113 protein-coding genes, 2 tRNA genes and 1 riboswitch (2 of these 116 running past the window's edge) are annotated in these 111,181 nt (G+C 70.6%); of the genes, 43 read left to right on the top strand and 72 right to left on the bottom strand.

Going from position 1 to position 111,181, the window contains the following annotated elements:
* Positions 1-884, top strand: the 3' portion of a protein-coding gene (locus tag AB0D18_RS26720) for a PTS transporter subunit EIIC (protein ID WP_362423514.1). Its footprint begins 592 nt before the window's first position; 884 of the gene's 1,476 nt are visible here — the last part of the coding sequence; its start codon lies off the left edge, out of view; it ends in the stop codon at positions 882-884.
* A gap of 161 nt (positions 885-1,045) precedes the next feature.
* Here AB0D18_RS26720 and groL read toward each other — a convergent pair whose 3' ends face one another.
* The 4 genes from groL to thrC all read right to left on the bottom strand — a co-directional run bounded on the left by groL (position 1,046) and on the right by thrC (position 5,344).
* Positions 1,046-2,668, bottom strand: coding sequence for a chaperonin GroEL (gene groL, locus AB0D18_RS26715; RefSeq protein WP_266652618.1), 1,623 nt, complete (start codon positions 2,666-2,668; stop codon positions 1,046-1,048).
* Between the two features lie 417 nt (positions 2,669-3,085).
* Positions 3,086-3,289: a cold-shock protein gene (locus AB0D18_RS26710; protein ID WP_015035246.1), complete on the bottom strand. Its 204-nt coding sequence runs from the start codon at positions 3,287-3,289 to the stop codon at positions 3,086-3,088.
* A gap of 441 nt (positions 3,290-3,730) precedes the next feature.
* Positions 3,731-4,006, bottom strand: coding sequence for a MoaD/ThiS family protein (locus AB0D18_RS26705; protein WP_362423510.1), 276 nt, complete (start codon positions 4,004-4,006; stop codon positions 3,731-3,733).
* A 51-nt stretch (positions 4,007-4,057) separates the two neighbouring features.
* Complete coding sequence (gene thrC, locus AB0D18_RS26700) at positions 4,058-5,344, bottom strand: threonine synthase (protein ID WP_362423508.1); 1,287 nt, start codon at positions 5,342-5,344, stop codon at positions 4,058-4,060.
* A 14-nt stretch (positions 5,345-5,358) separates the two neighbouring features.
* A riboswitch (SAM riboswitch) is annotated at positions 5,359-5,486 on the bottom strand.
* A gap of 174 nt (positions 5,487-5,660) precedes the next feature.
* Here thrC and AB0D18_RS26695 point away from each other — a divergent pair.
* Positions 5,661-6,608, top strand: coding sequence for a glucosyl-3-phosphoglycerate synthase (locus AB0D18_RS26695; RefSeq protein WP_362423505.1), 948 nt, complete (start codon positions 5,661-5,663; stop codon positions 6,606-6,608).
* Between the two features lie 64 nt (positions 6,609-6,672).
* The gene (locus AB0D18_RS26690) at positions 6,673-8,139 is read left to right on the top strand and encodes a trehalose-6-phosphate synthase (RefSeq protein WP_362423502.1); all 1,467 of its coding nucleotides are present in this window, start codon (positions 6,673-6,675) and stop codon (positions 8,137-8,139) included.
* A 73-nt stretch (positions 8,140-8,212) separates the two neighbouring features.
* On the opposite strand, the gene AB0D18_RS26685 is transcribed toward AB0D18_RS26690, so the two are convergent.
* From AB0D18_RS26685 to AB0D18_RS26670, 4 genes are all read right to left on the bottom strand, one after another.
* Positions 8,213-8,286 (bottom strand) — tRNA-Met (locus AB0D18_RS26685).
* A 60-nt stretch (positions 8,287-8,346) separates the two neighbouring features.
* Entirely contained in the window at positions 8,347-9,177 is an 831-nt protein-coding gene (gene otsB / locus AB0D18_RS26680) for a trehalose-phosphatase (protein ID WP_362423499.1), read from the bottom strand.
* Positions 9,178-9,430: 253 nt separating this feature from the next.
* Positions 9,431-9,730, bottom strand: a complete 300-nt coding sequence (locus tag AB0D18_RS26675; protein WP_362423497.1) for a DUF3263 domain-containing protein — start codon at positions 9,728-9,730, stop codon at positions 9,431-9,433.
* Positions 9,731-9,739: 9 nt separating this feature from the next.
* Positions 9,740-11,026 (bottom strand): extracellular solute-binding protein, encoded by a 1,287-nt coding sequence (locus AB0D18_RS26670; RefSeq protein WP_362423494.1) that lies wholly within the window; start codon positions 11,024-11,026, stop codon positions 9,740-9,742.
* 259 nt (positions 11,027-11,285) lie between these two features.
* Here AB0D18_RS26670 and AB0D18_RS26665 point away from each other — a divergent pair, with 259 nt between their 5' ends.
* From AB0D18_RS26665 to AB0D18_RS26645, 5 genes are all read left to right on the top strand, one after another.
* Positions 11,286-12,191 carry a sugar isomerase gene (locus AB0D18_RS26665; RefSeq protein WP_362423491.1) on the top strand — a complete coding sequence of 302 codons (906 nt, stop codon included), beginning with the start codon at positions 11,286-11,288 and terminating at the stop codon, positions 12,189-12,191.
* A gap of 304 nt (positions 12,192-12,495) precedes the next feature.
* Positions 12,496-13,458: an ROK family protein gene (locus AB0D18_RS26660; RefSeq protein ID WP_362423487.1), complete on the top strand. Its 963-nt coding sequence runs from the start codon at positions 12,496-12,498 to the stop codon at positions 13,456-13,458.
* Positions 13,458-14,612, top strand: coding sequence for an N-acetylglucosamine-6-phosphate deacetylase (nagA, locus tag AB0D18_RS26655; protein ID WP_362423484.1), 1,155 nt, complete (start codon positions 13,458-13,460; stop codon positions 14,610-14,612). The genes AB0D18_RS26660 and nagA overlap by 1 nt, the downstream gene beginning before the upstream one ends.
* A gap of 136 nt (positions 14,613-14,748) precedes the next feature.
* Positions 14,749-15,696 carry a 1-phosphofructokinase family hexose kinase gene (locus tag AB0D18_RS26650; RefSeq protein ID WP_362423603.1) on the top strand — a complete coding sequence of 316 codons (948 nt, stop codon included), beginning with the start codon at positions 14,749-14,751 and terminating at the stop codon, positions 15,694-15,696.
* Positions 15,697-15,873: 177 nt separating this feature from the next.
* Entirely contained in the window at positions 15,874-16,722 is an 849-nt protein-coding gene (locus AB0D18_RS26645) for a class II fructose-bisphosphate aldolase (protein WP_362423482.1), read from the top strand.
* A gap of 75 nt (positions 16,723-16,797) precedes the next feature.
* Here the strand turns inward: AB0D18_RS26645 and AB0D18_RS26640 are convergent, their stop codons facing one another.
* Positions 16,798-17,811, bottom strand: a complete 1,014-nt coding sequence (locus tag AB0D18_RS26640) for a carbohydrate-binding protein (RefSeq protein ID WP_362423479.1) — start codon at positions 17,809-17,811, stop codon at positions 16,798-16,800.
* Between the two features lie 106 nt (positions 17,812-17,917).
* On the bottom strand, positions 17,918-19,576 hold the full coding sequence (gene cdgB, locus AB0D18_RS26635) for a diguanylate cyclase CdgB (RefSeq protein WP_362423476.1): 1,659 nt from the start codon (positions 19,574-19,576) through the stop codon (positions 17,918-17,920).
* Between the two features lie 400 nt (positions 19,577-19,976).
* Between cdgB and AB0D18_RS26630 the strand changes: the two genes are divergently transcribed.
* Positions 19,977-20,477: a flavin reductase family protein gene (locus tag AB0D18_RS26630; protein ID WP_362423473.1), complete on the top strand. Its 501-nt coding sequence runs from the start codon at positions 19,977-19,979 to the stop codon at positions 20,475-20,477.
* Positions 20,478-20,566: 89 nt separating this feature from the next.
* Here the strand turns inward: AB0D18_RS26630 and arfB are convergent, their stop codons facing one another.
* Positions 20,567-20,995, bottom strand: coding sequence for an alternative ribosome rescue aminoacyl-tRNA hydrolase ArfB (gene arfB / locus AB0D18_RS26625; RefSeq protein ID WP_362423470.1), 429 nt, complete (start codon positions 20,993-20,995; stop codon positions 20,567-20,569).
* A 280-nt stretch (positions 20,996-21,275) separates the two neighbouring features.
* Here arfB and AB0D18_RS26620 point away from each other — a divergent pair, with 280 nt between their 5' ends.
* Positions 21,276-21,851 carry a TerD family protein gene (locus AB0D18_RS26620; RefSeq protein ID WP_362423467.1) on the top strand — a complete coding sequence of 192 codons (576 nt, stop codon included), beginning with the start codon at positions 21,276-21,278 and terminating at the stop codon, positions 21,849-21,851.
* A gap of 56 nt (positions 21,852-21,907) precedes the next feature.
* Here AB0D18_RS26620 and AB0D18_RS26615 read toward each other — a convergent pair whose 3' ends face one another.
* Entirely contained in the window at positions 21,908-22,789 is an 882-nt protein-coding gene (locus AB0D18_RS26615; RefSeq protein WP_362423465.1) for a hypothetical protein, read from the bottom strand.
* Positions 22,790-23,174: 385 nt separating this feature from the next.
* Here AB0D18_RS26615 and AB0D18_RS26610 point away from each other — a divergent pair, with 385 nt between their 5' ends.
* From AB0D18_RS26610 to AB0D18_RS26580, 7 genes are all read left to right on the top strand, one after another.
* Positions 23,175-23,444 (top strand): hypothetical protein, encoded by a 270-nt coding sequence (locus AB0D18_RS26610; RefSeq protein ID WP_362423462.1) that lies wholly within the window; start codon positions 23,175-23,177, stop codon positions 23,442-23,444.
* Positions 23,410-23,946 carry a DUF6879 family protein gene (locus AB0D18_RS26605; protein WP_362423460.1) on the top strand — a complete coding sequence of 179 codons (537 nt, stop codon included), beginning with the start codon at positions 23,410-23,412 and terminating at the stop codon, positions 23,944-23,946. Before AB0D18_RS26610 ends, AB0D18_RS26605 begins: the two co-directional genes overlap by 35 nt.
* Before the next feature lie 27 nt (positions 23,947-23,973).
* Complete coding sequence (locus AB0D18_RS26600) at positions 23,974-24,828, top strand: helix-turn-helix transcriptional regulator (protein WP_362423457.1); 855 nt, start codon at positions 23,974-23,976, stop codon at positions 24,826-24,828.
* Between the two features lie 62 nt (positions 24,829-24,890).
* Complete coding sequence (locus tag AB0D18_RS26595) at positions 24,891-25,127, top strand: hypothetical protein (protein ID WP_362423454.1); 237 nt, start codon at positions 24,891-24,893, stop codon at positions 25,125-25,127.
* A gap of 112 nt (positions 25,128-25,239) precedes the next feature.
* Complete coding sequence (locus tag AB0D18_RS26590; protein ID WP_362423451.1) at positions 25,240-26,433, top strand: methyltransferase domain-containing protein; 1,194 nt, start codon at positions 25,240-25,242, stop codon at positions 26,431-26,433.
* Between the two features lie 2 nt (positions 26,434-26,435).
* A complete protein-coding gene (locus AB0D18_RS26585; RefSeq protein WP_362423448.1) occupies positions 26,436-26,966 on the top strand; it encodes a DUF6879 family protein in 531 nt (176 codons plus the stop codon).
* 288 nt (positions 26,967-27,254) lie between these two features.
* Entirely contained in the window at positions 27,255-28,892 is a 1,638-nt protein-coding gene (locus AB0D18_RS26580; protein ID WP_362423445.1) for a M4 family metallopeptidase, read from the top strand.
* 3 nt (positions 28,893-28,895) lie between these two features.
* On the opposite strand, the gene AB0D18_RS26575 is transcribed toward AB0D18_RS26580, so the two are convergent.
* The 4 genes from AB0D18_RS26575 to AB0D18_RS26560 form a co-directional block, all read right to left on the bottom strand.
* Entirely contained in the window at positions 28,896-30,383 is a 1,488-nt protein-coding gene (locus AB0D18_RS26575; protein WP_362423442.1) for a M1 family metallopeptidase, read from the bottom strand.
* 231 nt (positions 30,384-30,614) lie between these two features.
* A complete protein-coding gene (locus tag AB0D18_RS26570) occupies positions 30,615-31,754 on the bottom strand; it encodes a hypothetical protein (RefSeq protein ID WP_362423439.1) in 1,140 nt (379 codons plus the stop codon).
* Positions 31,751-32,359, bottom strand: coding sequence for an ankyrin repeat domain-containing protein (locus AB0D18_RS26565; protein WP_362423436.1), 609 nt, complete (start codon positions 32,357-32,359; stop codon positions 31,751-31,753). Before AB0D18_RS26565 ends, AB0D18_RS26570 begins: the two co-directional genes overlap by 4 nt.
* A gap of 46 nt (positions 32,360-32,405) precedes the next feature.
* Entirely contained in the window at positions 32,406-32,963 is a 558-nt protein-coding gene (locus tag AB0D18_RS26560; RefSeq protein WP_362423433.1) for a heme-binding protein, read from the bottom strand.
* 482 nt (positions 32,964-33,445) lie between these two features.
* Between AB0D18_RS26560 and AB0D18_RS26555 the strand changes: the two genes are divergently transcribed.
* Genes AB0D18_RS26555 through AB0D18_RS26545 form a run of 3 tightly spaced genes read left to right on the top strand, consistent with a single transcriptional unit; the run spans position 33,446 to position 35,823 of the window.
* Positions 33,446-34,657, top strand: a complete 1,212-nt coding sequence (locus tag AB0D18_RS26555) for a sensor histidine kinase (RefSeq protein WP_362423600.1) — start codon at positions 33,446-33,448, stop codon at positions 34,655-34,657.
* A complete protein-coding gene (locus AB0D18_RS26550; RefSeq protein WP_362423431.1) occupies positions 34,654-35,283 on the top strand; it encodes a response regulator transcription factor in 630 nt (209 codons plus the stop codon). Before AB0D18_RS26555 ends, AB0D18_RS26550 begins: the two co-directional genes overlap by 4 nt.
* A gap of 36 nt (positions 35,284-35,319) precedes the next feature.
* Positions 35,320-35,823, top strand: coding sequence for a hypothetical protein (locus tag AB0D18_RS26545; RefSeq protein ID WP_362423428.1), 504 nt, complete (start codon positions 35,320-35,322; stop codon positions 35,821-35,823).
* A gap of 436 nt (positions 35,824-36,259) precedes the next feature.
* Here AB0D18_RS26545 and AB0D18_RS26540 read toward each other — a convergent pair whose 3' ends face one another.
* Positions 36,260-36,931 (bottom strand): pentapeptide repeat-containing protein, encoded by a 672-nt coding sequence (locus AB0D18_RS26540; protein ID WP_362423424.1) that lies wholly within the window; start codon positions 36,929-36,931, stop codon positions 36,260-36,262.
* Positions 36,932-37,077: 146 nt separating this feature from the next.
* Here AB0D18_RS26540 and AB0D18_RS26535 point away from each other — a divergent pair, with 146 nt between their 5' ends.
* On the top strand, positions 37,078-38,340 hold the full coding sequence (locus AB0D18_RS26535) for an NAD(P)-binding protein (protein ID WP_362423421.1): 1,263 nt from the start codon (positions 37,078-37,080) through the stop codon (positions 38,338-38,340).
* Positions 38,341-38,395: 55 nt separating this feature from the next.
* A complete protein-coding gene (locus AB0D18_RS26530) occupies positions 38,396-39,409 on the top strand; it encodes a zinc-binding dehydrogenase (protein ID WP_362423418.1) in 1,014 nt (337 codons plus the stop codon).
* 18 nt (positions 39,410-39,427) lie between these two features.
* Here AB0D18_RS26530 and AB0D18_RS26525 read toward each other — a convergent pair whose 3' ends face one another.
* Both AB0D18_RS26525 and AB0D18_RS26520 read right to left on the bottom strand, forming a co-directional pair.
* Entirely contained in the window at positions 39,428-39,898 is a 471-nt protein-coding gene (locus tag AB0D18_RS26525) for a GNAT family N-acetyltransferase (protein ID WP_362423415.1), read from the bottom strand.
* A gap of 158 nt (positions 39,899-40,056) precedes the next feature.
* Positions 40,057-40,953 carry an aminoglycoside phosphotransferase family protein gene (locus tag AB0D18_RS26520; RefSeq protein WP_362423412.1) on the bottom strand — a complete coding sequence of 299 codons (897 nt, stop codon included), beginning with the start codon at positions 40,951-40,953 and terminating at the stop codon, positions 40,057-40,059.
* Between the two features lie 192 nt (positions 40,954-41,145).
* On the opposite strand from AB0D18_RS26520, the gene AB0D18_RS26515 reads away from it, so the two are divergent.
* Complete coding sequence (locus AB0D18_RS26515; RefSeq protein ID WP_362423597.1) at positions 41,146-41,865, top strand: rhomboid-like protein; 720 nt, start codon at positions 41,146-41,148, stop codon at positions 41,863-41,865.
* Here the strand turns inward: AB0D18_RS26515 and AB0D18_RS26510 are convergent.
* Positions 41,792-42,859 (bottom strand): hypothetical protein, encoded by a 1,068-nt coding sequence (locus AB0D18_RS26510; RefSeq protein WP_362423409.1) that lies wholly within the window; start codon positions 42,857-42,859, stop codon positions 41,792-41,794. The genes AB0D18_RS26515 and AB0D18_RS26510 overlap by 74 nt on opposite strands.
* 284 nt (positions 42,860-43,143) lie before the next feature.
* On the opposite strand from AB0D18_RS26510, the gene AB0D18_RS26505 reads away from it, so the two are divergent.
* Positions 43,144-44,547 carry an FAD-dependent oxidoreductase gene (locus tag AB0D18_RS26505; RefSeq protein ID WP_362423406.1) on the top strand — a complete coding sequence of 468 codons (1,404 nt, stop codon included), beginning with the start codon at positions 43,144-43,146 and terminating at the stop codon, positions 44,545-44,547.
* A 132-nt stretch (positions 44,548-44,679) separates the two neighbouring features.
* Here AB0D18_RS26505 and AB0D18_RS26500 read toward each other — a convergent pair.
* A tRNA-Thr gene (locus AB0D18_RS26500) sits at positions 44,680-44,756 on the bottom strand.
* 182 nt (positions 44,757-44,938) lie between these two features.
* On the opposite strand from AB0D18_RS26500, the gene ugpC reads away from it, so the two are divergent.
* The 3 genes from ugpC (at position 44,939) to AB0D18_RS26485 (ending at position 47,615) form a co-directional block, all read left to right on the top strand.
* On the top strand, positions 44,939-46,078 hold the full coding sequence (ugpC, locus tag AB0D18_RS26495; protein ID WP_362423404.1) for a sn-glycerol-3-phosphate ABC transporter ATP-binding protein UgpC: 1,140 nt from the start codon (positions 44,939-44,941) through the stop codon (positions 46,076-46,078).
* Between the two features lie 284 nt (positions 46,079-46,362).
* Positions 46,363-46,779: a hypothetical protein gene (locus AB0D18_RS26490; RefSeq protein WP_362423401.1), complete on the top strand. Its 417-nt coding sequence runs from the start codon at positions 46,363-46,365 to the stop codon at positions 46,777-46,779.
* A 101-nt stretch (positions 46,780-46,880) separates the two neighbouring features.
* Positions 46,881-47,615, top strand: a complete 735-nt coding sequence (locus AB0D18_RS26485; protein WP_362423398.1) for a nucleotidyltransferase family protein — start codon at positions 46,881-46,883, stop codon at positions 47,613-47,615.
* A 104-nt stretch (positions 47,616-47,719) separates the two neighbouring features.
* Here the strand turns inward: AB0D18_RS26485 and AB0D18_RS26480 are convergent, their stop codons facing one another.
* The 11 genes from AB0D18_RS26480 to AB0D18_RS26430 form a co-directional block, all read right to left on the bottom strand.
* Positions 47,720-49,360 (bottom strand): DoxX family membrane protein, encoded by a 1,641-nt coding sequence (locus tag AB0D18_RS26480; protein ID WP_362423395.1) that lies wholly within the window; start codon positions 49,358-49,360, stop codon positions 47,720-47,722.
* 178 nt (positions 49,361-49,538) lie between these two features.
* Complete coding sequence (rlmB, locus tag AB0D18_RS26475; RefSeq protein WP_362423392.1) at positions 49,539-50,495, bottom strand: 23S rRNA (guanosine(2251)-2'-O)-methyltransferase RlmB; 957 nt, start codon at positions 50,493-50,495, stop codon at positions 49,539-49,541.
* A 130-nt stretch (positions 50,496-50,625) separates the two neighbouring features.
* A complete protein-coding gene (cysS, locus tag AB0D18_RS26470) occupies positions 50,626-52,026 on the bottom strand; it encodes a cysteine--tRNA ligase (RefSeq protein WP_362423389.1) in 1,401 nt (466 codons plus the stop codon).
* A gap of 77 nt (positions 52,027-52,103) precedes the next feature.
* Positions 52,104-52,508: a PPOX class F420-dependent oxidoreductase gene (locus AB0D18_RS26465; protein ID WP_362423386.1), complete on the bottom strand. Its 405-nt coding sequence runs from the start codon at positions 52,506-52,508 to the stop codon at positions 52,104-52,106.
* Positions 52,509-52,555: 47 nt separating this feature from the next.
* Positions 52,556-53,758 carry an MFS transporter gene (locus AB0D18_RS26460; RefSeq protein WP_362423594.1) on the bottom strand — a complete coding sequence of 401 codons (1,203 nt, stop codon included), beginning with the start codon at positions 53,756-53,758 and terminating at the stop codon, positions 52,556-52,558.
* Between the two features lie 95 nt (positions 53,759-53,853).
* The gene (locus AB0D18_RS26455) at positions 53,854-55,677 is read right to left on the bottom strand and encodes an ABC transporter permease subunit (protein WP_362423591.1); all 1,824 of its coding nucleotides are present in this window, start codon (positions 55,675-55,677) and stop codon (positions 53,854-53,856) included.
* A gap of 47 nt (positions 55,678-55,724) precedes the next feature.
* Entirely contained in the window at positions 55,725-57,239 is a 1,515-nt protein-coding gene (locus tag AB0D18_RS26450; RefSeq protein ID WP_362423383.1) for an ABC transporter substrate-binding protein, read from the bottom strand.
* 26 nt (positions 57,240-57,265) lie between these two features.
* Positions 57,266-57,811, bottom strand: coding sequence for a GNAT family N-acetyltransferase (locus AB0D18_RS26445; RefSeq protein ID WP_362423588.1), 546 nt, complete (start codon positions 57,809-57,811; stop codon positions 57,266-57,268).
* 252 nt (positions 57,812-58,063) lie between these two features.
* Positions 58,064-58,564 (bottom strand): 2-C-methyl-D-erythritol 2,4-cyclodiphosphate synthase, encoded by a 501-nt coding sequence (gene ispF / locus AB0D18_RS26440; protein WP_362423380.1) that lies wholly within the window; start codon positions 58,562-58,564, stop codon positions 58,064-58,066.
* Complete coding sequence (gene ispD / locus AB0D18_RS26435; protein ID WP_362423377.1) at positions 58,554-59,324, bottom strand: 2-C-methyl-D-erythritol 4-phosphate cytidylyltransferase; 771 nt, start codon at positions 59,322-59,324, stop codon at positions 58,554-58,556. The genes ispF and ispD overlap by 11 nt, the downstream gene beginning before the upstream one ends.
* A gap of 273 nt (positions 59,325-59,597) precedes the next feature.
* A complete protein-coding gene (locus AB0D18_RS26430) occupies positions 59,598-60,080 on the bottom strand; it encodes a CarD family transcriptional regulator (protein ID WP_003953493.1) in 483 nt (160 codons plus the stop codon).
* Between the two features lie 798 nt (positions 60,081-60,878).
* Here AB0D18_RS26430 and AB0D18_RS26425 point away from each other — a divergent pair.
* A complete protein-coding gene (locus tag AB0D18_RS26425; RefSeq protein WP_362423374.1) occupies positions 60,879-61,583 on the top strand; it encodes a DUF461 domain-containing protein in 705 nt (234 codons plus the stop codon).
* A 68-nt stretch (positions 61,584-61,651) separates the two neighbouring features.
* Here the strand turns inward: AB0D18_RS26425 and AB0D18_RS26420 are convergent, their stop codons facing one another.
* Both AB0D18_RS26420 and AB0D18_RS26415 read right to left on the bottom strand, forming a co-directional pair.
* Entirely contained in the window at positions 61,652-62,332 is a 681-nt protein-coding gene (locus AB0D18_RS26420) for a response regulator transcription factor (RefSeq protein ID WP_362423372.1), read from the bottom strand.
* Positions 62,329-63,663, bottom strand: coding sequence for an ATP-binding protein (locus AB0D18_RS26415; protein ID WP_362423367.1), 1,335 nt, complete (start codon positions 63,661-63,663; stop codon positions 62,329-62,331). The genes AB0D18_RS26420 and AB0D18_RS26415 overlap by 4 nt, the downstream gene beginning before the upstream one ends.
* 227 nt (positions 63,664-63,890) lie before the next feature.
* On the opposite strand from AB0D18_RS26415, the gene phoU reads away from it, so the two are divergent.
* Together phoU and AB0D18_RS26405 are read left to right on the top strand one after the other, a co-directional pair.
* Positions 63,891-64,571, top strand: coding sequence for a phosphate signaling complex protein PhoU (gene phoU, locus AB0D18_RS26410; RefSeq protein WP_362423364.1), 681 nt, complete (start codon positions 63,891-63,893; stop codon positions 64,569-64,571).
* A gap of 131 nt (positions 64,572-64,702) precedes the next feature.
* Positions 64,703-64,837 carry a hypothetical protein gene (locus tag AB0D18_RS26405; RefSeq protein WP_362423361.1) on the top strand — a complete coding sequence of 45 codons (135 nt, stop codon included), beginning with the start codon at positions 64,703-64,705 and terminating at the stop codon, positions 64,835-64,837.
* Between the two features lie 74 nt (positions 64,838-64,911).
* Here AB0D18_RS26405 and AB0D18_RS26400 read toward each other — a convergent pair whose 3' ends face one another.
* A complete protein-coding gene (locus AB0D18_RS26400; protein WP_362423358.1) occupies positions 64,912-65,673 on the bottom strand; it encodes a phosphoglyceromutase in 762 nt (253 codons plus the stop codon).
* A gap of 164 nt (positions 65,674-65,837) precedes the next feature.
* Here AB0D18_RS26400 and AB0D18_RS26395 point away from each other — a divergent pair, with 164 nt between their 5' ends.
* Positions 65,838-67,118: an MFS transporter gene (locus AB0D18_RS26395; protein WP_362423354.1), complete on the top strand. Its 1,281-nt coding sequence runs from the start codon at positions 65,838-65,840 to the stop codon at positions 67,116-67,118.
* Positions 67,119-67,127: 9 nt separating this feature from the next.
* Here the strand turns inward: AB0D18_RS26395 and AB0D18_RS26390 are convergent, their stop codons facing one another.
* Both AB0D18_RS26390 and mshA read right to left on the bottom strand, forming a co-directional pair.
* The gene (locus tag AB0D18_RS26390; protein WP_362423351.1) at positions 67,128-67,634 is read right to left on the bottom strand and encodes a YbjN domain-containing protein; all 507 of its coding nucleotides are present in this window, start codon (positions 67,632-67,634) and stop codon (positions 67,128-67,130) included.
* Positions 67,627-68,976 (bottom strand): D-inositol-3-phosphate glycosyltransferase, encoded by a 1,350-nt coding sequence (gene mshA, locus AB0D18_RS26385; protein ID WP_362423348.1) that lies wholly within the window; start codon positions 68,974-68,976, stop codon positions 67,627-67,629. The genes AB0D18_RS26390 and mshA overlap by 8 nt, the downstream gene beginning before the upstream one ends.
* 180 nt (positions 68,977-69,156) lie before the next feature.
* On the opposite strand from mshA, the gene AB0D18_RS26380 reads away from it, so the two are divergent.
* From AB0D18_RS26380 to AB0D18_RS26370, 3 genes are all read left to right on the top strand, one after another.
* A complete protein-coding gene (locus AB0D18_RS26380) occupies positions 69,157-70,005 on the top strand; it encodes a class I SAM-dependent methyltransferase (RefSeq protein WP_362423345.1) in 849 nt (282 codons plus the stop codon).
* Positions 70,006-70,367: 362 nt separating this feature from the next.
* Positions 70,368-71,381 carry an NlpC/P60 family protein gene (locus AB0D18_RS26375; protein ID WP_362423342.1) on the top strand — a complete coding sequence of 338 codons (1,014 nt, stop codon included), beginning with the start codon at positions 70,368-70,370 and terminating at the stop codon, positions 71,379-71,381.
* A gap of 273 nt (positions 71,382-71,654) precedes the next feature.
* Positions 71,655-73,088, top strand: coding sequence for a fused response regulator/phosphatase (locus AB0D18_RS26370; RefSeq protein WP_362423340.1), 1,434 nt, complete (start codon positions 71,655-71,657; stop codon positions 73,086-73,088).
* Here AB0D18_RS26370 and AB0D18_RS26365 read toward each other — a convergent pair.
* From AB0D18_RS26365 to AB0D18_RS26340, 6 genes are all read right to left on the bottom strand, one after another.
* Positions 73,070-73,411 (bottom strand): DUF2516 family protein, encoded by a 342-nt coding sequence (locus AB0D18_RS26365; protein WP_362423337.1) that lies wholly within the window; start codon positions 73,409-73,411, stop codon positions 73,070-73,072. The genes AB0D18_RS26370 and AB0D18_RS26365 overlap by 19 nt on opposite strands.
* A 124-nt stretch (positions 73,412-73,535) precedes the next feature.
* Entirely contained in the window at positions 73,536-74,087 is a 552-nt protein-coding gene (locus tag AB0D18_RS26360) for a hypothetical protein (RefSeq protein ID WP_362423334.1), read from the bottom strand.
* Positions 74,088-74,110: 23 nt separating this feature from the next.
* Positions 74,111-74,578, bottom strand: a complete 468-nt coding sequence (locus AB0D18_RS26355; RefSeq protein WP_362423331.1) for a helix-turn-helix transcriptional regulator — start codon at positions 74,576-74,578, stop codon at positions 74,111-74,113.
* Positions 74,579-74,682: 104 nt separating this feature from the next.
* The gene (locus tag AB0D18_RS26350) at positions 74,683-75,996 is read right to left on the bottom strand and encodes a replication-associated recombination protein A (protein WP_362423328.1); all 1,314 of its coding nucleotides are present in this window, start codon (positions 75,994-75,996) and stop codon (positions 74,683-74,685) included.
* A 102-nt stretch (positions 75,997-76,098) separates the two neighbouring features.
* A complete protein-coding gene (locus tag AB0D18_RS26345) occupies positions 76,099-76,470 on the bottom strand; it encodes an MmcQ/YjbR family DNA-binding protein (protein ID WP_362423325.1) in 372 nt (123 codons plus the stop codon).
* The gene (locus AB0D18_RS26340) at positions 76,467-76,862 is read right to left on the bottom strand and encodes an MmcQ/YjbR family DNA-binding protein (RefSeq protein ID WP_362423322.1); all 396 of its coding nucleotides are present in this window, start codon (positions 76,860-76,862) and stop codon (positions 76,467-76,469) included. The genes AB0D18_RS26345 and AB0D18_RS26340 overlap by 4 nt, the downstream gene beginning before the upstream one ends.
* Before the next feature lie 131 nt (positions 76,863-76,993).
* Between AB0D18_RS26340 and AB0D18_RS26335 the strand changes: the two genes are divergently transcribed.
* On the top strand, positions 76,994-77,914 hold the full coding sequence (locus AB0D18_RS26335) for an AraC family transcriptional regulator (protein ID WP_362423319.1): 921 nt from the start codon (positions 76,994-76,996) through the stop codon (positions 77,912-77,914).
* 69 nt (positions 77,915-77,983) lie between these two features.
* Here AB0D18_RS26335 and AB0D18_RS26330 read toward each other — a convergent pair whose 3' ends face one another.
* From AB0D18_RS26330 to AB0D18_RS26300, 7 genes are all read right to left on the bottom strand, one after another.
* Complete coding sequence (locus tag AB0D18_RS26330) at positions 77,984-78,976, bottom strand: aldo/keto reductase (protein WP_362423316.1); 993 nt, start codon at positions 78,974-78,976, stop codon at positions 77,984-77,986.
* Between the two features lie 534 nt (positions 78,977-79,510).
* Positions 79,511-80,533, bottom strand: a complete 1,023-nt coding sequence (locus AB0D18_RS26325; protein ID WP_362423313.1) for a zinc-binding dehydrogenase — start codon at positions 80,531-80,533, stop codon at positions 79,511-79,513.
* Positions 80,534-80,610: 77 nt separating this feature from the next.
* Positions 80,611-82,047 (bottom strand): carboxylesterase family protein, encoded by a 1,437-nt coding sequence (locus AB0D18_RS26320; protein ID WP_362423310.1) that lies wholly within the window; start codon positions 82,045-82,047, stop codon positions 80,611-80,613.
* Positions 82,048-82,414: 367 nt separating this feature from the next.
* Positions 82,415-83,038, bottom strand: a complete 624-nt coding sequence (locus AB0D18_RS26315; RefSeq protein ID WP_362423307.1) for a TetR family transcriptional regulator — start codon at positions 83,036-83,038, stop codon at positions 82,415-82,417.
* 448 nt (positions 83,039-83,486) lie between these two features.
* Positions 83,487-84,959, bottom strand: coding sequence for a rifampin monooxygenase (gene rox, locus AB0D18_RS26310; protein WP_362423304.1), 1,473 nt, complete (start codon positions 84,957-84,959; stop codon positions 83,487-83,489).
* Positions 84,960-85,092: 133 nt separating this feature from the next.
* Positions 85,093-85,797: a response regulator transcription factor gene (locus AB0D18_RS26305; RefSeq protein WP_362423301.1), complete on the bottom strand. Its 705-nt coding sequence runs from the start codon at positions 85,795-85,797 to the stop codon at positions 85,093-85,095.
* On the bottom strand, positions 85,794-87,143 hold the full coding sequence (locus tag AB0D18_RS26300; protein WP_362423298.1) for a histidine kinase: 1,350 nt from the start codon (positions 87,141-87,143) through the stop codon (positions 85,794-85,796). Before AB0D18_RS26300 ends, AB0D18_RS26305 begins: the two co-directional genes overlap by 4 nt.
* Positions 87,144-87,281: 138 nt before the next feature.
* On the opposite strand from AB0D18_RS26300, the gene AB0D18_RS26295 reads away from it, so the two are divergent.
* Entirely contained in the window at positions 87,282-87,686 is a 405-nt protein-coding gene (locus AB0D18_RS26295) for a DUF4190 domain-containing protein (protein WP_362423295.1), read from the top strand.
* 29 nt (positions 87,687-87,715) lie between these two features.
* Here the strand turns inward: AB0D18_RS26295 and AB0D18_RS26290 are convergent, their stop codons facing one another.
* Positions 87,716-88,222, bottom strand: a complete 507-nt coding sequence (locus tag AB0D18_RS26290; RefSeq protein ID WP_362423292.1) for a cupin domain-containing protein — start codon at positions 88,220-88,222, stop codon at positions 87,716-87,718.
* 116 nt (positions 88,223-88,338) lie between these two features.
* Entirely contained in the window at positions 88,339-88,794 is a 456-nt protein-coding gene (locus tag AB0D18_RS26285) for a MerR family transcriptional regulator (protein ID WP_362423289.1), read from the bottom strand.
* Positions 88,795-88,859: 65 nt separating this feature from the next.
* Between AB0D18_RS26285 and AB0D18_RS26280 the strand changes: the two genes are divergently transcribed.
* Together AB0D18_RS26280 and AB0D18_RS26275 are read left to right on the top strand one after the other, a co-directional pair.
* On the top strand, positions 88,860-90,164 hold the full coding sequence (locus AB0D18_RS26280) for an MFS transporter (protein ID WP_362423286.1): 1,305 nt from the start codon (positions 88,860-88,862) through the stop codon (positions 90,162-90,164).
* Positions 90,165-90,188: 24 nt separating this feature from the next.
* On the top strand, positions 90,189-90,827 hold the full coding sequence (locus tag AB0D18_RS26275; RefSeq protein ID WP_362423282.1) for a histidine phosphatase family protein: 639 nt from the start codon (positions 90,189-90,191) through the stop codon (positions 90,825-90,827).
* Between the two features lie 41 nt (positions 90,828-90,868).
* On the opposite strand, the gene AB0D18_RS26270 is transcribed toward AB0D18_RS26275, so the two are convergent.
* The 7 genes from AB0D18_RS26270 to AB0D18_RS26240 form a co-directional block, all read right to left on the bottom strand.
* Complete coding sequence (locus AB0D18_RS26270; protein WP_362423279.1) at positions 90,869-91,507, bottom strand: TetR family transcriptional regulator; 639 nt, start codon at positions 91,505-91,507, stop codon at positions 90,869-90,871.
* Positions 91,504-92,364 carry a TetR/AcrR family transcriptional regulator gene (locus AB0D18_RS26265; protein ID WP_362423276.1) on the bottom strand — a complete coding sequence of 287 codons (861 nt, stop codon included), beginning with the start codon at positions 92,362-92,364 and terminating at the stop codon, positions 91,504-91,506. The genes AB0D18_RS26270 and AB0D18_RS26265 overlap by 4 nt, the downstream gene beginning before the upstream one ends.
* 161 nt (positions 92,365-92,525) lie before the next feature.
* On the bottom strand, positions 92,526-93,377 hold the full coding sequence (locus AB0D18_RS26260) for a hypothetical protein (RefSeq protein WP_362423273.1): 852 nt from the start codon (positions 93,375-93,377) through the stop codon (positions 92,526-92,528).
* Positions 93,378-93,463: 86 nt separating this feature from the next.
* The gene (locus tag AB0D18_RS26255; RefSeq protein ID WP_362423270.1) at positions 93,464-95,647 is read right to left on the bottom strand and encodes an aminoglycoside phosphotransferase family protein; all 2,184 of its coding nucleotides are present in this window, start codon (positions 95,645-95,647) and stop codon (positions 93,464-93,466) included.
* 178 nt (positions 95,648-95,825) lie between these two features.
* Positions 95,826-96,683, bottom strand: coding sequence for a GntR family transcriptional regulator (locus tag AB0D18_RS26250; protein WP_362423268.1), 858 nt, complete (start codon positions 96,681-96,683; stop codon positions 95,826-95,828).
* Positions 96,684-96,973: 290 nt separating this feature from the next.
* Complete coding sequence (locus AB0D18_RS26245) at positions 96,974-97,678, bottom strand: HAD family hydrolase (RefSeq protein WP_362423265.1); 705 nt, start codon at positions 97,676-97,678, stop codon at positions 96,974-96,976.
* A 110-nt stretch (positions 97,679-97,788) separates the two neighbouring features.
* A complete protein-coding gene (locus AB0D18_RS26240; RefSeq protein ID WP_362423261.1) occupies positions 97,789-98,676 on the bottom strand; it encodes a winged helix-turn-helix domain-containing protein in 888 nt (295 codons plus the stop codon).
* 173 nt (positions 98,677-98,849) lie between these two features.
* Between AB0D18_RS26240 and AB0D18_RS26235 the strand changes: the two genes are divergently transcribed.
* Complete coding sequence (locus AB0D18_RS26235; RefSeq protein WP_362423258.1) at positions 98,850-99,041, top strand: hypothetical protein; 192 nt, start codon at positions 98,850-98,852, stop codon at positions 99,039-99,041.
* Positions 99,042-99,110: 69 nt separating this feature from the next.
* Here the strand turns inward: AB0D18_RS26235 and AB0D18_RS26230 are convergent, their stop codons facing one another.
* Positions 99,111-99,956, bottom strand: coding sequence for a winged helix-turn-helix domain-containing protein (locus AB0D18_RS26230; RefSeq protein WP_362423255.1), 846 nt, complete (start codon positions 99,954-99,956; stop codon positions 99,111-99,113).
* Between the two features lie 270 nt (positions 99,957-100,226).
* Between AB0D18_RS26230 and AB0D18_RS26225 the strand changes: the two genes are divergently transcribed.
* Entirely contained in the window at positions 100,227-100,412 is a 186-nt protein-coding gene (locus AB0D18_RS26225) for a hypothetical protein (RefSeq protein WP_362423252.1), read from the top strand.
* Positions 100,413-100,481: 69 nt separating this feature from the next.
* On the opposite strand, the gene AB0D18_RS26220 is transcribed toward AB0D18_RS26225, so the two are convergent.
* The 3 genes from AB0D18_RS26220 to AB0D18_RS26210 form a co-directional block, all read right to left on the bottom strand.
* Positions 100,482-101,798 carry a GNAT family N-acetyltransferase gene (locus AB0D18_RS26220; protein WP_362423249.1) on the bottom strand — a complete coding sequence of 439 codons (1,317 nt, stop codon included), beginning with the start codon at positions 101,796-101,798 and terminating at the stop codon, positions 100,482-100,484.
* Positions 101,799-101,822: 24 nt separating this feature from the next.
* Positions 101,823-102,794: an asparaginase gene (locus AB0D18_RS26215; RefSeq protein ID WP_362423246.1), complete on the bottom strand. Its 972-nt coding sequence runs from the start codon at positions 102,792-102,794 to the stop codon at positions 101,823-101,825.
* A 67-nt stretch (positions 102,795-102,861) separates the two neighbouring features.
* Positions 102,862-103,509: an ABC transporter substrate-binding protein gene (locus tag AB0D18_RS26210; RefSeq protein WP_362423243.1), complete on the bottom strand. Its 648-nt coding sequence runs from the start codon at positions 103,507-103,509 to the stop codon at positions 102,862-102,864.
* A gap of 148 nt (positions 103,510-103,657) precedes the next feature.
* On the opposite strand from AB0D18_RS26210, the gene dtd reads away from it, so the two are divergent.
* Complete coding sequence (gene dtd / locus AB0D18_RS26205) at positions 103,658-104,083, top strand: D-aminoacyl-tRNA deacylase (protein ID WP_362423240.1); 426 nt, start codon at positions 103,658-103,660, stop codon at positions 104,081-104,083.
* 48 nt (positions 104,084-104,131) lie between these two features.
* Complete coding sequence (locus tag AB0D18_RS26200) at positions 104,132-104,845, top strand: hypothetical protein (RefSeq protein WP_362423237.1); 714 nt, start codon at positions 104,132-104,134, stop codon at positions 104,843-104,845.
* A 53-nt stretch (positions 104,846-104,898) separates the two neighbouring features.
* Here the strand turns inward: AB0D18_RS26200 and AB0D18_RS26195 are convergent, their stop codons facing one another.
* From AB0D18_RS26195 to AB0D18_RS26185, 3 genes are read right to left on the bottom strand one after another with little or no spacing between them, the layout of a single operon-like run.
* Entirely contained in the window at positions 104,899-105,864 is a 966-nt protein-coding gene (locus AB0D18_RS26195; RefSeq protein ID WP_362423234.1) for a folate-binding protein, read from the bottom strand.
* A gap of 21 nt (positions 105,865-105,885) precedes the next feature.
* Complete coding sequence (locus tag AB0D18_RS26190; RefSeq protein ID WP_362423231.1) at positions 105,886-106,326, bottom strand: Fur family transcriptional regulator; 441 nt, start codon at positions 106,324-106,326, stop codon at positions 105,886-105,888.
* A 46-nt stretch (positions 106,327-106,372) separates the two neighbouring features.
* Entirely contained in the window at positions 106,373-106,945 is a 573-nt protein-coding gene (locus AB0D18_RS26185) for an FABP family protein (RefSeq protein ID WP_362423228.1), read from the bottom strand.
* A gap of 289 nt (positions 106,946-107,234) precedes the next feature.
* On the opposite strand from AB0D18_RS26185, the gene AB0D18_RS26180 reads away from it, so the two are divergent.
* A complete protein-coding gene (locus tag AB0D18_RS26180) occupies positions 107,235-107,597 on the top strand; it encodes a DsrE family protein (protein ID WP_362423225.1) in 363 nt (120 codons plus the stop codon).
* Between the two features lie 34 nt (positions 107,598-107,631).
* Here AB0D18_RS26180 and AB0D18_RS26175 read toward each other — a convergent pair whose 3' ends face one another.
* From AB0D18_RS26175 to AB0D18_RS26150, 6 genes are all read right to left on the bottom strand, one after another.
* Positions 107,632-107,892 carry a DUF3099 domain-containing protein gene (locus AB0D18_RS26175; protein WP_362423222.1) on the bottom strand — a complete coding sequence of 87 codons (261 nt, stop codon included), beginning with the start codon at positions 107,890-107,892 and terminating at the stop codon, positions 107,632-107,634.
* A 418-nt stretch (positions 107,893-108,310) separates the two neighbouring features.
* Positions 108,311-108,598, bottom strand: a complete 288-nt coding sequence (locus AB0D18_RS26170) for a DUF1416 domain-containing protein (protein ID WP_362423220.1) — start codon at positions 108,596-108,598, stop codon at positions 108,311-108,313.
* A gap of 34 nt (positions 108,599-108,632) precedes the next feature.
* A complete protein-coding gene (locus AB0D18_RS26165) occupies positions 108,633-109,478 on the bottom strand; it encodes a sulfurtransferase (RefSeq protein WP_362423217.1) in 846 nt (281 codons plus the stop codon).
* Between the two features lie 228 nt (positions 109,479-109,706).
* On the bottom strand, positions 109,707-109,793 hold the full coding sequence (locus AB0D18_RS26160) for a putative leader peptide (protein ID WP_362423585.1): 87 nt from the start codon (positions 109,791-109,793) through the stop codon (positions 109,707-109,709).
* A gap of 278 nt (positions 109,794-110,071) precedes the next feature.
* Positions 110,072-110,767: a DUF2993 domain-containing protein gene (locus AB0D18_RS26155; RefSeq protein WP_362423214.1), complete on the bottom strand. Its 696-nt coding sequence runs from the start codon at positions 110,765-110,767 to the stop codon at positions 110,072-110,074.
* 87 nt (positions 110,768-110,854) lie between these two features.
* Positions 110,855-111,181 carry the 3' end of a hypothetical protein gene (locus AB0D18_RS26150; RefSeq protein WP_362423211.1) on the bottom strand. It continues 1,128 nt past the right edge of the window, so 327 of the gene's 1,455 nt are visible here — the last part of the coding sequence; its start codon lies beyond the right edge, outside the window; the stop codon is at positions 110,855-110,857.

Raw genomic sequence — 111,181 nt, 5'->3', positions numbered from 1 at the left:
CCGCGATCATCGTCTTCCCCGGCGTCGCGAAGATCGACGCGTTCGGCCAGACCCTCGCCCCCGGCCAGGGCGGTGTCCTCGGCGCACTCGCCGCAGCCGTACTCGCCGTCCACATCGAGAAGTGGTGCCGTCGCTGGGTCCCCGAATCCCTGGACGTCCTCCTCACGCCCACCCTCACCGTGCTGCTCTCCGGCCTGGTCACCCTCTTCGGCCTGATGTTCGTCGCCGGGGAGATCTCCGCCGCCATCGGTACGGGCGCCAACTGGCTCCTCGACCACACCGGCGCCTTCGCGGGCCTCGTCCTCGGCGGCCTCTTCCTCCCCCTCGTCATGCTGGGCCTGCACCAGGCCCTCATCCCCATCCACACCACCCTCATCGAGCAGCAGGGTTTCACCGTCCTGCTCCCGATCCTGGCGATGGCGGGCGCGGGTCAGGTCGGCTGTGCGGCGGCCGTCTTCCTCCGCCTCAAGAACAACCGCTCGATCCGCAACACCATCAAGTCCGCCCTCCCGGCAGGCATCCTGGGCGTCGGCGAACCCCTCATCTACGGTGTCTCGCTCCCGCTCGGCCGCCCGTTCATCACGGCGTGTGCCGGTGGCGCGGCGGGCGGCGCGTTCGTCGGCCTCTTCTCGATGCTCGGCGACAAGGTCGGCTCGACGGCCATCGGCCCGTCCGGCTGGGCCCTCTTCCCGCTCCTCCAGGGCAACCACGGCCTCGGCACGACGATCGCCGTCTACGCGGGCGGCCTCCTCATCGGCTACCTCGTCGGCTTCGCCGCCACGTACTGGTTCGGCTTCACGAAGACGATGCTGGCGGAACTGAACACGCCTGCCGCCGACGCGGCGGCCGACCCCGAGAAGCCCAGGGAAACGGTCGCCGCCTGACCCCGGACCGTACGAAAGCACGTACGGAAGCACGTACGGAAGCACCGTACGGAAGCACCGTACGGAAACGCAGATACACAGAAACGCCACTGGGGCGGCACCCCCGAAGGGATACCGCCCCAGTGGACGTACCTACTGCGTCATGCAGAGGGAAGCAGGACTTAGAAGTCCATGTCCCCGCCCGGCATGCCACCCGGGGCGGCAGCGCCGGCCTTCTCGGGCTTGTCGGCGATGACGGCCTCGGTGGTGAGGAACAGCGCGGCGATCGACGCGGCGTTCTGGAGGGCGGAGCGCGTGACCTTCGCCGGGTCCAGGATGCCCTCGGCGATCATGTCGACGTACTCACCGGTGGCGGCGTTCAGGCCGTGACCGATGGGCAGGTTGCGGACCTTCTCCACGACGACGCCACCCTCGAGACCACCGTTGACGGCGATCTGCTTGAGCGGGGCCTCCAGCGCGAGCTTCACGGCGTTGGCGCCGGTCGCCTCGTCGCCCGTGAGCTCCAGCTTGTCGAAGACGGCCGAGGCCTGGAGGAGGGCGACGCCACCACCGGCGACGATGCCCTCTTCGACGGCGGCCTTCGCGTTGCGAACGGCGTCCTCGATGCGGTGCTTGCGCTCCTTGAGCTCGACCTCGGTGGCGGCACCGGCCTTGATGACGGCCACGCCGCCGGCCAGCTTCGCCAGGCGCTCCTGGAGCTTCTCGCGGTCGTAGTCCGAGTCGCTGTTCTCGATCTCGGCGCGGATCTGGTTGACGCGACCGGCAACCTGCTCGCTGTCACCGGCACCGTCGACGATGGTCGTCTCGTCCTTGGTGATGACGACCTTGCGGGCGCGGCCGAGCAGGTCGAGACCGGCGTTCTCCAGCTTGAGGCCGACCTCCTCGGAGATGACCGTGCCGCCCGTGAGGATGGCGATGTCGTTCAGCATGGCCTTGCGGCGGTCGCCGAAGCCCGGGGCCTTGACGGCGACGGACTTGAACGTGCCACGGATCTTGTTGACGACGAGGGTGGAGAGCGCCTCGCCCTCGACGTCCTCGGCGATGATCAGCAGCGGCTTGCCGGACTGCATGACCTTCTCCAGCAGCGGAAGGAGGTCCTTCACGTTGCCGATCTTGCTGTTGACGATCAGGATGTACGGGTCGTCCAGCGCCGACTCCATGCGCTCCATGTCGGTCGCGAAGTACGCCGAGATGTAGCCCTTGTCGAAGCGCATGCCCTCGGTGAGCTCAAGCTCCAGGCCGAAGGTCTGCGACTCCTCGACCGTGATGACGCCTTCCTTGCCGACCTTGTCCATCGCCTCGGCGATGAGCTCGCCGATCTGGGTGTCGGCGGCGGAGATGGAGGCCGTCGAAGCGATCTGCTCCTTGGTCTCGACATCCTTCGCCTGCTCCAGGAGCGCGGCGGAGACGGCCTCGACGGCCTTCTCGATGCCACGCTTCAGGGCCATCGGGTTGGCACCCGCGGCTACGTTGCGAAGGCCCTCACGAACCAGCGCCTGCGCGAGGACGGTCGCGGTCGTCGTACCGTCACCGGCGACGTCGTCCGTCTTCTTCGCGACCTCCTTGACGAGCTCGGCACCGATCTTCTCGTACGGGTCCTCGAGCTCGATCTCCTTGGCGATGGAGACACCGTCGTTGGTGATCGTGGGGGCGCCCCACTTCTTCTCAAGGACGACGTTGCGGCCCTTGGGGCCAAGGGTGACCTTGACGGCGTCGGCGAGCTGGTTCATGCCACGCTCGAGGCCGCGCCGGGCCTCCTCGTCGAACGCGATGATCTTGGCCATGTGAAGTGGTCCTCCCAGGACGGGGTGGATTTCTCCGGACCGTTGGTTCGATGCCCGCGACGGACGGCTCAAAAGGCGGAGGATTCCTTACCCCCGACCCCGTGGGCCTCACCGAACCTGGTCCAAGTTCTGTCACTCTCACTGGGAGAGTGCTAACGCCAATGATTAGCACTCGACCCCGTCGAGTGCAAGGCCGTCCCGGAGGGACGTCGATGAGGGGTGGCGGTCGGGCGACGGGCGGGCGCAAGCGGCTACCACAGATCCTGGAGCGCGCGGCACGCCGTACGCCGTACGCACCACACGCCGTACGCCGGACGCACCAAGGGCCCGTACCCCTGGTGACGGGATACGGGCCCTCGGTGTGTGAGTGCTGATGTAAGTCGTTGAGTAGTGCGTCGGTGGTCGATCGCGCCGAGATCAGACGGCGAGCTTGACCATGTCCGCCTGCGGACCCTTCTGGCCCTGCGAGATCTCGAACTCGACTCGCTGACCTTCTTCAAGTGAGCGGTAGCCGTCCATCTGGATCGCGCTGTAGTGGACGAAAACATCCGCACCACCGTCGACCGCGATGAAGCCGTACCCCTTCTCCGCGTTGAACCACTTGACGGTGCCCTGAGCCATGCCTAACTCCCCTATTACTGGCCCTTGCGCGGGACCGCACTTCGCGACCCCGGGTCAGACCCCACCCGCCGAACAGGAACGCGGAAGGTGTGCGCCGAAGCGCGTCGACCGCGGCTGAATGTATCCGCCCAACTGCCCTCTGCAACAGGTCAATCGGACGAGAATTCTGGGTACGCCTGAACGGCCGGATCGGTCAACTACCGTGATTCCAGGGCAAGTCGGGCCGGACATAGTGTGCGCATCGGCGGCAAAAGGCTCGAACGCGCGGGCCGCATCTTCTCTCGTTCTCATATGCACGAGGCACAGGCGGAGAGTGGGGCTTCCCCTACTCTACCTCTTTCAACCATGCAGAATTGCCCCCTCCGCTTGTGAGCGGAGAGGGCAACTTCCGTTAATTCGAAGAGCTTTGAGGGCCTCAGCCGCCCGCACTGTGCTCGATGGTCAGCCTCCGGCGACGGCGGGAATGATCGAGATGCCCGCGCCGTCCGGCGTGGCCGTCTCCAGGCCGCTCTCGAAGCGCACGTCGTCGTCGTTCACGTACACGTTCACGAAGCGGCGCAGCTTGCCCTGGTCGTCCAGGACGCGGGCGGCGATGCCGCCGTGGTTCTTCTCCAGGTCGGCGATGACCTCGGCGAGGGTGGAGCCCTCGGCCACGACCTCGGACTCACCGCCGGTGTACGTGCGCAGGATGGTGGGGATGCGGACCTTGACGCTCATGGTGTTCAGCCTTCCGTAGCGTTGCGTGCGAGTCGTTGCGAGCCGAGGATCTCAGCGGGCCAGGCCGGCGTCGCGGAACGCGTCCAGGCTCGGACGGATGGTCGCGGAGGGGCCGGTGGTCGGGGCCACCGCGTCCAGCGTCTTGAGTCCGTCGCCCGTGTTGAGCACGACGGTGGTCAGCGTCGGGTCCAGCAGACCGGCGTCGATGAGCTTCTTCGTGACGCCGACGGTCACGCCGCCCGCGGTCTCCGCGAAGATGCCCTCGGTGCGGGCCAGCAGCTTGATCGCGTCGACGACCTGCTCGTCGTTCACGTCCTCGACGGCGCCGCCCGTACGGCGGGCGATGTCCAGGACGTACGGGCCGTCCGCCGGGTTGCCGATGGCGAGGGACTTGGCGATGGTGTTCGGCTTCTGCGGGCGTACGACGTCGTGCCCGGCCTTGAAGGCGGTGGACACCGGCGAACAGCCCTCGGCCTGCGCACCGAAGATCTTGTACGGCTTGTCCTCGACCAGCCCGAGCTTGATCAGCTCCTGGAGACCCTTGTCGATCTTCGTGAGCTGCGAGCCCGAGGCGATCGGGATGACGATCTGGTCCGGGAGCCGCCAGCCGAGCTGCTCGCAGATCTCGTACGCGAGCGTCTTGGAACCCTCTCCGTAGTACGGGCGCAGGTTGACGTTGACGAAGCCCCAGCCCTCGCCGAGCGGGTCGCCGATGAGCTCGGAGCAGAACCGGTTCACGTCGTCGTAGTTGCCCTCGATGCCGACCAGCTCGCCCCCGTACACGGCGGCCATGACGACCTTGCCCTGCTCCAGGTCGTGCGGGATGAACACACAGGAGCGGAAGCCCGCCCGCGCGGCGGCGGCGCCGACGGCACCGGCCAGGTTGCCGGTGGAGGAGCAGGAGAGGGTCGTGAAGCCGAAGGCGCGGGCGGCCTCGACGGCGATCGCGACGACGCGGTCCTTGAAGGAGTGCGTCGGGTTGCCGGAGTCGTCCTTGACGTACAGGCCGCCGGTGACGCCCAGCTCACGGGCCAGGTTGTCGGCCTTGACCAGCTTCGTGAAGCCGGGGTTCAGGCTGGGCTTGGTGGCCACGTCGGCGGGGACGGGCAGCAGCGGGGCGTAGCGCCAGATGTTCTCCGGGCCGGCCTCGATGCGCTTCTTCAGCTCTTCGGGGGTGCCGGCGGGCAGGTCGTACGCCACTTCCAGCGGGCCGAAACAGAGCTGGCAGGCGAAGATCGGGCCGAGTGCGAAGCGCTCCCCGCACTCGCGGCAGGAGAGGGCGGCGGCGGGGCCGAGGTCAACGGTCTTCGGAGTGGTTTCGGTGGTCTGCACAGCCATGATGGCGAGGTCCTTCCTCATCTTCCCCGCGACGGCTTTCGCCACGAGACGGAATTGGCACCTTCCCGACCTGACCTCGCGGTCGGTCGGGGGGTTGCCGGGACTTCAACGGGCCGTTTCCCTCTGTCCCTCTGGATGAGCGCTATGACTCCGGACCGCCGTGGAGACGGGCCCGGGTGTTTGTGTGCGTACAGACCCCGACATGCGACGGTCGTCCGCGTTGTTCAAGACTGTAACCGAACCCCCGGACGGGCGTGCCAGTCGTCCGGACCGCGAGATGGATCACAGCTGTCTCCACGAGTGAGGAGTGACGGGCGTGCTGGAAGAGGTGGAGCGCTGGCTGAGTACGCGGTCCTGGGCGGCCGCCGACCGCCCGCTGGACCGGCTGCTCGCCGCCAAGGCCGCCCGTGGCAGCACCGTCAGCGTCGTCCTGCCCGCCCTGAACGAGGAAGCGACGGTCGGCCGCATCGTCGACACCGTCCGCCGGGACCTCATGGGCCCGGGTGCCCCCCTGGTGGACGAGCTGGTGGTGATCGATTCCGGCTCGACCGACCGCACGGCGAAGGAGGCCGCGGAAGCGGGCGCCCGGGTGGTGCACCGGGACGAGATCCTGCCGCGCATTCCGGCCGTGCCCGGCAAGGGCGAGGTGCTCTGGCGCTCCCTCCTGGTCACGAGCGGGGACGTGGTCTGCTTCGTGGACGCGGACCTGCAGGACTTCGACGCGTCGTTCGTGTCGGGGATCGTCGGCCCGCTGCTCACCGACCCTGACGTGCAGTTCGTGAAGGCGACGTACGACCGCCCGCTGGACGGGGCGGCCGGTCAGGGCGGCCGGGTCACCGAGCTGATGGCCCGCCCCCTGCTCAACCTCCACTGGCCCCAACTGGCCGGATTCGTACAGCCGTTGGGTGGTGAGTACGCGGTCCGGCGCTCCCTGCTCGAACGTCTCCCGTTCCCCGTCGGGTACGGAGTCGAGCTGGGCCTGCTCATCGACTCGCTCCACACGGTCGGCCTGGACGCCCTCGCCCAGGTCGACGTGGGCGTCCGCGTCCACCGCCACCAGGACGGCCAGGCCCTTGGCCGGATGGCCGCCGCGATCTACCGCACCGCCCAACTAAGGCTCTCCCGTGGGCACTTGATCCGCCCTTCCCTCACCCAGTTCGAGCGCGTCGGCACCGCCTTCGTCCCCCGCACCCACCCGGTGGACACGGAGGAGCGCCCGCCGATGCGGGAGATCGCGGAGTACGCGGAGCGGCACGCCGCCTGAACGGAGGGGCAACCCGCCCCGTACGCACGTTTGAGGGGAGCGCGTACCGGCTAGGTTTCGCCACATGGCTTCCCAGTACGACCCTCCGCAGTCCCCGGCCGCCCAGGTCCTCGTCGCGTCCAACCGCGGCCCGGTGACGTACTCCCTCGGCGACGACGGCGAGCTGACCGCCAAGCGCGGCGGCGGCGGCCTGGTCTCCGGGCTCTCCGCGATCGGCCCGGACGCGGACGCGCTGTGGGTGTGCTCGGCGCTCGGCGAAGGAGACCGGGAGGCGGTACGCCGCGGAATCGCAGGGGCGGGGCCGCAGGCCCCTCAGAACAAGGGCGGGGGTGGGCGACGGGCGGGAGAGCCTGGTGTCCGCATGCTCGACATCGACGCGGACACGCACGCGGCCGCGTACAACGGCATCTCGAACTCGGTCCTGTGGTTCGTCCACCACCTGCTCTACCAGACCCCGCTGGAGCCCGTCTTCGACGCGGAATTCCGGCGCCAGTGGGCGGCGTACGAGACCTACAACCGAGCCTTCGCCGACGCCCTGGCCTCGGCTGCCGCCCCGGGCGCCACCGTCCTCGTCCAGGACTACCACCTCTGCCTCGTCCCCGGAATGCTCCGCGCGCTCCGCCCCGACCTGCGCATCGGCCACTTCTCGCACACCCCGTGGGCCCCGGTCGACTACTTCCGGCTGCTCCCCGACGACATCGCCGAGCAGCTCCTGAGGGGCATCCTCGGCGCGGACCGGGTGGCCTTCCTCACCCGCCGCTGGGCGGACGCCTTCACCGCGTGCGCGCTGAAGATCCTCGGCGAGGAGGCCCTCGACGGAAAGCGGATCGGCGTCCACGGCCTCGGCGCGGACGCGGACTTCCTGCGCGAGCGCGCGCACCGGCCGGACGTCGAGGAGCGCCTGACCGCCCTCCGCGAGCAGGTCGGAGGCTCCGGCCGGCGCACCATCGTCCGCGTCGACCGCACCGAACTCTCCAAGAACATCGTGCGCGGCCTCCTCGCGTACGAACACCTCCTGGACACCCGCCCCGAGTGGCGCGAACGCGTCGTGCACATCGCCTTCGCCTACCCCTCCCGCCAGGACCTGGCCGTCTACCGCGACTACACGGAGGCGGTGCGGCGCATCGCCGACGACATCAACTCCTCCCACGGAACGCCCACTTGGACCCCGGTCGTCCTCCATGTCAAGGACGACTTCGCCCGCTCGCTCGCCGCCTACCGGCTCGCCGACGTCGCCCTGGTCAACCCGATCCGCGACGGCATGAACCTGGTCGCCAAGGAGATCCCGGTGGTCTCGGACGAGGGGTGCGCACTGGTCCTGTCCCGGGAGGCGGGCGCGTACGAGGAACTCGGCGACGACGCGATCGTCGTCAACCCGTACGACGTGACGGGCACGGCCGACGCGCTCCACGAGGCGCTGACGATGGAACGGGAAGAGCGCGCGGAACGCACGAAACGCCTGGCCGCGGCGGCGACGGCGCTGCCCCCGCAGCAGTGGTTCCTGGAACAGCTGGAGGCCCTGCGGGACTGAGCCTCCCTGTGCGCGTGCACACACGCCGAAGGCCCGGGACTCTTGCGAGTCCCGGGCCTTCGGTTTCTTCCAGTAGCGGGGACAGGATTTGAACCTGCGACCTCTGGGTTATGAGCCCAGCGAGCTACCGAGCTGCTCCACCCCGCGTCGGTAAACCTGACAGTACGGGGTTTCGGGTGCTGTGGGAAATCGATTCCTCACCTGCTCCTAGGGGAGGCGTTGCGCGAGGGACGCCAGGAAGGCGGCGACCTCGGCGGGTCCCGGCAGCAACACGTCGGCCTGCTCGGCGAGTTCGGGAATCGCCGTGCCGCTGCACAGCAGCAGTCCGGGAACGCCGTCGGAGCGGAGTTTCTGGACGGCGGCGTAGGCCGGGAGGTCGCCCAGGTCGTCGCCTGCGTAGAGGACCGAGGTCGCTCCGACCTCGTGCACGTACTCAGCCAGGGCGACGCCCTTGTCCATGCCCGGCGGCCTCAACTCAAGCACCAGGCGCCCCGGTTCGAGGATCAGACCGTGCCGGGCGGCGAGCTCGGCGAGGGGTGCGCGCAGGGCGTCGAAGGCGGCCTCGGGGTTGCTCGCCCGGCGGGTGTGGACGGCGAGGGCCTGCCCCTTCTCCTCCACCCAGGTGCCGTGCCACGCACCGTGCGCGTCGAGCACTCCTGGCAGCTCGGCGCGGACGCCGGCCAGGCCGGGGTGCGGGGCGGGGGTCTCGACGGTGCCGGTACGGGCGTCCCAGCGTTCGGCGCCGTAATGGCCGAGGACGGTGAGGTGCTCCAGTCCTGGGACCCCGGCGAAGCCGCCGTACCGCACGGCGACGCCCGCCGGCCGGCCGGTGACGATGGCCACGGAGGCGACACGCGGCGCGAGCACGGAGAGCGCGGGAACCACGCTGCGGTGGGCACGGGCCTGCTCGGGGTCCGGGACGATGTCGGCGAGCGTGCCGTCGAAGTCGAGGGCGACGAGGGCGTGTTGGGGCCCGTCGACGATCGCGGCGAGGGCGTCGCGGCCGGCGGGGGTGGACGGTTCGGGAAGAGTGTCCATGGCCCCGACAATACCGGGGCGCGGGACGCGGGGCGCTCGGCGCTGAGCGGGCGGCGGAGGGGTTGCGGTCCGCGTGGGGGCCGCCCCCTTGCCCACCCGTCCCGCCCCCGGGGGGCGGCCCCGCTGCCCAAGAGGGCTAGGGGGCCAGTGGGGGTAAGGGGCAGGCATTTAGGGGCGCGGGGAACTGCGCGATCAGCCACGACGCACCCGCACGACGCCCACCGGCCCGCCGCAGGCGCACGCGCAGGCGTGCCTACCTCCGCCCCCGCAGCCCCTCCCTCACCCGTCGTAGCCGGTTGACCGTCACCGGGTCCTGGACGAGTGCCCGCTCATCGTCCAGCAGCGCGTTCAGCAGCTGGTAGTAGCGCGTCGGCGAGATCCCGAGCTGTTCCCGGATCGCCCGCTCCTTCGCCCCGGGCCCGGCCCACCCCTGCCGCTCCACGGCAAGGACGGCCAGCTCCCGCTCGGACAAGGCCGGCGCCGCACCCTCGCCCGCCCCCGCCCCTGCCCCTGCCCTCGCGCCCTCGCCCTCGCTCTCGTACGGCAAATCCATCCGCCCAGCCTATTGCGCGTTGTCCGTCGCCGCCGCTTCCCGCGACAGCTCCCCCAGCACGCCCGACGGCGTGGTCGAACCCTCGACCGTCTTGCCGATGTCCTTCTTGATGCTCTCGCTCACCGTCGCCCACGACGTCTTGCCGACCGGGTACAGCTTCGAATTCCCCATCGCGTCAAGGAACTTGCGGACCTTCGCGTGCTTGCCGTCGGCGGCCATCTTGTCGCTCGCGGTGACCGTCGGCGGCAGCAGGTCGAACTCGTCGGCGAAGGCCATCACGTTCTCGTCGTTGTACGCGAAGTCGAGGAACTTGCCGATCTCCTTGCGGTGACCGTTCTTCCGGAAGCCCATCATCCAGTCGGCGACGCCCATCGCGGGCATGGCCTTGCCGCTCTCGGAGGGCAGCGGAACCATCTCGTACTCGACGCCGTTCTTCTCCGCCTGCTTCATCAGCGACGGGTGGCCGTTGAGCATGCCGACCTCGCCCTTCGCGAAGGCCTCGAAGGCGGCCTTGCGGTTGAGTTTGCCGGGGGCGACGGGGCCGGTCAGGCCGGGCTTGACGAGGTCTTCCTTGAGGAAGTCGAAGGCGCCGATGTTGCTGGCCGAATTGATCGTGTACATACCGATGTCATCGGTGTAGCCGGAGCCGGCGGCCAGCATCCAGTTCATGGTCTCGGCCTGCGCCTCCTCCGGGCCGAGCGGCAGCGCGAACGGGTACTTCACACCGTCCGCCTTGAGCGCCTTCGCGTCGGTGGCGAGGTCCGCCCAGGTCTTCGGGGCGGAGGTGATGCCGGCCTTCTCGAAGAGGCTCTTGTTGTAGAACATCAGCCGGGTGCTGCCGACGAACGGCATGCCGTACTGCATGCGGTTCACCTCGCCCGCGCGGGCGAGCGATTCGAGGAAGTTGGCCTGGGTCGGGATGGAGACCAGGTCGTCGACGGAGTACAGCTTGCTGGCCGCCGCATAGTCGGCGTACGCGCCGATCTGGGCGATGTCCGGGTCCTGGCCGCCCTTGACCATCTCGGCGACCTTGCGGTCCACGTCTTCCCACGAGTAGATCGAGACGTCGACCTTGATGCCGGGGTTGTTGTCCTCGAAGGCGCGGGCGAGCTTGTTCCAGTACTTCTTGGTGTTGTCGCCGCCGTCGAGGTTGTAGTCCGCGGCGACGAACTTCAGGGTCACCTCGTCGGAGCCGCCGATGCCGAGCGTGCCGCAGCCTGCGACGCCCGCTGTCATACCGAGTGCGGCTATCGCCGCGGTCAGACCCAAGTAGCGCCGCTGCACAGCCCGTTCCACCCCTTTTTTGCCCGTTTTGGTGACGTTTTGCGTTGATGTGTACGTACCTTTGTGAGGCTGTCCGCGTTCCATCAACGCCCTTGTCCGCATGAGTTGCGAGAAAATGCGATGAGTAGCGATTTTCCCCCATGCGTGACCGCGAGGTCTACACCACTTGGGTATCTCTTCCGCAACACCTTCCGCAAATCACGTACGGCCTGCTAAGCAGGGCTTCGGCAAGGTCATCCTGGTCGTCCACGTTCCCGAGGAGCCGTCGCGCATGTCCCGCACCGCAGTTGAGATAGCCACACAGCCGACCTGCTGGCGGCGCGCCGTCGAGTACGCGGCCGACTTCGAAGGCCTTCCCCTGCCTGGTGAGCGCGTTGCGGTCACCGGCTGCGGCACGTCGTGGTTCATGGCGATGGCGTACGCGGCACTGCGCGAGGCGTCGGGGCAGGGCGAGACGGACGCGTTCGCCTCCTCCGAGTTCCCGGCGGGGCGGTCGTACGACCGTGTGGTGGCAATCACGCGCTCGGGCACGACGAGCGAGGTCCTGACCCTCCTCGGCGAACTCCGCGGCAAGGTCCCCACGCTCGCCCTCACCGGCGACCCCAAAACCCCGATCATGGACGCGGCCGACACGGTCGCGGTCCTCGACTGGGCCGACGAGGAATCGGTCGTCCAGACCCGTTTCGCGACGACCGCGCTCGCCTTCCTGCGCGCGGGCCTTGAGCGTACGGGCGCGCTTCCGGCCGGAGTGAAGACGGTCACGGCGGCCGCTGTGGACGCCGAGCTCGCCATCACGGAGCCCCTCCCCGAGGCGGTCACGTCCGCCGAGCAGTGGACGTTCCTCGGCCGCGGCTGGACGTACGGGCTCGCCCAGGAGGCGGGCCTGAAGATGCGCGAGGCGGCGGGGGCGTGGACAGAGTCGTACCCCGCGATGGAGTACCGCCACGGTCCCATCTCGATCACCGGCCCGAACCGGGTGGCCTGGATGTTCGGCACGCTGCCGGAGGGCCTGGCCGGGGACGTCACCGGCGTCGGCGGAACGGTGGTCGCGCACGCCACCGCAGACCCGATGGCGGACCTGATCCGCGCCCAGCGCCTCGCGGTGGTCCTCGCGGAGTCGAAGGGCTACGACCCGGACCACCCGCGCAATCTGTCGCGCAGCGTGATCCTGGGCTAGGGGCCGACGGGGGGGCGGGCCGCACGAGGAGCCGCCCCCCTCCCCCGGGATTCCACGCCGTGCGGGTCCGTCGTGGCTGATCGCGCAGTTCCCCGCGCCCCTAAAAGCCTGCCCCTTAGCCCTTAGCCCTTTGAGCCCCCTAGCCCTCTTGGGCAGCGGGGCCGCCCCCCGGGGGCGGGACGGGTGGGCAAGGGGGCGGCCCCCACGCGGAGCCCCGCCCCCTCCGCGACCGCCCCGCCGCGCCCAGCGACCCTGTGGCCCAGTGGACTAGACCTGTCCGGGGTCGACGCGCGACACTGACCCCGTGAAACACGTCATCGCCCTCGATGTGGGCGGCACCGGAATGAAGGCCGCCCTGGTCGGGACCGACGGCACCCTCCTCCACGAGGCCCGCCGCCCCACCGGCAGGGAGCGCGGCCCCGAAGCAGTCGTCGAGTCGATCCTCGCGTTCGCCGCAGACCTCCGCGCCCACGGCGAAGCACAGTTCGGCGAGAGCGCCTCCGCCGCCGGAGTGGTCGTCCCCGGCAGCGTCGACGCCGCCAACGGCATCGCCGTCTACGCCGCCAACCTCGGCTGGCGCGACGTACCGATGCGCGCCCTCCTCGGCGAGAGGCTCGGCGGCATCCCCATCGCGCTGGGCCACGACGTCCGCACCGGCGGCCTCGCCGAGGGCCGCATCGGTGCCGGCCGCGGCGCCGACCGCTTCCTCTTCGTACCCCTGGGAACCGGTATCGCCGGTGCCATCGGCATCGACGGCACCATCGAGCCCGGCGCGCACGGCTGGGCGGGCGAGATCGGCCACATCGTCGTACGCCCCGGCGGTGTCGCCTGCGGCTGCGGCCAGCGCGGCTGCCTGGAGCGGTACGCGTCCGCCTCCGCGGTCTCCCTCGCCTGGGCGGAGGCGAGCGGCGACCCCGACGCCGACGCAGCCGACTGCGCGAAGGCCGTCGAGAGCGGCGACCCCGAGGCCCTCACCGTCTGGCACGCGGCGATCGACGCGCTCGCCGACGGCCTGGTCACCGCGCTCACCCTCCTCGACCCCCGCATCCTCATCGTGGGTGGCGGTCTTGCCGAGGCCGGGGAAACCTTGTTCGTACCGCTGCGCGCCGCGATCGCGGAACGCGTCACGTTCCAGACGCTGCCGACGATCGTGCCGGCGGTCCTCGGCGACACGGCCGGCTGCCTGGGCGCCGGCTTCCTCGCCTGGGACCTGCTCGCCACCGATGCTCTTGGCAACCCCACCACCCCCACGGAGGTAACCGACTGATGGCCAGCAACAAGGTCCAGGTCCTGTCCGGCGCCAAGGTGGTGCTCCCCACCGGGACCGTCGAGGGCGGCCGGGTCATCGTCGACGGCACGCGTATCTCGGGATCGCTCCCCGATTCCGCTTCCCCCGCCCCCGCCCTCGACCTGTCGGGCCACTGGATCGTCCCGGGCTTCGTCGACATGCACGTGCACGGCGGCGGCGGCGCGTCCTTCACCTCCGGCACCCCGGACGAGGTCCTGCACGCCGTCCGCACGCACCGCGAGCACGGCACGACCACCATGGTCGCCTCCACCGTCACCGAGGAGATGGACGTCCTGGCGTCCCGCGCCGCCCTCCTCGCCGAGCTCGTCCAGCAGGGCGACCTGGCCGGAATCCACTTCGAGGGCCCGTTCATCTCCCCCTGCCGCAAGGGCGCGCACAGCGAGGCCCTGCTGCGCGACCCGGACCCGGCGGACGTACGCAAGCTGATGGACGCGGCGCACGGCACGGCGAAGATGTTCACGCTGGCCACCGAGATGCCCGGCGGCCTCGACTCCGTACGCCTGCTCGCCGAGAACGGCGTGATCGCCGCCATCGGCCACACTGACGCCACGTACGAGCAGACCGTCGAGGCCATCGACGCGGGCGCCACCGTCGCGACCCACCTCTACAACGCGATGCCCACCATCGGCCACCGCACCCCGGGCCCGATCGTCGCGCTCCTTGAGGACGAGCGCGTCACCGTCGAGCTGATCAACGACGGTACGCACCTGCACCCCGCCGCCTTCCGGTTCGCCTACCACCACGCGGGTGCGGCGCGCGTCGCGATGATCACGGACGCGATGGACGCGGCGGGCTTCGGCGACGGGCAGTACCAGCTCGGCCCGCTCGCCGTCGAGGTGAAGGACAGCGTCGCCCGCCTCGTCGAGGGCGGCTCGATCGCGGGCTCGACCCTCACGCTCGACACGGCATTGCGCCGCGCGGTCACCCTCGACGGCCTTCCCGTCGAGGACGCCGTACGGTCCCTCTCGGCCAACCCGGCCCGCCTCCTCGGCGTCGACGACCGAGTCGGTTCCCTGGAACCCGGCAAGGACGCCGACCTCGTCGTCCTGGACGCCGGGTTCGCCGTCAAGGGCGTGATGCGCAAGGGCGAATGGGTAATTTCCCCCAAGTAGGTTGATTTCATACCTACTTGAAGGGAAACGGCTGGCCCGGCCCTCTGGGCCAGCCGCTCTTCTTTTGGCATGATCCCCCTGGCAGACAAGCCAGAAAGCGCTTTCTAAGACACGGGGGTGGATGCGGATCATGACCATGATCCTCACCGTCACGCTGAACACCGCACTCGACCTGACCCACCACGTCCCCCGACTCGTCCCGCACGCCTCGCACCGCGTCACCGGCGTCGCGGAACGCCCCGGCGGCAAGGGCCTCAACGTGGCGCGCGTACTGGCCGCACTGGGCCACGAGACGGTCGTCGCGGGCTTCGCGGGCGGCGCGACGGGCGAGGTCCTGCGGGCGCTCCTCGCCGCCGAATCCTCCGCCGAACGCCCTGTGGACGCACTCGTCCCCATCGCCGGGAACACCCGCCGCACGCTCGCGATCGTCGACGGGTCGACGGGCGACACGACCCAGCTCAACGAACCGGGCCCGACCGTCACCCCCTCCGAGTGGGAGACCTTCCTCCGCTCGTACGAGGAACTCCTCGGCGGCGCGCAGGCGGTGGCCCTCTGCGGAAGCCTCCCGCCGGGCATCCACGTGGGTGCGTACGCGGACCTGGTCCGCCGGGCCCGTACGGCGGGGGTCCCCGTCCTCCTGGACACCAGCGGCGAACCCCTCCTGCGGGGCATCGCGGCCCGCCCCGACGTGGTCAAGCCCAACGCCGACGAACTCTTCCAGCTGACCGGCTCCCGGGACCCTGCCACGGCCTCCGCGGACGCCCGCCGCAAAGGCGCACGCGCGGTGGTCGCCTCGCTGGGCCCGGACGGGATCCTCGCCACGACGGACGAGGGCTCGTGGCAGGCCACGCCCCCCACGCTCATCCGGGGAAACCCCACGGGTGCGGGCGACTCGGCGGTGGCGGGCCTGCTGTCCGGCCTGGTCACGGGCCTTCCGTGGCCCGATCGCCTCGCGGTGGCGGTGGCCCTGTCGGCGGCGACGGTCGCCGCACCGGCGGCGGGGGAATTCGACCGGGCGACGTACGAGTCCCTACTTCCCCAGGTCAAGGTCACCTCGCTCGTGAGGGGCATCGCGCGGCGGTGAGTCTGCGGTGAATCTTCGTGCGGGTACGTCGTGGCTGATCGCGCCCACGCGGCGGAGCCGCCCATCAACGCAGCCCCGCGCCCCTAACTGCCTGCCCCTCAGCCCGCTTGGGCACGCCGCTCAACCGCCGCCTCCTTGCCCACCCGTCAGCGCCAGTGCCAGAACAGGGAGCCCCACATGCCACTAGTCCCCACCGGTGACCTCGTCTCCTCCGCCGCCTCCGCAGGTCACGGCCTCGCCGCCTTCAACGTCATCACCCTCGAACACGCCGAAGCAATCGCCACCGGCGCCGAGCAGGCCGGCTCTCCCGCCGTCCTCCAGATCTCCGAGAACGCCGTCAAGTTCCACGGCGGCAACCTCCTCGCCCTCGCCGCCGCAGCCGCCGCCGTCGCCCGCACCTCCTCCGCACCCCTCTCCCTCCACCTCGACCACGTCGTCTCTGTAGACCTGCTGCACGCCGCCCACGAGGCAGGCTTCAGCTCAGCGATGTTCGACGCGTCGAAGCTCAGCTACGACGACAACGTCAAGGCAACCGCCGAAGCCGTCCGCTGGGGCCACGAGCGCGGCATCTGGATCGAGGCCGAACTCGGCAAGGTCGGCGGCAAGGACGGCGAAGCCCCGCTCGACGCACACGCCCCGGGTGTAAGGACCGACCCCCAGGAGGCCGCCGCTTACGTCGCGGCCACCGGCGTCGACGCCCTCGCCGTCGCGGTCGGCTCCTCGCACGCCATGACGGAACGCACCGCCGCCCTCGACCACACCCTGATCGCCCACCTCAAAGAGGCGGTCCCGGTCCCCCTGGTCCTGCACGGCTCCTCGGGCGTCCCCGACGAAGAGATCCGCCGAGCCGTCGCCTCCGGCATGGTCAAGATCAACGTCGGCACGGCCCTCAACACGGCCTTCACCGGCGCCGTACGCGCCTACCTGGACGCCAACCCCTCCACCGTCGACCCCCGCAAGTACCTCGCCCCGGGCCGCGACGCGATGGCGGCGACGGTGGCGCACTTCCTGACGACGATCGGCTGACGCCCGGCTGTCCCTGTACACGAGTGGGCCCCGCCGGAAGACGACCGGCGGGGCCCACTCGTGTACGTACCGACGCTACGAGCCCTTGTGGCCTGCGACCAGCGACACCTGGTCCAGGTTGGCCTCGCAGCCCTGCGGGCACGAGATCACGAAGGTGTTGTCACCCGCCTTGAGATTCACGTAGGAGTAGGTGTTCTTCCACCCCTTCTCCCAGTCGCCCGCCGGAGTGTTGCCGTAGTTCTTCATGTTCACGCCAGTGCCGTGCGGCTTGCCGTTGACCGTCAGCTCGGCCTTGGCGTCCTTGCCCGGCACGCCGTAGTCGACGGACAGCGTGTACTTGCCCGCCTCGGGCACCTTGACGTTCCAGGTCGCGGAGGACCCTGGCGTACTCAGCGGGACGTACGTGCCCGTCGCCGACTTCCCTCCAGGGATCCCCTTGGTCGCGCTCAGCCCCGGCGACAGCACCAACAGCCCCGCATCCGACTTCGGCAGCGCCGCCGGCGGCTTCTCGCCCTCCGTCGGTTCCTCCGTCGGCTTCGGCGGCTGGGTCTGGCCCTGGCCGGACGTCGCGCCGGACGCCTGGTCGTTCGGCTCGTCCTGCTTGCCGAAGTACAGCGCCGCACCGATGCCGATCACCACTGCCGCAACCACCGCGATCGCGCCGATCAGCAGACCGCGCGTGTTCGGACCGCGCCCGCGGCCGCCGCCATGCCCCTGATCGCCGGGGTGGGGGGCCGGGCGCGCGGGGGCACCACCGGGCTGCGTCTCCGGCGCCGCGTAGTGGGCGTTGGGCTGCCCGTACGGCTGCTGGCCCTGCCCCTGCTGCTGCGGGAACGGCTGGGTGGCCTGCGCCTGCTGCTGCCCGTACTGCTGGCCCTGGCCCTGCGTCTGCCCGTACTGCCGCTCGCCGACCGCCCGCACCTGGTTGTACGACGTCCTGGGGACCCCGCGCTGCGAGGTCGGACCCGGGTAGCCGTAGCCGCCGCCCGAGCTCGGCGGCTGAGCGCCCGCCGCGCGACCGTCCTCATAGAGGTAGCCGAACGGGTCGTCGTCCTCGGGCGTGCTCGTGCCGTTGTTCCCGGCCGTCATCCCTTGTCACTCCTCACCATGTTCGCCAGCGTCGCCGACCGGGCGAGCCTACCGTGTAAGGCCAAAGCCCCCTCGGGACGATGACCCCAGCACACTCATGGGGGGATTAACCGGCCCGCCTGTGCACCTTCGACCTGGACCGCTTCTCGATGTACATGCGCTGGTCGGCGGACTGCAGCACCTCGTCGACCGTCATCCCGCACTCGGCCCAGCCGATGCCGAAGCTCGCCCCGACCCGTACCGCACGGCCGTCGACGCGGATGGGAGGGATGATCGCGTTACGGAGCCGGACGGCGAGGTCCGCCGCGTCGGCGCTGCCCAGGCCGTCCGCGAGGACCACGAACTCGTCGCCGCCGAGCCGCGCGACAGTGTCGCCGTCCCGGACACAAGTGGTCAGACGTCGTGCGACCTCGATCAGAACCGCATCACCGGCCTGGTGGCCGAAGCGGTCATTGATGGACTTGAAACCGTCGAGGTCGCAGAAGAGGACAGCGAGCCCCTTCGTTCCGTCGTCCTCCGCGCCCTCTTGAGGCGCGATCGTGTGCACGTGGTGGTCGTAGAAGCCGGGGTCGCCCTCGCCCATCGGATCCCCGAAGAAGCCCTCGTCGTACGTCACGCCCTCGTCGTACGCCCCGTCGTAGGCGGCGTCCAGCGCCTCCACGGCCGTCGCGCGCACCGCGTGCGGGCGGCGGCACAGCCGGGCGCTCAGCCGGGCCCGCAGCTCGGCGCTGTTGGGCAGGCCGGTGAGGGAGTCGTGGGACGCGCGGTGCGCGAGGTGGAGCTCGTGGCGCTTGCGCTCCTCGATGTCCTCGACGTGGGTGAGGAGGAAGCGGGGGCCGTCGGCGGTGTCGGCGACGACGGAGTTGCGGAGGTTGACCCAGACGAAGCTGCCGTCGCGGCGCTGCAGGCGGAGCTCGGCCCGGCCGCCCTCCGCCGACGTACGGAGCAGGGTGCCGACGTCCTCGTGGTGGACGAGGTCGGCGAAGGAGTAGCGGCGCATCGCGGAGGCGGGGCGGCCCAGCAGGCGACAGAGGGCGTCGTTGGTGCGCAGCAGCCGGCCGTGCTGTTCGCCGCCCATCTCGGCGATGGCCATGCCGCTCGGTGCGTACTCGAAGGCCTGCCGGAAGGACTCCTCGCTGGCGCGCAGGGCCTGCTGCTCGCGCTCCAGGCGGACCAGGGCGCGCTGCATGTTGGAGCGGAGGCGGGCGTTGATGAGGGCGATGGAGGACTGCGAGGCGTACATCGTGAGCGCCTCCTGCCCCCATGCGCCGGGGCGGCGGCCGCCGCGCGGGCGGTCCACCGAGATCACGCCGATCAGCTCGCCGTCGCCGCCGGACGCGTACATCGGCGCGTACAGCCGGTCGCTCGGGTGCCACTCGTCGGCGAAGCGCGGTTCGGGCCCCTCCGTGTGCCACTGCGGTACGTCGTCCTCCATCAGCACCCAGCCCTCGGTGTGCGGAATGAAGTGGAGGTCGCCCCAGCGCTCGCCCATGGACAGGCGGCGTTCCCAGGAGGAGCGGGAGCCGACGCGGCCGGCGATGAGGGCTTCGGCGGCGGTGTTGCCGGCGAAGGCGGCGACGACCAGGTCCCCGTCCGGGCGGACCAGGTTCACACAGGCGAGTTCGTATCCGAGACCGGCGACGATGCCGTCGGCGACGGCCTGCACGGTGTCCGACAGACTGCGTGCGGTGTTGAGGTCAGCGACTACCCGGTGCAGTTGACGCAGGGTCGCAAGGCGGACGTACGGCTCCGACTCGGCCTCCATGACCCGCTCCCCGAGACCTCGACAGCAACGACAGCAACTCCAGGCTTCTCATCGTCCGATTGCCACCGCCACTGAATCACAGCGCGCTGCTCTCCCGGTACACAGGGTCAACAAATACTTCCGTCTGTGACTCAAGTCACAAGTGCGTACCGGAAGTTGTTGATTCCGATGTGGGAGCGCTCCCGTGCTGCTCATGGCCTCGCGTGGCCGAAAACGGGCGGTGAACGGAGGCCGGGACTGGGGTTGCGGCGAGGGGTCCTAGGTCCCGTCTGGTCCCTATGCCCGATGTGCCGGGGTCATGTTCCCTTCTAGCGTTGATCATGTGTTCCAGACGACTGAAGCCACCCCGCAAAGCACCCTTCCGCAATCTCGCTCGGCCGTGATCCCCCATCCTGAGGGGGTGAGCGATGACGAGTTCCGTGCCGCGATGGCCCGTCTGACGGCGGGAGTGACTCTGGTGACGGCCCATGACGCGGACGGCGGGCCGCGCGGCGAGGACGTCGGGATGACGGCGACGGCCTTCATGTCGGTGTCGCTGGACCCGCCCCTGGTGATGGTCTCGGTCCGCAACGGCTCCCGCATGGACGACCTGCTGGCGGAACAGCCCCTGTGGGCGGTCTCCCTCCTCTCCGAGAACCAGCGGCACATCGCGGGCCGCTTCGCGATGAAGGGCCGCCTGAGCGACCGCCTCCTCTTTGAGGACATCGCGTGGAAGCGGGGAGAGGTGTCGGGTGCGCCCCTGGTGGGCGGCGCACTCGCGGTCGTCGAATGCCGCACCGAACAGCGGGTCGAAGCGGGGGACCACACGCTGGTCATCGGCCGCGTACTGGCGGTCGACCTGCCGAGCACGGACGGTGGGCCCCTGACCTACTTCCGCGGCAAATACCGCCACCTGAGCTGACCCCTGCCCCCTTGCGCAGCGCGGCCGCCCGCCCCTTGCCCCCTGCCCCCTAGCCCCGAGCCTCCTTGGGCAGCGGGACCGCCCAGCACTCAGTCCCAGTGCTTGCCCGACCGCCCACCCTTCGTCTGACTGCGCTGCTTCTTCTCCCGCAGCCGCCGCTCATTGATCCCGCGCGGGATCTTCGTCGCCCGCCGCGGCCGGGGCGGCGGCGCGCTCGCCTCCGCGAGCAGCGCGGCGAGCCGTACGGCCGCCGTCTCACGATTCCGCCACTGCGACCGGTGCTCGGACGCGTGGACGGACACGACGCCGTCGACCAGCCTCCCGGCCAGCCGTTCCAGCGCGCGCTCCTTCCACACCTCCGGCAGCGCATCGGTCTTGGCGAGGTCGAAGCGCAGCTCCACCCGCGTGTCCGAGGTGTTGACGTGCTGTCCACCCGGACCCGACGACCTGGAGAAACGCCACATGAGCTCGGCCTCCGGGAGGGAGACGGAGCCGCGGATGATGTAGGGCCCGGACATGTGTCCATAGTCCCTGCTCGGACACCACTGCGTCACACCGTTTTCGCGGCCGACTGCCCGTCACACGGACGGACACGGACGTACCTCGCCAGGCGTACACGGCCGGGGCCGGCCCTGCGCAGCATCCCCCGCAGGGCCTCGGCACCGACGCATCGGCAAAGAAAGTAAAGAGAACCGCCCGAACCTGGAACTTCCTGAGACCCTGACCGCGTTAGATGGGGTGACGGTAGCTTCGGCACTTGTAACCGAAGCCCGCACACCACGATGAAAGGGACATCCCATGGCAGTAAGCCTCAGCAAGGGTGGCAATGTTTCGCTCTCCAAGGAGGCCCCGGGCCTGACCGCCGTCACGGTCGGCCTCGGTTGGGACGTCCGCACGACCACGGGCACGGAGTTCGACCTCGACGCGTCCGCCATCGCGGTGAATCCCGCAGGCAAGGTCTACTCGGACGGCCACTTCGTCTTCTTCAACAACAAGGCGACGCCGGACCAGACCATCGTTCACACCGGCGACAACCGCAGCGGTGAGGGCGAGGGCGACGACGAGCAGATCAACGTCAACCTGGCCGGCCTGCCCGCCGACGTCGAAAAGATTGTCTTCCCGGTCTCGATCTACGACGCGGAATCCCGCTCGCAGAACTTCGGCCAGGTCCGCAACGCCTTCATCCGCATCATCAACCAGGCCGGCGGCGCCGAGATCGCCCGCTACGACCTGAGCGAGGACGCCGCCACCGAGACCGCGATGGTCTTCGGCGAGCTGTACCGCAACGGTGCGGAGTGGAAGTTCCGCGCGGTCGGCCAGGGCTACGCCTCGGGCCTGACCGGCATCGCCCAGGACTTCGGCGTCAACGTCTGACACGTCTGACGTACGAGTACGGCTACGCCCCCGAGGGCCCCGGCCACCGCACCAGCTCAACGCGGCGACCGGGGCCCTCGCGGCTTGCGGATCTCGTACCGGATGCGGTCGGCCTTGCCGCGTACGACGTCGGCGGGCAGCCCGCTCTCCGGACGCTCGTACGGAACGCTCCGGCAGGGCGCGCAGAGCCCACCGGGCAGCGCGTCCGCCGCCCCCGGTACCCCGCACCCGGTGCACTCCATGGTGATCAACCCCTGTACGGGGCCGGGAAGTTCGGGCGGCAGCTGGTCGATCAGCCGCTGCTGTACGAAGCGGAAGGGGTGGCGGACGGGGGTGGGCAGGCAGAAGGTCACGTTCCACACGAACTGCGACTCGCTCATGCCGCGCTTGAACCACTCCCCCGCGAGGGGTGCGAGCGCCTCGCACGAGGCGGCGGAGAGCGGCAGCTGGGGCTCGGTGCGGGCGATCCGGGCCAGAGCCCGGTACCCGCGCCGCTCGGCCTCCCCCGGCTCGTCCACCGCCGACTGTTCCTTCCCGCTCTCGGGTACGTCGCCGACGAGCATGGCCCGCCACCAGGGTTCGGGCCTGGCGGTCCGCGAGAAGTAGGTCCGGGTGACGTGGCGGAACCCTTCGCGCTCGATCCAGAGCTCCTCACGGAAGCGGCGCAGGTGCCCGGTCGCGGAGAGGTAGTTGAGGGCGGAGCCGATGGCCGTCTGTCCGTAGCCCTCGATCTCCCGGGCCAGCGTCTTGATGCTGATGTCGGAGCCGTCGGGGAGGAGGTCGATGTACCGGGCGATGGCCGCTTCACGCCTGGGCAGGTGTGCGAAGGTCTGGGCGTTGAACGGAAGTTGATCGGTCGCGGACTTCTTCCCGTACCCGGGCTTTGCCATCGGGTGGGCGGGCGCGTGCAGGGCACGACTAAGCTGCGCAACAGCCATGGGGATCGACTCCTTGAAAGTCAGGATCTCGGTGGTCAGACCCCTGTGTGGTGCTGCTAACACCGCATGGGGGTCGTCTGTTGTGACGCACGGTACACGCTCGCAACGCATGGTCGCGACCCGATCACAAAAAGTCATCTCACGGGCAGTGTGGGCGAGTTGGCGCCTCACGCGCACGTTCGCACCCGCGAAAAGGGTGGGTGGCGGGGACCAGCCCCACCATCCATTCCTAGCAAAAGCGTCTCGACGATCGAGGCCCGAGTCTCAAGCGCCACGACCACACCTCCGTGACCATTTTCCGTACACACGTGCACTATTGACGGCACCTCACCTGCGAGCGAAGGTCATGCAGCCAGTCGTAATCCACTAGGTGTGGGAGATCGTCATGGAGCTGCGTTTCATCGGAATTGACCCCAATACCGGGGGCGAGGGATCGCCAACGGTCTGGGTGGAGGAGGAATCAGCGGACCTGGTCGTTCAGGGCGAGACGGCCGACGAGTTGCTGAACGCGCTGACCGGTGGGACGGAGTGGGTGCCCGGGCATGCGCTCGGCGTACCCGCGCATGAGACGGTGGTCCGCATTCCGGCCCGCATGGTGCCGATCCTGAGGAGGGCGTGCGATGCCGCAGAACGACGTGCCGAAGAGCTTCGCTGAGCTGCTGGCCGACACCCGTCACAGCGCCATGCATCTGGAAATGCGCGATGTCTACGGCGTGGGCGACGAGGCCGAGGACTTCGAGCGCTTCAAGCGCACCGGAGAGGCAAACACAGATCCGAACCTGTCGTTCTGGCCGCACTGGGCACCACTGGTGACCGACGCGATCTCACGAGGCGTGGTGATGCGCCGAGCCCGGATAGTTTCCGAACCGGTCACGGACTACATCCGCTATGAGCACGCCATCACGCCGTTGAACCTCCAGGCCGGCGAACTGGTCCGGTGGCTGCCACGCCACCAGGCCTCGGACATCGCACTGCCGGGCAACGACTTCTGGGTCCTCGACGACCGGCTGGTCCAGTTCAACATCTTTACCGGTGCGGGTGACTGGGCTGAGCCCGGCAAGCAGTTCACGGAGGACCCGGCAGTCGTCAAGCTGTGCGCCACCGCCTTCGAGACTGTTTGGGAACGGGCTGTCCCTCACGAGGAGTTCACCGTCTAAACCTGTGGATACGGACCAGCCAGCACCATGACACGCCCCTCCCCGTCGTCCAGCGCCCAAGCTGCCCGCAAAGCCCTTGCCAACCGGCTTCAGGACATCCGCAAGGATGCCGGACTCAACGGCCGGGAACTCTCGGCCCGGTGCGGGTGGCACCCGGCGAAGACCACCCGCATCCAGGCCGCCACGGCCGCTCCGTCCGAAGCGGACATCCGGGCATGGTGCGCAGCGTGCGGCGCCGAGGACCAGGTACCGGACCTGATCGCCTCTGCCCGCGCGGTGGAGTCCATGTACGTCGAGTGGCGACGAGTGCACCGGCACGGGATGCGCAAGGTCCAAGAAGAAGTCCTCGAACGGAACGTGGGTGCCCGCGTCTGCCGCGCCTACGTCTCCAACGTCGTACCCGGCTTCCTCCAGACTGAGGCGTATGCGACCGCCCTGCTGAAGTCCATCACGCAGTTCCAGGGCACCCCCGACGATGTGTCCGTGGCCGTCGCCTCGCGGATGGAACGAGGTCGCTTGCTGCGAGAGGGAAACCACCGCTTCGCCGTACTGATCGAGGAGTGGGTACTGCGCTCCCGCCGGTTCGCCGACGCCGAGACCATGGCCGCACAGTTGGAACACCTGCTCACAGTGATGCCGTTCCCCTCCGTCTCGCTCGGAGTCATCCCCGCCTCGGCCCCCTGCGCCGTCTGGCCGCTTGAGGCGTTCTATCTCTACGACGACCGGCAGGTCCTGGTAGAGACCCTGACAGCCGAAATCAAGGTCACGCAGCCACGGGAAGTCGCCGACTATGCAAGGGCGTTCACCGAATTGTCTCAATCGGCGGTCTACGGAGCCCAGGCCCGGAACCTCATCGTCTCGGCCCTCACCACTCCCGGGTGAATCTGCGCAATTTTCCGCAACTCATTGGATGCCGAACTCCCGTCATCTCTAACGTCATTCGCATGGCAACCCCACACGCGGCACGCCGCAACATCACCCGCACCGCCCTCGACGAAGCGCAGCACGCCGTCGACGTCCTCCGCCGGTCCCTCGCCGACGCGCAGGTCACGCTCCCCTCACTCCAGGTCGACCTCCCCGGCGCGACATCCGGTCACCCGATGGTCGACCTCGGCAGGCTCCGCGCCGACGAAGCGGTCCGCCTCGCCCAGGCCCTCCGCCACGGAGGTGTTTCAGCGTGAGCGAGGGACACAGCGACACCGAGGACGACAAAGTTCCAGGGCAGCCCTGGGCGCCGCCTCCGCCACCTCCCCCGGACGGCGAAATGCCGCCCGGTGACGGGACGCACCGGAAGTGAACGGCCGGGACGAGAGCATGGGGCGTGCCGGTGAGGAGCTGGTGCGGGCGCTCGTCGCGGGCGGGGAGCTCGTGCCGGAGTGGGAGGAAGCGTTCCGGAGAGCGCCGAGGGGGGCGTTCGTGCCTGAGCTGGTCTGGGCCTACGACATGGGGTCCGGGCGCAGCGTGGGCGTATCACGGCGGCAGGACCCCGAGGGGTGGGAGCGGGCCGTGTACACGAACGTACCGCTGGTGACGCAGTGGGACGACGGCGCGCGGGAGGAGCCCGGGCCCGGCTCGGTGGCGACCAGTTCGGCGAGCATGCCGTCCGTGGTGGCGGGGATGCTGCGGGATCTGGACGTACGGGACGGGGCGCGGGTTCTGGAGGTGGGAACCGGGACCGGGTGGAACGCCGGGCTGCTCGCACACCGGCTCGGGGACCGGAACGTGGTCAGTGTGGAGGTGGACGCGGACGTTGCGGGGCGGGCGCGGGAGGCCTTGGGGCGGGCGAATCTCGCGCCGCAGGTCGTGCACGGGGACGGGGTTCAGGGGTGCGCCGACCGGGCCCCGTACGACCGGGTGATCGTCACCGCAGGAGTGCGGGAGGTGCCGGGCGCGTGGCTCGCGCAGACCCGGCCGGGCGGGATCGTACTCGCGCCCTGGGGGACGTACTACAGCGATCAGGACGCGCTGGTGCGGCTGCGGGTGGCGGAGGACGGGAGCGCTTCGGGGCCGTTCCTGCGGATGGTGGAGTTCATGAAGCTGCGCGAGCAGCGCTTGGACTGGGGGCGGTTCCGGGAGTACGTGACCGACTTCCCCGAGGGGTCCCAACAGAGCGGTACCGACGTGGAGTTGGCTGAGCTGGGAGGACGCTACGAGAGTGTGCGGTTTGTGCTCGGGCTGTGCGTGCCGGACTGTGCGCACGTCGTCAATGCCGGGGCGGGCAGGCCGGGCGGGGCTGGTGACCGGGCGTGGTTCTTCGACCTGCGGAGTACGTCGTGGGCCGCTGTGGAGTGGCCGGGCGGCGTGGTCCGGCAGTACGGTCCGCGGCGGCTGTGGGACGAGGTCGAGGGTGCGTTGACGTGGTGGCACGAGCGGGGGCGGCCGGGAGTGGAGAGGTTCGGGCTGACGGTAGGTACTGACGGAAACGGCCAACGGGTGTGGTGGGACGAGCCGGGGCACACCGTGCCCCCTGATCAAGGAGGCATGTGAGGATGCAGAACAGCGACGGGCCGATCAGCTTTGACGAACTGCTCGACTCCGCGCGGGAGTCGGCGTTCCACCTGGAGATGCGTGACTCCTACGGCGTCACGGACGAGGCCGGTGACTTCGCCCGGTGGCAGCGCACCGGCGAGCGCGACAACGACCCCGCTTCGGCGTACTGGTCCCCGTGGGTGGCCCTCATCCGGCGCACCGTGGCGCGGGGCGTGCTGGTGCGCCGCGCGCGGATCGTGTCCGAGCCGGTGAGCACGTACATCCGCTACGAACACGGCGGGACGTCGGTCAACCTCAAAGCGGGCGAGGACGTCCGGTGGCTGCCGAGGCGACGGGCCTCGGGGATCACCCTGTCCGGCAACGACTTCTGGCTCTTCGACGAGCGGGTGGTCCGGTTCAACCACTTCACCGGTGAGGGGGGATGGGCCTCCCGGGAGGACACCGACGACCCCGCCGTGGCCGAGCTGTGCACCGCAGCATTCGCCACTGTCTGGGAGCGCGGCATTCCGCACAGCAGGTACACCGTCTGATCACACCGGCCACACTCGCCACAGCCGCCACATCAGCCGCCGGGATCCCCGCTTCACGCAGTTTCCGTGCACGTACCACCGGTAACCACAACTCACCTCCCTCACACACCCGTTGACCGAATATCGGGCAGACTCCACCACAAATGGACTCTCAACGGACGCCGTACTGGCAAGAGAAGGTCAAAAACTTGTGAGGCAATTGTTGGCACTGCGTCAACTCTTGTCTTTTGGTGTCACTCTCACATCGCTCAACCTCTTACCCCCCACGGAACGAGTGATGGAGAGCGTATGAACCCCCACAAGAGCTCTGCCCGTATGTCGAAGAACACCAAGCGGGCCGCCGCGCTCGCCGCAGCCGCCGCCATGGTGGTTGTCGGAGTCCAGGCCGGCAGTGCGACCGCCGCGCCCGAGAAGGCGCAGGCCTCCTCCGCGTCCGCCGCCACCCTGCGGGTGGGCGCCATCAAGTCCGCCCAGGTCAACGCCGATTCGACGGCCAGAAGCCTGGGTCTCGGCGGCGCCGAGAAGCTCGTGGCGCGCGATGTCATCAAGGACGCCGACGGCACGGTCCACACCCGTTACGAGCGTACGTACGCCGGTCTGCCCGTCCTCGGCGGCGACCTCATCACGCACGTCGCCAAGACCGGCAAGCTGAAGTCCGTCGACAAGGCGACCGACGCGAAGATAGCCGTGGCGTCGACGACGCCGAAGCTCAAGTCGGCCGCGGGCGCCCGCAAGGTGATCTTCGCCGTCAGCGGCAAGCCCGTGCTCGCCTTCGAGACCGTGAAGAGCAGCGTCAAGAAGGACGGCACGCCCAGCCGGGTGCACACCGTCACCGACGCCACCACCGGCAAGCAGCTCTACTCGTACGACGAGATCGACGACGGCATCAAGGGCGGCAAGGCCCCGAAGGCCCCCGCCAAGGGCGGCTCGGGCGCAGGGCTGGAGGCCGGCAGCGGCGCCAGCATGTACAGCGGCGCGGTTCCGCTGACCAGCACCAAGGGCGCCTCCGGCTTCGACCTGACCGACGGCGAGCGCGGCGGTCACAAGACGTACGACCTGAAGGGTGGCCAGAACGGCACCGGCACGCTCTTCACCGACGCCGACGACAAGTGGGGCAACGGCAAGGCCGACGACCCGCAGACCGCCGCCGTCGACGCCGCCTACGGCGCCGCGATGACCTGGGACTTCTACAAGAACGAGCTCGGGCGCAACGGCATCGCCGGCGACGGCAAGGCCGCCTACTCCCGCGTCCACTACGGCAAGGCGTACGTCAACGCCTTCTGGGACGACGGCTGCTTCTGCATGACGTACGGCGACGGCATCGGCAACACGCACCCGCTGACCGCCATCGACGTCGCCGGCCACGAGATGAGCCACGGCCTCACCGCCGCGACCGCCAACCTGGAGTACGCGGGCGAGTCCGGCGGCCTCAACGAGGCGACCTCCGACATCTTCGGCACCTCCGTCGAGTTCTTCGCGAAGAACGCCACGGACGTCGGCGACTACCTCATCGGCGAGAAGATCGACATCAACGGCGACGGCACCCCGCTGCGCTACATGGACAAGCCCAGCAAGGACGGCCAGTCGCTCGACTACTGGGACGCCAACGCCGGTGACGTCGACGTGCACTACTCGTCGGGCATCGCCAACCACTTCTTCTACCTGCTGGCCGAGGGCAGCGGCGCGAAGGAGATCAACGGCGTGAAGTACGACTCGCCGACCAAGGACGGCTCGAAGGTCACCGGCATCGGCCAGCAGAAGGCCTACAAGATCTGGTACAAGGCCCTCTCGACCTACATGACGTCGACGACCGACTACAAGGCCGCCCGCGAGGCGACCCTGAAGGCGGCCACCGACCTGCACGGCGCGGACAGCGCCGAGGCGAAGGCCGTGGCCGCCGCCTGGGCCGGGGTCAACGTCAAGTAACGCCTATTGATTGGGAGTTGTCGGCTTCTCGCCTCCGAAGAGCCAGACGTCCCAGACCGCCGACAGATCCTTGTGCGTCTTCTCCTCGACGTACTTGGTGAAGTCGGCGGTCGACGCGTTTCTGCCCCGGTACGCGGCGGGCCAGCCTTCGAGGATCTCGTAGAAGGCGTCGTCGCCGACGGCCTGCCGGACCTTGTGGAGGACCATGGCGCCGCCTTCGTAGACGGGCGCGCCGGAGATGCTCGCAGGGTTGGGCGGAGTGGCGGGCGGGAACTGCCAGTTGAGGTCCTGCTTGAACGCCTCCTCGAACGCCTCCTGGGCGGTGTCGCCGCCCTCGTCCTCGTCCCACATCCACTCCGCGTACGTCGCGAAGCCCTCGTTCAGCCACATGTCGCGCCAGTTCTTCGGCGAGACGGAGTTGCCGAACCACTGGTGGGCGATCTCGTGCAGCTGTGCGTCCGCGAGGGAGCTCGCGTTGCCGGTGACGCCCGCGTAGACCGGCTTGGCCTGCGATTCGAGCGCGTACCTGACGTCCTCCGGACCGCGGGTGACGACCGAGCCGATCGAGTCGAAGGGGTACGGGCCGAAGTAGGTGACGGCCCAGTCCATCAACTCCGGGATCTGCTTGCGGAGTTGAAGGCTCTGCGCGTCGACGGACTCCTCCGCGGCGGCGTACACCGGGACCGTCCGCTTCGGCGTCTCGCCGTCCGCCTCGAACTCGGCGGTCGCCTTCCCCTCCCACACCTTGAACCTGCCGATCGACACCATCGCCAGATAGCTCGCCATCGGCTCCCGCATCTGCCACTCGAAGGTCTTGCGACCGGACTTCACGACCGGGGGGTTCTTCAACTCGCCGTTGGAGATGGCGGTTTGGCCCTCGGGGACGGTGACCTTGATGTCGTACGTCGCCTTGTCGGAGGGGTGGTTGTTGCCCGGGAACCACGCCATCGACCCGGCGGGCTGGCCGACCGCGATCGACAGCTTCCCGTCCTTGGACCGCAGCCAGCCCTCCCGGGCGCCGTCGACGTCCTTGACCACGGGCGGCCGGCCGGAGTAGCGCACGACGGTCGTGAACGTCTCCCCCTCCCGCAGGTCCCGCTTCGGCCGCAGCGTCAGCTCGGTGCCCGCCTGGCTCGCGGCGGCCTTCTCGCCCTCCACCGTCGCGCTGTCGACCTTGAGCTTGGACAGGTCGAGGTTGAACGCGCTCAGGTTCTGCGTCGCCCTCGCCGTGATCTCCGCCGTGCCCTTGAGGCGGTGGGCGGCCGGGTCGTAGTCCAGGTCGAGGGAGTAGTGGGAGACGTCGTAGCCGCCGTTGCCCAGCTTGGGGAAGAGCGGGTCGCGCAGACCGTGCGCGCCAGGGGTGCCCTCGCCGTTGTCGCCACCGGGACCGTCGGATGTACAGCCGGACGCGGCGACCGCGAGGAGGAGTGCGGACGTGGCGGAAAGCGCGAGGCGGGGAGCGCGGAGAGTGCGGGTACGGCGAGAAGGCATCCGGCGATCCTACGCGGCGGGCCCGACGGGGCCTGGGCCCTGCCGCGCGAGTGACCGGAAACCAACAGCCCGCCGTATCCCACAGCCCGGCGTATCCAACAGCCCGCCGTATCCCCGGCCCGCCGAATCCCACAGCCCGCCGTATCCCCGGCCCGCCGAATCCCACAGCCCGCCGTATCCCCGGCCCGCCGAATCCCACAGCCCGCCGTACTCCCGGCCCGTGCGCACCCCTCAGCCCAGCACCGCCACCCCCAGCGGACGTACCCCCGCCGCCACCTTCCGCGACGCACCGCTCTCCAGGTCGACGACCGTGATGCCGTCCCACGAGCCCTCGCGGGTGAAGCCCCCTGTGACGTACGCCGTGCGGCTGTCGCGGGAGACGGCGACGTTCTCGTGCGCCCCGTCGAGCGGAACGACACGTTCCTTTCCGTCGGGCGTACGGAGGGTGAGCGAGGCCTCCTCGTCGTCGCCGCCGATCGGTCCCGTACCGACGACGAGGAGGGTGCCGTCGGGCGCGAGCGTGGTGCCGTGCTGGTGGGTGTTGGCGGTCATCGGCTCGACGGTGACGCGGCCGGTGCGCGGGTCGAGCACCGCGAGGCGCTCGCCCTCGAAGGGGAGCAGGAGCTTGCCGTCGGCGGGGCGGACGGCGGCGTAGTGCGGCTTGAGCCAGGAGCCGAGGCCGCCCTCCGTACCGTACGGTGCGACTTCGAGGCGGCGGGCGCGGAGCGTGTCGGCGCGTACGGCGGTGACGTCGTACGAGTCGTGGCCGGTCGCGTACACCTCGCTCCCGTCGGCGGACACATCCACGTCGAAGGGCCTTCGGCCGACCGCGACGGTGTCCACGACCTTCCGCGATCCGGTGTCGATCACCTCCAACACCCCTTTCTCGTCAGGGACGTTGACGCCCACGTAGGCCCGGCTGCCGTCCGGCGACAGGGCGATGCCCATGCCGCCCGCGCGGTACTCGCCCATCGTCGCGGGCCCGTCGGCCTTCGTCGCGTACGCAATCCGCCCGAGGCTCGTACGGGTCTTGGTGTCGACCACGGCGACCCCCTCGGCGGTCGCGACCCACGCCCGGCCGTCCGTACCCACGGCGAGACCGTACGGAGCGGTGCCGACCCGCACGGAGCCGAGGGGTCCGCGCGCCGGGTCGACGAAGGTGACGGTGTCGGCGTCGAAGTCGGCGACGAGGAGGGTGCCGGCGGGGGTGACGGCGGAGGCGGGAGTGGGCGCGGTGGGGGTGACGGTGGCGGTACGGGGCCGGTCGGGGGCATTCTCGCCGGCCCCGGCACAGCCGGTGGCCAGCAGGCCGACGGCCACGGCGGAGAGGAGGACGCGGCGTACGCGGGATCTCTGCGGGGTCCGCTTCACTTCGCCTCCCGCAGCAGTGCCGCGATGCGGTCGAAGCCGCGCCGTACCGCATGTTCGAGCGCGGTCGTCCCGTCCCCGTCCGGCAGGTCGGGGGTGGCACCGGCGGCCAGCAGGATCTCCACGATCTCCTGGTGCGGACGCCCGCCGTCACCGAGGATCACCGCCTCCAACAAGGCGGTCCAGCCAAGCCTGTTGACGTGGTCGACGTCCATGCCGGTCTCGGCCAGCACCGCCCGTACGTACTCGACGTGACCGCGCTCGCTCGCCGGGATGACGGACACTCCGCCGAAGCGGTTGCGCAGCGTCAGGTCGGGACCGGCGGGCAGCAGGGTCCGCATCATCGCGACGCTGCCCGTCACTCCGGTCACGAGCCAGGCGCTGTCCTCGCGCACGTCCTGTGCGTCCGGGTCGGCCCCGGCCTCGACCAGCAGCCGGGCGGCCTCCACATGACTCCCGAGCGAGGCGAGCAGCAGCGGAGTGCGCAGCTCCTCGTCACGGGCGGTGACCCGGGCCCCCTCCCCGAGGGCGGCACGGACACCGGCGGCATCCCCGCCCTTGGCGGCGGCGAGCAGACGCCGGTCGGAGTCGGGCGAGGGGGTGGTCATACGGAGGCCTCTCGGTGCGTACGTACGGGGCGACGTGCTGCGGGGCCTACTTGCCCAGAGCGGCGACACCGGCCTGCGCGAACTTCTCGTCGAGGTCGCCGCTGGGCGCGCCCGCGACACCGATGCCCGCGATCGGGGCACCCTTGGCCTGGACCGGGGCGCCGCCGGCGAGGAAGAGGGTGCCGGGGATGTCCTTCAGGTTCGGGGCCTGGGCGAGGCGCTTGGCGAGTTCGGAGGTGGGGGCGTTCCAGGAGACGGCGGTGTAGCCCTTCTTCACGGCGGACTCGGGCGACTGCGGGCCCGCGCCGTCGCCGCGCAGGGTGACGACGGTGTTGCCGTTGCGGTCGACGACGGCGACCGAGACGCGCTGGTTCTCCTTCTTCGCGGCGTCGAGGGCGGCCTCGGCGGCCTTGGTCGCGGCGGCGACGGTGAGGTGGGTGGACTGCTGGAGGTTCCGGTTCGCGGTGTCGGCGGTGACGGCGGCCTTGGTCTCGGCCGCCGGAGCGGAGGCGCTGGCGCTGACGGCGCCGAAGGTACCGGCGCCGAGGACGGCGACGACGGCGGAACCGGTGAGGACGCGGGTGCGGAGGGAGAGCTTGCGCATGGTGTGCTCCTGGGATTCAAGGGGGTGGGAGTGGGATGGATGAGGCGGGCTGGGGAGCCGTTCTCTGCCTGCTTCCATGCTGGGCTCGGCGGGGCCCGCCAACGGTCGGCGCAGTGGCTGCTCCCTCCACACCGGCCGGCTGACCCGGGGGTCGACCGATCGGTTGATGCGGGGGTGGTTCGGGTGGGTCAGGATGGACGCACCTCAGCCCGTCCGGCGTTTGAGGACGCGCGGCGCAGCCGTGCACCGGGCGCAGCCCGGGACCCCCGCCCCCACCGGCGCCAGCCGTGAACCGCCCTGCGGCGAGCAGTTTCGGGAAGGGGCGGGGAGGGGCCGAACCCGCGAAGCGGCCCACCGCCCCGCACCGAACCACCCACCCCCACCACCACAAAGAACAACCCGAGGACGCGGAGCCCAAGGTGCACGAGACCCACACACAGCTCCCCCCGCCCGACCCCGACGCCCGCCTCCTCGCCCTCGTCATGGACGCCGCCTTCTTCCTCCTCCTCGGCGCCTCCCTGGCCCGCTACCTGCTCCGCCATCCGGGCGATCCCCGCACCCCGTGGATCATCGGGCTGAGCATCACGCTCGCCGTACTGCACGTTCTGCTGTACGTGGTCGGCCCGAGCCGAAGCACGACCCGCAGCACCACCCGCACCCGCACCCGCAGCACCACCCGCACCAACGCCCGCGCCCGCAGCGGAATCCACACCCCCCACGACGCCCTCCGCCTGGCCGCCGTAGTAGCCGTCTGGGCCGTCCTCGTCGTCCTCGCCCCCAGCTTCGCCTGGTGCGCGGTACCGCTCCTCTACACCGGCCTGCGCACCCTCCCCACCCGTACCGCCCTGGCCCTCGTCGCCCTCCTCACCACCTTCGTCGTCACCGCTCAAATCCAGCTCTCCACCGATGGGTTCGACCCGAACCTCGTCCTGGCGCCACCCGCCGTGGCAGCCGTCGCCGCCGGCACCTTCGTCTACATGCAGCGGCAGGCCGCCCGCCAGCGCACCCTCATCGACGACCTGATCCGCACCCGCCGCGAACTCGCCGCCATCGAACGCCGCGAAGGCACCCTCGCCGAACGCCAGCGCCTCTCCATGGAGATCCACGACTCCCTCGCGCAGGGCCTGTCCAGCCAGCAGATGCTGCTGCAGGCCGCCGACCGCACCTGGGACGCGGCCCCGGCGACCGCGCGCCGGCACGTCCGTACCGCCACCTCCATCGCGGAACGCAACCTCGCCGAGGCGCGCCGCTTCGTGCACGACCTGGCCCCCGCCGACCTGGCCGAGGCGGGAGCCAGGGGCGGCGGCCTCGAAGAAGCCCTCCGCGCGGTCGCCACCCGCGAGAACGCCCGCTTCCACATCGACGGCACCGCCCCCGCGACCCCGCTCCCCGACCGGGTCCAGTCGGCCCTGCTCCGTATCGCCCAGGGCGCCCTCGCGAACGTACGGGAACACGCCGGGGCGACCACCACGGCGCTCACCCTCACCTACCTCGACGATCAGATCGTCCTCGACATCGCAGACGACGGCCGCGGCTTCACCCCGGCCACGGAAACCCCCACCGGGGTACGCGGCCACGGCCTCCCCGCCATCCGCGCCCGCGTCCACCAGCTCGGCGGCACCCTCGCCGTCGAGTCCGCACCCGGCGAGGGCACGGTCCTGTCCGCCGCGATCCCTCTGGAGCCCACCCCATGACCGCTGTTCCCGTACGCATCCTGCTCTGCGACGACCACGTGGTCGTACGGGCCGGGCTGCTCGCCCTCCTCGCCAGCGAGCCGGACATCGAGGTCGTCGGCGAGGCCGGCAACGGCGAGGAGGCCGTGGCGATGGCCGCCAAGCTGGCCCCCGACGTCGTACTGATGGACCTCCAGCTCGGTGCCGGCATCGACGGTGTCGAGGCGACCCGCCGGATCGCCGGGACGGGCCCGCACGTCCTCGTCCTCACCACGTACGACACGGACGCCGACATCACCCGTGCGATCGCCGCAGGCGCCACCGGCTACCTGCTGAAGGCCGAACGCCCCGAGGAACTCTTCGCGGCGATCCACTCCGCCGCCCAGGGCCGCACGATCCTCTCCCCGCCGGTCGCGAGCCGTGTGATGGCCCAGATGCGGGGCGCCGGACGCCCCACCCTGACCGAGCGCGAATCGGACATCCTGGCGCAGCTGGCGCACGGTCTGGGGAACCGGGAGATCGCCCGCGCCCTGTTCATCAGCGAGGCAACGGTGAAGACCCACCTGGGGCGCATCTACGCCAAGCTCGGGGTGGACACGAGGGCGGGCGCGGTGGCGGTGGCGAAGGAGCAGCGGCTGCTGCCGTAGTCCGCCGCGTCCCCCGGCCGTGCGACCATCGGGAACGTGCTCGACATCGGCTACTCCCTCTCCCGCCGCTTTCCCGACCCCCCGCAGACGGACTACCGCCGCGCGGACGTCCGGTCACTGCGGCACGACCTGTTCTGCGGCGACGTGTACCTGGCGGACACCAAGGCGGACCGGGAAGTTTCCACAGCCTGGGGATGGGTGCCGGTGCTCGACTTCGCGTGGGCGCTGTGCGACATCGTGGAGCAGATCGACCAGGACCCGCGCGGCAACCGGTCCGCGCACCGGCAGTACGCGGAGATCGACTTCACCGAGTCGACGGACCGGATGCTGTTCGAGCGGCGCTTCGGCTGGGTGGACGTCGAAGCGGACTGGATGCCGGTCGAGGAGGCCCCGCTCACCTTCGGCCACCGCCTCCTCCGCCGCGAAGCACGCGACTTCCTGCACGACCTGATCGCCGACCTCACGGACATGCACGACGGCCTCGCGGACAACCCGGCCCTGTGGACCCTCCAGGCAAAATTCCCCCGCCTCCCCAACTAACCCTCCGACCCCCAGCCCCCTAGCCCCCTAGCCTCCTTGGGCAGCGGGGCCGCCCCCCGGGGGCGGGACGGGTGGGCAAGGGGGCGGCCCCCACGCAGAGCACGCCCCCTCCTCGACCGCACCCGCTACGCCACCGCACCCCCGTGCGACCCGGTGGGCCGCTCCGCGGATTCAGCCCCTCCCCACCCCTCCACCTAAACCGCTCGCCGCGGGGCCAAGGGCATCGTGCGGGCCCGTCGTGGCTGATCGCGCAGTTCCCCGCGCCCCTAAAGGGCCGCCGCAGGGCCAAGGGCATCGTGCGGGTGCATCGTGGCTGATCGCGCAGTTCCCCGCGCCCCTAAAGGGCCGCCGCAGGGCCAAGGGCATCGTGCAGGCCCGTCGTGGCTGATCGCGCAGTTCCCCGCGCCCCCAAAGGGCCGCCGCACGGGCCGCGACGTCACTCCACCCGCACCCCCAGCTCCGCCGCGAACACCGCCGCCAGGTCCAGCATCTGTGGTGTGCTGATTACTGCGCCGCGCAGCCGGTCCACCCCCCGCGCAATCTCCAGCGAAGCGACCGTCCGCAGGTCCACGTCCTTCAGCGTCGCCCCGCTCAGGTCCGCCCCCTTCAGTACGCAGTCCCGGAACTCCACCCGCTCCAGCCGCGCACCCGCGAAGTCCGGTTCGACGAGCACGCACCCCTCGAAAACGACGTCCTTCAGCTTCGCCTTCCGCAGGTTCAGATAGTCGATCTTCCCGCCCCGCACCACCACCCGCTCCAGCACCGCCCCGTGCAGCTGCGTCCCGCCCAGCCGGGCGTCGACGATCTCCACGTCCCGCAGCGACGCCTCCGCGAGGTCCGTCCCCACCCCGCGCACGCCCTCCAGCACCGAGTCCATGAACCGCACCCGGCTCAACCGCGTCTCATCCAGCGCCACCCCGAACAGCCCGCAGTCCATGAAGCGGGCGCCGCGCCCCTCCTGCCCGACGAAGTCCAGGTCCCTGAACTCCAGCCCGTCGTAGTCCCCCTCCGACTCCAGCTCCCCGTCCGCGAACGGCAGCAGATCCGGAAGCCGCACCTCCGGGCGCCGTACGGCTGGGACCTGGTTCTTCTTCGCGTCGCGTGCCATGCCATCCATGCTGCACCACCCCACTGACAACGCGGCCGAGGAGAACTCCCGCACCGGTTTCACCTCACCGATGTCACATCCGGCGGCCCTCCACCCGTCACCACTCCCGAAGGCACCACCGAACCCGCCCCCGGGAGGCACCCACCATGAGCCAGAGCCACAGCACACCCGTTCCCACCACCCTCACCGTCGTCGGCGGCGGCTTCGCCGGTCTCGTCGCCGCGATCACCGCCGCCGAGTCCGGCCGTACCCGGGTGCACCTCCGCGAGTCCCACCACACCGCTGGCGGCCGGGCCCGTACCGCCGACGGCCCGTACAAGACCAACGAGGGCCCGCACGCCCTCTACTCCCGCGGCCCCCTCTGGACCTGGCTCAAGCAGCGCGGCCTGATCGGCCCGGTCGCCTCGGTCCCCCTCCGCGCAACCCTCAGCGGGGCCGCGACCGTACGCTTCCACCGGGACGGCGCACTCCGCCGCATGCCGCCCCTCCCCGTACTGCGCCTCGGCCGCAAGCAGGCCCACGAAGCCCCCGTCGACACCGACTTCCACACCTGGGCGAGCTCCCTCATCGGCGAGCGCCACACCCGGTACGCCGCGAACGCCATCGGCGTCGCCGTCTTCCACCACGACCCCGGCGCCCTCTCCGCCCGCTTCGTACAGGAGCGCCTGCGCCGGGTCCTCGCGATGCCGCCCGAGGCCAAGTACCCGGTGGGCGGCTGGAGTTCGGTGGTGGACCGGCTCGTCGCGCACGCCCGTCACCTCGGTGTACGCATCGACACCGGCTCCCGCGTCACCGACACCGAACTCGCCGGGGCCGCCGCCCTCGGACCGGTGATCGTCGCGACGTCGCTCCCTGCCGCCCGCAGCCTCCTCGCCGACGACTCCCTCACCTGGGCCGGCGGCCGGACCGCACTCCTGGACCTCGGGCTGCGCACCCGTCGCGGCGACGCGTTCATCATCTCCGACCTGGACTCCCCCGGCTGGATCGAACGGTTCACCGCCCAGGACCCGACCCTCGCCCCGCCCGGCGAGCAGCTGGTCCAGGCCCAACTCCCGCTCGCCCCCGGCGAGTCGCGTTCCGTCGGCATCGCCCGCGCCGAACGCCTCCTCGACCTCGGCCTCCCCGGCTGGCGCGAGCGCGTCACGCACCGCGCCGAGGCCCTCGCCACCGGCCGCACCGGCGCCCTCGACCTGCCCGGCACCACCTGGCGCGACCGCCCCGCCATCGACCGCGGCAACGGCATCTACCTGGCGGGCGACCAGGTCGCGGCCCCCGGCCTGCTCGCCGAGGTGTCCTTCAACAGCGCCCTGGAAGCGGCATCCCTGGCCCTGCACCACGCACGCCTGCACCGGCTCGTCGAGGCCGACCGGGACACCCGAAGCCACCGCCTTGACCTCAAGAGCGCTTGAGGTATGAGAGTGGTCCCCGTACCGCCGCCACGGCGCCTCACCCGGGGAGTTGACCATGCACGCGATCCGCCTCCACACCTTCGGACCGGCCGAGAACCTCACGTACGAGAAGACCGACGACCCGGTCCCCGGCCCGGGTCAGGTCCGGATCGCCGTCACCGCCGCCGGCGTGCACCTCCTGGACACGGCCCTACGCCAGGGCATGGCCGGCCCGTTTCCCGCCCCGGCCGAGCTGCCGACCATCCCCGGCCGCGAGGTCGCGGGCACCGTCGACGCACTCGGCGAGGGCACGGACCCGTCCTGGCTGGGCAAGCGCGTCGTCGCCCACCTCGGCATGAACCCGGGCGGATACGCGGAGCTGGCCGTCACCGACGCCGCCAAGCTCCACCCCGTCCCCGACACCCTCGACGACGCCGAGGCCATCGCCATGATCGGTACCGGCCGCACCGCCCTCGGCATCCTGCTCTTCACCGACATCACCGCCGACACCGTCGCCCTCGTCCCGGCCGCCGCCGGCGGCATCGGCACACTCCTGGTGCAGTACGTGAAGAACGCCGGCGGCACCGTGATCGGCCTGGCCGGCGGCCCCGCCAAGACCGCCCTCGTCGAAGCGAACGGCGCCGACCTCGCCCTCGACTACAAGCAGCCCGACTGGCCGGAGAAGGTGACCGCCTTCCTCACCGAACGCGGCCTGGGCGGTGCCACGGTCGTCTTCGACTCGGTCGGCGCCGACACCGGCCGCGCCGCCGTGGACCTCCTCGCCCCCGGCGGCAAGCACCTCGTCTTCGGCTGGTCCGGCTCCGGCCTGCACGACGGCGAGCCCCTCACCTACACCGAGGGCGAACTCGCCGAGCGTGCCATCACCTCCGAGAGCGTCCTGGGCCCGGCCATGATGCAGAAGGCCGGCGGCGACAACCCGCTGCGGACCCTCGAAACCCGCTCCCTCGCCCTGGCCGCCTCGGGCGAACTCCGCCCCGCCGTCCAGCGCTACCCCCTCGCGAAGGCGGCAATGGCCCACCACGACCTGGAGAACCGCGGCACGGTCGGCAAGGTCGTCCTCATCCCCTGACCAGGGCGGTCTGCCACGTCAACTGCCCAACTCCTCCAGCGCGTTGTCCGTCAGCCGGTATACGTCCCACTCGTCCTGCGGACGCGCGCCCAGCGATTCGTAGAAGTCGATGGAGGGCCGGTTCCACTTGAGCACCGACCACTCCAGCCGCTGGTACCCCCGCTGTACGCAGGTACGGGCCAGCTCCGTCAGCAGCGCCTTGCCGTACCCGCCACCGCGCTCGGTGGGCCGTACGTACAGGTCCTCCAGGTAGATCCCGTGCACCCCGCGCCAGGTCGAGAAGCTCAAGAACCACACCGAGTAGCCGACGACCCTCCCGTCCGGGGACTCGGCGATGTGCGCGTACGCGGCGGGGCTCGGCCCGAAGAGGGCGGCGCGCAGCTGGTCGCCGGTGACGCGGACCTCGTCAAGGGCCTTCTCGTACTCGGCCAACTCGCCGATCATCGCGAGGATCTCGGGCAGGTCGTCCACGGTGGCGTTGCGAATCATGGCGGCAGGGTAACCGGACGCACCGCCCCCGCCGCACGGCTACTCAGCTGCCGGACGAGCCCCCGGCAGCCCGACGGACCCTCGGCAGCCCGACGGGCCCCCGGCAGCCGGACGGGCCCCGGCTGCTGCCGGACGGACTCAACTGCCGCCGGACGGACTCACCTGCCGGACCGGCCCCCGAGCAGCAGCCGGGCCGCCATCAGGTCGTCCTCGTCCAGCTCCTCCTCGTCCTCCACCGCCCAGAGCGCGTTCTGCAGGATCCGCCCCAGAGTCCACGCCTTCGCCCGCTCCCGGTCCAGCCCCATCACCTCGGTCATCGCGTCGAAGCGCCACCGCACGTCGGCCGGGTCGAAACGGTTGTTGAGCGCCGGCCACAGGTCGAAGCCCGGGTCGCCGGCGAGCGGCTTGGGGTCGATGGCGACCCAGCCGCCCCGCCCGGCGAGCACGTTCTCGAAGTGCAGGTCCCAGTGGAGCAGCGAGTCGCCCGGCTCGGCCATGACCTCCCGTACCGCCGCCGCACAGTCCGCCACCAGCCGCCGGTCCGCCGGATCGGCGACGGCGCGCAGCGCGTCCGGGGTCTCCGCCACCATCCCCGCCGCGATGTCCCCGAGCCGCCGCATGCCGGACGGCGCGGGTACGGCCGTGAACCGCGCGAGCATCCCGGCGATGACCAGCACGCTCTGCCGTACGTCGGGCTCGTCGTCGAGGGAGCGCGCGGAGTCGAGCCGCTCCAGCAGCAACGACCCGTTCTCGGGTGCGTGGTCCAGTACGCGCACGGCTCCGAGGTCCGCCCACGCCCGCAGCGCGTCCGCCTCCCCCGCGCTCTCCTCGTTGAGCGCCTGCAACTTGAGGGCGGCCGGGGTGCCGTCCGCGCGGCGCACGGGCAGCACGAGCGCCGCCATCCCGTGCATCGACGGCCCGTCGACCGTCAGCCCCCACCGCGTCAGCATGTCCGCCGCCAGCCCCGGGAGCGAGTCGATGAAGGCCCGCCCCGCCTCCCCCTCGTACTGAATCTGCGTGGCGGCCAGCGCCTCAGGAACCTCGATGGCGGTCACCCGGCCGACCCTACTTTTCCGGCGCGGCCCTCCGCATCCCAATTGCTCGATCCCGGGACAATCTCCCCCATGTCCCCCACAACGCCGGACCCCCTGAAGCCCCTGGAACCACCGGACCCCATGGAGCCACCGAAACCACCGAACCCCCTGGAACCACCGGACCCCATGGAGCCACCGGTTCCCGTGGAGCCCCTGGGGCCCCTCCGACCCCCGGAGGCCCCTCCCGAGGCCGCCCCCGCCGGACGGCGCCCCCTCCGCGCCGCCGCCCGCACCACCTGGCGCTATCTCCGCTCCTCCCCCGGCACCCACCTCTGGCTCGCCGTCCTCTTCGTCACCACCGTCGCCCTGCGCCACATGGACCCCGCCCTTGCCGACGAGTTCCTCCGGCAGCGGTCCACCAACATCCATCACCTCTCCCAGGACCCCGTCCGCGTCCTCGTCACCTCCGCGTTCTGGACCGACGGCGGCGGCTGGCTCCTGTACGCGGTCCTCTACTCCCTCTTCCACGCCCCCGCCGAGCGCCGGCTGGGCACCCTCCGCTGGCTCGGTGTCGTCGCCGCCGCGCACATCGGGGCGACGTACCTCAGCGAGGGCGTCCTCGGCTGGGCGATCCGGCACGGCCACGCGCCCGCCTCCGCCGTCAACACCCTTGACGTGGGCGTGAGTTACGCCCTCGCCGGGGTCGTCGCCGTCCTCACGTACCGCATCCCCACCCCCTGGCGGTACCCCTACCTCTTCGGCGTCCTCACCTTCTACGCCCTTCCCCTCGTCACCGGCCGCACCTTCACCGACGTCGGCCACTTCTCCGCCGTACTGATCGGCCTCGCCTGCTACCCGCTCACCCGGAGCCGACCATCCGGCCGCCCCGCTCGTAGGCCTCCATCAGCTCCCTCCAGAAGCCCAGCTCCCTGACCACCGCGTACCGCAGCTGCTTCTTCCCCGACCCCCCGCTGCCCCCTTCCGTCGGACGGATCCGCGCGTACGCGTCCCGCAGCCCCTCCGCCACACCCTCAGCCAGGCCGTCCAGCCGCTCCTGCACCAACAGGTCCCAGTCCACCCCGCCCCACCCCTGCCCCTCCCGGTGCAGCTCCACCACCGGCAGCTGCCGCCCCACCGCCCACACCACCAACTGCGGTGCGTCCCGCCACAGATGGGCATGCCCGTACCGGTTGCCCCTCCCCCGGCCCATGCGCCCCAGTACGTTCCGTACGCCACGGGCGACCTCCACCGCCCGCTGCACCCCCGTGGCCGTCGTGAACTCGTTGAACACCGCCCGGTACTCCTCCCCGCCCCGGCCGGCCCACAGCCGCTCCCGCCCCTCCGCACTGTCCGCCCCGTGCGCCACCGCCAGCCGCGCTCCCGGTGCCAGGCAGGCGAGGGCCGCCGTCGCCTCCTCGACCGAGACGCTCTCCCCGTACGGCTCCCGCACCTCACCGCGCCGCACCACGAACTGAAGCCCGTCGTCCCGGAACTGCCGCATCAGCCGCAGCAGATTCGGATCCCGCACCAGCTCGTCCCGCGCGCTCGCCACATTCCGCCTGCGGTCCTCCGCGTCGAGCTCCCCCCGCACCACGTTCACCGCGGGCCCCGTCACCACCTCAAGCCGCAGCGTCGAGCGCCGCAGGTACTCCACCGGCAGCTCCTCCGCCACGACCTGGTCCAGTACGCCCAACCGCTGTACGCCGTCCAGGACTTCAGGTTCCACGATCTGCACGATTCCCCGGTTCCGCGTGCCCGCCGGGTCCCATCGCACCAGTCGGCCGCTCAGCACCACGGAGCCCACCACGCCGAAGTCCCAGGGCCGTTGCCACATCACCTCGGCCAGTTCGCGGTTGGCCGGGGTATCCCCGAGGAACCCCCGGCGCCCCCCTTCCCAGTCCCGGCCAACCAGCTGATCCGCGCTCACCCACACCAGCCACCGCTGATCACTGATCCGCTCCACCCTCTCCGGCCTCAGGGACAGTCCCTCGCATTCCGAGGGCACATTGGGCGATACGGGCTGCGGCGGCAAAAACAGAAGTTCAGTCACGCCCGTCCAACGCCCGCACCGCCCGACAGGTCGCGCAGAACCTTCCCCCCATACCCACCACACCGCCCATTGCCGCGCCGCACCACCGCCCGCTAGCGTCCCGACACCACCCCTGATCAGCAAAAAGCCATAAAGCCACCCGCCCCAGGACGAAGGTCAGCATGCGCGAGCCAAGGACCGACACCGCCAACGGAGGAATCTCCTTCTGGTACGCCGACCACGGCATACCGACCCCCCGCGAGCCCCTCCCCGGCGACGCCACCGCCGACATCTGCATCGTCGGCGGCGGCTACACCGGCCTGTGGACGGCGTACTACCTCAAGAAGGCCGTCCCCTTCCTCAACATCACCGTCCTGGAAGCCAAGTTCTGCGGTTACGGCGCCTCCGGCCGCAACGGCGGCTGGCTCTACAACGGCATCGCGGGCCGCGACCGCTACGCCAAGCTCCACGGCCCCGAAGCCGCCACCCGCCTCCAGCACGCCATGAACGACACCGTCACCGAGGTCATCGACACGGCCGCAGCCGAAGGCATCGACGCCGACATCCACCGCGGCGGCGTCCTCGAAGTCGCCTGTACGCCCGCCCAGTTCGGCCGTCTGAAGTCCTTCCACGCCACCGAGGCCGCCTTCGGCGAGAAGGACCGCGTCCTGCTCGGCGCCCGCGACACCGCCGCCCGTATCCGCGTCACCGGAGCCGTCGGCTCCAGCTGGACCCCGCACGGCGCCCGCCTGCACCCGGCGAAGCTCGTCAAGGGCCTCGCCGAAACCGTCGAGGCGCTCGGCGTGACGATCCACGAGTCGACGCCCGTCACCGCCATCGAGCCCAAGCACGCCCGCACCCCGTACGGCACCGTCCGCGCCCCGTACATCCTGCGCTGCACCGAAGGCTTCACCGCCTCCCTCTCCTCGCAGCGCCGCACCTGGCTCCCGATGAACAGCTCGATGATCGTCACCGACCCGATCGATCCCCGCCTCTGGGACACCATCGGCTGGGAGGGCCGCGAGAACCTCGGCGACATGGCGCACGCCTACATGTACGCCCAGCGCACCGCCGACGACCGCATCGCGCTCGGCGGCCGCGGCGTCCCGTACCGCTTCGGCTCCCGCACCGACAACGACGGCCGCACCCAGAGCGCCACCGTCGACGCCCTCCGCGAGATCCTGGTCCGCTTCTTCCCGACCCTCGCCGGTACCCGTATCGCCCACGCCTGGTCCGGCGTCCTGGGCGTCCCCCGCGACTGGTGCGCCACCGTCACCCTCGACCGTACGACCGGCCTCGGCTGGGCCGGCGGCTACGTCGGCTCCGGCGTCGCCACCACCAACCTGGCCGCCCGCACCCTCCGCGACCTCTTCCTCCAGGACTCGGGACAGGGCGGCCCCACCGACCTCACGACCCTCCCCTGGGTCAACCACAAGGTCCGCAAGTGGGAGCCGGAACCCTTCCGCTGGCTCGGCGTCCAGGGCATGTACGCCGCCTACCGCGAGGCCGACCGCCGCGAACTCTCCGGCCACACCCCGGACACGAACCCCATCGCCAAGCTGGCCGACCGCATCGCGGGCCGCTGAGGAACCCGGGACCCGCCACGCGCTCCCGAGGCCCCCCACGCGCTCCCGGGACCCGCCACGCGCTTCGCAAAAGCCGCGTACTTCGCAAAAAGAAACGCCCCGTATGGCGACCATGCGGGGCGTTTTCCCTGGTGGAGCCCCCTATCGGATTCGAACCGATGACCTACGCATTACAAGTGCGTTGCTCTGGCCAGCTGAGCTAAGGAGGCGCGTGCGAGCAGTCTAACCGGACCGCAGACGCTCATGGGCAACGTATTTCGCAGCTCCCGGAGTACTGACAGAAGACAGATCGCCGGGTAGCGTCACCGACAGTCCACCCACTGGACTAAACCACTTCACCTTCCACTCGGATCGTCCGGCACGTTCCTGCCGGTAGAAGGGCAAGATCACCATGGCTACAGTCACGTTCGACAAGGCGACCCGGATCTACCCGGGCTCCACCAAGCCCGCCGTCGACCAGCTGGAGATCGACATCGAGGACGGCGAGTTCCTCGTCCTCGTCGGTCCCTCCGGCTGCGGCAAGTCGACCTCCCTGCGCATGCTCGCGGGTCTTGAGGACGTCAACGGCGGCGCCATCCGCATCGGTGACCGCGACGTCACGCACCTGCCGCCGAAGGACCGGGACATCGCCATGGTGTTCCAGAACTACGCGCTCTACCCGCACATGTCCGTCGCCGACAACATGGGCTTCGCGCTCAAGATCGCCGGCGTGAACAAGGCGGAGATCCGCAAGAAGGTCGAAGAGGCCGCCAAGATCCTCGACCTCTCCGAGTACCTGGACCGCAAGCCGAAGGCCCTCTCCGGCGGTCAGCGCCAGCGCGTCGCGATGGGCCGCGCCATCGTCCGTGAGCCGCAGGTCTTCCTCATGGACGAGCCGCTGTCGAACCTCGACGCCAAGCTCCGCGTCTCCACCCGTACGCAGATCGCCTCCCTGCAGCGCCGCCTCGGCATCACCACGGTGTACGTCACCCACGACCAGGTCGAGGCCATGACCATGGGCGACCGGGTGGCGGTACTGAAGGACGGCCTGCTCCAGCAGGTCGACTCGCCGCGCAACATGTACGACCGCCCCAACAACCTCTTCGTCGCCGGCTTCATCGGCTCCCCGGCCATGAACCTGGTCGAGGTCCCGATCACCGACGGCGGCGTGAAGTTCGGCAACAGCGTGGTGCCGGTGAGCCGTGAGGCCCTGTCGGCCGCCGCCGACAAGGGCGACACGACCGTCACCGTCGGCGTGCGCCCCGAGCACTTCGACATCGTCGAGCTCGGTGGCGGCGAGGCCGCGAGGTCGCTGTCGAAGGACACCAAGGACGCCCCGGCCGGCCTGGCGGTCTCCGTCAACGTCGTCGAGGAGCTCGGCGCCGACGGTTACGTCTACGGCTCCGCCGAGGTCGGCGGCGAGCACAAGGACCTCGTGGTCCGGGTCAACGGCCGCGCCGTCCCGGACAAGGGCACCGAGCTGCACGTCGTCCCGCGTCCGGGCGAGCTGCACGTCTTCTCGACGAAGACGGGCGAGCGTCTCAGCGACTGAGGCGGCTGAGGCGGCTGAGGCGGCAGGCGTCTGAGGCAGCCGAGGCAGCCCCAGAAACCAAGCCCGAAGGGCCCCGCACTCCGGTGCGGGGCCCTTCCGCGTCCAGCTGCCGCGTCCAAGTGCGCAGCCCTCCACGTTTACGTATGGCTGTCGACAAATACCCCGGCACAGTGGGCATTTCGATACCTGTACGTCAACACCACATTCGAAAAGGAGGATCGAACCATCCCCCGTGGGGGTGACTGAATGTCGCCAAATCGTCACCTGCCGCTACGCTCACTCGCGTGACCCACACAGCCCGCCGCATCGGCCGAACTCTCGCCCTCGTACTGCCCGTCGTCCTGGTGCTCTCCGGGACCCTCGCCGTCACCCGCGTCCCGTGGGTGGCCGGCACCCCCGAGTCCCAGATCCTGACGGCGTCCGCCGAGGACGTCTCCACCAAGGCCAAGTCCCGTGCCCCGCAGGATATTCTGCGCGACCGCCTCCTGGAGGAACTTCAGGAAAAGGACCCCGGAGTCGCTCTCACGCACCTCCAGCGCGAGGTCGAGCGGCGGCCTTCGCTGGCCAGGCACTGCATGCAGATCGCCCGTGCACTCGGCCGTGCCGCCGTCACGCACTACGGTCCCACCCGCGCCCAGTCCTACTCGCGGCCCGTCTGCGACACGTCCTTCGCGTCCGGCGTCGCGCATTTCCACGACTGACCGGCACGAGCGACCGACGGACACGACCGAGCCACCACCGACCACACTGACGATCCTGCTTCTCACCGGCGACGCGCTCCGCGCCGCATATCGTCCCCTGCATGACCTCCACTCCGACAGCCATGCCCAGGCAGGCCGTCGTCCTGGCCGGCGGCCAGGGCTCACGGCTGCGTCCGTACACCGACGACCGCCCCAAGCCGATGGTCGAGATTCCCGGAACCGGGACTCCGATCATCGGCCATCAGCTGTCCTGGCTGGCCGCCGAGGGCGTCACTGACGCGGTCGTCTCCTGCGGCCACCTCGCCGAGGTCCTGCAGGACTGGCTGAGCGAGAACGCCGCCCAGCTCTCCCTGCGCGTCACGACGGTCGTCGAGACGGAGCCGCTGGGCCGCGGCGGCGGCCTGAAGTACGCCGCCCAGCACCTGCCGCACCCCGAGCAGCCCTGGTACGCCACCAACGGCGACATCTGGACCCGGTTCTCGCTGCGCGAGATGGCCGCCTTCCACGCCGAGCGCGACGCGACCGCCACCCTCGCCCTGGCCCGCCCCCGCATCCCGTGGGGCGCCGTCGAGACGGACGCGTTCGGCCACATCACCGACTTCATCGAGTCACCGCCGTCCCCGTACCTGATCAACGCGGGTGTGTACGTCTTCTCCCCGGCCTTCGCGGCCCTCCTGCCGGACCTGGGCGACCACGAGCGCACCACGTTCCCCGGCCTCGCCCGCTCGCGCCGGCTGGCCGGCTTCCCGCTGCCGCAGGGCGCGTACTGGCGGGCCATCGACACCGCCAAGGACCTCACCGAGGCCGCCAAGGAGCTGGCCGCCCACCGGAGTTGACCGCTCCCCGACGTACTACACGGAAGGGCCCGACACCGAGGTCACGGTGCCGGGCCCTTCCCCTTCTTCGTACGTACGGATTCTTCGTAGGTACGGACCGGTGGCTAGCCGAGCAGTCCGCCGATCACCTTGTCGGCGGTGCCGCCCGAGCTGCTCGACCCGCCCGAGTCGCTGCCGCCGCCGGAGCCGGAGCCGCCGGAGTCCGAACCGCCGGTGCTGCTCCCGCCGTTGGAGCCGGTTGTGCCGCCCGTGGACGTCGGTCCCGCGGTGGCCGTGGGGCCCGCCGATGTCGTGGCCGGTCCTGTGCCCCGGGTGGGGGCGCGGCCGGTGGAGCCCCGGGGCTGGCTGGGGCCCGCGGTGGCGCCGGACGTGACGGAGGAGCGCGGGCTGCCCGTGGGGCTCGGCTTCCTCGACGGGGCCACGGAGCCGCTGGCCGAGGGCTTCGGGGTACGCCGCTCGGGGCCCGGCGTGGTGAGCTTGGGGCCGGTCTCCTGGGGGAGCGGCTGTCCCGGCAGGTGGTTGGACGGTTCGTCGTCCGGACCCGGTACGACGACCTCGGCGGAGCGGACCGCCCCGCCGAGCACCGAGCCGACCAGCAGCGTCAGCCCGACGACCAGGGTGATCATCAGGAATCCGCGCCGCAGCACCCGCCGCCGCAGTTCCCACACCTCGCTGCGCGGGCCCAGCTTGCGCCAGGCCTCGCCCGCGAGCCGGGAGTCCATCGAGTACACCGGCGCACCGGCGATGATCAGCGGCGACCAGGCGGCGAGGTAGATGATGTCCGGCGCGTCGTACGCGGGGACGGACTTCCAGCTCACGGTCAGCAGCAGCGCCGCCGACAGCAGCGTCCCGATGACCCCGGCGACCCGCTGCCACAGCCCGAGGACCGTCAGCACGCCCACGATGACCTGGAGGAAGGCCACGCTGAGCCCGGCGCCGACCGGGTGCTGCAGCGCCAATTCCCGCAGCGGTTCGGCGAGGGCCCACGGGTGCAGCGAGTTGAGCCACTTGACCATGGAGCCGCGCTCGCCGCCGTCGAAGAAGACGGGGTCGCAGAGCTTGCCCATGCCCGCGTAGATGGAGATGAAGCCGAGGAAGACGCGGAGCGGCAGCAGCACCACTCCGAGATTCATCCGCCGGTCGGGGTAGAAGGTCTGCCTGGCGCGCCCGCCGGCCCTTCCCCTGCCGTCCCGGCTCTCCGTCAACTCTTCGTCGTCGTACGGCGGTTCATCGCCCTCGTACGCGTCGTACGCACCCTCCGCCTGCCGCATCCGGGGCAGCATCCGGGTGTACGGCTCGCCGTCCTGCCCGCCGCCGACCACCGGGGTCTGCATGGTGTCGTCGGGGGCGGAGGAACCGTCGAAGCGCGGGATGAGCTGGGTCGCCCCCGCGTCGAGGTCGTCGAGGTCGGCGGGGCGGGGAGCGGTGGCGGTCGAGTTGCGCACGGCCTGCAGGAGGCCGCCGGCGCCGGGGTCGCCCGGCTCGGACCTCCCCGTCCACACGACGGGCCGGCGGCGCCCCGCGGCGGCACCGGCGGCCGCCACCCCCGCCCCGCTCAACGCCGGAATCATCGCCGTCCGGTCCAGAGCACCCCGCGCCACGGAGGGGCGCGCGCTCTGGCTCGGGGCGAGCTGCACGCGGAAACTGGCGTGGTTGACGATGACCTGCGCCGGGTCGCAGGGCACCTTGACCATGCTCAGTGCGGGCTGATCGTCGAACCCGGGTGTTCTGGTGTCCACACTCATCTAACCGAGTGATGTGTGTTTAGGACACTGCCTTGACGGCGCCGATCTGTCCGAGACCCGTCAAATCCACACGTTCTCGCGGACGTCGCAGGTCAACACAGGTGGACGAAAAAGGGCCCCGGATCAAATCCGGGGCCCTCGCGCACACTCCCGCGCTTCTTTAGCGCAGAGGCAGCGCCTACTTCCGGCGACGCGCCGTTTCGTAGAGGACGATCCCGGCCGCGACGCCCGCGTTCAGCGACTCGGCGCCGCCCGGCATCGAGATCCGCACCCGGTAGTCGCAGGTCTCGCCGACGAGACGGCCGAGGCCCTTGCCCTCGCCGCCGATGACGATGACGACGGGACCGCCGAGCTGCTTCAGGTCCTCGACCTTGTGCTCACCGTCGGCGGCGAGGCCGACGACCGTGATGCCGGCCTTCTTGTACTCCTCCAGCGCACGCGTCAGGTTGGTGACGCGCGAGACGGGCGTACGGGCGGCCGTACCGGCCGAGGACTTCCACGCACCGGCGGTCATGCCGGCCGCACGCCGCTCGGGCACGACCACGCCGTGGCCGCCGAAGGCGTTGGTGGAGCGGATGATGGCGCCGAGGTTGCGCGGGTCGGTCACGCCGTCCAGCGCGACGATCAGCGGGGTCTCGTGCTTGTCGTACGCGGCGGCGACCAGGTCCTCCGGGTGCGCGTACTCGTACGGCGGGACCTGGAGGACGACGCCCTGGTGGTTCAGGCCGTTGGTCATCCGGTCCAGCTCGGGACGCGGCGCCTCCATCAGGTTGATCTTGCCGCGCTCACCGGCGAGCTGGAGGATCTCGCGGACCCTCTCGTCGTTGTCGATGTACTGCTGCACGTAGAGGGTGATGGCGGGGACGCCGTCGCGCAGGGCCTCGTACACCGGGTTGCGGCCGACGACCAGCTCGGACGTGCCCTTGGCGCCGCCGCGGCGCGGGGCGGGACGGCGCGCCTGGGCGTGCTTGGCCTTGGCGGTGGCGAGGCGGTTCGCCTTGTGCTTCTTGCGGTCCGCGGCGGGCGGGGTCGGGCCCCTGCCCTCAAGCCCCTTGCGCCGCTGGCCGCCGCTGCCGACCTGCATGCCCTTCTTGTTGGACGTGCGGCGGTTCCTGCGTTGGCTGTTGCCGGCCATGACTACCTGTTTCCTGTGGATCCGGCGATCCACATGGTGATGCAGATCGTCTACGTACGTAAATGAAGTGTGCCGCCCGGTCGTCCGGGCGGCACATCGGAAGGCCCTGTGCAGGCCTCATGCGAAGCCCCTACCGGGGCCCGAGCGTCCACCTCGGTCCGGACGGGCTGTCCTCGATGACCAGTCCGGACTGCTGGAGCTGGTCGCGGATGGCGTCGGCCGCCGCCCAGTCCTTGCGCTCGCGCGCGGACTGACGCTGGTCGAGCACGAGCCGTACGAGCGTGTCGACGACCCCGTGCAGATCCTCGCCCCGGTCGGACTCGCCCGCCCAGTGTGCGTCGAGCGGGTCGAGACCCAGTACGCCGAGCATGGCACGGACCTCGGCCAGGCGCGCAATCGCCGCTTCCTTGTCGTCGGCGGCGAGGGCGGAATTCCCCTGGCGGACGGTGGTGTGGATGATCGCGAGGGCCTGCGGGACACCGAGGTCGTCGTCCATGGCCTCGGCGAATGCGGGCGGGACCTCGGCGGCGGGCTCGACGGCGCCCCCGGCCTTCTCGACCACGCGCTGGATGAAGCCCTCGATGCGGGCGAAGGCGGACTCCGCCTCGCGCAGGGCCTCCTCGCTGTACTCGATGGCGGAGCGGTAGTGCGGCGTACCGAGGTAGTAGCGCAGCACGATCGGCCGCCATGCCTTGACCATCTCGCTGACGAGCACCGAGTTCCCGAGGGACTTCGACATCTTCTCGTTGGCCATGGTGACCCAGTGGTTGTGCACCCAGAAGTTGGCGAAGTCGTCGCCGAACGCCTTGGCCTGGGCGATCTCGTTCTCGTGGTGCGGGAAGATCAGGTCGATCCCGCCGCCGTGGATGTCGAAGGCCTTGCCCAGGTACTTGTGCGCCATCGCCGAGCACTCCAGGTGCCAGCCAGGACGGCCGCGGCCCCACGGGGACTCCCAGCTGGGCTCGCCCGGCTTGACGGCCTTCCACATGGCGAAGTCGCGGGGATCGCGCTTGCCGGTGATGCCGTCCTCGGGGGGCTGGCGGAGACCGTCCAGCTCCTGGTTGGAGAGCTCCAGATAGCCGTCGTACGAGCGGACGTCGAAGTAGACGCTGCCGTCCGCCTCGTACGCGTGACCGCGCTCGATGAGGCCCTGCATCATCTCGACCATCTCGGTGATGTGGCCGGTGGCGCGGGGCTCGTAGGTGGGCGGGAGGCAACCGAGCGCGGTGTAGCCGTCGTTGAAGGCACGCTCGTTCTCGTACCCGATGGACCACCACGGGCGGTCCTGCTCCGCCGACTTCGCAATGATCTTGTCGTCGATGTCGGTGACGTTGCGGATGAAGGTCACGTCGTAGCCGCGGTAGGTGAACCACCGCTGCATGATGTCGAAGTTGAGTCCCGACCGGATGTGCCCGATGTGCGGTGCCGCCTGCACGGTAGCGCCGCACAGGTAGATCGAGACACAGCCCTGCGCGAGCGGGATGAAGTCACGCGTCTGCCGGGCGCTGGTGTCGTACAGGCGAATAGTCACGACACAAGGGTACTGAGTGTTTGGCGTGGCGCGGGCCCGTACCCCACACCGCTTCAGGAGGGGTACGGGCCCTGCGCTCAGATGTTGCCGACGACCTTGCGGGCCCTGACGCGGACCACGAGACGCGGGCCGTCGTCCACCGATGACGGGTTGAACTCGGCGTACTTCTTGCCCGTGTACTTCACGGACAGCTCGTCGATGAGCTCCTGGCCGCCCTCCCTCGTCATCTCGACGCTGCCGCGGATCTCGGCGTACGTATAAGGGGCGTCGGCGGGCTGGACGAGGACGGTGACGCGGGGGTCGCGGCTCAGGTTCTTCTCCTTCCGCCGACCGACGGTGGTGGAGAACAGCACGTCGTCGCCGTCGCGCTTCACCCAGACCGGGGAAACCTGGGGGCTGCCGTCGGGCTGGATCGTGGCCACGTTGATGAAGACGGGGCCGTCGAGGAGTTCCTTGAGCTTGTCGCTGAGTGCGGCGGTCACGGGGGCCGGTCCTTCCGGGGGTACGCAGGAATGGGTGGTTACTACGTCTACCCCGCCATCCGCCCGCCAAGGCGCAAGCAACGCGCGAGAAGTGCCCCGGCGAGGGGCACCGCGGCGAGAACACTCCACAGGAGTACGCCCCCGGAGGCGAGCAGTGTCCCGGTCGCGGAGCTTGCGATCAGTACGACGAGACCGGCCACGGACGACAGCGCGCCCATAGCAAGGCCCAAGAGCCGGTCGTCGACGAGGTCGGGGACGAGGGCGCGGGCGGCGGGCACGAGCAGCATCTGCCCGAGGGTGATCGCGGCGACGAGGAACGCCCCCGGCAGGAGCCCGACGGCCCCCTCCAGCCGGAGCGGCGCCGAGACGGCCACCCCCACGAACCCCAGGGCCACCACCAGCAACCCGCTCACCAGTGCCGTCCGCAGCCCGAGGCGGCGCCCCGCCCACCGGGTGACGGGCAGCTGCACGCACACCACCAGCAGCGACGACAGCGCGAACAGCCACCCGAGCGCGGCCTGCGACCCGGTCGCCCGCTCGACCTCGGCGGGCAGCGACAGATAGAGCTGGTTGTAGGCCACCGGATAGCAGCTGTAGGCGAGGCAGAGCACGACGAACCCCGGACTGCGCACGAGGGCCCGCACGCCCCCGCGCCGGTGTGCGCGCGCGTGCGCGGCCTTCCGTACGGGCATCAGCCGCCAGTGCCCTGCCAGTACGGCCACGAAGACGCCGGCCCCCGCGAGAGCGGCCGCGCGGAACCCGCTGAACAGCAGCAACGACCCGAGCAGGGGCCCGACGAAGGCTCCCGCCTGCCCGGCCGCCGAGAACACCGCCAGCACCTGCGCCCGGGGCGTTCCGCTCGCCGCCTCGTACCGCACGGCCTCGCGGGCGGTCTCCGACTCGACGGCGGGCGAGAAGAGCGCGGCGGCGAAGCCGATGAGCAGCACCGCCCCGACGACGGTGCCCGTGGACCCGGCGAACGCCAGCCACACGAACCCCGCGATCCGCAGCACACACCCCACCAGCACCACGGGCCTCGGCCCGAAGCGGTCGGTCAGCGCACCGCCCACCATGAACAGCCCCTGCTGACTGAACGTCCGCAGTCCCAGCACCAGCCCGACGGCCCAACCGGCCATGCCGAGGGTCCCGCCGAGGTGCTGGGCGAGGTAGGGCAGGACGGCGTAAAAGCCGACGTTGAAGGCGAGCTGGGTGCTGATGAGGAGGCGGAGGTAGGAGGGCAGGGCGCGGATCTCGGCGAGGGCGCGCGGATTCCAGCACCTCCGGCGGGTGAGGAGCGAGGTCCGGGGCGGAGCCCCGGGGGCGGGACCGCTCTCCGGCCCGCCGCTCACGCCCGTACCTTTTCCAGCGCGGGCTCGGCGAACTTGTCCACAGGTGTGGATATCTCTGTAGGTGTGGATATCTCTGCCTCTGCCTGACCCCGCCGCCGCACAGGCTGCCCCGTCCCCCCGACCGCCCCCCACAGCACCGCCAGGACTCCCAGCAGCACCAACGCCCCCGCCGGTGCCAGCACCGACCAGGGGGCACGCTCCGCGTACGGCATGTTCTCCGCCAGCATGCGGCCCCACTCGGGGGCCGGCGGGGCCGCGCCCAGGCCCAGGAAGCCCAGCGAGGCCAGGGCGAGCGCGATCGCCGGAATGCGCAGCACCGCGTGCCGCAGGACCGGCGGGAGCACCCCAGGCAGCACGTGCCGCCGCAGCACCCAGGCCCGGCCCGCGCCCAGCGACTCCGCCACCGCGACGTGCGGAGCCGCACGTTCCAGGACGTACAGCGCCCGGGTGTGCGCGGCGAGCGGAGCCCAGGCCACCACCGCGACGGCCAGCGCCGATGCCCCCGCGCCGGGTCCGGCGATCCCCGCCACGACCAGTCCGGTGACGATCGCGGGCAGTGCGTTGACCATCTCGGTGAAGCCGTCCGCACCGGCGCGGGCGGGCAGCATTCCCACCAGCACGCCCACCACCAGCGTCACCACTGTCACCGCCAGTGCTGCCAGTACCGTCCGCCCCGCCCCGTGCCCGAGACGGGCCAGCGTGTCGCGGCCCAGCGAGTCCGTTCCGAGCGGATGCGCACCGGTGGGGCCCGACAGTCTGGCCGCCACATCGATCCCGTACGGATCCCGCAGCAGCCCCGCCACCACGGTCCCCACGAACACCACCGTCAGCAGCACGGCCGCCCACCGCACCGCCCGCCCGGCGTCCAGCCGCGGCCTGACCAGCGCGGGCAGCGCGCCGTCGCGCACCGCGGGCCCCACCAGCACCCGCCCGATCCCCCGTACCGCGAGCCCCGCCAGCACTCCCACCACCAGCAGCACCAGTACCGACGCCTGAAGCACCGGCAGGTCCTGGGCGAGCGCGGCGCCTAGGGCGGTCCCGCCGAGACCCGGAATCGCGAAGAGCGTCTCGACCGCGACCGCCCCGCCGGTCAGCCCGACCACCACGAATCCGAACTGCGGCAGCACCCCCGGCAGCGACCGCCGCAGCGCGTGCCGCGCCACACGCCGCCCAGGGATCCCACCCGCCACGGCGGCCTTCGCCCAAGGTTCCGCGAAGGCGGCCGGGAGCGCGTCGTCGACCAGCCGGCCGAGCAGTGCCCCGGCCGGAACTCCCATGGCCACAGCGGGCAGTACGACGTCCCCGAAGGTCCCCCAGCCGACGGCCGGGAACCACCGCAGCTGCACGGCGAAGACCGTCGCCAGCACCGCCGCGATCAGGAACTCCGGCAGCGCGGCCGGCACCGCGCCGACCACACCCGCCCGCGTACGTACGATTCTCCGCCGCGCCCCGAGCCGCAGCGTCCGCAGACACAGCAGCCCGGCCAGCACCACGGCCACCAGCAGTGAGCAGCCCATCAGCGTCAGCGAGACCCCGAGCGCGGCGCTCACGTCGGGACCGACGGGCGCGCCCGACACCCACGACGTGCCGAAGTCCCCGTGCGGCAGAGCGCCGAGCCAGCCGCCGAGCACGTGCGAGGGACCGCCGTCGAGCCCGGTCTCGGCGCGGATCGCGGCGAGCGTCTCGGGCGTCGGAGGCCGGTCGGCGTAGCGCGCGTGGAGGATCGTCAGCGCGGGATCGTTGCTGGTCAGCCAGGGCAGCAGCCCGATGACCAGCACCACCGCGAGAAGGGCGACCCCCCTCCCCAGCAATCCCCGCAGCCCCCGCAATTCCTGCAATCCCTGCAATCCCTGCAATCCCTGCAGCCTCATCCGATACGAGTGTCGGCGGTGACCAGCGTCCGCTCCATCGGGTCGAGCGCGACGCCTTCGACGCCCTCGCCGACCCCCTGCACGAACCGCTCGTGCACCAGCGGAACCACTGCGTCCGTACCCAGTACGGCCGCCTCGGCCCGCATCTCGGCCGCCTGCCTGGCCGGGGTGTCCACGGCGGCGACGGTCTTCGCGACCGCCTCGTCGACCTTCTTGTCGCAGAGCTGCGAGATGTTGAATGACCCGGCGCAGGTGAAGTCACTGCCCAGGTACGAGGACGGATCCCCGGTGTCCAGGAGGGTGTTGCGCGGCAGGACGAACGCGTCGAACTTCCCGCCCAGCGCGTCCGCCTCCATCTGCGCGTAGTCCCGTACGTCCTGCCGGACCTTGAACCCGGCCTTCTCCAGCTGCTGTTGGACGGCGGTGGCGACCTCGGGCAGTTCGGGCCGGTTGGTGTACGTGGCGAGGACGATCTCCCCGGCCTGCGCGGCCTTGTCCTCGGTAGCGGCGGCGACCCGGCCCTCGACAGGCACGCGCTGCTTGGCGGCCCACGCGACGCCGGGCCCGAAGAGGCCCTGCGCGGTGTCGGCCCGGCCCTCGTACACGCCCTCGGCCAGCGCCTTGCTGTCGATGGCGGTACGTACGGAGGCCCGCAGTCCGGCGTCCGCGAAGGGGCCCTTCTCGGTGTTCAGGTAAAGGCTGTTGGTCCGCGCGGTCGGCACCTCGCGGGCCTGGCCCTCCTCCAGGAGGGAGGCCTGCGAGACCGGGATGTACTCGGCGATGTCGATCTGTCCGGCGCGCAGCGCGTTCGCCCGCGCCTTGCCGTCGGCGACGAACTTCACGTCGGCTCCGGGTGCCTTGGCCTTCGTGCCCCAGTAGGAATCGTTCCTGGTCAGCGTGGCGCTGACGGCTCCGTTGACCTTGCTGAGGGTGTACGGGCCGGTGGCGTGCCCAGCGGGGTTCACCTTGCCGCCCGGGTAGGCGCCCGCCGACAGGATCGCCAGCGAGGGATTGGCCAGTCGCTGGGGCAGCAGCGGGTCGGCCTTCTTCGTCGTGACGCGTACGCGCTGCGCGCCTTCGGCCTTGGCGTCGATGTCGGTGTCGCTGAGGACACGCGGCTTGGGCGAGGCCTTCTCGGCGGCGGCCAGTGAGCGGACGACGGACTCGGCGTCGACCGGCTTGCCGTCCTGGAAGACGGCCTTGCGGAGGGTGAACGTCCAGGCCTTGTCGCCGTCGGGCTTCCACTCGGTGGCGAGCGCGGGGAGGGCCTCGCCGTTCTTGCCGAGCGCGGTCAGGCCCTCGACGACCGCGAGCCGACTGAGGATCACCGCGTCGTCGCCGAACGGGGACATGGCCTGCGTGGGCGGGAAGGCGAGCGCGACGCGCAGCCGGCCGCCTTCGCCCGAGCCCGACGCGCTGCCGGAACCACCGCCTCCGCAGGCCGTGACGGTCAGGGCGAGCGTGGCGGCTGTCGCTGCGAGGGGCAGCGCACGACGACGTATGAAGGACATGGCAGGACTCTACCTGAAAATGATTGTCAGATTACATAGTCCTGGTGCGCGGCCTTCTGTGCGAGCGGCAGCTCGAAGTGGACGATGCCCTGCCCCCCGCCGGGCAGCTTCCGCTCGTCGCAGACCTCGGTCGCGAGCGAGCGCCAGAACGGCTCGGCGCCCGGTACGGCCGGATCGGTGTGCAGATAGACCGACTCGTACCCGCCGGCCTCCATGACGAAGTCGCGCAGTTCCCGCACGAGCGCGCGGGCAAGCCCGTGCCGCCGGTGCTTTGGGCGTACGTAGATCCGGCAGAGCTGGGCGGTGGTCCCGGACGGGAAGCGCGCGGCGACCCACTCGGGGTTCGGCGGCGACTGGGGTCCCTGGTCGCGGACCGCGCCGGTGGCGACGATCTCGCCGTCCTTCTCGACGACGAGGAGAGTGCGCCGCACGGGGCGCAGATACGTTCCGTCGAGGTCGATGATGTCCGCGTGCCAGCGCGGTACGTAACCGGACTTCAGGTCGCGGTAGACGGTGTCGAGCATGACGGCCCGCGCCCCGCCGATGTCTTCGGCAGTCGCGGTCCGCAGCACGTAATCGGCGGGTGCGGGTGCTTGGCCGTCCGGTGCGGGTACGTGCGCCCGGCCGTCCGTCCGAACCGCAGTCGTCACAGTCACCGGTCGCCTCCACTCGTGCCACAGCTTTGCGGCACCAGCGTACGTGCAAACGATATGCAATAAGAGGACGGCCGGGGCAGGCCCGGATCGACGGACCTGGCTCGGGGCAGGCCCGGATCGTACGGATCGGGCTCGGGTCAGGCCCGGATCATATGGACCGGGCTCGGGTCAGGCCCGGTAGACCAGAGCGGTGGCGATCGCCGCGAGCCCCTCGGCCCGCCCGGTGAGGCCCAGTCCGTCGCTCGTCGTCCCGGACACCGACACCGGCGCCCCGACGGCCGCGCTCAGCACCTTCTGCGCCTCTTCGCGCCGCTTGCCGACCTTTGGGCGTACGCCGACGACCTGCACCGCCACGTTCCCGATCTCGAAGCCCTCGGCCCGTACGATCCGGGCCGCCTCGGTCAGCAGCGTCACCCCGGACGCCCCGGCCCACTGGGGCCGCCCCGTCCCGAAGTGCGCGCCGAGGTCGCCGACCCCGGCCGCCGAGAACAGCGCGTCGCAGGCCGCATGGGCGACGACGTCGGCGTCCGAGTGCCCGGCGAGCCCGAACTCCTCGTTCTCCCAGTGCAGCCCGGCGCACCACAGCTCGCGCCCGCGCTCGAAGGCGTGGATGTCGGTCCCGATCCCGACCAGCGGAATGACAGGGGCAGGGGTCTTCTCAGAAGCCATCGTTGGCCCTCCTCCGTGCGAGTACCGCCTCGGCCAGCACCAGGTCCAGCGGCCTGGTCACCTTGAACGCCTCTTCGTGCCCCGGCACCACCACGACCGGCTCCCCCATCCGCTCGACCATGCCCGCACAGTCCGTCGCACCCTCGCCCGTCGCCGCTACGGATCCGTGCGCGCGCACCAGCGTGGCTCGGTCGAAGCCCTGCGGTGTCTGCACGGCCCGCAGCAGCGCCCGCTCGGGCGTCGCCACGACCGGCTCGGGGCTCCCGTCGGACCGCGGCTCGACCTGCTTGACGGTGTCGGCGAGCGGCAGCGCGGGTACGACCGCGGGCGCTCCGCCCCGTACCGCTTCGACGACGGCGTCCACGGTGTCCACCGGGACGAGCGGACGTGCCGCGTCGTGCACCAGTACGGCGGTGATGTCGTCCGGCAGTGCGTCGAGGCCGAGCTTCACGGACTCCTGGCGGGTGTCGCCGCCGGGCACGACCAGGAACGCGGTGCGCTCGGGCAGCGCGTGCTCGTACTCGTCGAGGAGGGCCTTGACCTCGCCCGCTCCGTCCGCCGGGGCCACCACGACCACCAGGGAGACGGCCCGCGAGGCGGCCATCGCGCGGACGGCGTGGACCAGCATCGGGGTCCCGTTGAGGGTCCGCAGCGCCTTGGGCGCACCCGGTCCCAGACGTATGCCGCGGCCTGCGGCGGGGATCACCGCGGCGGTGCGGCCGCCGGGCTCGGTGGGTGCAGAGGTCTCTTCGGCTGCCATCGGCTTCTCCGGAGGTTTGTCGACTCGCCCGACATGGGTATGGCCTCAGCTAGCCGAGCGCGGCGCACCTGACCGGACCCTTCCGTGACAGTCGGCCGGGGTGGCGCATCGGCACTGAACGCATCGGCCCTGAAGCACACCGCACGCGGAAATGATCTTCAAAGTTAAAAATGATGCCGCGGTCTCCACCGGCCGACTGCGGACACAGTCGATCGACGGACACCGCGGCATCACAACAAATCAACGCACACACCGGGTTACCGGCATGTGGAGTTACGACGCGAGAACCTCGTCCAGCAGGGCCTCGGCCTTGTCCTCATTGGTGTTCTCCGCGAGGGCCAGCTCGCTCACCAGAATCTGGCGCGCCTTCGCGAGCATGCGCTTCTCGCCGGCGGAGAGACCGCGCTCGCGCTCACGACGCCACAGGTCGCGCACTACCTCGGCGACCTTGATGACATCGCCAGAGGCGAGCTTCTCCAGATTTGCCTTGTAACGACGGGACCAGTTCGTCGGCTCTTCTGCATACGGTGCCCGCAGCACCTCGAAGACCCGGTCAAGCCCGTCCTGCCCAACCACATCGCGAACGCCGACGAACTCCGCATTGTCCGCCGGTACACGAACCGTCAAGTCGCCCTGGGCGACCTTGAGCACCAAGTAGGTCTTGTCCACGCCTTTGATCTGGCGAGTCTCAATGGCCTCGATCAGCGCGGCCCCGTGATGGGGATAGACCACGGTGTCGCCAACCTTGAACGTCATGTGACAGGTACCCCTTCCGTGGCTATCCAGAGTAACACGGAAACCGCTTGTTCTGAATGGCGTTTCCGCAGGTCAGGGCATATCTCGGGGCTTGACAACTGCAACAGGAACGTGCTGCGACAGCCTTCCGGAAGACGGTATTCGCAGGTGGGAGCGGCTCTGCGGGCGAAGAGAAACGCGTACGGTACACACATCACGGAGCCCCGGACAGGGCCGAGAAGTCCCAGTTTGCCGGGTTCCGCAAGGTGAACTTCGTCTACTCCGTTCGGAGATAGCTCACCCGTACGGCGGCAATCGCCGGCAATCGGGAATTGATCACGGGCGCCCGGCGATCCGCCCCGTGATCAATTCCGCGGCGCGCCTCGCATTCCCCGGGCAATATCCCCCGACCGCGCTCGGCCCGAACGTTTCGCGCCATTGAAGGCTGTACGAAATCGCGCCTTCGTACACCTCGGTGATCAGCTCGGGATCGCCGCGGGATCAACTCGGGATCGCCGCGGGATCAGCTCGGGATCGCCGCGGGATCAGCTCGGGATCGCCGCGGAACCGCTTCCGCGTTCACTTCGCGAGCGCTCCCTTGATCGCCCCTGCGACCGCCGGGGGCGCATCGTTGCGCCGACGGCGCATGTGAGCGGGGCACGAGCGGGGGCGGGTCGGGTGCGGAGGCCGGTCGGCGGCTCGGTAACCTAAGCGCGCATTAAGCATGCAGTTCTCGCACCACGCAGTTCTTGCGCGCCGTGCAGTTCTCGCACGCCGTGCAGTCCGCCCGTCCGTTACGTCCTAGGAGTTGCCGCCGCCGTGAGCCGCAGCCTTCGACGCGGCACTCTCGCCGCTACCGCCCTCGCGTTCTCGATCGTCTCGCTCGCCGCCTGCGGTGCAGGCAACGATGCCCAGACGCTGGCCGTCAAGCCCGACAACGCTGCGATCTCCGTCGACAACGGCAAGATCAAGATCCAGAACGCGACAGTGATCACCCAGCCGCGCGAGAAGACCAAGGGCAACGCCGTCGGCGCCGGTCCCGCGGTCGTCGCCGCGACGGTCTTCAACAACGGCGACAAGCCGCAGACCCTCGACGCCGTCAAGCTGGGCGGCAGCAGCGCCGCGGTGAAGCTCACCCCGGCCAAGGGCAGCACCGGAAAGATCACCGTTCCGGCCGGCGGCTCCGTGGTCATCGGCGGCAAGGACAACGCCTCGGCCGTCGTGGCCGACGGCCGCGAGTCCGCCCAGAACGGCAACGCCCAGCCGGTCACCTTCAGCTTCAGCGAGACCGGCAACGTGACGCTGCGCGCGTTCGTCGTCCCGGCCACCGGCTACTTCGAGGGCTTCGGCCCGGAGAAGGTCCCGGCCGCCCCGTCGGGCACGCCGACCGCCCCGGCCGGCACGCCGACGGGCTCCGCCACCGGCACGCCGGGCGGCAGCCAGTCGGGCAGCCCGGCGAAGACCGGCCAGTCGGGCACCCCGGACAAGAACGCGTCCTCGCCCGCGTCCCCCGCGGGTCACTGACGCACCGGATGTGACGAGGCCCCCGCCAGGATCTGGCGGGGGCCTCGTCGTCTGTGCACGGGCAGGGCTTACGGCTCGAACTTGTAGCCCAGGCCGCGCACCGTGACCAGGTAGCGCGGGGCGCCCGGGTCCGGTTCGATCTTCGCGCGCAGGCGCTTGACGTGGACGTCGAGGGTCTTGGTGTCGCCGACGTAGTCCGCGCCCCAGACCCGGTCGATGAGCTGCATACGGGTCAGCACACGGCCCGCGTTGCGCAGCAGCATCTCCAGGAGGTCGAACTCCTTCAGCGGGAGGTCGATCTTGGCGCCGGAGACCGTGACGACGTGGCGGTCCACGTCCATCCGGACCGGGCCCGCCTCCAGGGCCGCCGGAGTGACCTCCTCCGGCTCCCCCCTGCGGCGCAGTACGGCGCGGATGCGGGCGATCAGCTCGCGGGAGGAGAAGGGCTTCGTGACGTAGTCGTCGGCCCCTATCTCCAGCCCGACCACCTTGTCGATCTCACTGTCCTTGGCGGTCACCATGATCACCGGGACGTTGGAGCGGACGCGCAGCTGGCGGCAGACCTCCGTACCGGGCAGGCCGGGCAGCATCAGGTCGAGCAGGACGAGGTCGGCGCCGTTGCGCTCGAACTCGTCGAGGCCGTCGGGGCCGGTGGCCGCGATCGCCACCTCGAAGCCCTCCTTGCGGAGCATGTAGGACAGGGCGTCGCTGAAGGATTCCTCGTCCTCGACGACGAGCACTCGGGTCACGGAAGGACCTCCGGGGCAGGGGTGTTCTCACGGATGGGGGTCTTGGTGGTCTTGTACGTGGTCCGGTACGTGCTGTCGGCTGCCGGGGCTTCGTCTTCGAAGTCCTCGACCGCGTCGACGTCGTCGGGGCCGACGAGGGGGCGGCCGGGGGTGTGTTCCACCCTGGCCTCCCTGACGGAGCCCGCTTCGGGCAGCCGCAGGGTGAAGGTGGAGCCCTGTCCCTCCGAGCTCCAGACGGTGACCTCCCCGCCGTGCGAGGCGGCCACGTGCTTGACGATGGCCAGGCCCAGGCCCGTACCTCCGGTGGCGCGGGAACGGGCCGGGTCGACGCGGTAGAACCGCTCGAAGACCCGCTCGCGGTCGCGCTCGGAGATGCCTATGCCCTGGTCGGTGACGGCTATCTCTATGAGGTCGCCGCCCGGTGCGGAGATCCGGCGGGCGGCGACGCCCACCCGGGTGCGGGCGGAGCTGTAGTTGACGGCGTTCTCGACGAGGTTGCCGAGGGCGGCGGCGAGCTGGCCGCGGTTGCCCCAGACGTGCAGGCCCGAGGTGCCGCCGGCCTGCATGGTGATCTGCTTGGTGGAGGCGGTGTGCCGGCTGCGGTCGATCGCCTCGGCGACCAGCTCGTCCACCCGGACCGGCTCGGAGTCCTCCAAGGGGTCGTCGTTCTGCACCCGGGAGAGGTCGATGAGCTCCTGGACCAGTGAGGTGAGGCGGGTCGCCTCGATCTGCATCCGGCCGGCGAAGCGGGTGACCGCCTCCGGGTCGTCGGAGGCGTCCATGACGGCCTCGGAGAGCAGCGAGAGCGCGCCCACCGGGGTCTTCAGCTCGTGGCTGACGTTGGCGACGAAGTCGCGTCGTACGGCTTCGATACGACGGGCCTCCGTCAGGTCCTCCACCAGGAGCAGTACGAGGCGGGAGCCCAGCGGCGCGACCCGGGCCGACACCGCGAGGGCCTCGCCCCGGCCGGTGCCCCGGCGTGGCAGGTCGAGCTCGACCTGGCGTATCTCGCCGTCCCTCCTGGTGTCGCGAGCCATGTGCATCATCGGCTCGACTGCCAGCTTTCCGCCTCGGACCAGGCCCAGCGCGTACGCCGCCGAGCTGGCCTTCACCACGTTGTCGCTCTCGTCGAGAACGACCGCGGACGAGCGGAGCACGGAGAGGACGGTGTCCACCCCTGGCGGCAGCGTGGCGCTCACCTCGGTCCGCAGTGCGGACCTGGTGGGTCGCTTCTGGTCGCGTTCGCTCCAGCGGAACGCCAGCATGGCGATGATGCCGGTGCAGAGACCGGCCATCGCTGCTGCTGCGGCGACCGCCGCGTTCACGTCCATGTGCACAAGGTTATGCCTGGTCACTGACACAGCCCCAAGCGAATGGGTGTCAGCTCGAACGTTCGTCGCCCAGAGTTCACCGAGGGGACCGCACTGGTTCACTTCGGCGGCCGGAACCGGACGCGTGGCGCACGAATGCTGGGAGCGTGGGGGCCGGAGCCCCGCCAGACCCCGGAATCACCGCTGCACTCCCCTGCAGCCGGCCACACTCAGGAAGTAGGAACCCCATGCGGGACGCGTACCACGAGGAACTCGACTCGATCGGTGAGGACCTGGTCGAGATGGCCCGCCTCGTCGGCTCGGCCATCGGGCGCGCCACCACGGCCATGCTCGATGCCGATCTCAAGCTCGCCGAGAGCGTGATCGCCGCCGACCAGAAGGTCGACGACCTCCAGCACAACCTGGAGGCGCGTGCGATCGCCCTGCTCGCCCGGCAGCAGCCGGTCGCCACCGACCTCCGTATCGTCGTCACCTCTTTGAGGATGAGCGCGGACCTGGAGCGCTCGGGCGACCTCGCCCAGCACGTGGCGAAGCTGGCCCGGCTGCGCTTCCCCGCCAAGGCCGTGCCGAACGACCTGCACGCGACCATCCTGGAGATGGGGCAGCTGGCGCAGCGCCTGATGGCGAAGGCGGCCGAGGTCATCATCACCAAGGACGTCGACCTCGCGCTCCAGCTGGAGCAGGACGACGACGAGATGGACCTGCTGCACCGCACGCTCTTCCAGCACCTGATGGACGACCGCTGGAAGCACGGCATCGAGACCGCCGTCGACGTCACCCTGCTCGGCCGCTACTACGAGCGCTTCGCGGACCACGCGGTGTCGGTCGCCAAGCGGGTCGTCTACCTGGTGACGGGCGAGCACGCGGACGAGATCCAGGCGGCGCAGGACAACTCCGCGCAGGCGTAACGGAGCGACACCTCGCCCGGCGCATCAACTCCCGTGCCTCCACGCGCTGTTGATGCGCCCGCCGGATGGGCATGCAATGGGTGAGGGGCGGCCGTACGGCCGATCCCCCGCCGCGCCTTCGAGGAGGACCCATGGCTCTGCCCACTCCCACCGCCCCCGCGGTGACGGCCCCCACCGGCGGGGCGCTCTCCTGCGGCTGCGGTCCTGGCTGCCAGTGCGGCTGCCAGTCCGGCGGCTCCTGCCAGTGCGGCGGCGGCTGCGGCTGACCGCCTGCCGAACGACGAGGAGGGGCCCGGCCCGCACCGCGCGGACCGGGCCCCTCGTCGTACGGGCGGGTGGGCTACTTCTTCTTGCCCTGGTTCTTGACGGCCTCGATGGCCGCGGCGGCCGCGTCCGGGTCGAGGTACTTGCCGCCCTTGGTGACGGGGCGGAGGTCGGCGTCGAGCTCGTAGTAGAGCGGGATGCCGGTCGGGATGTTCAGGCCGGTGATGTCCTCGTCGGAGATGCCGTCGAGGTGCTTGACCAGGCCGCGGAGGCTGTTGCCGTGGGCGGCGACCAGGACGGTCTTCCCGTCGAGGAGGTCCGGGACGATGCCGTCGTACCAGTACGGCAGCATGCGCTCGACGACGTCCTTGAGGCACTCGGTGCGGGGGCGCAGCTCCGAGGGGATCGTGGCGTAGCGCGGGTCGTCGGACTGCGAGAACTCCGCGCCGTCCGCCAGGACCGGCGGCGGGGTGTCGTACGAGCGACGCCACAGCATGAACTGCTCCTCGCCGAACTCGGCGAGGGTCTGCGCCTTGTCCTTGCCCTGGAGGGCGCCGTAGTGGCGCTCGTTCAGGCGCCAGCTGCGGTGGACCGGGATCCAGTGGCGGTCCGCGGACTCCAGCGCGAGCTGGGCGGTGCGGATGGCGCGCTTCTGGAGCGAGGTGTGCAGTACGTCCGGGACCAGGCCGGCGGCCGTGAGCAGCTCACCGCCGCGCACTGCCTCCTTCTCGCCCTTCTCGGTGAGGTTGACGTCCACCCAGCCGGTGAACAGGTTCTTCGCGTTCCATTCGCTCTCGCCGTGGCGGAGGAGGATCAGCTTGTACGGTGCGTCGGCCATGCGTACGAGCCTAATGGACATTCGGGGTACCCCGCTCAGCCGTCCACGCGCGCACCTGTACGCGCGTGAATTGACGGTCCGCGTCAATTGAGTAGCGACCGGGACGACCGCGTACGTAAGTTGCACCTGTCCAGTGAGCCACTTACGCCCTCGGGGGGCCGCCCATGTCCGCAGCAGGTCTGAGGCGTGTCGTGCGCGAGAGCGTCTCGGGGCTTCCCCGGGAGTTCTGGTGGCTCTGGACGAGCACCTTGGTGAACCGTCTGGGGGCTTTTGTCGCCACTTTCATGGCCCTGTATCTGACGTTGGACCGCGGCTACTCGGCCACGTACGCGGGACTGGTGGCGGCTCTGCACGGGCTCGGCGGTGTCGTCTCCTCGCTCGGTGCGGGTGTGCTGGCGGACCGGCTGGGGCGGCGGCCCACCATGCTGATCGCGCAGACGTCCATGGCGTTCTCCGTCGCGCTCCTCGGCTTTGTGCAGCATCCGGTCGCGATCGCCGCCGTCGCCTTCCTGGTGGGCATGGCGAGCAGCGCGTCGCGGCCGGCCGTGCAGGCGATGATGGCGGACATCGTGAAGCCCGAGGACCGGGTGCGGGCGTTCTCGCTCAACTACTGGGCGATCAACATGGGGTTCGCGGTCTCGTCGGCCGGTGCCGGTTTCCTCGCCGAATACAGCTATCGCGCCGGCTTCCTCATAGAGGCGGCGATGACGCTGGTCTGCGCGGCGGTGGTGTTCCTGAAGCTGCCGGAGTCGCGGCCCGAGCGGACGGTCGCCGAAAAGGCCGCCGAACCGGTGGTCGGGCTCGGGACCGTGCTGCGCGACGGGCGCTTCATGAGCGTGGTGGGTCTTTCGTTCCTGGTGGCGCTGATCTTCCAGCAGGGGTACGTGGCGCTGCCGGTGGCGATGGGCACGGACGGGTTCAGCAGCTCCGACTTCGGTACCGCGATCGCCGTCAACGGCGTGCTGATCGTGGCGCTCCAGATCCCGGTCACCCGGTTCATCGAGCACCGCGACCCGCGCCGGCTGCTGATCGTCTCGTCGCTGCTCGCGGGGTACGGGTTCGGGCTGACCGCCTTCGCCGGATCGCTCGGGGTGTACGCCCTGACCGTGTGCGTGTGGACACTGGCCGAGATCATCAGCTCGCCGGTCCAGACGGGGCTCGTGGTCCGGCTCTCGCCGGTGCACGGGCGCGGCCGCTACCAGGGCATGTACACGATGTCGTGGGCGGTGGCGGCACTGACCGCACCGCTGATGGGCGGCTTCGTGATCGACCGGTTCGGCTCCGCGTGGCTGTGGGGCGTGTGCGCGGTGATCGGGATGGTGGCGGCCGGCGGGTACGGGCTGCTGATGCGGAACCTGCCTCAAGAGGCGGCGCCGGTCGAGCGGGTCTCCGTACCGGAGGAGGGCGCGGTGGCGAAGCCGACGGAGGTCACGCCGGCCGCATAACCGCGTGCGTCAGTCGCGCGGCTTCGTCAGGTGCGCGAAGGCGTCCAGGTTGCGGGTGGACTCGCCGCGCGAGACGCGCCAGGCGTACTCCTTGCGGATGGCGGTGGCGAAGCCCAGCTCCAGGAGGGTGTTGAAGCTGCCGTCGGCCGCCTCCAGGACGGAGCCGAGGAGGCGGTCGATCTCGTCGGGGGTGACGGCCGCCAGGGGCAGCTTTCCGGCGAGGTAGACGTCGCCGAGGGAGTCGATCGCGTAACTCACCCCGTACAGGCGCAGGTTGCGCTCCAGGAGCCAGCGGTGGACGGCCTCGTGGTTCTCGTCGGGGTGGCGGATCACGAAGGCGTTCAGCGAGAGCGAGTGCTGTCCGAGGATCAGGGAGACCGTGGTGGACAGCTTGCGGGTGCCGGGGAGCTTGACCACGTAGGAGCCCGGCCGGGGGCTCTCCCACTCCAGCTCGGCCTCTTTGAGGGTCGCTTCGAGGGTGTCCCGTGCGTCAACAGTGCGCGCCGTGTCAGCCATGGTGCGAGCGTACTTGGCGGCGGTGTTCGTGCATCGCCGCGGTGTAGACGTCCGCGGTGGCCGACGCTGCGGTGTCCCAGCCGAAGGCCTGGGCGTGTCGGGCGGCTGCCGCACCCATGCTGCTCACGAGTGCGGGGTGGTCGATGAAGCGGCGCAGGGCGCATGCGTACGCGGCCGGGTCGTGCCCCTCCACGAGGAAGCCGGTCGACCCGTCCCGTACGGCGACGGGCAGGCCTCCGACGGCTGCGGCGACGACCGGTGTGCCGGTGGCCTCCGCCTCGATGGCGACGAGCCCGAAGGACTCGCTGTAGGACGGCATGACGAGGACGGAAGCGGCGCGGAACCAGTCGGCGAGGCGGTCCTGGCCGACCGGCGGGCGGAAGCGGACGACGTCGGCGATGCCGAGGCGGGCGGCAAGCTTCTGGAGCTTCTCCGGCTTGGCCATGCCGGAGCCGCTGGGGCCGCCGACGATCGGCACGACCAGCTTCGTACGGAGCGAGGGGTCGTCGGCGAGGAGGACGGCGACGGCGCGCAGCAGGATGTCGGGGGCCTTGAGGGGCTGGATGCGGCCGGCGAAGAGCGGTACGAACGCCTCTTGAGGCAGCCCGAGCCGGTCGCGGGCGGCGGCGCGCCCGTCGGCCGGACGGAAGCGTTCCAGGTTCACGCCGGGGTGGACGACGGCGACCCGGCCGGGGTCGGCCTCGTAGAAGCGGACCAGCTCGTCGGCCTCCTCGGCGGTGTTCGCGATGAGGCGGTCGGCGGCGCGGACGATCTGGGTCTCGCCGATGACGCGGGCGGCGGGCTCCGGGGTGTCGCCCTCGGCGAGGGAGGCGTTCTTGACCTTGGCCATGGTGTGCATGGCATGGACGAGGGGGACGCCCCAGCGGTCGGCGGCGAGCCAGCCGACGTGGCCGGAGAGCCAGTAGTGGGAGTGGACCAGGTCGTAGTAGCCGGGGCGCTGTCCGGCCCAGGCCTGCATCACGCCGTGGGTGAAGGCACAGAGCTGGGCGGGCAGCTCCTCCTTGGCAAGGCCCTCGTACGGCCCGGCGTCTATGTGGCGCACCAGGACGCCGGGGGCGAGCTCCACGCTCGGGGGCAGGCCGCCGGTGGTGGCCCTGGTGAAGATCTCCACCTCTATGTTGATCGCGGCGAGCCGCTTGGCGAGCTCGACGATGTAGACGTTCATGCCGCCCGCGTCGCCGGTGCCGGGCTGGTGCAGCGGCGAGGTGTGCACGCTGAGCATGGCGATACGGCGGGGCTTGCGGGCTGCGCCGGGGAGGCGGAGGCGGGGCGGGGCCGCCGCGGCCAGTGTGCCGGTGAGTCGGGAGACGTACTGGCTCACGTCGACGGTCCTCCTCGACTGATGCGGAGACATCTGCTCGCAGGCAGGTTCTGGGCAGGGCTGAGCGGGGGCGGTGCGGCCTTCCGAAGGGGGAGAACAGTGGAATTCCGCGGTCCATTTCCGTTTTGCCAAATCATTACCCGGCGAACGGGTGCGCCCGGCGCCGCTTAGGCTCGTTCCATGGCCTCCCGCACCTCTTCCTCGCGCCCCGTCGGCGCCGTCACCCGCGGGACCACCAACCCGAACCGGCTGCGGCGGATGGACCGCTGGATCGCCGCCGTGCACGGCCCGGCGCTGCACCGTACGGAGGGTGCGGTCGCCGTCGACCTGGGGTACGGGGCCGCGCCGTGGACGGCGGTGGAGCTTCTCGGGCGGCTGCGGACGGCGGCGCCCGCCGTCGAAGTGACCGGTATTGAGATCGAGCCCGCACGGGTGGCCGGGGCGAAGCCGTTCGAGCGGCCGGGGCTGACCTTCCGGCACGGGGGCTTCGAGGTGCCCCTGGAGGGCGGCCGGCGGCCGATGCTGATCCGGGCGGCGAACGTACTTCGACAGTACGACGAGGAGCAGGTGGCCGCCGTCTGGGAACGGCTCTGCGACCGGCTGGCACCGGGCGGGCTCCTGGTGGAGGGGACCTGCGACGAGATCGGGCGGCGGCACGTGTGGGTGGCGCTGGGGGCGCGGGGCCCGCGAACGGTCACCTTCGCGACCCGGCTGGCCTCCCTCGACCGGCCGTCCGACCTGGCGGAGCGGCTGCCGAAGGCGCTGATCCACCGGAACGTGCCGGGCGAGCCGGTGCACGCGTTCCTGCGGGACTTCGACCGGGCGTGGGCGGCGGCCGCGCCGTACGCGTCGCTGGGCGCGCGACAGCGGTGGATCAGGGCCGCCCGGGACCTGTCGGCGGACTGGCCGCTGACCGGGCCGCACTCCCCCGCCGGGCATGCGGCCGCGGACGGGGAGCGGCGCTGGCGGCAGGGCGAGGTGACCGTGCGCTGGGAGGCGCTGGCCCCGCGGAACGCCTCGTACCGGTGACGGAAGACCACGTACCGGTGAACAAGGCAGGTCATTGCCGCGGTGGGCGGAATTCGGGGAACGGGAAATCGATCTCGTTCGTCGGAGGGGTGTGCAGGGAAGGGCCGGAAGGTTCTTGGGGGTTGTGAGGGGATGCTGTTTCCGCCTCTGTCGCTTTTGCGGGAGGCGTGGCAGCATCGCGCAAGCACCGCCAAGTTACTGACGGTAAATCAGATTCTGACTCGCTCCGGGGGGAGCTCGTGAACCGAAGCCGTAGTAGCCGCAGGGACCGCAGCAGTAGCACCCTTGGCAGCAGCCGTGGGCGCGGACGTGGGCGCAGCCGTGGGCTCAGCCTCACGACCGCCATAGCGCTGGTCTGCGCGTTGAGCGTGCTGGTGCTGCCGGGGCAGGCGTCCGCCGCCCCGGAGCCGCCGCCCGCGGCCGGGGGCGATGCCGACAAGAGCCTGAACGACGTACGAAGAGAAATCGACGCGCTGTACCGCAAGGCCGCGGTCGCCACCGACGCCTACAACCTGGCGGAGGATCAGACGCAGAACCAGTCCGGCGAGATCGTGAAGCTGGCCAAGTCGATCGTCTCGGGCGAGAACCGGATCAACACCCTCAAGGACCGCCTGGGCGCACAGGCCCGCGCGCAGTACCGGACGGGCGGGGTGCCGCAGAGCGCACAGCTGATGCTGAGCGGCGACCCGGACTTCTTCCTCCAGGGCGCCGGCCGGATGCAGCAGGGCCAGGCCGCGATCAAGGGGATGCTGGGCGAACTGACCAGGACCCAGGAGGACTTGCGGACGTACTCCCAGGACGCCGGCCGCGAGTGGCAGAAGCTGGAGGCCAACCGCAAGCGCAAGGAGAAGGCACAGAAGGAAGTCAAGAAGCAGATCGCCGCGGCGGAGACGCTGGAGGCCCGCCTGGAGAAGAAGGAGCGCACCCGGCTGCTGGAGCTGGAGCGCGATGAGCAGTACCGCTCGCAGACGACCTGGCTGAACTCCGGCGCGCTGAAGAACGGCGGCAGGGGCGGCGCGGCGGCGACGGCACAGGGCAAGCAGGCGGTGGCCTACGCGACGGACCAGATCGGTGATCCGTACGTATGGGGCGCGGAGGGACCCGACGCCTTCGACTGCTCGGGCCTCACCCAGCAGGCGTGGGCGTCGGCGAGCCGGGGGATACCGCGGACGTCGCAGGAGCAGTGGCGGCTGCTGCCGAGGGTCTCGGTGGCGGACATGCGGCCCGGGGACCTGATCATCTACTTCTCGGACGCGAGCCATGTGGGGATGTACGTGGGCGACGGCGCGATCGTGCACGCACCGAGGCCGGGGCGGACTGTGACGATTGCGGGGGCGGGGTCCATGCCGATATTGGGTGTGGTGCGGCCGGGGTAGTGACGGGGGCCAGGGGCGGCCCTCGGACCCGAGCGGCGGGGGGTCGTGCGGGGGTGATCTTTGTCATGGGGTGTGGGGCGGGGGGAGCGTGCCGGATCCGTGGTGGGACGCGGCTTATGCCTGGCCGGGGGCGGTGAAGACGGTCGGCATATGACCGGTGCGGAATCGTGAACGGCATTCCGTTGCGGCGCCCGGTACCGCTAAGGTCCCCGTTTGGCGGGGCGTCGTTCGGCGTCCCACCGCGCCCTCGGGGGGAGGGAAGGAACCGAACCGATGCCCGTACCCATACCGCGGCAGAGAGTAGTGCCCGCCGTGGAAAGCGGTCAGGCCGGCCCTCAGCACACCGCGCCCCAGCAGCCGACCGACCTCACGCTGCTGGTGATCGAGAACGATCCGGCGGATGCCTTCGCCGTGCCGGACCTGCTCGAATCCGCAGGCGGTCCCCGCGTCCGTGTCCGCACCGCCCGCAACCTCACCGAGGCCGGCCGGCTGCTCACCGACGACGTGCACTGCATCCTGCTCGACCTGGCGCTGCCGGGCTGCGGCACCTGCGCGGAGTGCCGCGAGGACAGCGAGAACGGCGACGGGAGCGGCGACGGCGGCAGTCCGCTGGGTGCGCTCCGCGACGTACTGCGGATGGCGCCCCATCACGCCGTGCTGGCGCTGACCCCGCCCGACCGGGCCGAGCACGCCGCCGAGGCGGTCCGGGCGGGCGCCCAGGACTTCCTGTTCCGCGACGAGCTGGACGGCCGGCTGCTGAGCCGCGCCATCCGGTACGCGGTGGAGCGCAAGCGCGCCGACACCGCCTCGTACAAACTGGCCGAGTCCCGGCTGCACGCCCAGGAGAACGCCCGGCTGGAGCGCGGTCTGCTTCCGACGCCGCTGCTGGACGGGTCGGACCTGAAGTTCGCGTCGCGTTACCGCCCCGGCCGCTCCCGCGCGCTGCTCGGCGGCGACTTCTACGACACGGTCCGCACTCCGGACGGCACCGTCCACGCGATGATCGGCGACGTCTGCGGCCACGGCCCCGACGAGGCCGCCCTCGGTGTGGAACTGCGCATCGCCTGGCGGGCGTTGACCTTCGCCGGCCTGTGCGGGGACGAGCTGCTCTCCACCCTCCAGCGCGTTCTGGAGCACGAGCGGGAGAGCGAGGAGATCTTCGCGACGCTCTGCACGGTCGACATCGCACCGGACGGCCGCCGCGCCGGCCTGTGCCTGGCCGGTCACCCGGCCCCGCTGATCGCCCGCAGGGGACAGCTCGCCCAGCTCATGCCGTACGCCGACGGCGGCCCGGCCCTCGGCCTGCTGCCGCGTGCCCGCTGGCCGCGTCAGCAGGTCGAACTGGGCGGTGCCTGGAGCCTGTTGATGTACACGGACGGTCTGATCGAGGGCCGGATCGCCGGAGCGGACGGCACCGGCAGCCCCGGCAGGCTCGGCCAGGACGGCATGGTCGCGATGGTCAACCGTCTGCTGTCCGAGGGGCTGCGCGGCGAGGAGCTCCTGGAGGCCGCTGTCACGCGCGTACGCGAGCTGAACGGCGGCGAGCTGACGGACGACGTCGCCGTCCTCCTCCTCGACCGGGAGGCCAGCAGCCGGGAGGCCGGAAGCCGGGACGGCAACCGGGACGGCGGCCGGGACGGCGGTGGCGGAAAGACCAAGGACCGCGGCAGACCGTCGCGGCCCTCCGCTCAGCGCCCGCCGTTGTAGGGCCCGTACGGCCCGTCGCTGCTGCTGCCGCCGCGTCGGCCACCGCCGCCGCCGGACACCTGGCGCAGGGCGGGCCGTACGTCCACCAGGAAGACGATCGACGCGACCAGACCCGCGATCTGCAGGAACAGGATCGGCACCACCAGGTTCACGACGACGGTAATGCCGAGAATGACCAGCCAGAAGTTCTTGGACTGCTTGTCCGCGGCCCGGTACGCATCGCCACGCGCCGTCGCGGCCATGATCAGCGCGGCCACCGCCGTGACAAGGAAGACCAGACCGACCACGAACATCAGCCCGACATCGAATCCCTCACGCAACATACTGAGCACCGCCTCATCCGGTTCGACCGCCTCGTGACCGCCTTTGCCAAGGTACCGAAACGACGGACCGGACGCCCTTGCGGCGATCCGGCCCGTCGTGTCCCACGCACCTTCGTACGCGTGACTACTTCTCCTCGGCGGCCGGCGTCGTCTTCTTGGCCGCGGCCTTGCGCGCCGGGGCCTTCTTCGGCGCCGGGTCCGTCTTGGCCTCTGCGGCCTCGGACTCCGCGGGCTTCGGCTCCGGGTCCGGCTCGACCGCGACGGCGATCTCGTTGATCTCCTCGGCCACCTCGCCGCGCCAGCCCTTCACGGCCTGCTCGCCGTGCTCGGCGACCTTCTCGTACGTCTCACGGGCCTTGACCGCGTACTCGGCGGCCACGCCCACGCCCCGCAGCGCGAGGTCCTGGGCGGTCTCGCCCAGCTTCTTCAGGTCGGTGTCGAAGGAGCCGATCACCTCGGCGAACTTCGCCTGCAGGGTGGCCTGCGCCTCCTTGGCCTGCGAAGTCACCTTCTCCTGAACGGCCTTGGGGTCGGTCTGCCGCACCTTCTCGAAGCGCTCCGGCGCCTCGTCGGCGAACTTCTTGGCCTGCTGCACGGCGAGGTCCGCCGTACCGGCGACGAAGTAGAGGGGGGTCGGGTCGGCGAGGTTCTTACGCAGGTCATCGCTGATGGCCATAACTGTGGTCCTCCCGGATCGCATCAGTGTGAGGGTGGGACGGCATCACTGTCGGCATCGGGCACCGCGTTCGCGGAAGCCTCGCCGGTCGCGCTCTCTTGCACGCTCTGTTCCGTACTCTCCGCCGCGTTCTCCGCCGCGTTCTCCGCCGCGTTCTCCTTGCGGAAGGACTCGTAGATCTGGAGCAGCACCTGCTTCTGCCGCTCGTTGATCGACGGGTCGGCCAGGATGACGGCACGCGTCTCCAGGTCGTCCCGGTCCTTCTCGTCGAGGATTCCGGCCTGGACGTACAGCGTCTCCGCGGAGATCCGCAGCGCCTTGGCGAGCTGCTGCAGGATGTCCGCGCTCGGCTTGCGCAGGCCGCGCTCGATCTGGCTGAGGTACGGATTGGACACCCCGGCGGCCTCGGCGAGCTGGCGCAGCGACAGCTGCGCGTTGCGCCGCTGCTCGCGCAGGTACTCCCCGAGATTGCCGACGTTCAGTGATGCCATGCCCCGATGGTGCACCCCCCTTGCTAACTTTTGCAAGCGCCTGCTTGCAAAAGTGCGCCACGCCACGTCAGCTCACGGCTCTGCCCGCTGCCCATACGTCCTCGTCAGTCGCTGCGCCTACGAGCGCGCAAGCCGGCCCAGTGGCGCAGGCGCTCCGATATCTGGGATTCGTAGCCGTTGCGGGTGGGCCGGTAGTACGTCTCGTGGTCCATGCCGTCGGGGAAGTAGTCGGCGCCGGAGAAGCCGTCGGTGGTGTCGGGGTCGTACTGATAGTCCTTGCCATAGCCGATGTCCTTCATCAGCCGGGTCGGGGCGTTGAGGATGTGGGCGGGCGGCATGAGTGAGCCGGTGCGGCGGGCGGCGGCGTGTGCGGTGTTGAAGCCGCGGTAGACGGCGATGGACTTGGGGGCGGTGGCGAGGTAGACGACGGCCTGGGCGATCGCCAACTCGCCCTCGGGGGAGCCGAGTCGCTCGTACACGTCCCAGGCGGCGAGGGCCTGCTGGATGGCGTGCGGGTCGGCGATGCCGATGTCTTCGCTCGCGAAGCGGACCAGGCGGCGGGCCACGAACAGGGGGTCCTCGCCGCCGTCGAGCATGCGGGCGAGCCAGTACAGGGCCGCGTCCGGGTCGGAGCCGCGCATCGACTTGTGGAGCGCGGAGATCAGGTTGTAGTGGCCCTCCTGCGCCTTGTCGTACAGCGGGGCGCGCTGCTGGATGTGGTGGGCGAGCGCGGCGGTGTCCAGGGGGAGCTCGACAGCGGGGAGGGCCTGGAGTTGTTCGGCGATGTTGAGGAGGTAGCGGCCGTCGCCGTCGGCCATGGCGATCAGGGCGCGGCGGGCGTCGTCGTTAAGGGGCAGCCGGTGGCCGGTGAGGTCCTCGGCGCGGTCGAGGAGTGTGGACAGGGCGGCTTCGTCGAGGCGCTTGAGGACGAGGACCTGGGTGCGGGAGAGGAGGGCGCCGTTGAGTTCGAAACTGGGGTTCTCGGTGGTGGCGCCGACCAGGGTGATCGTGCCGTCCTCGACGTAGGGGAGGAAGCTGTCCTGCTGGGCGCGGTTGAAGCGGTGGATCTCGTCGACGAACAGCAGGGTGCCCTGGCCGATGGTGCGCCGGCTGCGGGCGGCGGCGAAGACCTTGCGCAGCTCGGCCACGCCGGAGAAGGTGGCCGACACCGGTTCGAAAGCCAGGTTGCTGCCGTCCGCGAGGAGGCGGGCGATGGTCGTTTTCCCCACGCCGGGCGGTCCCCACAGGACGGCGGAGCCGAGGCGCTGCGACGCGACCATGCGGCCCAGCGGGGCGTCCGGAGCCAGCAGATGGTCCTGCCCGACGACGTCTTCCAGCCGGGTGGGGCGCAGGCGGTCGGCCAGTGGCCGGGCGGGCTCCTCGTCGAAGAGCGGCAGGGTCGCTTCGGTCGGTTCCATCGGTCTCTCGGATCGCGGGCGGGCTGTGCGGGCTGTGCGGGCTGTGCACGGGGCACTGACAGGCGCGGGCTCAGCGGCTCGTGGGCGTGCTTGCGGTGCGCATCAGGTACAGGGACGGGGGCGGTCACGTTGCGGCAGCCGCGCGACGGCCAGGTCGTAGGAATCCTCGACTGCGTTCGTGACCAACCGCTTGGTGATGCCGGGGCCTGGTCCGAGCGAGATCCAGTGCCGTTTGTCCAGGTAGCGGCCCGGTGTGATCGAGGCGTAGCCGTGCACGTGCGCGCGGGCGTGTTCGGGTTCGCACTTGACCGTGATGATCTGTTCGTCCGGGTCGTCAGTGACGATCAGGAACACCTTGCCCGCGACCTTGTACACGTCCAGGTGCTCGGTGAACGGGTAACCGTGGTCCGTCCCGGGCAGAGCGAGGGCGGCCTCGCGTGCCGCGCCCTGAAGGCGGTCTCCGGCCGCGGTCACCGGGCCGACTTCGCGTGGCTGCCGTAGGTGTGCGGGTCGACGGGCCGCTCGGCCTTGGGCAGGTGGGCGACGACCAGCAGGTAGGACTCGGTGACGAGTTCGCGGACGAGGCCCTTGTCGACGGTGTCGCCGCCCTCCAGGGTGATCCAGTGCTTCTTGTTCATGTGGTAGCCGGGGGTGATGTGGCTGTTCTCGTCCCGCAGCGCACGGGCTTCGCCGGGGTCCGACTTGAGGATCACGACGGGACGGCCGGGAACCTCGGTCATCAGCATGAACACCTTGCCGCGCACCTTGAAGACCTGCCAGTCGTCGCCGAAGGGGTGGTCGAGCTCGGCTCCGGGGAGTTCCTCGGCGCAGTCGGCGGCGGTCTTGTGCAGGGTCTTTCCGTTCATGGCTTCGTACTCCTCGCGGGGGTGGGGATGCCGGCAGGGGCGCCCGGTGACGGCGGACTGTGCACGCCTGCGCGGCGGCTCCTGCCATCCTCACCTGGAAACCGGCAAATCGGACGGTAGGCTGCGGACACATGATGGTCAGTGGACGACAGCCCGAACCGGGCAGCGTGCGGTTGTACGGCTTCCAGCCCCCGGTCGGCACCCCCTTCGGCCTGGAGGTGACCACCGTCGAGGACTTCTTCGCCCAGCACGCGGACTGGCCGTGGAACCCGCCGGTCCCGGGCCGGGCCACCTTCCACTACCTCATCGCGGTCACCGAGGGCGAGCTGCTGCACGACGTCGACCACGTCACCCGGACCATCACCCCCGGCCAGTGGCTGTGGGTGCGCCCCGGGCACACGCAGTGCTGGCACCCGCCCGGCGCAGCCCGCGGCCCGTTCATCCTGTTCGAGCCGGATGTACTGCGGCCCGACATCGCCCGCCTGCTGGCCCCGCTCACCGCGCACGACGCCCCACCCGTACTGACCCCGCACCCCGACGACACCCTCTGGCTCCAGCAGACAGCACTCCAACTCCTCGACGAACACCGGGCGCTGGGGCATCGCCCGCTGGACACCCATCACGCGCTGCGGCGCAGCCTGCTCGAATCGCTGCTGCTGCGCCTCGCGAACTCACCGGACATCACCCGGGCCGTCCGCGCCGCCGCTCCCGGCACGTACGCACGATTCCTCGACGCCCTGGAGCTGCACTTCCGCGAGCTGCACCGGGCCGCTGAGTACGCCGAGTTGCTCGGCTGCTCGGTCCGCACCCTCAGCCGCGCCGCCCGGGAAACCACCGGTAAGGGGGTACGTGAACTCATCGACGAGCGGCGCCTGCTCGAAGCCCGGCGTCTGCTGGGAAGCGCCCGATGGGATGCCCGGACGGTGGCCGGCCACCTCGGCTTCACCGATCCCGCGAACTTCGGCCGCTTCTTCCGCGACCGCACCGGTCTCACCCCGGCCGCCTTCGCGGCCGACGAGACCACGACCCTCCCCCCGCCTCCACCTGCTTGAGGATCCCGAGCCCCCGCGTGCCGCCTTTGGCCGACGGACCCAGGCTCGCACGCGCGGGTGCCGGCACGGTCAGTCTGTGGTGAAGCTGGACAGCACCGCGGCCGGGAGGCGGCTGCCCGCCGAGCCGTGGGGAAGGATCTCCGTGATGCGGGCCAGATCGGCGGCGGAGAGCTGAACGTCGACGGCGCCGGCGTTCTCCTCGACGCGCTTGGTGCTGCGGGTGCCGGGAATGGGCGCGATGTCCTCGCCCTGGGCGAGCAGCCAGGCCAGCGCGAGCTGGGCGGTGGTGATCCCCTTGGTGCCGGCCAGATCCTTGAGCTGTTCGGTGGCGTGCAGGTTGTACGTGTAGTTCTCGCCCTGCCAGCGCTCGTCCCAGCTGCGCATGTCGTCCGCGGCGTACTCGCTGGCGGGCTTGACCTGGCCGGTGAGGAAGCCGCGACCGAGCGGCGAGTAGGGCACCAGGCCGATGCCGAGTTCCCGCAGAACGGGAAGGATCTCCTCCTCGACCTCCCGCTCGAAGAGCGAGTACTCGTACTGGAGCACGGAGACCGGGGTGACGGCGTGGGCGCGGCGGATGTACTGAGGGCCGACGTTGCTCAGGCCGAAGTACTTCACCTTGCCTTCGGTGATCAGTTCGCCGACCGCGCCGGCGACCTCCTCGACCGGAATGTCGGGGTCGGAGATGTGCTGGTAGAAGAGGTCGATGTGGTCGCTCTGCAGGTAGCGCAGACTGTTCTCGGCGACCTTGCGGATGTTTTCCGGGCGGCTGTCGAAGGCGGGGCTGGTCACCGGGGCGGTCATGTCGAAGCCGAACTTGGTGGCAAGGACCACCTCCTCGCGGAAGTCTTTGACCGCCTCGCCCAGGAGCAGCTCGTTGCTGCCGGTACCGGCGCCGTACAGCTCGGCGGTGTCGAAGAAGTCGATCCCGAGTTCGTGGGCGCGGCGGATGGTCGCGATGCCCTCGTCGTCGTTCGAGGCGCCGTAGGCCATGGACATGCCCATGGTCCCCAGGCCGAGCGCCGAGACGCGCAGACCCTGAGAGCCCAGATTGCGGTGCTGCATGAGTTCACTCCCTGAGTGGTTCGCCGGCTCCACCCGCAAGGGTCAAACCGAACTGTTCTGTTTGAGTCTACGTACCGATCACCCGGATGCCAAACCAAACGGTTTGGTGTTCAATTCCGGGACCGTGCCCCAGTCCCGCGACTCCGGCCAGAGCGCATCTTCCCGTCCTGGAAGCGGAAGACCGGCGCGCCTTCCGGCCCGGGTACCTGGCGCTCCTCCACCCGCACCCTGCCGCCCGCCGTCAGAGCCTGCGCATCCAACGCGGGGGAACCCGCGGCGATCTGCCGTCGGATCTCCCGCAGGGTCTTGTCCGTCAGGGTTGGAAAGACAGCGCCCCGCGCCTCCTCGACGGGCGCGAGCTCCGGGTCCAACGGAGGCCGGCTGGTCGTGGCATCGAAAATGCCTGCTGCTGTCTGGTCCGCCATCTGTTCTCACCTTCGGAAACAACGGGCACCACCGACGCTCACCGCCGGGCTGAGGCACCCACTGCGCACGAATGTGTGCGATGGCCTTGTCGCGTCCTGCGATCAGGTCTCAGTCGTCCAGGACGACGACGTGCTTGCCCGGCGTGGCGCCGGATTCGAGGTCGGCCTGGGCGTCGCGGACCTGTTCCAGGCCGTGGTAGACCTTCGCGACCGGGACGTTGAGACGTCCGGCGGCGATGGCCTGCAGCTGGTGGGCGAAGACGTCGGCCGGGAGGTCGGCGGCCTCACCGCCGTAGGACGTCAGCCGCACCCCGCCCGGGATCATGAACGGGCTGAAGTCGGGGATCGTCCACTGGCCCGCCAGGGCTCCGGTGAAGCAGACGGTGCCGTGGCGGCGGACGGCGTTGAGGGTGTCGGCGAGGGCCGAGCAGCCCACCAGTTCCAGTGCGGCGTCGACGCCGTCCGGCATCAGCTCGCGCACCTGGTCGGCGATCGTGCCGCTGTCGACGAGGGGGTGGTCAACGCCCGCCGCCCGCAGTTCCCTGGCCCTCGCCGGGGTGCGGGTGGTGGACAGCACGGTCGCTCCGAGGTCCTTCGCGATCCCCGCCGCGCTCAGCCCGACCGTGGAGGTGCCGCCGCGGATCAGCAGCGTCTGCCCGGCCTTGAGGTCCAGGCCGCGGGTGAGGGATCCGTAGGCGGTCTGGAACATCTCCGGCAGCGCCCCGACCACGTCCCACGGCAGGCCGGTCTCGAACGGGATGACCTGCGCCGCGGGGACAGTCACGTACTGGGCGTAGGCGCCGTCGTAGGCGCGGCCCATGTCGCCCATCATCGTGGCCACCTGCTGCCCCGGCCGCAGCCCGCTGGCCTCGTCGGCCTCGTCGACCACGCCGACGCCCTCGATGCCGGGAACACGCGGGTAGGTGACCACCGCGTCCGACTCTCCCTTGCGGGTGGTGACCTCGGATTCGTTGACGCCGAACGCCTTGACCTTGATCCGCACCCAGCCGGGCTGGCGGACGGGCACCGGGACGTCCTTGATCTCCAGTGCCTCCAGGCCGCCGGGCCGGGTGACGACGACGGCCCTCATCGTCGCCGGTGCGGCGTCGCCGACTGCTGTCGATTGGCTCATGTCGAGTACCTCACTCCGTGTTGTCCCCTGCGTCGTCCGTATCCGCCCCCTGCGTCGTCCGTATCGCCCGCCGGCCGTCAGGGGCGGTCGATGCCCTCCCACAGGTCGAGGACCTGCTGGTAGTGGGCGGTGCCCTCGAAGGGAGAGTTGCCGACGGTTTCCGAGGTGGGCTTGTCCGTAACCGCGGGCCACAGACGGGAGTGCTCGCCGGTGGCGAAGTCGAGCACGATGTCGCGGATACGGGTGTCCCGCTCGGCCTGTTCGGCGCTGCGGCCCGGCTTTTCCTGGCCGACCAGCGCGTACATCTCGGTGCCGTGCACGGCGGGCGCGCCCTCGGCGGGGCCGATCAGGAGGAGATGGGCGTTGCCGCCCGCGGCGGCGTGGGCCAGGGCCCCGCGGGCTGCGGGGATCGCGAAGAGGTAGTCCGCCATGACCGCGGCGCGGACCTCGGCCGGGGTACAGCCGCCCTGGTCGTAGGCGTCGACGATCTTCTGCGCGCGGGAGCGGGAAATGCGCCACCCCGCGACCTCGTCGACGACGCGGTCGACGGTGCCCGGGTCGAACCGGTCGAGGTCGTTCGCCACCCACCAGCCCATGTCGTCGCTGGCCATGCTCAACAGGATGTCGACGTCACGGTGCGCGCCCGAGGCCAGGACGTCCATGGGGTGGGCGTGCACCACCGCACCGGGCTGCCCGAGGTCCAGGACGACGCCGGTGGCCTTGTTGTCCACCCCGCCGCGGACTCCGAGGTCCGTCGGGGCGACCTTGCGCAGGGCGTCCCGCAGGGTGAGCGGGTCCAGGTCCAGCAGCTTCTCCGGGTTGTCCGCGACGCCGAGTTCGGTGACGAACAGGTGGGCGAGTTCCTCGGCCCACCAGGCCGGGATGGAGCGGGCGGGCCCGCCGGAGAACCCGGCCAGGCGCCGGTACAGGCCGTCGGCGGAAGAGGCGCCGAGCAGTCCGAGGGAGGAGTAGGCGCCGCCACTGTGGCCGTAGACGGTGACGTTGTCGGGGTCGCCGCCGAAGTGGGCGATGTTCCGCTGGATCCAGGTGAGCGCGGCAATGATGTCCTGGAGGAAGAGGTTGCTGGCCTCGGCGAGCTTCCCGCCGTACTGCGAGAGCGAGAGCGGACCCAGGGCGCCGAGGCGGTAGTTGATGGACACGCCCACCACGCGCCCCGTCGCGGCAAGACCGGCGGCGTTCGAGGTGATCTGGGTGTTCGCGCCGTACTCGAATCCGCCGCCGTGGATGTACACGGTCACCGGGAGCGCCTTGTCGGCCGGCTGCTCAGGAGCCCACACGTTCAGGTTCAGGCAGTCCTCGCCCATCCCGCTGTCCGCTTCCAGCCAATCCCCGCTGTCGGGCTGGATCGCGACGACGCCCTTCCGGTCGTACGGGAGACTCGGATCGAAGTCCGCAACCACGGGGCGGCGGTACCGCTCGGCGGTGGCGTACGGGATTCCCCACCAGGACCGCACCCCTGGTGCGGTCGGGGCCTTGGGAGCGGTGGCGGTCATGACATGTCCTTCCGGCGCGGTTCGGATGCTTCGCGCGGTGTCGGCGGCTGGTCGCTCGTGGTGACGCTCTCCCATCGTTCCCTGGGATCCGGCACATCGCCCGGTAGGCAGCGGTCACCCCATGGTCACCAGGTGACACTTCGCCGCGCCTCTTCCTCGCCATCCGCAGCTCCTGCGGCCCTCCCACCCCGGATGAATATCCGGATCCCGTCTGCGCGCTTGCCTCTCCGGATCATCGCGGGCCGCGGCCCGGGCGGAGTGCGCCTGGTCATCCCCGGCAGTCACGCCGCACTGGTGGCCGCGATCCGCATGGCGACGAGATGCCCCGGAAGAAGCGACCGGCCCGGTTCCCGCTGGACTGACGGGTTCAGCTCGTACGGGGGAACAGGCGCTCGACGGCGGTCACCAGGGCTGCGCGGCGTGCGTCGGCCGAGGTGTTCGTGGCGTACTCGGCCGCGGCGGCGGCGATCTCCGGCTGGCCCGCCCAGGTGGTGGCGATCTGATTGATCAGCGCGAGGACGTCGACCGGGTCCCAGCTCGGATCGAGCAGCCCGGTGCGCTGTGCGTCGCGGAGCTGGTCGATCTTGCGGGTGATGGTGGCCTGCAGGGGGCCGGCGTCGGGATCGGAGTCGGCCAGCTCCAGGCGGCCCCAGGTGATCAGGCGGTAGTGCTCCGGATGGGCCGTGAAATGGTCGAAGAGGATGCCGGCGTAACCGGGCAGGTCGGCGGTGTCGAGCCGGGTGGCCTCGACGAGGGCGGTCAGTTCCTGCTCGGCGACGTGCCGGTAGAGGGCCTCTTTACTGCTGAAGTAGGCGTAGACCCGTTCCTTGCTGGTCCGGGCCTGCTTGGCGAGCCGGTCCACGCGGGCGCCGGCGATCCCGTACCGGGCGAACTCCTCCTTGGCCGCGGCGATGATCCGCTGCCGGGTGTCGGCGGGTGCGCCGGCGGCAGTGGCGTCCGGGGTCTTGCTGGAGGCGGTGGAACGAGGCATGGAAATACCATACGTGACCGAACCGTTCGGTTTGGCAGGCGTTCGCCCAGGATCGGCCGGAGCTGCGGGGAACAGTGCCGAACCCGCCGCGGACGGCCTGTCCGGACAGCGCGCCGAGCGTGGACCGCACATGCGGCCGCACTCGGCCGCGACCACGTAGTGCCACCCGCAGGCCACCGCCACTTCATCGGCCGCCACCAACGTCTCCAGACCGGGCCGATGCCGCTGCTCCCGCCGCCAGGTGAACCCCCGCATCGGGCCACGGCCCGCCACCGGCACCTGCCCAAGGTGTCGGACCGGGCCCGTCACCTCGCCCCCCGCGTACTTCCACGTCCCGGTCCACCGGTCCGCCCAGCCGTCGGACAGATCCAGATGTCCCCAGGTAAGTCGCACGCCTCCTCTCCGGAGGAGCCTCTTCGAAGTTGGCGACAACATCAATCGCCTCACCTCACGCCGCCGCGGCTCCGAACCACCGGGGCAGGTGGGTGAGCAGCTCCTGCTGGTCGTCGCCGGCCCAGGCCACATGGCCGTCCGGGCGCAGCAGCACCGCCGGTGCGTCCAGTTCCTCACGGGGGTCGACGACGTCCACGACGCGGTCGACGCGGTCCGCCCAGCCCTCCACCGAGAGCCGGCCGGTCTGGTCGAGCAGCAGGCCCCGGCCGCCGCGCATCAGCTCGTAGAGGCGGCCCTCCTGCTTCAGCTGTACGTCCCGCAGTCGTCGGCCGACCAGTTCGTGACTCTCACCCGACTGGCCCTCGCCCGAGCCGAAGTCGTAGTGGATGTCGACCGCGGTGATGAGCCCGGTGACGTACCGGTTCACCTCCTCGAAGTCCATCAGCTTCGCGAACAGGCCGCGCAGCGCGGTCGCGCCCGGGTCGGTGCCGAGCAGGGTGATCTGCGCGCGGGTGTTGTCCAGCACGCGGGCGCCCACCGGGTGCCGTTCGGTGTGGTACGTGTCCAACAGCCCTTGCGGTGACCAGCCGTTGACCGCCGCGGCGAGCTTCCAGCCGAGGTTGAACGCGTCCTGCAGACCGAGGTTCATCCCCTGACCGCCGGTCGGCGGGTGGATGTGCGCGGCGTCGCCCGCCAGCAGTACGCGGCCGACCCGGTAGCGCTCCGCCTGCCGGGTGGCGTCGCCGAAGCGGGAGAGCCAGCGCGGCGAGTGCGCGCCGAAGTCGGTGCCCGCGAGCGCCCGCAGCTGCTTCTGGAAGTCCTCGATGACCGGCGGGGTCGTACGGTCCTCGGACACGCCGTCGGCGGGTACGACGAGCCGGTACACGCCGTCCCCCAACGGCTGCGCGCCGAACCGCAGTTGAGTCTTGCGGACCTCCTCGACGGCGGCGTTGATCGTCGCCTCGTCCGCGGTCAGCACCATCTCGCCGAGCATCGTCTCGATCGTGGCGGGCTCACCGGGGAAGTCGACGCCGATCTGCTTGCGCACCAGGCTGCGGCCGCCGTCGCACCCGACGAGGTAGCGCGAGCGCAGCTGCGTACCGTCCGCCAGGTCGACGGTCACCCCCTCGTCGTCCTGGCGCAGCGCGGTCACTTCGCAGCCGCGCCGGATCTCCGTGCCGAGCTCGACGGCGCGCTCGTGGAGCAGCCGTTCGGTGACCGGCTGCGGGGTGGCGACGCCGAACGGGTGCGCCGTGTCCAGCCGCTCGGGCCACGGCTTCATGATTCCGCCGAACAGGCCGCCGACCTGGAACTTCTCGCTGACCGCCAGGAACCGGTCCAGCAGCCCGCGCTGGTCCATCACCTCGGCGCTGCGCGTGTGCAGGCCCTGCCCGCGGCCCTCCTTGGTGGGCTCGGTCAGTTTCTCCAGTACGACCACCCGTACGCCGTGCAGCCGCAATTCGGCGGCCAGCATCAAGCCCGTAGGTCCGCCGCCCACCACGATCACGTCAGTCGTCAAAACGACCATCCCCCATGTCATTTCCGCAGGTCCTGGCTTTGGATCGCCCATGATGCGGTACGGCGGGGGCCTTGCCGCAAGCCCCCTGGTGGGCTATAAGTTGAGAGTGCGGAGAGGTGGTCACCTTCCCTCCTGGGCCAGTTCAGCCGGCGAATCCCGGCACCACCAGACCCGATTCGTACGCGATCACGACCGCGTGGGTCCTGTTCTGCGCACCGAGCTTGATCAGTACGTTCCCGACGTGCGTCTTCACCGTCTCCAGGCTCACCCTGAGCGCCGCCGCGATCTCCGGGTTGGACAGACCGGTGGCCATCAGCCGCAGCACCTCCTCCTCCCGCCCCGTCAGCGCGGCTCTGGGCAGCGCCTCGGCCGAGCCCAGCGGGCGGGCGGCGACCATCCGGCGCAGGGCCGCCGGGAAGAGGATCGCCTCCCCGGCCGCCACCACCCGTACCGCCTCGGCGATCTGCCGGACCGGGAGCCGCTTGAGTACGAATCCGCTGGCGCCCGCGCCGAGCGCGGCGGTGACGTAGCCGTCGTTCTCGAAGGTGGTGATCACCACGACCTTCGGCGGTTCGGACGGTTCATCCGACTCGGCCGACTTGGCTGGTTCGGCGAGGAGTTGACGGGTGGCCTCGATCCCGTTGAGGCGTGGCATCCGTACGTCCATCAGGACCACGTCGGGCCGCAGCAGCCGCGTCTGCTCCACCGCTTCGACGCCGTCGGCGGCCTCTCCGACCACCTCGATGCCCGGCTGCGCGGCGAGCAGCATGCGCAGACCGCTGCGGGTCACCTCGTCGTCGTCCGCGATCAGGAGTCTGACGGGGGCGGGGGAAAGGGCGTCGGTCATGCCGACAACCGGACCGGCAGCCGGACCGCCAGCTGCCAGCGCTGCGGCCCGTCCGGTCCCGCCTCGATCTCACCGTGCAGCAACCGCACGCGTTCGGCCAGGCCTGGCAGGCCGTGCCCGGACGTCGGGAAGACGCCCGGGTTCGTACGTACGCCTGGGCCGGCATTCGTACCACCGGAGTCCGTGTCCGTGTCCACGTCCGCGTCCGTGCCCGTACCACCGGCGTCCGCAGCCGTGCCCGCGCCCGTTCCGGCGTCCGTTCCTGCGTGCGTACCCGTACCCGTCCTGTTGACCACGCTGAGCTCCAGTCCGTCCGGTGCCGCCGCCACCCGGACCCTGATCGGACCGCCCGTCCCGTGCCGCAGCGCGTTCGTCAGCCCTTCCTGCAGGATCCGGTACGCGGCGCGGGAGAGTGTCCCCTGCACCTGCGCGAGCTCACCGGAAAGCTCCACCTCGACGACCGCGCCCGCGTGCCGCAACCGGTCGAGCAGCTCGGGCAGGTCGGCCAGGGTCCTGGTCGGTGCCGTCTCTGCCTTCTCCTCGCGCAGTACGCCCAGTACGTAGTCCAGGTCCTCCAGCGCGGCCCGCGCCGACTCCTCGATGCTGCGCAGCGCGGCCCGTGCCGCCACCGGGTCGGCGGAGAGCATCTCGCCCGCCACCGCCGCCTGGATCGTGGTCGCGGTCAGCGTGTGGCCGATGGAGTCGTGCAGCTCGTGGGCCAGCCGGTTGCGTGCGGCGAGGCGCTGCTCCCGCTCGGCCATCAGCGCGAGCCGCTCGGCCGACGAAGGGCCCAGCAGCCTCGGCGCCAGCCACCGCAGGGCGCCCGTCACCAGCACGCACACGACCGCCGCCAGCAGCAGGCACACGAGCCCCGCCACCCAGCTCTGCCAGCCTCCTTCGGACCGCAGCGACCAGCCGGACAGACTCAGCCCGGCCTCGGCACCGAGCCACCCCCCGGGCAGCGCGATCCCCATGAGGGTCAGCACCCCGCTCGTCAGCGCCCCCGTCCACCCCAGTGCCACGTGCAGCAGCAGCCAGAGGGGAGTCCGCCACCGGTCGGCGCCGGACGGCACGGCGGCAGGATCCGGCAGCGGGACCCTCAGCAGCCGGCGGGCGCACGCGATCAGCCCCCGCCGCACGGTGCGGGCCAGCCCGACCGCGCCGATCAGGGCCGCCCAGACCAGCAGGGTCAGCGCGCCCTGCACCCCGTACGGAGTGGTCTGCCACGCCATCGCCGGCAGCATCGCGAAGGCCAGGAGTGGAAGGCTCGCCAGCGCACCGAAGTAGGCGAGCAGCATCCCTGAGTACGTGGAGCCGCGCAGCAGCGGCCGGATTCCCCTCATCATGATTCGCCCAGTATGACTGTGCAGGTCAGCGCGGCCCTCCCCCGATCGGGGGAGTACTTTCTCCCGCCTTTCCGCGATGCGCGTCCGCGCCCCCGGAAGCCAGGATCGAGCCCTGACCTGTTGACCGGAGGACGGCTGATGAACGCACAGACCACGCGGATGAATACGCAAGGGACGCTGATGAATACGGAAGGGACGCTGATGAAAGCGCACGCCGGCAGGACCGGACTGGCCGGGACAGCCATGGTGCTGGGCATCATCGGCCTGAGCACCTCGGTCATCTTCATCGGCGGCCTGATCGGCGTCGTCGGCCTGGTCCTGGGCATCTTCGCCCTGGCCACGGCCGAACGAACCAGCAACGGCACCCGCCCCGGCCGGGGCAAGGCCCTCACCGCCGTGGTGACCTCCGCCCTCGCGATCGTGGTGTCCGTCCTGGTCGCGATCGCCTTGCTCTGGTACGCGAACAAGACGCAGGACTGCTACCGGCCCGACAGCTTCCAGCAGTACACGGAGTGCGTCCGCCACCAGCTCACCGGAGCCTGAGCCTGAGCCTGAGCCGAGAAGCAGTGCACTTACTTGGCAGTTGCGAGCGCCGCCTGCCAGACCGGGCTGTCGACGTAGTGGTTGTCGTAGAGCTCGGAGGAGTCCTTGATCTCCTGCGGGCTCGCCTCGCCGCGCATCACACGGCCGAGCAGCCGCAGGTAGTCGAAGCGGGGCATGCCGGGGGTGAAGACGAAGAGGACGTCGGCGACGGAGCCGGGGGCGGCGGCGAAGGCGTGCGGGGTGTGCGGCGGTACGAGGAGGAAGTCGCCCGCGTTCAGGGTCTGCACCTCGTCGTCGACGAGGACCTGGAGGGAGCCGCCGATGACGAAGAAGAGCTCCGAGGCGCGGGTGTGGAAGTGGGCGGGCGCGCCCACCGCGCCCTCCGCGAAGGTGGAGCGGTAGCTGGTGACCGTGGATCCCTCGGTGCCGCAGTCGGCGAGCAGGGTCATGACGCTGCTGGGGTCGCTGGTGGTCTCGGCGGTGGCGGCGCGGGTGAGGACGGGCTTCGCGGTGACGGGGGCGTTGTTGCTGGTCATGGGGGGAACTCCCTGCTTGCGGGTGGTGGTTCCGGCTGCTGCCGTTGCCTTGTGAGAACAACTCTAGGCAGCAGAAAGACCCTGCACAGGGTGCATTTACATGCTGATTGGATGGGTCAATTACGGGCCTGCTCCGGACGCGCCGACACCGGCTCCCGACGCGCCGCCACCGGCCCCGGACGCGCCGCCGTCGGCCCCGGACGCGCCGCCTCCACCTCCGGCCGCACCGCCTCCAGGTACTCCGCGATCGCGTCCCTGTTCCGCTGCATGCACTCCACGCGCGCCGACATGCGGTCCAGTTCCAGCTCCAGGGTGGCGAGCATTTCCGGGGTCGCGTCAGGGAAGTGGATGGTGCGGGGCTTGTCGAGGCACGGGAGGATCTGCCTGATGATCCGGGTCGGCAGGCCGGCGTCCAGCAGGCCGCGGATCTGGCCGACGCGGTCCACGAAGCGTTCGTCGTACTCGCGGTAGCCGTTCGCGGCCCGTTCGGCGGCGATGAGACCCTGCTCCTCGTAGTAACGCAGCATCCTGCGGGGCGTGTTGGTCCGCTCCGAGAGCTCACCGATGCGCATGTGACCCACCTCACTTTTGGCCGCGTTGACCTTCACATCAATGTGAGGGTTCGACCATACCCACCATGCGAACTCAACGCCCCACAGCCCGGGTTGAAACCCAGCACTACACGACCTCTACCGCTCCCACCGATCCCATCGCCCGGCTCCCCCTCGGCGCGCTCCTCGCCCTCGCCACCGCCGTCTTCATCACCAGCCTCACCGAGACCCTGCCCGCCGGGCTGCTCCCCGCGATGAGCTCCGACCTCGGCGTCAGCGAGTCCGCCACCGGCCAGACGGTCACTGTCTACGCGATCGGCACGGCTCTCACCGCGATCCCGCTGACCGCCGCGACCGCCGCCTGGCGCCGCAAGCGCCTGCTGCTGACGTCGATGGCGGGCTTCGCCGCGGCCAACACCGTCACCGCGCTCTCCTCCGACTACACCCTCACCATGGCGGCCCGCTTCGTCGCCGGTGTGGCAGCGGGTCTGGCCTGGGCGCTGCTCGCCGGGTACGCCCGCCGGCTGGCCCCCGTACACCTCCAGGGCAAGGCGATCGCCATCGCCATGGCGGGCATCCCCCTCGCGCTGTCGCTCGGCGTCCCGGCGGGCACCTTCCTCGGCAAGGCGGTCAACTGGCAGGTGGCGTTCCTGGTGATGACGGGCCTGACCTTCGCCCTGCTCGGCTGGATCGCGGCGATCGTCCCGGACTTCCCCGGACAGGCCCGCACCCCCAAGGTCACGGGAAGCACCCCCAAGGTCACGGGAAGCGCCCCCAAGGTCACGGAGAGAGCCAGGCCCCCCGGCCTGCTGAGCACCCTCCGCGTCCCCGGCGTGGCCCCGGTTCTCGCCGTCACGCTCGTCTTCGTCCTCGCGCACACCATCCTGTACACCTTCATCGCGACGTTCCTCGACGAGCTCGGCATGGGCGGCTCCATCGACCTCGTACTGCTCGTCTTCGGCGCCGCATCGCTGGTGAGCATCTGGGTGGTCGGCGCACAGATCAACCGCCGGATGCGCACCCTGATGATCGCCAGCACGCTCCTCGTCGCGGTCGCCGCCGCCCTGCTCGCCGTCCTCTCCGACAGCACCGCCATGGTGTACGCCGCCGTCACCCTGTGGGGCCTGGGCTGGGGAGGCGCACCGACCCTCCTGCAGACCGCCGCGGGCGACGCGGGCGGCGAACAGGCCGACGCCGCACAGGCCATGCTCGTCACCCTCTGGAACGCGGCGATGGCGGGCGGCGGAGTCGTCGGCGGCGTCCTGCTCGGCGCACTCGGCTCGACGTCCTTCCCGTGGAGCGTGCTGGCCCTCCTGATCCCGGTACTGCTGGTGGTCCTGGCCGCCCGCACCCACGGCTTCCCCAGCCGCCGTACGGAATCCGGCAGTTGAGCGGCGTGAACTACCCTCCCCTCCGTGATCACCACCGCCCCGCGCCACCTCTACATCGCCCGCCACGCCGAGGCCACTTCCGACGAGAGCGCCCTCACCGAGGCCGGCCGCCGCCAGGCCGTACTCCTCGGGGAGCGGCTGCGCGGCGTGCCGCTGGCCGCGATCCACCACGGGCCGCTGGACCGGGCCGCCGAGACCGCGCGGCTGGTGGCGGAGCAGCTGGGCCAGGACGTACGCCCGCGGATGAACGAGGCTGCCGGGGACTACGTACCGTACGAGCCGGTACGGGAGGAGCTGCCCGCCGGGACCGACGCCGACCGGTACCTCGACTTCGTCGCGAGCCAGCCGGCGAAGGCCCGGGAGAAAGGACCCCAACTCGCCGCCCGCGCAATGGAGTTGTTCACCGGTACGGTGGAGAGCCCGGACGGTCCTGAGACCCGGCACGAGCTGGTCGTCACCCACAACTTCCTCGCCGCGTGGTTCGTACGGGCCGCCCAGGACGCCCCCGAGTGGCGCTGGCTGGGCACCAACCTCGCGAACGCCGCGCTGACGGTGATCCGTTACGCGCCCGGCCGCCCCGCCTCCGTACTCGTCTTCAACGACATGAGCCACCTGCCCACCGAACTGCGCTGGACCGGCTACCCGCAGGAACTACACGTCTGACCGGCCCGCCGGCCCCAGCCCGTAGCCCGTGGCCCCAGCTCCTAACCCCGGGGCGTGTCCGCGATCCCGTCCCGCAGCTGGCGGAACGCGAATTCGGCCGCCGCCACCGCCCCCTCGTACAGGGCGTCCGCACTCTCGCCGTCCTCCTCGATCCGCCGCCAATTCTCCAGGGCGAGCACGCGGAGTACGACCCCGATCTGCCCGGCGGCGAGCCGCGCCGGTACGCCGTCCCCGAGGACCTCCCCGAGCGCGGTGGCCAGTGCCGCCTCCGAACGCCGCAGGTACGTGTGCAGCCGCGCCTCCAGGCTCGGCGTGCCGTACAACAGCCTCTGGTACGCGAGCACTTGGGCGTTGTCGCACAGCCCGGTGATCGGGTCCCGGGCCGCGAGGCCCGCCAGGAAGTGCCGCTCCAGCACGTCGAGCGGCGCGAGCCCGGCCTCCCGCCCGGCGCGCACCACCCGCGCCGACTCGTCCTCGTGGTCGGCGAACCGGTGCAGCGCGAGGTCCTCCTTCGCAGGGAAGTACCGGAACAGCGTCGGCTTCGACACCTCGGCGGCCGCCGCCACCTCGGCCACGGACACGGCGTCGAAGCCGCGTTCCAGGAAGAGCGCGATCGCCGCGTCGGAGATCGCCTCGTACGTCCGCCGCTTCTTCAGCTCCCGCAGACCGGTCCCACTCACTCCGCACCACCCTGCTGGCTCTGCTCGCCCTGCTCGCCCTGCTCGCCCTGCTCGTCCTGCTTGCCCCGCTCGCCCTGCTCGTCCGCGTGCTTCTTGCGCACCAACGCCTCGATCCCGTCCAGCAGCCTTTCCATCCCGAAGACGAACTCGTAGTCGGGGTCTTCGGGCGTGTCCAGCACGCCCGACTCCAGCATCCGCGTGACCGCCGGAAAGCGCTCGGCGTCGGCGAACCTGGCCAGCAGCTGCCCGTACCGTACGAGCGACTCCTCGGCCGTGATGCCGGCCTTGGCCTGGGCTTCGGCGAGGTCGGCCATCATGCCCACCTCGCTCCGTACGAACCCGCTGATCAGCAGAATCACCGAGATCCTGGATCCCTCGTCGAGCCCGGAGCCGTCGAGCGCCGACAGGCCGCGCTCCATCCAGGCGACGGAGTTCGGCGTCGCGGGCGGCCCGCCGACCGGGAGGCGCGTCGCCCACAGATGCCGCCGCGAGCCGTCCCGCAGCGCCCGCGCCCATGCGGTCAGCGCCTCGCGCCAGGGGGTGCCGGGGGCGGGCGGCGCGGGCGGCAGGCCCAGCGCCGCCTCCTGCATCAGTACGTACAGCTCGTCCTTGGCGGCGACGTACCGGTAGAGCGACATGGTGGAGACGCCGAGCTCCTTGGCGAGACGCCCCATGGAAACGGCCGCGAGCCCCTCCCCCGAAGCGATCCGCACGGCCGCACCCACGATCCGGTCGAGGTCGAGCCCGGGGCGCGGCCCCTTCCCGGGACGCTCCCGCAGCCCCCAGGCGACCTCGATGCTCGCGGGCAGATCGCCTCTCTGCCCGTCCGTCTGCTCACCCTGCTGCTCCTCGGCCACCACCGCCTCCTCCCGCTACGCTCCCGTCCGCTCACCCTTTGGCGGCCATCCTAGTTATGCGTAAGCCCTACGCAGTAGGGCGTATGTCATACGCAAAAGACTGCGAGGGGTGCCCCGTGCCGGCGATCGAAGCGACCGTCCCTCCGGGGGGGGGCGTGAACTCAGCTGCTGCCGCGCCGCGTTGACGTGGCCGCCGCCAGCCGCCACATCCCGTCGAAGTGCTTGACCCAGTGGTCGACGGTCTCGACCGCCTCCTCGGTGCCCTCCTGCCGGGTCCGGATGTGCAGGTTGGTGTCGAAGCCCTTGGGGTCGTAGAACTCCCGCCGGAGCTCGGGGTGGCGCTGGCGCGTGGTGACGTCGTACAGGCCGTGCAGGACGACGTCACCGTTGAGGATGCACACCTTGTCCCGGGGAATGCCGCGGAAGCTGCGGTACTCGAACCGGGCCTCGACCCGCCGGTCCTCCGCGAACTGCTCCTCCAGGCCCAGGAGTTGCTGCTCGTAGTCCCGGCAGGACCGGGCCACCCGCTCCCTGAACTGCCGGTCGTCGACCGGCTCCCCGTCCGTGCCGACGGCGGACGGCACCGCCATCTCCACGCTGAAGTCCGGCACCAGGATGCAGATGGTCACCTTGCGGGTCCGCCTGGGCGACTCCAGCAGCGCCTCCAGCCGGTGGTACACCTCGTTGAAGAGGGTCTCCCCGGTGTATCCGATGAAGCGGACGCTGACCTCCCGGGCCCGGAAGGCCTCCCGGATGTACGGGCCCAGCTCCCGCGAGTTGATCCGGACGCGCGCCTGTGGCCGCTCGCCCGCACCCACCAGCCCCTTGACCGCGTCGTACAGCACGTACGCGATCAGGCTGAGCAGGGCGCCGCCGAGGAACACCTTGTCCTGCAGCGCGTCCCCCACCGGCTTCACGAACTGGGCCACCACACCGGTGACGGCGACGCCCAGCAGCACCACCCGGACCGCGACCGCCTCGACCTTCGCCAGGTACCACCGCAGACCGCCCACCGCCGGAGCACCTCTGCGTCCACCACCGTCCCCCGGCACGCACCACCGCCCTCCAACTGCACTGCCCACACGAGCAGTTCAGAGGGTCATGGTCGCCCCAGGGGAAGCGCGAGGGCAAGGTAGGGGTTCATGACACGTGGGTGCCTCAGCCCCAGCGAGGCGGTGGCCGCGCGCAGTGTCATCGCGTACGAGTCGACAGCACGCCGTACGTTCGGGGCGTCCAGGCTCGCGCCGGTGACCAGCCGGTCGAGGTCGACGTAGGCGGAGCGGACGAGCTCGATCCACCGGTAGGTGTGCATGTCACGTGCCCAGCCCTCGACGTAACCGGAACCCCTGCCCCCCAGCCCCTTCGTCCAGCGGTCCAGCATCCGCTGTCGGATCTCCCGGCTGTGCGGCGCCAGGTGGAGGTGGCGCATCAGGTCGTAGAGCGGGTCCCCGACCACCGCCATCTCCCAGTCGATGATGGCGAGTTGGCCGAATCTGCCCACTCGGACCAGGTTCCACGGGTTCAGGTCCCCGTGCAGCAGAACGGGCACCCGCGGTGTGACGGTGCGGTGGTGCAGAATCGTTTTGAGCTGTGCCGCGTCGGGGAGCCCCAGCTCCAGCGCCAGCCTCAGCGACTCCTGGGGAAGCGAGGCGACGAGGTCCACGAGCCGGTCGCTCAGCCAGCGGTAGAAGCCGCCCGGTGCCAGCCCCGGCTCCAGCCCGTCCACGGGTACGTCCGCGAGCGTCACCAGCTGATCGACCAGGCTGTCCGCCTCGTACGGTGTCAGCCCGTCGACCGGGTGCACCGGCGGCTCACCGTAGGGCCCCTCGTAGGAGTGCACGGCGAACGCGTCCGACCGCACGCTCTCCCCGAGCGCCAGCACGCGCGGAGCCCTGATGCCGCTCTGCCCCGCGAGGGCCGTCAGCACCGCGGTCTCGTCGTTGTAGCACTGCTCCCGGCGCGTCGCCGCGCGCAGTTTCCGGCGTACGACCACCGCCTCGCCCCGCACGTGCACCACGGTGTTGAGGTGCCCGGTGCCCTTGAAGACGCAGTGCGAAGGAGCCGCGCCCTCGGCCGCCAGCGCCTGGGCCACTTCCTCCTCGGAGAATCCCCCGGGGCTCACCCAGATCACGTCGAGCGGCCGGTACGCGCCCTTGCCGTCCCGGCCCGCCCTGGCCGCGTGCCACCGGGAGAGGATCTGTGCGATCTCCGCGATGTCCGGCACTTCCCCCAGCCGTAACGGCCCCCTGGCCACGGCAAGGGCCTCCGACACCGCCTCCGCCGCCTCCCGCAGCCCCACCGGTTCGCGCTCACTTCCGAGGGACTGGGCCGCGCGCATCACATCCGGGTAGACCGACTGGGCGTACTCGTAGGCGAGGTAGTGCGGGAGGTCGGTGTCCAGACCGTTCGCCGCCTCGGGTCTGGTCCTGCGCATGGCCCGCAGCCACGCCCCCTTCACCTCCTCCAGCTGGCTCTGCGGATACTTCATCCGTACGAGATGGACGGCCAGGTCGTGCAACGGGTCGCCGAAGCTGGCGAGTTCCCAGTCCACGAAGACCAGCGGCGGTGCCGTTTCGTACGAGACGATGACGTTGTCGCGGTGCAGATCGGCATGCAGCAGACTGAACGGCCGGCGCACCATCGACGGCACCCGGTCGGCGAACGCGCTTATCGCGTCCTGCGGAATGCCCAGCGCGGCGAACAGCCCACCGAATTCGGTCCAATTGGCCTGCCGGACGTCCCGGTCCGTGAGCATGGCCAGATGGCGCAGGAACGTACGGCTCTGACCGTCGCGCGGCCAGTCGGGCGGCAGCTCGGGCAGCTTCCCCCTCCCCACCCTGGCCATGTCCGCCAACTGCCCCACCAGGGCCTCGATCAGCAGCGGGTCGACGGGCTTCCCGTTCTGACAGATGCTGGAGAGCGGGACACCCTCCACATAGCTGACCACCGCGGAGTGGCTGCTCTTGGCCAGACAGCGCGGCACACCCGGCAGCACGCCCCGGAGCGCGTCGAGGATCTGCGACTCGTCCTTCCAGGTCCTGACGACGACCGGCAGTGCATCCTTGTTGCGCAGCCGCACGGTGACCTGCGTCCCGCAGGGCCGGCCCACCAGGCGCGCCATGGGCTCGGTCAGCGGGGTCACGAAGTTCCGGTTGTGGAATCCGCCGCTCATCTCGCCGGTACGGATCGCAGCCTCGACGAACGCCGGGTACACGTGCACCGAAGCGGGCTTCGGCGCCTTGGGTTTCGGAGCGAGGAGCGCAGCCGTCGGGGGACCTTCCACAAGCCGCTCCCGGCAGGTCGAACAGTGACATCAGAGGTGGGTCACGTTAGTGGCAGAACGAGGTTTGGGCGCGACGGGTTACCTCATTGGTGCGAGACGTGTCGTACAGAGGTGCCTGAGGCACGGAAACGGGCACGTGTGGCCGAGCACCCGACGCAGGTACGGGACGGGCAGCGCGTTACGCGACGAGAAGGTCCCAGAGGGAGTCGAACCACTCCTGGGAGGCGTCGACGAAGAGCGAGCCGACGGACTCCGGGTCGTTCGCGTCCTTCTCGTACCGGAAGAGGGCGGCCCGCAGCCCGAGGACGTCGATGGTGTCCAGCTCCTCACCGTCGTCGAGCTCGATCCGCCGCTCGACGATCTTGTAGTAGCCCTGGAGCGCGATCGTCCTGTTGAAGAGATAGAGCTTGGAGTGCGGGGTCAGCGGGACCCTTTTGATCTCGACCGACACTTCGGGGACCAGCCGGTCCCGCCGCAGGCCTTCCAGATTGACCTCGATCAACTGACTGTGCAGCGAGCTGAGTTCATGCATGCGCCGCGCCAGCCGGTCGTCCTGCGAACGGTCCTTGGGGCTCGGATACGGCATGCGCATGTCCTCGCGGGGAAGCAGCAGCCGGATGGCGATGCGGCTCGGGCGGATCTCACCCTCCCGCACCCGCCTGACCTGTGCGCTGAGGTGCGTGCTCAGCGTTTCCGAAGTCAGGCTGAAGACGTCGAGGATGACTTCTTCCGCCTCGAAGGCCTGATCGACGACGGTCTGCAGCAACCCGGGCCCCGGCTCCAGCGAGTGGGTCCGCTGCGCCATGATGACCTTGGTCCCACTCCCCTGCCGTGTCTCGATGTAGCCCTCAATGACGAGTTCCCTGACTACGCGCTGGATGGTGTCCCGGGACACCTCGTACCGCTCGGCCAGCACACGCTGCGAGGGCAGCTGGGAGCCGACGGCGTACGTACCGTCGGACATGGCCGTATGCAGCGCCCCCAGCACACGCCGGAACGCCTCGCCGCCTCGGTCACCGCCCGTTGCGCTCGTCACAGCAAGAACGTACCTCTCCCGGAGCTGCGGCAATCCAATTACCGCCAACTGGAGGGAAGTTGGACAGATTGCGTTAGTCGATCTGCCGCAAAGGGGACCAACCCTACAAGCCAATCAGCCCAATTGGACGGCTGCTTGCCTCAGGGAGGGAACAATCTCATGCAACTCATCGGCCTCTTGACCGACGCAATGGCCCAGTCCCACGAGGTCCAGCTCTTCACCCTCGGCCTCCTCTTCGGCGGCTACTGGTACGGCCGAAAGGCCCGCTGAGCGCCGGGAAGCGTCCCCTTTCAGGGCCGCACCTCCCCCTCAGTCACCAGCGTCAGCACGTCCTCCAGCGAGTCCACCACCGCCTGCGCCCCCGCGTTCCGCAGCCGTGCCACCCTGCGGGCGTCCTTCGCGTAGCCGAGGAAGGCGACGCCCGCGCGCTGGGCGGCGTACAGGTCGGACGGGGTGTCGCCGATCATCAGCGACTTGGCGGGGTCGGCGCCCAGCGCGTGTAGGGCGCGGTCGAGGCAGTCCGGGTGGGGCTTGAGGAGGTCCAGACGGTCGGTGCGGCCGTAGATGTGACGGTCGAAGCAGGGGGCCAGGCCGCGCCGCGCGAGGTAACGGGAGGCGGCCTTCGGGGAGTTGTTCGTGGCGATGGCCAGGGGGATGCCGCGCGCCGACCACTCCCGTATCAGATCGTCGACGTACGGGCTTGGGGCGGCGGACCGGGTTGCCCTCAACTCCTCGTCGGTCAGGGCCTGTTCAAGGTCGCGGACCAGTGCGCTGTCGGGGTGCGTGGCGGCGATCGCGCGCAGTACCGCGTGCGGGTCCTGCTGTTCTTCGGCGGCCATCGCCGGAACCTCGATGCCGCGGTCGGTCAGCCAGTCGACCATCCGGTCGGCGATGTCGTGCGCCCGGTGGCCTGCGAAGAGGCCGCAGATCGGGCCGTCGAAGTCGAAGAGGACGCAGGTGGCGCCGGTGATCGAGTGCGCTGCCTGCTCGATCACCGACGCCACCTCCTCGAGGTCTGGGTTCAGGCCTGGGGTCAGGTCTGAGGTCCGGTCCGGGGTCAGGTCCGGGGTCAGGTCCGGGGTCAGGTCTGTGGTTTCTGGGGTCACTAGGAGAGTGTCAGGCCCGACGTGATGGTGTTCCAGAGTGCGTCGAACCAATTTGCGGACTGGTCCACGAAGGCCTTGTCGCGCGGGCCCGCCGCGCTCTCGAAGCCGAAGAGGACGGACTCCGTGCCCAGGGCGTCGTACATCTCCAGGTTGATCTCCTCGATCTCCTCCTGCCGCTTGGCGACCGTGTAGTACGCGAAGAGCGCCTCGGCACCGTTGAAGACATACAGCTTCAGCGGCGGGGTGAAGGGCAGCGCCCGGAAGGTGACACTGACGTCGATGCCGTGCGTGCGGCGGAGGTTGTTGAGGTTGTTCTTGAGGACCTGGCCCTGTGAATTGCGCTGTTGCAGCCAGCGCTGGTGGACCAGGCCCCCCTCACCCGGCCCAACCCCCTTGGGGAAGGCCAGCTCGATGTTGCGCGCGGGCAGCAGGACGCGCACCGTCACGCTGTGGGGCTTGATGCGGTTCTCGTGGATCAGCTTCAACGGTTCCGTCATCGCCAGCATCAACGATTCCGCAGTCAGGCTCAGCGCGTCGATACGGACGTCGTCGGCCGAGAACGCCTGCGTCAGGCGCGGGCCCAGCGCACTGAGGGTCTGCTGCGGACGGCCCGTCGCCGGGTCGCCGCCCGCCGCCGAGGGGACCGTCGCCGCCACCCGCGCCGGGGCGCCCCTCGTGGCCTCCGTCAGCAGGCCCTCTTCGTGCAGGATGCGCAGGGCCTGGCGGATCGTGCCGCGCTCCACGTGGAACTCTTCGGCCAGCCGGGACTGGGTCGGCATCTGGTCGCCGGCCGCGATGTCCCCTCTTCGGATGCGGTCGCGCAGGGTGTCGGCCACTTCCCTGTGCGAGCGCTTTCTTTCGTTCCCTGAACTGTTCTCGTCGCTCACGCCACAACGCTACAACTAGCAGCCATCTAGCGGGAGTTGTTGGGATGTTGTTTATGGATCGCGACCAAGTGGGGACAACTTCGGTGTAGTTGGCTGTCACTTGGCAGACCTGGCAGAGGCAGCGTCGCCTCCCCGCCACCCGCTCCAGCGCCGCCCCCGAGGGAGGGACCCCCATGCCTGCTCTGCTGCTGCTCTCCGCCGTCGTCGTCATCGGATTCGAGAAGTTCGTCGAGTGGCGCTACGGGGCCCCGGGCGCCATCGGTCTCCTGCTGCTCGGCATCGGCGCCAAGGCCAAGAGCCCCGCCTGCGCCGGGGTCGGCGCGACCGTACTCACCCTGCAGGTGGTCGGACCGGCCGCCTCGTAGCGTCCCGGGCCACCGGGTCTCCCGGGCCACCGGGCCTCCCGGGCCCCCGGATCTCCCGGGCCACCGGGCCTACGGCTCGGTGGCCAGCGTCAGGTCCTGACTGATCGTGTTCCAGATCGCGTCGAACCACAGCTGCGACTGCTCCACGAACGTCGAGTCCCGCTGGCCGCCCGCGTCCCGGTCGAAGGGGAACAGCATCGACCGCGTGCCCACCGTGTCGTACATCTCCAGCGGCTCGCGGTCGTCGAACTGCTCCTCCTGCTTCGTGATCATGTAGTACGCGAAGAGCGCCTCCGAGCCGTTCAGCAGGTACAGCTTGACCGGCGGCGTGAACGGGAGCGCGCGGAAGGTGATGCTCACGTCGATGCCGTGCGTACGGCGCAGATTGCGGAGGTTGTGCTGCAGGACCTGGCCCTGCGCGTTGCGCTGCGAGAGCCAGCGCTGGTGCAGCCGGGCGTCGCTGCCGTCCGCGACGGGGGTGGGAAAGGCGAGGTCGATGTCGCGGCTCGGCAGCAGCACCCGCACGGTCACCCTGGTCGGTCCGATCAGGCCCTCGTGGATCAGCCGCAGCGGCTCACCGAAGGCGAGGGTGAGCGAGACGGCGGTCAGGCAGAGCGCGTCGATCTCCACGTGGTCCGACCGGAACGCCTCCGTGATCCGCGAAGCCAGCGCCACCATCGTCGGCTGCGGCGGCGCCACGTGCGGGGCCAGGGCGGCGGGGGCGTCGTCCGCGACCGTCGCCGGAGCACCCTTGGTCACATTGATGAGCAGGTTCTCCTCCTGGAGGATGCGGAGCGCCTGGCGCACCGCGCCCCGCTCCACCTCGTACTCCCTGGACAGCTCGGCCTGCGTCGGCATGCGGTCGCCCGGACGCAGCTGCCCGGCCCTGATCCGGGCCCGCAGCGCATCGGCCACTTCTCGGTGCGACCTTTTCCGACCGTTCACGGCAGCGCCAGCTGTGCTCACAACCAGAACACTACAACTTCACGCCATCTAACGGGAGTTGTTGGCGAACCTGGTTAAAAGTTCTTGTTCGATGGGGACAACTTCATCAGAGTTGGTCGCCAACTCCCTCCAGATGGCCCAACTAGGGGCCACGACAGGGAGGTTGGCGAAAGACTCGCCAACCTCGCCACCCGCTCAGCCACCGCGCAATCACCGCTCAGCCCTCAGGGAGTGATCACCATGCCGCTCGTCGCACTCCTCGCCCTCGGCGTCTACTTCGTCGGCGAAATGATCCAGGACAAGTTCGGCCTGCTCGGAGTCGCCGCCGTCGGCTTCCTCACCGTGGGCGTCAAGACGAAGAACACCGCCTGCCTCAGCATCGGCACCATCGCCCTCGTCATCCTCGGCCAGTCGGCCGTCAGCTGACCCAGCCAGCCGGCCGTCGACCCAGCCAGTCGGCCGTCGACCCAGCCAGTCGGCCGTCGGCCGAGCCACTCAGAAGACGTCCGGACACCAAGGCTCCCGCACCGTCCTGAACAGCGCGTCCACCCGCGCCGCCGCCCCGTCCCGCTCCTCCGTCACCAGGTCCAGCGCCGCCATCCGCACCGCCGACCTGCCACCCAGATACAGCGCACCCAACTCCCGTACGTCCAGAGTCAGTTCAGCACTCTGCGTGGTGGGCGCGCAGGCCCCCGTCCCGTCCGCCGACACCTCCAGCCGGAACCGGCCCGCCGCGAGCCCCAGCCGGTCCCGCACCTCCAGCACCACCGCGCCGCCACCCTCGTACGGCCTGGCGTACGTCCGTGCCTCCAGCGCCCGTACGACGTCCAGCACCCGCACCCACAGCCAGTCGGCCGACGTCACCAGCCGCGCCGCCCGCGGGTCCGGGAGCAGGTCGGGCAGCAGGTCGTCCGGTGCGCGGTAGCCGGTCCGCACCTTCGCCACCCAGTCGATCGAGCACAGGAAGTGCCACAGGGCGCGCTCGGCCGCCGGGGTCGTGCTGATCAGGCTGCCCACCTGCACCGTGTTCAGCGGCTGCTTGCTGTCGCCCCACTTTTCGTCGGCGCGGTAGGAGACCAGCCCCTCCACCTGCCCGCCGCGCCCGGCCGGCGCCCGGTACACGGCGAAGAAGGTCGGCTTGTACGGGTCGAAGGAGTACTCCGTGAGCCCTGTCCGCGCCTCCCACCAGCTCGTACTCCGGTCAATCACGCCGGCCTGGCCGGCCCGGAACCGCTCGTGCAGCTCGGGGCCGGTCTTCCGGACGTCCGCCGGGTCCACCAGGTCGATCCGCCCGCCGCACTCCGGGCCCGCCCACCGCGGGTCGAGGCCGGTGCGGTGCGTGTCGATCTCCCACTCGCTGACCGAGGTCGCGTGCCCGAAGCCGTACCGCCCGTAGATCGGGTACTCGGCAGCGATCAGCGTCGCGACCGCGTCGCCGCGCTCCTTCGCCTCGGCGAGGTCCGTGCGCATCATCCGGCCGAGGATGCCGCGCCGCCGGTGGGTGGGCGAGACGGTGACGCTGGAAACCGCGTTGGACTGCACGAACTGCCCGCCGGGCACGGTGAGTTGCTGCGTGAAGGACCGGTACGTCGCCACGCACCGCCCGGCCTCGAAGGCCCCCCGCGCCCGGGGCAGGTCGGTGTGCGGCAGCCGCAGTTCGAGGTCCTTGGCCGAGTACGGCTGGGCCAGCAGGAACCCGTTGTTCTTGGCCCGCGTCCAGTCCGCGAAATCGGCCTCGGTGACAGTACGTACATCTACGGAATCAGCACCGGCGAGGGCACTGTCGGGGCCAGGGTCAGCATGGGCAGTCATCCGCCCACGCTAGGCACCCCTCCCTCAGAATGTCGCCCGGATTTCTCCGACCTTGACCGGGCCCCCGAGCAGCGGCACGTCCGCCATCCTGGCCACCACGTCGCCGTGCACGCCCAGCTGTTCCAGCGCCCTGGCCAGCACCGGGCCGAGCGCCCGCCCGGCCCCGTCGTCGATCTTGAAAGCGAGGGCCCGGCCGTCCGGCAGCGCCACCGCCTGCACGGCCTCGGCGCCCATCTTCGACAGCACGCCGGGCACCTCCCGCATCAGCCAGGTGTCGGGCCGCCGGGTGCCCGCCACGTACTCGGGGTGCGCCCGCATCGCGTCCGCGACCCGGCGCTCGGGGGTGCCTTCCGCCGCGAGCACGAAGTGCCGGAAGGCGCGCGCGAGACCGGTGAGGCTTATCGCCATCAGCGGGGCCCCGCAGCCGTCCGTGCCGACCGCGGTGACCTTCTCGCCGCTCGCCCGCTCCACGCACTCCAGGACCAGCTGCTGGAGCGGGTGGGACTGCTCCAGGTACGTCGCCGTGTCCCACCCGTTGAGTGCGCACGCGGCGATCATCGCGGCGTGCTTGCCCGAGCAGTTCATGGTGACCCGCTCGCGGACCTTCCCCGCCGCCAGGTACGCCTCCGCCTCGACGGGGTCCAGCGGCAGGTCGGGCGGCGTCTGGAGATCGTCCTCGGTCAGCCCGTACTCACTGAGCATCTTGCGTACGAGATCCAGCTGGAAGCCCTCGCCGGAGTGGCTCGCGGCGGCCAGCGCGAGGCGCTCCCCCGAGAGGTCGAGGCCGGCCCGCAGCACGGCCGCGGCCTGCATCGGCTTGTTGCTGGAACGGGGGAAAACGGGAGCGACCACGTCACCGAGGGCGTGCTCCACACTGCCGTCGGCCGCCAGGACCACCAGCGAGCCCCTGTGATGGCCCTCGACGAAGCCGGATCGGACGACTTCGGCGAGAACCGGGGGTATGGCGGGGGTGGTGGCGGTGGCGGTGGGAGTCATCGTCGGCTCGGCCTTCCGGACAGGGATCCGCCCCGGGGCCGGCCGCCCGGGGTCGCCGGTGGTGGGCTCAGAGGAGCAGATCGTCTACTTGTGCTTCGCCCTCACGGTACCTGCGCGCGATCTCCGCACTGCAATCGTCCGCGGTCCGCTGGAGCCGCTGCCGCTGCCGGGAAACCTGCTGCTCATAGCCCAGGAGCCGGCCCATGCCCGCATGCAGCTCCTGGTCCGTTCGGGCGCCGAGGTCGGACAGCTCGACCTCCGCGAGCATGTCGCGGGCCAGCTGCCGGTACTCCTCGGTACGCGGCGTGGACAGCGTGACGTGCCGGGCGGATGACCGGTGCGTGGACGGGCTGTCGGCGAGGATCTCCGACAGCCGCTCCACCACCGGCGTCTGCGGCCCGCCCCGCCGGCCCAGCTCGGCCCGCAGGATGTCGATACGGCCGTGCAGCAGCCGCCGTACGTAACTCAGATCGGCCTCGTCGCGCTGCGCGCCCTGGCGCAGCGTCCGCAGCTCCGGCAGACCGAGAACACCGAAATCGGGCTGCGGAACGGCGGGCAGAGAGTCCTGGACGCCCTGCTCCGCACGCGGAGCATGTGGAGTACGCGGAGTGCGGGGAGCGGGTGTCCGTACCGCCTCCACCGCCCCTGCCCCTGCCGCACTCGCCAGCTGCATCGGTACGGGACCGGACGGCTGCCCGGTGCCAGAAGTGCTCATGGATTTCCGTCCCCTCGAACGGTGCGGCGCACCGCCTTGACCCGCATCGTGCCACTCCTTCCCGCACCGACGCAGGCACACTGCACCCGTATGGCCCTTGCATCGCGGAAATCGAAAGAAGGCGCCGCGGGAAGGCATCATGGGCGTCATGCGAGCTGTGGTGCAGAGAGTGGACGGCGCGAGCGTCGTCGTCGGGGGCGAGACGGTCGGCGAGATCGTGGGCGAGGGCCTGTGTGTCCTGGTGGGAGTGACGCACGAGGACACTCCGGACAAGGCGGCGCAACTCGCGCGCAAGCTGTGGTCGGTGCGCGTCCTCGAATCCGAGAAGTCCTGCTCCGACGTGAATGCCCCCCTTCTCGTCATCTCGCAATTCACCCTGTACGGGGACGCCCGCAAGGGCCGCCGCCCCACCTGGAACGCTGCGGCCCCGGGCGACGTCGCCGAACCTCTGGTCGACGAGGTGGTGGCGCAGCTGCGGGCGCTGGGGGCGACGGTGGAGACGGGCAGGTTCGGTGCGGACATGCGGGTTTCACTGACGAACAACGGGCCGTTCACGGTATTGATCGACGTCTGACGACCGTCCGCGGGGGACGGTGCACCGCCACCGAGGGGGACCTGCACGATGCGCACGCGCGCGCTTTTCTCATACGTACTGATAGCTGCCGGCCTGACTGCCGCCCTGAGCGCCTGCGGTTCCGGCGGACCCGAGTCGTACGCCGAGGCAACGGTGGCGATGACCGAACGGGACCTGCACGACGCGACGCTGCGGGACAAGGAGGTGCCCGGCTACACGGTGTCCGCCTCCCGGCTCACCGAGAACGCCAACCTGCCCGCCTGGCGCACCGCGGACGCCAAGTGCGCGCCGCTGCTCGACGCGCTGGGCCCCGGCACCCTGGGCGCGGTCCGCTCGGCGTACGTCACGGTCGGCTCGCGGACCGGCGGCGTGCAGCCCATGGGCCTGAAGCTGGGGACGTACGACAGCGACGGCGCCCGGCGGGCCATGGACAGGCTCTCCGGCGCCGTCGGCTCGTGCCGCGGCTTCGACCTCACGGGCCCGCTGAACCGGGCCTACCGGGTGAGCGTCGAGCTCCCCTCGGGACCGGGGAGCGACGCGGGGACCACCTACGTCCTGGACGCCCAGCCCCTGGACCCCCGCAACGGGCCCGTCCGGCACGAGGTGTACGCCGTACGCACCGGCAGCCTGACCACGGTCGCCACCGTGGACAACACGCTCTCGGCGCTGCCGGGTTCGCCGCCCGTGCTGGACGCGGCCCAGGTGAAGTCGATCCTCGACCGGCAGGTGGCAAAGCTGAAGCGGCCCGTGGACGAGCTCTGATCCACGGTCTGCGCCCGCGGTCTGCGCCTACGGTCCGCGCCCGCGGTCCGCGCCTACGGCTCGACGACGACTTCCTGAGCCGCAGCCGTGTTCCCGGCCATCAGCTCGGCGTCCACGGCCACGTTCCGCTTGACGAGTGCGAGCGCGATGGGCCCGAGCTCGTGGTGGCGGGCGGAGGTCGTCACGAACCCGATCTGCCGGCCTTCGGGCCCGTCGGCAGCGAGCCGCACCGGCGTTCCCGACGGCGGCAGGTGCACCTCGCTGCCGTCCAGGTGCAGGAAGACCAGCCGGCGCGGCGGCTTCCCCAGGTTCTGGACGCGGGCGACGGTCTCCTGCCCCCGGTAGCACCCCTTCTGGAGGTGCACCGCGGTCCCGATCCACCCCAGCTCGTGCGGGATCGTCCGGTGGTCGGTCTCGAAGCCGAGCCGCGGCCGGTGGCCCTCGACGCGCAGCGCCTCGTACGCGAGGATCCCGATCGCGGGCCCGTGGTCGGCGGCGAACGCCTCCAGCTCCTTGCGCGGCAGGAACAGGTCCCGCCCGTACGGCGTCTCCCGTACGACCACGCCGTCGGGCACCGCGGTGATGGACCCGGCCGGCAGCCAGAGCACCCCGAACTCGCCCGTCCGGTCCGCGACTTCCACCCGGTAGAAGAACTTCATGCTCTCCAGGTACGCGATCAACTCCCCCTGCGTCCCCGGCTCGACGTGCACCCACGTCGTCTCGCCGTCGTCCACCAGGTAGAGCGCGTGCTCCACGTGCCCGTTGGCGGTCAGCACCAGCGCCTCGGTGGCCTGCCCGGCGGGCAGTTCGCTCACGTGCTGCGTGATCAGCAGATGCAGCCAGCTCAGCCGGTCCGATCCGGTGACAGCGATGACCCCCCGGTGCGAGAGGTCAACGAAACCGGACCCGTCGGCCAGCGCACGCTGCTCGCGGAACAGATCGCCGTAGTGCGCGGCGACGCCTTCGTCACGCCCCTCGGCGGGAACGGCACCGGGCAGGGAAAGGAGGGGGCTCGTCATGTTCCCCAGCGTACGACCCGCCTACGACTCGGTGCCCTTTGCCGCCTTCGCCGTGCAGTCCGCACACCGCCCGAAGATCGCAAAGTGCTTCATATCGGTCTCGAACCCGAATTCGCCGCGCAGTTTGGCGATGAAGTCACCGGCCACGGCCACGTCCGCTTCGATGACGTTCGAGCAGTCGCGGCACACCAGATGAAGGTGGTGGTGCCGGTCGGCGAGGTGATAGGTCGGCGCCCCGTGCCCCAGATGGGCATGACTGACCAGCCCGAGCTCTTCCAACAGCTCAAGGGTCCGGTAAACAGTCGAAATATTGATCCCCGACGCGGTCTTCCGCACCTGCACGAGGATGTCGTCGGGCGTCGCGTGCTCCAGCACGTCCACCGCTTGCAGCACGAGCTCCCGCTGCGGCGTCAGCCGGTAGCCGCGCTGTCGCAGGTCACTTTTCCAGTCGGTGCTCACCACGCGGCCCAGTGTAGGCAGCGTGGCGAGCATTCGGCCTGTCTCCGGCTCAGCGGAAGAAGGCGATCCCGTCGTCGGGCAGGTCGCCGAGGCCCTTCGCCATCTCCTCGACCTCCTCCGGCGTCACGGTCTTCTTCAGGTGCGCCGACATGTACGGGCGCAGCTCGACCTCGGGGGTGGCCTTCTCGCCGACCCACATCAGGTCGCTCTTCACGTAACCGTAAAGACGCTTTCCGCCGGTGTACGGACCCGAGGCGGCGGTACGCGCCACCGCGTCCGTCACGATGTCGATCTGCGGCTTCTGGGCGGCCAGCTCGCCGTACCAGATCTCGACGACACCGGTGTCGCGGGTCATGACGACCTCGACCTTGCGGTCCTTGTCGATGCGCCAGAAGCCGGACTCGGTCTCCAGCGGCTTCACCTTGTTGCCCTCGGCGTCGAGGATCCAGGAGTGCGAGACGTACTCCAGGAAGTCGCGGCCGTCGTGGCTGAAGGTGACTTCCTGGCCGAAGTTGGCCTTCTCCTGGCCGGGGAAGTCGGTGACTCCCGCACCCGTCCACTTCCCGAGGAGGAAGACGAGGGGGACGAGGTCCGGGTGGAGGTCGGACGGAATCTCGATCATGAGTGGCTCAGGCGATCTGTGTGGAGGGGTGACGGCTCACTGCCCGGTACGTGCATACGTGCGTATGGGCTAGCGCTGGCCCTGGTAGAGCTTCTTCACGGCCAGTCCGGCGAAGGCGAGGACGCCGACGCAGACCAGGACCAGCAGGGCGGAGAAGACTGCCTCAAGCACGGGGTGCTCCTTGGGACGATCGAGGTGCGGGATACGGGCCGGGTCCCAGCTTAGTCCGCCGGGGCCCACCGCTCTCGGTGAGGTCCGCGCGGGCCCGTGCCGGGCTTACAGTGCCCGCATGTCGAAGAAGCTCGTGATCAAGGTGACCGCCGGGGCCGATGCGCCCGAGCGGTGTTCGCAGGCGTTCACGGTGGCGGCGGTGGCCGTGGCCAGTGGGGTGCGGGTGTCGTTGTGGCTGACCGGGGAGTCGGCGTGGTTCGCACTGCCGGGGAAGGCGGCGGAGTTCGAACTGCCGCACTCGGCGCCGCTGCCGGACCTGATCGAGTCGATCCGGGCGGGCGGGCAGATCACGCTGTGCACGCAGTGCGCGGTACGCAGGGACATCGGCGAGGACGATGTGCTGGAGGGCGTACGGATCGCCGGGGCGCAGGTCTTCGTGAGCGAGGTCATGGAGGACGGCGTCCAGGCACTCGTCTACTGAGCCCGCACTGAGCCCGCACTGGGCCCACATCTGCTCACTGATGCTTCTTGCGCCCGTCCAGCTCGTCCCACCAGTCGTCGGAGCGGGGGTCGCCCGTCGTCTCGTCCCACCAGCGGTCGTCGGGCCCCTTGCGGTTGGCGACCATCGCCGCGAAGGGCGGGATGAGGGCGGCGACCACGCACATCCCGACCGCCAGGGGAACCGACCAGAGCCGCACGAATGCGCACGCCGAGATGAAGAGGACGAGGCACGTCCCCATCATCACGAAGTAGACGCGACGACGACGCTCGTACATACCTCCACCGTACGACCGGGACGGGAAAAGCGGCACGGAGCGCACGGAGCCTCGGCGCGGGCATGGCAAAAGGGCCGCACCCTTCGTCACAGGCATGGCGTCCAACCCCCTGCGGGTGCGGCCCTCCGGCCGGTCCGAGCACCCCGGCCCGCGCCAGACCCCGACGGACGGAGTCCGGCGCAGCGACCCGAAGCCCGGGAGGCGCCCCCGGCGCCGAGCGGTGCGAGGGGCGCATGAAAAAGGCAGAAGGGCCGCACCCTTCGTCACAGGCATGGCGTCCAACCCCCTGCGGGTACGGCCCTCCGGCCGGTCCGAGCACCCCGGCCCGCGCCAGACTCCGACGGACGGAGTCCGGCGCAGCGACCCGAAGCCCGGGAGGCGCCCCCGGCGTCGAGCGGTGCGAGGGGCGCGTGGAAAGTCAGACGGCGATCGCGACCTCCGCGAGGCCACCCGTCTGGGCGACGACCGTGCGGTCCGCCGTGCCGCCCGGGACCAGGGCGCGCAGCGTCCAGGTGCCCTCGGCCGCGTAGAAGCGGAACTGGCCGGTGGCGGAGGTGGGGACCTCGGCCGTGAATTCGCCGGTCGAGTCGAGGAGGCGGACGTAGCCCGTCACCGGCTCGCCGTTCTTGGTGATGCTGCCCTGGATGGTGGTCTCACCGGGCTTGATGGTCGAGGCGTCGGGGCCGCCGGCCTTTGCTCCACACATGTGCGTACTCCAGAAGTCCGAAGGGGAGAGGGGCTTACTTGTTGGCGCCGAGCTCGATCGGCACGCCGACCAGGGAGCCGTACTCGGTCCACGAGCCGTCGTAGTTCTTGACGTTCTCGACGCCGAGCAGCTCGTGCAGGACGAACCAGGTCAGGGCCGAGCGCTCACCGATGCGGCAGTACGCGATGGTGTCGCGGGCGAGGTCGACCTGCTCGGCCTCGTAGAGGGCCTTCAGCTCCTCGTCGGACTTGAAGGTGCCGTCGTCGTTGGCGTTCTTCGACCACGGGATGTTGCGGGCCGAGGGGACGTGGCCGGGGCGCTGCGACTGCTCCTGCGGGAGGTGCGCGGGGGCGAGGAGCTTGCCGCTGAACTCGTCGGGCGAACGGACGTCGACCAGGTTCTGGGAGTCGATGGCCGCCACGACGTCGTCGCGGTAGGCGCGGATGGACTCGTCCTGGGGCTGGGCCTTGTACGAGGTGGCCTCGCGCTGCGGGATCTGCGCGCCGTCGACCAGGTCGCGGGAGTCCAGCTCCCACTTCTTGCGGCCGCCGTCGAGCAGGCGGACATCGCCGTGGCCGTAGAGCTTGAAGTACCAGAAGGCGTACGACGCGAACCAGTTGTTGTTGCCGCCGTAGAGGACGACGGTGGTGTCGTTGCCGATGCCCTTCTCGGAGAGGAGCTTCTCGAAGCCGGCCTGGTCGATGAAGTCGCGGCGGACCGGGTCCTGGAGGTCCTTGGTCCAGTCGATCCGGATCGCGTTCCGGATGTGGTTCTTCTCGTACGCCGAGGTGTCCTCGTCGACCTCGACGAGCGCGACCTTCGGGTCGTCCAGGTGGGCCTCGACCCAGTCGGCGTCGACCAGTACGTCGGTGCGGCTCATGTGTTTCTCCTCCGGGGCAGTTTCGGGGGGATACGAAGTGCGGGTTCGCGGTTCGCGGTGCGGTTCGGGTTGCGCGGTGCGGTTCGGATTGCGCGGTGCGGATTGCCTGTGCGGGGTGCGTGCCGGTACGGCGGCGGGGCCGTGCGTACGGCGGCGCGGTGCGGCGGGGTGGGCGCAAGTAGCCCTGGGGAAGCGGGAGTTCGGGGCGTCGCGCCCAGCGGTCCCCGCTCAGACGGCGCGGCGACAGAGCATGGCGGCGACGCGGCACAGGTCTACTGCCCGCCGCTTCGTGAGGTCCGCCTGTCGCTGCTGCATGGGACCGATCGTAGGGACGTGCGGGGGTGCGTGTCACCGGCGTGTCGGATGGTGAGACGAGATCGTCTGCTGGCTGAGACGCGAAGAGGGGCCGGGGTGTCGCTCCCGGCCCCTCGTCCCGCTTGTGCGTCCCTCCGTCCTGCGGAGTGGACCATTCCGTCTCGCCATCCGGAGAATGGGTGGCCGGCGGGTCACCTGACGGGTCGGCGGACCGTCACCAGCCCCGCCCGCACACTCACCCGGCCGACCGCACGGTCATCCAGACCCCAGCCGTACCCTCAGCCGGCCAGGTGCACGTTCGTGCCCGTGACGCCGATCTGCATGCCGGTCTCGACCGGGGTGACCTTGTCCAGGACCAGGCCGTTCGGCAGGCCGCCGATCGGGCGTTCGAAGTCGATCTTCTTGCGGATCATGCCTTCGAGGCCGGGGATGCCCTGCCCCGGCACCTCGTCGGCGCGTACCGCGATCGACTTGCCGTTGTTCTTCAGGCTGACGCTGGACAGCACGCTGCGCCGGATCTCCCGGCCGAGCACCGAGACCGTGCCGGTGACCTTGACCTTGCCGTTCCCGCCGTAGGCGAGCTTCACGTCCTTGTCGCCCGCCGCACGCGTCAGGTCGTCGTACGAGATCACGGCCGTGCCGGTGGCACGCGCCGCAGTCGCGGAGGAGAAGTTGTTCGACAGGGTCACGTCGTGGAGTTCGGCGGTCATCCGGCCGACCTTCAGGCTGCGGCCCTGGGCGCTCGCCTCGACGCCGTCCATCGTGACGTCGACCTGGTCGAGCTTCTTGCCGAGCACCTGGGTGAGGAAGGGGAAACCCTTGATGTCGATCTGTGGTTCCGCCGACAGCCCCTGGCTGGTGCGGACCTTGGCCGCGACCTCGCCCTCGGCGTAGTTGACCGCGAAGCGGTCCGCGACGGCGAAGATGCCGCCGACGATCACCACCAGGATCAGAAGTATGCGTAGTGCGCGCATTGTCGGTGTTCCCCCACCTGCGATCGTTGGCCCCCGTACGGGGAGTGAGCCTAACGGGTGGGGTTCACACCAGCCTCAGGGATCACATCAGGCGAAGGCGCGGCCCAGCAGGTACACCGCGGGCGCGGCCAGTGCGAGCGGCAGCGCGACGCCCGCCGTCATGTGCACGAACTTCGACGGGTAGTCGTAGCTCGCCACCCGGTGCCCGACCAGCGCGCACACCCCGGCGCCGAGGCCGATCACCGCACCGCCCGTGCCGAGGCCGGTGGCCCCGCCCGCCGCGATCCCGGCGCCCGCCGCCGCGAGCAGCGCGACACCGACCGAGGCGGGTACGGGCAGCGGCAGCGCGCGGGCGACGATCGCGGCGGCGACCGCGAGTCCGCCGACCGTCATGGCCTTGGAGTCGGCGGCCAG

Origin of the sequence: Streptomyces sp. NPDC048442 (genome assembly GCF_040651475.1) — a bacterium.
Classification (GTDB): domain Bacteria; phylum Actinomycetota; class Actinomycetes; order Streptomycetales; family Streptomycetaceae; genus Streptomyces.
This window is presented reverse-complemented; position numbering and strand designations above follow the sequence as displayed.

Bases quoted from the DNA above. Each gene is read 5' to 3' on its own strand.
- groL (WP_266652618.1), bottom strand. From the start codon at position 2,668: ATGGCCAAGATCATCGCGTTCGACGAGGAGGCCCGGCGCGGCCTCGAG.
- AB0D18_RS26710 (WP_015035246.1), bottom strand. From the start codon at position 3,289: ATGGCTCAGGGCACCGTCAAGTGGTTCAACGCGGAGAAGGGGTACGGC.
- AB0D18_RS26705 (WP_362423510.1), bottom strand. From the start codon at position 4,006: ATGAGCGTCAAGGTCCGCATCCCCACCATCCTGCGCACGTACACCGGC.
- thrC (WP_362423508.1), bottom strand. From the start codon at position 5,344: ATGGCTGTGCAGACCACCGAAACCACTCCGAAGACCGTTGACCTCGGC.
- AB0D18_RS26690 (WP_362423502.1), top strand. From the start codon at position 6,673: ATGGCTTCCCAGTACGACCCTCCGCAGTCCCCGGCCGCCCAGGTCCTC.
- otsB (WP_362423499.1), bottom strand. From the start codon at position 9,177: ATGGACACTCTTCCCGAACCGTCCACCCCCGCCGGCCGCGACGCCCTC.
- AB0D18_RS26675 (WP_362423497.1), bottom strand. From the start codon at position 9,730: ATGGATTTGCCGTACGAGAGCGAGGGCGAGGGCGCGAGGGCAGGGGCA.
- AB0D18_RS26665 (WP_362423491.1), top strand. From the start codon at position 11,286: ATGTCCCGCACCGCAGTTGAGATAGCCACACAGCCGACCTGCTGGCGG.
- nagA (WP_362423484.1), top strand. From the start codon at position 13,458: ATGGCCAGCAACAAGGTCCAGGTCCTGTCCGGCGCCAAGGTGGTGCTC.
- AB0D18_RS26650 (WP_362423603.1), top strand. From the start codon at position 14,749: ATGATCCTCACCGTCACGCTGAACACCGCACTCGACCTGACCCACCAC.
- AB0D18_RS26645 (WP_362423482.1), top strand. From the start codon at position 15,874: ATGCCACTAGTCCCCACCGGTGACCTCGTCTCCTCCGCCGCCTCCGCA.
- AB0D18_RS26640 (WP_362423479.1), bottom strand. From the start codon at position 17,811: ATGACGGCCGGGAACAACGGCACGAGCACGCCCGAGGACGACGACCCG.
- cdgB (WP_362423476.1), bottom strand. From the start codon at position 19,576: ATGGAGGCCGAGTCGGAGCCGTACGTCCGCCTTGCGACCCTGCGTCAA.
- arfB (WP_362423470.1), bottom strand. From the start codon at position 20,995: ATGTCCGGGCCCTACATCATCCGCGGCTCCGTCTCCCTCCCGGAGGCC.
- AB0D18_RS26620 (WP_362423467.1), top strand. From the start codon at position 21,276: ATGGCAGTAAGCCTCAGCAAGGGTGGCAATGTTTCGCTCTCCAAGGAG.
- AB0D18_RS26615 (WP_362423465.1), bottom strand. From the start codon at position 22,789: ATGGCTGTTGCGCAGCTTAGTCGTGCCCTGCACGCGCCCGCCCACCCG.
- AB0D18_RS26610 (WP_362423462.1), top strand. From the start codon at position 23,175: ATGGAGCTGCGTTTCATCGGAATTGACCCCAATACCGGGGGCGAGGGA.
- AB0D18_RS26605 (WP_362423460.1), top strand. From the start codon at position 23,410: ATGCCGCAGAACGACGTGCCGAAGAGCTTCGCTGAGCTGCTGGCCGAC.
- AB0D18_RS26600 (WP_362423457.1), top strand. From the start codon at position 23,974: ATGACACGCCCCTCCCCGTCGTCCAGCGCCCAAGCTGCCCGCAAAGCC.
- AB0D18_RS26595 (WP_362423454.1), top strand. From the start codon at position 24,891: ATGGCAACCCCACACGCGGCACGCCGCAACATCACCCGCACCGCCCTC.
- AB0D18_RS26585 (WP_362423448.1), top strand. From the start codon at position 26,436: ATGCAGAACAGCGACGGGCCGATCAGCTTTGACGAACTGCTCGACTCC.
- AB0D18_RS26580 (WP_362423445.1), top strand. From the start codon at position 27,255: ATGAACCCCCACAAGAGCTCTGCCCGTATGTCGAAGAACACCAAGCGG.
- AB0D18_RS26575 (WP_362423442.1), bottom strand. From the start codon at position 30,383: ATGCCTTCTCGCCGTACCCGCACTCTCCGCGCTCCCCGCCTCGCGCTT.
- AB0D18_RS26565 (WP_362423436.1), bottom strand. From the start codon at position 32,359: ATGACCACCCCCTCGCCCGACTCCGACCGGCGTCTGCTCGCCGCCGCC.
- AB0D18_RS26560 (WP_362423433.1), bottom strand. From the start codon at position 32,963: ATGCGCAAGCTCTCCCTCCGCACCCGCGTCCTCACCGGTTCCGCCGTC.
- AB0D18_RS26555 (WP_362423600.1), top strand. From the start codon at position 33,446: ATGGACGCCGCCTTCTTCCTCCTCCTCGGCGCCTCCCTGGCCCGCTAC.
- AB0D18_RS26550 (WP_362423431.1), top strand. From the start codon at position 34,654: ATGACCGCTGTTCCCGTACGCATCCTGCTCTGCGACGACCACGTGGTC.
- AB0D18_RS26540 (WP_362423424.1), bottom strand. From the start codon at position 36,931: ATGGCACGCGACGCGAAGAAGAACCAGGTCCCAGCCGTACGGCGCCCG.
- AB0D18_RS26535 (WP_362423421.1), top strand. From the start codon at position 37,078: ATGAGCCAGAGCCACAGCACACCCGTTCCCACCACCCTCACCGTCGTC.
- AB0D18_RS26530 (WP_362423418.1), top strand. From the start codon at position 38,396: ATGCACGCGATCCGCCTCCACACCTTCGGACCGGCCGAGAACCTCACG.
- AB0D18_RS26525 (WP_362423415.1), bottom strand. From the start codon at position 39,898: ATGATTCGCAACGCCACCGTGGACGACCTGCCCGAGATCCTCGCGATG.
- AB0D18_RS26505 (WP_362423406.1), top strand. From the start codon at position 43,144: ATGCGCGAGCCAAGGACCGACACCGCCAACGGAGGAATCTCCTTCTGG.
- ugpC (WP_362423404.1), top strand. From the start codon at position 44,939: ATGGCTACAGTCACGTTCGACAAGGCGACCCGGATCTACCCGGGCTCC.
- AB0D18_RS26485 (WP_362423398.1), top strand. From the start codon at position 46,881: ATGACCTCCACTCCGACAGCCATGCCCAGGCAGGCCGTCGTCCTGGCC.
- AB0D18_RS26480 (WP_362423395.1), bottom strand. From the start codon at position 49,360: ATGAGTGTGGACACCAGAACACCCGGGTTCGACGATCAGCCCGCACTG.
- rlmB (WP_362423392.1), bottom strand. From the start codon at position 50,495: ATGGCCGGCAACAGCCAACGCAGGAACCGCCGCACGTCCAACAAGAAG.
- AB0D18_RS26450 (WP_362423383.1), bottom strand. From the start codon at position 57,239: ATGTCCTTCATACGTCGTCGTGCGCTGCCCCTCGCAGCGACAGCCGCC.
- ispF (WP_362423380.1), bottom strand. From the start codon at position 58,564: ATGGCTTCTGAGAAGACCCCTGCCCCTGTCATTCCGCTGGTCGGGATC.
- ispD (WP_362423377.1), bottom strand. From the start codon at position 59,324: ATGGCAGCCGAAGAGACCTCTGCACCCACCGAGCCCGGCGGCCGCACC.
- AB0D18_RS26430 (WP_003953493.1), bottom strand. From the start codon at position 60,080: ATGACGTTCAAGGTTGGCGACACCGTGGTCTATCCCCATCACGGGGCC.
- AB0D18_RS26415 (WP_362423367.1), bottom strand. From the start codon at position 63,663: ATGGACGTGAACGCGGCGGTCGCCGCAGCAGCAGCGATGGCCGGTCTC.
- phoU (WP_362423364.1), top strand. From the start codon at position 63,891: ATGCGGGACGCGTACCACGAGGAACTCGACTCGATCGGTGAGGACCTG.
- AB0D18_RS26405 (WP_362423361.1), top strand. From the start codon at position 64,703: ATGGCTCTGCCCACTCCCACCGCCCCCGCGGTGACGGCCCCCACCGGC.
- AB0D18_RS26400 (WP_362423358.1), bottom strand. From the start codon at position 65,673: ATGGCCGACGCACCGTACAAGCTGATCCTCCTCCGCCACGGCGAGAGC.
- AB0D18_RS26395 (WP_362423354.1), top strand. From the start codon at position 65,838: ATGTCCGCAGCAGGTCTGAGGCGTGTCGTGCGCGAGAGCGTCTCGGGG.
- AB0D18_RS26390 (WP_362423351.1), bottom strand. From the start codon at position 67,634: ATGGCTGACACGGCGCGCACTGTTGACGCACGGGACACCCTCGAAGCG.
- AB0D18_RS26380 (WP_362423345.1), top strand. From the start codon at position 69,157: ATGGCCTCCCGCACCTCTTCCTCGCGCCCCGTCGGCGCCGTCACCCGC.
- AB0D18_RS26370 (WP_362423340.1), top strand. From the start codon at position 71,655: ATGCCCGTACCCATACCGCGGCAGAGAGTAGTGCCCGCCGTGGAAAGC.
- AB0D18_RS26365 (WP_362423337.1), bottom strand. From the start codon at position 73,411: ATGTTGCGTGAGGGATTCGATGTCGGGCTGATGTTCGTGGTCGGTCTG.
- AB0D18_RS26360 (WP_362423334.1), bottom strand. From the start codon at position 74,087: ATGGCCATCAGCGATGACCTGCGTAAGAACCTCGCCGACCCGACCCCC.
- AB0D18_RS26355 (WP_362423331.1), bottom strand. From the start codon at position 74,578: ATGGCATCACTGAACGTCGGCAATCTCGGGGAGTACCTGCGCGAGCAG.
- AB0D18_RS26350 (WP_362423328.1), bottom strand. From the start codon at position 75,996: ATGGAACCGACCGAAGCGACCCTGCCGCTCTTCGACGAGGAGCCCGCC.
- AB0D18_RS26340 (WP_362423322.1), bottom strand. From the start codon at position 76,862: ATGAACGGAAAGACCCTGCACAAGACCGCCGCCGACTGCGCCGAGGAA.
- AB0D18_RS26335 (WP_362423319.1), top strand. From the start codon at position 76,994: ATGATGGTCAGTGGACGACAGCCCGAACCGGGCAGCGTGCGGTTGTAC.
- AB0D18_RS26330 (WP_362423316.1), bottom strand. From the start codon at position 78,976: ATGCAGCACCGCAATCTGGGCTCTCAGGGTCTGCGCGTCTCGGCGCTC.
- AB0D18_RS26325 (WP_362423313.1), bottom strand. From the start codon at position 80,533: ATGAGCCAATCGACAGCAGTCGGCGACGCCGCACCGGCGACGATGAGG.
- AB0D18_RS26320 (WP_362423310.1), bottom strand. From the start codon at position 82,047: ATGACCGCCACCGCTCCCAAGGCCCCGACCGCACCAGGGGTGCGGTCC.
- AB0D18_RS26315 (WP_362423307.1), bottom strand. From the start codon at position 83,038: ATGCCTCGTTCCACCGCCTCCAGCAAGACCCCGGACGCCACTGCCGCC.
- rox (WP_362423304.1), bottom strand. From the start codon at position 84,959: ATGGTCGTTTTGACGACTGACGTGATCGTGGTGGGCGGCGGACCTACG.
- AB0D18_RS26305 (WP_362423301.1), bottom strand. From the start codon at position 85,797: ATGACCGACGCCCTTTCCCCCGCCCCCGTCAGACTCCTGATCGCGGAC.
- AB0D18_RS26300 (WP_362423298.1), bottom strand. From the start codon at position 87,143: ATGATGAGGGGAATCCGGCCGCTGCTGCGCGGCTCCACGTACTCAGGG.
- AB0D18_RS26295 (WP_362423295.1), top strand. From the start codon at position 87,282: ATGAACGCACAGACCACGCGGATGAATACGCAAGGGACGCTGATGAAT.
- AB0D18_RS26290 (WP_362423292.1), bottom strand. From the start codon at position 88,222: ATGACCAGCAACAACGCCCCCGTCACCGCGAAGCCCGTCCTCACCCGC.
- AB0D18_RS26285 (WP_362423289.1), bottom strand. From the start codon at position 88,794: ATGCGCATCGGTGAGCTCTCGGAGCGGACCAACACGCCCCGCAGGATG.
- AB0D18_RS26280 (WP_362423286.1), top strand. From the start codon at position 88,860: ATGCGAACTCAACGCCCCACAGCCCGGGTTGAAACCCAGCACTACACG.
- AB0D18_RS26235 (WP_362423258.1), top strand. From the start codon at position 98,850: ATGCCTGCTCTGCTGCTGCTCTCCGCCGTCGTCGTCATCGGATTCGAG.
- AB0D18_RS26225 (WP_362423252.1), top strand. From the start codon at position 100,227: ATGCCGCTCGTCGCACTCCTCGCCCTCGGCGTCTACTTCGTCGGCGAA.
- AB0D18_RS26220 (WP_362423249.1), bottom strand. From the start codon at position 101,798: ATGACTGCCCATGCTGACCCTGGCCCCGACAGTGCCCTCGCCGGTGCT.
- AB0D18_RS26215 (WP_362423246.1), bottom strand. From the start codon at position 102,794: ATGACTCCCACCGCCACCGCCACCACCCCCGCCATACCCCCGGTTCTC.
- AB0D18_RS26210 (WP_362423243.1), bottom strand. From the start codon at position 103,509: ATGAGCACTTCTGGCACCGGGCAGCCGTCCGGTCCCGTACCGATGCAG.
- dtd (WP_362423240.1), top strand. From the start codon at position 103,658: ATGCGAGCTGTGGTGCAGAGAGTGGACGGCGCGAGCGTCGTCGTCGGG.
- AB0D18_RS26200 (WP_362423237.1), top strand. From the start codon at position 104,132: ATGCGCACGCGCGCGCTTTTCTCATACGTACTGATAGCTGCCGGCCTG.
- AB0D18_RS26195 (WP_362423234.1), bottom strand. From the start codon at position 105,864: ATGACGAGCCCCCTCCTTTCCCTGCCCGGTGCCGTTCCCGCCGAGGGG.
- AB0D18_RS26185 (WP_362423228.1), bottom strand. From the start codon at position 106,945: ATGATCGAGATTCCGTCCGACCTCCACCCGGACCTCGTCCCCCTCGTC.
- AB0D18_RS26180 (WP_362423225.1), top strand. From the start codon at position 107,235: ATGTCGAAGAAGCTCGTGATCAAGGTGACCGCCGGGGCCGATGCGCCC.
- AB0D18_RS26175 (WP_362423222.1), bottom strand. From the start codon at position 107,892: ATGTACGAGCGTCGTCGTCGCGTCTACTTCGTGATGATGGGGACGTGC.
- AB0D18_RS26170 (WP_362423220.1), bottom strand. From the start codon at position 108,598: ATGTGTGGAGCAAAGGCCGGCGGCCCCGACGCCTCGACCATCAAGCCC.
- AB0D18_RS26165 (WP_362423217.1), bottom strand. From the start codon at position 109,478: ATGAGCCGCACCGACGTACTGGTCGACGCCGACTGGGTCGAGGCCCAC.
- AB0D18_RS26160 (WP_362423585.1), bottom strand. From the start codon at position 109,793: ATGCAGCAGCGACAGGCGGACCTCACGAAGCGGCGGGCAGTAGACCTG.
- AB0D18_RS26155 (WP_362423214.1), bottom strand. From the start codon at position 110,767: ATGCGCGCACTACGCATACTTCTGATCCTGGTGGTGATCGTCGGCGGC.